The following is a 115,343-nucleotide window of genomic DNA, read 5'->3' as shown; positions in this document are numbered from 1 at the left end:
ATTCTCGAAATGGATGAAAAAAAGCTAACTTCTTTTATGGAGGAAGAAGAAGGGTTAAAGCTTTACCAAAAAACTTTGGATGAAATTACAAGACAGCGTCCGCATATTTTAAGTAAAAACGAGGAAGCACTTTTGGCACAAGTCTCAGACCCGATTCAAGCGGCATCTCAAACATTTAGCATGTTAAATAATGCAGACTTAACTTTTCCTGAAATTAAAAATGAAAAAGGAGAAGAAGTAGAATTAACACACGGCCGCTACCTTGGTTTTATGGAATCAAAGGATCGACAAGTACGTAAAGCCGCTTTTGAAGCAATGTATCACACGTATGGCAGTTTTAAAAATACTTTTGCGACGACGCTGAGCGGTACCGTGAAAAAAGATAACTTTTATGCAAAAGTAAGAAATTACGATTCTGCACGGCAGGCTGCCTTGGATGGCAATAATATTCCTGAAAAAGTGTATGATAATCTAGTCGAAGCAGTCAATGACCGATTAACCTTGCTTCACCGCTATGCTAAATTACGTAAAGAAGTGCTTCGTCTGGATGAATTGCACATGTATGATTTATATACACCGCTTATCCAGGATACCGATATGAATTTTACCTACGAAGAAGCCCAAGAACATGTATTGAATAGTTTGAAACCTATGGGAGCAGACTACACGGCTATTATTGAGGAAGGTTTTCAAAATCGCTGGATAGATGTAGAGGAAAACAGAGGAAAACGAAGTGGTGCTTATTCATCGGGATCGTATGGAACGAATCCGTATATATTACTTAATTGGCAGGATAATGTGAATGATATGTTTACATTGACACATGAACTGGGTCACTCGGTGCATAGTTACTTTACGAGAAAAGCACAGCCTTTTCGCTATGGTAATTATTCAATCTTTGTTGCAGAGGTTGCTTCTACATGCAACGAAGCATTGTTGAATGAATACATGCTTAATAATTTGGATGATGAAAAACAAAAACTGTACATTTTAAACCACTTCTTGGAAGGCTTCCGCGGAACAGTTTTTCGCCAGACGATGTTTGCTGAATTTGAGCACAAGATTCACATGCTTGCTCAAGATGGGGAAGCTTTAACAGCCGATAAACTGACGGAAACCTACTATGCACTTAATAAAAAGTATTTCGGTGATGAGGTCATTTCGGACGAGGAAATTGGATTGGAATGGGCACGAATTCCTCATTTTTACTACAATTATTATGTATATCAGTATGCAACCGGGTATTCTGCAGCCACTTCACTCGCCAAGCAAATACTGGATGAAGGAGAGCCGGCAGTAAACCGTTACATTGATTTCTTAAAAGCGGGAAACAGCGATTATCCAATTGAAGTTTTAAAAAAAGCAGGGGTCGATATGACCGGAAAACAACCTATTTTAGATGCACTGGATATATTTGAAGAAAAACTGACCGAAATGGAAGACCTTCTTAGAAAAACGAAATAGTAAGCCTGTTTTACAAAAAGATTGTCCTATTCGGATTTCATAGAGGGAATTGAAGGAAGTTAAATCGATTGGTCAGTTCCATTAGACAAAGGAATTTAATTAAACTGAAACGGAAGCATAAACTGGATTATATGAATACGTAAACAAGTCTAAAACGACTTCAGCCAAATAAGGCCTGAAGTCGTTTTTGTATGCAGCAAATTACTATTATTCACCCTTTCAACGCATGCCACGATAAACACGTGGGTGCATGAAAGAATAAACGGTTAAATAAATGGAAATAAACAATATAGGCAAGGTGATAAACATCGGGATAAATTGCATCAGACCAAATAGGTTTAAAATGAATGCACCAATCGTTACGATCAAAAAGATAATAGGAAGAGAAGACTTCATCAAATAACACGCTCCCATGGTTATGTTCATTCCATACCCAATCCAAATCTAGCATTGACGATGATTCCGTATATTAAATTTATATGAAGAATATTCAACCATTAGAATAAAAAACTCTAAGTTTATGAATCTACTTAGAGAGGTCAAATTAAATCTGCAAAGCATACTTCGCGTTTTAACTTTTTTTATTTGTATTTAGAGCACCACTATGAAATATATTTCCAGATGGAGTCATGCTTTACGTTTATCTTTTTTACCTTTCGCTTTAACTGCAGCTTTTTCATTTCTCTTTCAGCTTCAGCCAGCGTCCAATCGTAAATAACCGACAATTCTTTGTTACCAACCATTCCGTAATGGGCAAGAAAATCTTCCAATGGTGGCTTTTTGGCAGGCGGCATATCTACTTGCAATATTTCTCTTAAAATATGAACATATGTGTCATAATGATGAAACCCAGTAATTTTAATACCGTGATCTTCAATGACATGATTAAAGAAAACGAGTGTAGGTAATGTATCAACGTTCATATCTTTTAAGATTTTTAAATCGCACTGAAATGCTTTTTTGGCAGAGCTGGATTGCAAGTCATTACTGAATTCCTCTACATCCAATTTGGCGTTCTCTGCACACCGGATTAACGTTTTTTCATCTGAAATATCTTCATTATTTATAAAAAACGCTTCTTGTACTTTACGCAGAAACAATCTTCCTGCCCGATTCCCTTGAAGCTCTGCTGCCTTTATAGCCATGGACGTACTCCACGGGAAGTTGTCGGACTTTAAATCGCGATCGCAGCTAATACCGGAAAACTTATCTGTTTTTTCCCAAATAGGTATTGGATTTCGGTTTTTCACCGATTTCTTGCGCAATTTTACTAACCGACCGCTAATGACAGGGCGGATTGTAAAAAAGCGTCCATATTCAATGGATAACTTCTTGAAGATGGGGTCTAATGTCCAACATTCAGGACATAATGGGTCAATGAAAGCATATATTTCTATCGGCTTCTCTATAAAATCAATAAAATTATATTTCACTGAATGATCTGCATGATTTGCTTTAGGTTGTTCGTACAGATTCCAAACCATACATAAGTCCCCCTTTTCTTTATTCTCGCGTGTTAACCATATGTTGAGCTGTCATGACCAGTCTTTCAAATATAGCACTACGATATGGCTCTTCTATCTCTGCCTCTTCTAATGCCTTATGCATACATTCCAGCCAGGCATCTTTTCTTTCCGGTGTAACTTCAAATTCCATATGTCTTCTTCTGAGCATCGGATGTCCGCGTTCTTCGTTGTAAATGCTTGGTCCTCCAAAAAATTGGACTAGAAATAAACGCTGTTTTCGAGCTGATTCCGCTAAATCGTCAGGGAAAATAGGAATAAGTTTTGGATTATTTCCAATATGTTTATATAGTGAATCAATTATTTTATCGATTGGTTCATAACCACCAATTGCTTCAAAAATGGTTCCTGGTTTTGTCATGAAGTGTGCTCCTTCTATGTTTCTATCATTGTAGCAACGGAAGGCGGTCTGGGCAAATGATCCGATTATTTTCCGTCAGCTGGACAGTGTGTTTGGAAGAAGCGAGAAATTTTATTTGGTGTCTCTTTTTCAGTGATGGCGTACTTCTGTAACAGTGAATGAAAAGCTTCCAGACCGCTTTCCTTGCTTGGAGCTTCAATTTCCAATTCCCAATCGGCATACCCATTATAGGTACTATAATCGAGAACATAAAGTATGTCATTATTTTGAAACTGGCGACGTTCTGTAACTAGACTGCCATAACAGATCAATTGTGCAATATTAATATTTTTGCCAATTAATCGTTTCATTGTATATTTATCATCATTTATATTACCGTTAATCCATGAACATGCCTCTTTTTTCGACAGTGAGTCATGCGTTTCAAGTAAACCATCTGGATGCGGTTCTTTTAACGTGAGTTGATATTTGTCATTCTTTTCACGAATGCGTAAGGCACACCCTAGATCTTTTAGTTCAAGTGTTTTTGTTTCAAAATAATAGTTCGTTTGCTTGCAGGGAACTTCTGGAAAAGGAAGAGCAACTAGTAATCGCGTGTGTTCCTGCTCCGTCAATAGCATTTTATATTCAATTTCAATTTCCTGAGACATATTTATCCTCCAAAAGGGATGTTATGTATATTATCTCGAATAATTTATTCTGATGCAAAGATTATTCATTTCCATTTATTATGATAAAATAGGTAAAGGGCGTTTAATGCTCTAAATATGGTTGGATTATTATGTTAAGATATTGGAAAATAGGTGATAATTATATGGATTGGGAAGCATTCCTTGCACCGTATGCACAAGCTGTTGAAGAACTTAAAATAAAATTCAGAGGTGTTCGTAAACAATTTAATCATGAAACAAGTCATTCACCAATTGAATTCGTTACAGGAAGAGTAAAGCCGTTAGCAAGTATATTGGAAAAAGCGGACGAAAAACATATATCATATGACCGAATTGAAAAAGATATTCAGGACATAGCTGGAATTCGTGTTGTTTGTCAATTTGTCGATGATATTTATCGAGTGGTAGATATGGTGCGTGAACGAAATGATTTGCAAATAATTATTGAAAAGGATTATATTAAAAAAAATAAAGATAGTGGCTATCGCTCGTTTCATTTAATTATTGAATACCCGGTTCAAACGATACGTGGAGAAAAAAAGGTATTGGCCGAAATACAAATACGGACATTAGCAATGAATTTTTGGGCGATCAATGAACATTCATTAAACTATAAATATAAGGGTAAGATACCAACAGATGTTAAAGAAAGATTGAAAGGAGCTGCAGAAGCCGCATTTCGCCTAGATGAAGAAATGTCAAAAATAAAAAAAGAAGTACAAGAAGCCCAACGAATTTTTCACCGCAAATAATCAAAGCTAAATCTGCACTAAATTTTTTAGACATTCTGGTTTGATGTGAATACTTATCATAATAATTAATTAAAGAATTATAGGAGGTGTCTGGATTGAAGTTTTCAGTTGTATCCAAAGGGGACAATCGTTCAAATAAAATAATGGCAACGGTAAAGAAATATTTAACCGATTTTGACCTTATTTATGATGAGGAAGAACCGGAGTTAGTAATTTCAGTCGGTGGGGATGGCACCTTGCTTGAAGCTTTCCATCTTTATGTACATCGCTTGCCTTCTACTGCATTTATAGGAATACATACCGGTCACTTAGGATTTTATGCTGATTGGGTACCAGAAGAAATAGAAAAACTCGTCATTGAAATAGCAAGAACACCCTATCAGGTCGTTGAATATCCACTACTGGAGGTCATTATTCGGTTTAAAACGGAAAGGAAAGAAAGTCGGTTTTTAGCTTTAAATGAGGCTACAATAAAAACGGCTGAAGGCTCTGTCGTTTTCGATGTACAAATTCGCGGAGAGCACTTTGAAACATTTCGGGGGGATGGATTATGTATTTCAACTCCTTCAGGCAGTACAGCCTACAATAAAGCGCTGGGCGGAGGGATTATTCATCCGTCGATCGAAGCAATCCAATTAACCGAAATGGCATCGATTAACAATCGCGTTTTTCGTACGATTGGGTCACCATTAATTTTGCCAAAGCATCATACATGCTTGCTGAAGCCAATGGTCGATCGCAGTTTTTTAATTGCCCGAGACCACTATACAGATACATTTACAGATGTTAAATCCATTCAGTGTCGCGTGGCGAAAGACAGAGTACGATTCGTTCGTTATCGACCGTTTCCGTTTTGGAACAGAGTCCGCGATTCATTCGTCTCTGAAGGGGAAGAAATAGATAAAGGTTAATCGGATGTGAATGATGTTGCAATGGAAAATAACAAAAGAGTACAACGGTATGATTATTCGTGACTACTTACAGAATGTTCATTCGTTTTCGAGAAGAATGATTAAGGCGATCAAGTTTGACGGTGGTGAGATGTTGGTAAACGGAAATATCCAGCATGTACACTATCGTTTAATTGAAGGTGATATCCTGTCTGTTCAACTTCCACCTGAGCGCATTGGGCCTTCCATGACAGCGGAGGATGTGCCTTTATCGATAATGTATGAGGATGAAGCGATAATCGTATTGGATAAACCACCTGGGACAGCGACCATACCATCTCGTCATCATCTGCATAAAACGATTGCTAATGGATTGCTCGCATATTATAAAAAACATCAACTACCTTTTACAGTCCATGTTGTTACAAGGCTCGACCGTGATACGTCAGGCCTTCTTTTAGTCGCCAAACACCGATATTGTCATTCACTATTGGATCGAGCGATACAAAATAAGAAGATTGAAAGAAAGTATACAGCAATTGTAGAAGGTCATTTAATTGAAAAACAAGGATGTATTGATGCTCCAATTGGCAGAAAAGAAGGTTCAATTATCGAACGACAAGTGAGGAATGATGGACAAAAAGCGATTACACATTATCAGATAAGAAAAGAATATGCGAATCAATCGCTCGTTGATATTGAACTTGAAACAGGGAGGACGCACCAAATTCGTGTCCATTTCTCTTCTATTGGTCATCCGCTTGTGGGAGATGATTTATATGGCGGTTCGGTCAATACATTAACGAGGCAAGCGCTCCATTGTTCAGAGCTTCGTGTGGAACATCCTTTTACAAAAGAAACAATTACCTTTCAGTCACCCTTGCCAAAAGATATGCGTGATCATATTCGATTAATTCAACATTAAATTAATTTTAGGGATATGAGGTACTGACGAAACTATCATTAGAAAAGTTAATCTCGTGATGGCTAGGTTGTATCAGCCAAAAGGCTTCAATTTTATCATTATGGTGATTGGTCCAAGCCCATTTGCTATATGCTAATCAACGTATTTTAATTGACTTAAACTGTTTGTATCCTCCATAATATAGATAATGAAAATAAAATATTGAATTACCCCTCGTTAGGTGAGGCTCCTATATGGAAATAAGCTGCTACCCAGAAACGTCGAGAGACACCAATGGGTTAACAGAAACCATCGACATAAGGTGGTTTCTAATGTAGCGGGATATGCATCCAAGCTATATAGTGCTAAAACTCCACGATGGAGGCTTATTTAATCATGCTTTAAATGATAAACACCCTTCTTCGTGAGTGGTGTTTTTTAATTTGCTTTTTTACAATTGGTTAAGGATATGAATAACGAATAGATGTTGAATAAAGATTATTGAAATGGTTTATTCACACTGATAAATAGAAGTGGGTGATGAAAGATGGAAGATAAAAACAACCTGGATAGACATGTCGATTCTTTGCATAACCTTTTGGAAAAAGAACTAACGGGAGATTTTCGTAAAGAGTTTCTGGAAATTCACCCTTATGACCAAGCGATGTTTTTCCGGAAACAAACGCAAGAGGCTAGACTACAAATTTATACTTATTTATCGCCGGAAGAAATTGCTGAAATAATGGAAAATATAGAATTGGAAGAGACGGAAATATTCTTCACTGAAATGGATCCGCGATTTGCTTCAATGGTATTGGCGGAAATGCCTGCGGATGATGCGGTGGATATTTTAAATGGACTGGAAAAAGATGCCGTTGCCAGCTTTCTGACAATCATGGATAAATCAGCTGCAGAAGAAATAAAAGAGCTCCTTCATTATGAGGAAAAAACCGCCGGTAGTATTATGACTACCGAATATGTTTCCGTTTATAAAATGAATACAGTTAAAGAAACGATGCAGCAAATGAAGCGAAAAGCACCAGATGCAGAAACGATTTATTATATGTATGTGTTGGATGAAAACAAGCATCTTGTCGGTGTACTATCATTACGTGATCTAATCATTGCGGATGAAGATGTACTTATTTCCACGATCATGAGCGAACATGTCGTTACTGTTTCAGTCGGACGGGATCAAGAAGAAATAGCTCAAATGATGAGAGACTATGACTTTCTAGCACTACCGGTCATCGACTTTCAAAATCATTTGCTCGGAATTATTACGGTCGATGATATTATGGATGTCATGGAAGAAGAAGCTAGCGATGACTACTCTAAGCTCGCGGCTATATCCAATATTGACCGACCGGATGATGGTCCCGTTGAATCAGCTAAAAAAAGACTCCCTTGGCTTATTATTTTATTATTTTTAGGAATGATGACAGCGAGTCTAATAGGCAGTTTTGAAGAAACATTGGAACAGGTTGCCGTGTTAGCAATTTTCATTCCATTAATTGCCGGCATGGCGGGTAATACAGGCACTCAGTCACTCGCTGTAGCTGTCCGGGGGATAGCGACAGGTGGCTATGGAAAACAAGGAAAAATGAAGCTAATTATCCGTGAAGCAACAACCGGATTAATTACCGGAGTTGTTTGTGGAATCGTTATTATAGCTGTCATTTATTTATGGAAAGGTGAGCTGTTTCTTGGTATTCTTGTAGGTATTTCGATTATGGTAACACTAGTTGTTGCTACGTTATCCGGCGCATTGATACCGCTCGCAATGGATCGGCTTAATATTGATCCGGCTGTAGCATCAGGACCATTTATTACGACGTTGAATGATCTTACTTCCATTTTAATTTACTTCGGAATGGCTACTACGTTTATGCAGTTTTTATTATAGAACGTTAAAGGAACCATACTGGAGTTTGCCTGTAGAAACACATTTCCTGTCTTAGGCTCATATAATAAGTAGAATATTTTCTACAAAGGAGTGCAGGAAATGGGAAAGCAATATGCGAAGAATCCCTTGCTATATATTCACCAGCCAGAAAGAAAAGCGCCGAAAGCAAAGATGCAAGAAAGTTATACGTCGACATCGGTAAGTAAAAGTAACCAAACGTCACCATATAAAGCGACATCTAAAAAAAAGTCACGCAGACACAGCTATTCAAACCCATTATTAGGAGCAAATAGAGGCGATTATAGTATAATCTATGATGCCGTTACAAAAGGATATGAAACAGTGGATAATACATCTTATAAAGAAAATGAGACAGACGATCATACAGATTTAACAGAAACAGGCGCTGATACAGAGGGAAAAGAAAAACCTGAAGATCATATGAAAGAAACTGACACGGACACAGATGATGTTATGCAAACAAAAAAGAAATTCAGTGATTTAAGTCTTGATGAAAAAATCAATTATTTTATAAACAGACCCCGTTTTGCTCCGGAAGTGAAATGTGAATTAAAAACAGAAGAGAAAGTGTATAAAGGCGTGATTGTTCATAGAGAAGGCCAACAAGTATTCATACGAGTTGGAAACAGAAAGTCATCAACTCAACTTTCAATTGAAGATATAATGGAAATTAATTTAATTGGGTTTTAGATCGGTAAAAGAACGGATTGCAGCGTAACATCGCCGCTCCGTTCTTTTTTTTATTAGAGAAGATAGCATAAAATTCTCTCATAGCTCTCCCTTGGACGCACTAGAGGTTCTAGTGCAAATCTTTTCGGTGGGACGAGCATTTACGCGCAGTCCTAGGCGGCGCCACAAATTTTTACGGTGGTGCGAAAGCGAAGCTACAGTCCCAACATTGAACCACCAGCTATGAGCTGGCGCAGTCGCTACGTTACTAAGCAGGGCACTTACGATTTTTTTATGTTTATCTTTTTTAATTAAAGGGTATTTGTTATTAAGAACGAATATAATGTATCACTATCTCATTAATAAAAAATGGAGTGATTATGATGGGTTATATTTTGCCGGTAACAAATCACCAATATATCAATTACCAAACACGAGATATTAACCAGAAAAAAAATAAGCATCATATTGAAGGTCCGTTCAAAGTGATTTTGGATGAAGCATATGAAAATAAAAGCAATAAATACTTCCACCAACCAAATCGATACACCTATAATAACTGGGTGCAAACAGTAGCGGATCAATTCAACAGGGGAAGTTATGTTGATACAAATATATAACGTATGTGAATGAAAAAGATTTGTTAGTTATGTTTAGCGGCCATATCCTTGTTTTTAATCTTTGTATATGGAAGTACAAAAAGTCTTTGACCTTGCTTCCACTCGGCATAAAATACTTCTTTTACAGATTGAAGACCTTGCGCACGTACTTCATTCAACAACCATTGTTCGGTTAAATCGGATTCAGCGAGATTATCTTTGATCATTTCTCCATCACTTATTAACGTCATGGCTACTTGTGGTACAGTTGGTTGAATGTTTAAATCCTGTTTTGTCGGGGTTTGAAAATCTGATTTTTTTAGTACCGAAACTTGGCCGTTTGGCTCCATAATTGCATACTCCACTTCTTGTATGGCAAAAACATCTTTCATCCGGAGCATGTGTTGCAATTCACCAATATCAATTTTATTTTTTCGTAATTCTTCATATATTAATTTCCCTTTATGAATCACAAAGGACGGCTTGCCTTCCAGTAAATTGCGGGAACCTTTGAATTTTTGGGTAATAATCTCCACTATAAACAATAAGCCACCCCATAATACAATAACAAAACCAATTGCCATAATCCCTGCTTTTTCATCAAATAAAGCATTACCAACAAGTTCACCCAATACTAAAGCAGCAATAAAATCAAAAGGTGTTAATTGTGATATTTGTGTTTTTCCAAGTACTTTCGTAAGTAAGAACAGCGCGGCAAATCCAAAAAGGGTTTCAAAAAACATGGAAGTATAATTCATAAAAGTTATCTCTCCTTAAAAAAATCATCACACTTTATATTGTCCGAAAAAGAAAGTGTCATTCATGAGAGGCGGTACATAAGACATTTTTGCTGATTTCGAGCACATACTGGCAGGAGAAATAACGATCAAAGCCAAATGGAATTTCGTGAAAAAAATAAAGCAGTACACAACTTAATTGTGGACTGCTTTATTGTCTAATGATTTAATCATCGTAATATGTGGGATACCAGCATCTATAAAAGCTTCGGAAACCGTTTCATAGCCGAGGTGCTTATAAAAGTTTTCCGCATGGGTTTGTGAGTTTAGCTTGGATTTTTTATAACCACGGTCTGCAATGACCTCTTCCATTTTTTGAATCATTTTCTTCCCATAAGCTTTTCCGCGATGTTCCTTTAAAACGCTGATCCTTTCTAACTTTCCATATTCACCAATAAACCGAAGACGTGCAGCTGCAATCGGTTCATTATTTTCGTAACCTACAAAGTGGACACTATATTGCTCGTTCTCATCCACTTCAAGCTCAGGAGGAACCTGTTGCTCATGGACAAAAACAGTAGTTCGAACGTATAAAGCGTCTTCTTTTTCACCTGGTGTTTCAACAACTTTTATATTCACACGATTTCCTTTCCGAACACGAACGTTTCATATACTGTCCAAGTCCCATTTTCGAGTTGATAACATAGTTGAAAACGATCGATTTCTTCTTCAAATTGAATATCCATCATCTGTAATGTTCCAAAAACATCCGAATATTCATCTTCGGACAACTTTTGGGCAATTGTTATATGAGGAACGAAGGAGTATTCCTGCTTCTCCGGAAATTTTCCTTGATGCATTTTAGCGTTCAAATCGATTAATTGTTGAATTGGCTCGACCTTTAAATATATGGTGTTTGTAACGGGAGCAAATGTACTTACTTTATTAATATTAATTTTAAATGGTTCCATTTCATTAGCAATTTTCTTCAATTCTGGAACAAGTTCTTTAATTAAACTTTCATCTGCCTCAAATGAAGGCTTTAATGTAATGTGTGGTGGAACATTGGCATACTGTGGATCATAACGCTTCCTGTACGAATTAGCTTCATCTTGAATTGATTTGGACGGGAAAATAGCGATTCCATAGTTCATCATTTTTAACCTCCTATATATTGGAATAAATTTTATGTAATAGAAAAAATATCAAGATCAGTGAGATGCGCGAAGTGGGTTACTCTTTAGTATACCAAAAATAAGCTTAAATAAAAGGGAATAGATCGATTAATCGGAAAATAGCACGAAAACAGTTCTCCCTTAATGATGTAAATGCTTGTACTAATATAAAGAACCGATAGTATAAAAAAATCCCTATTCCATTACTTCGTACATTGCGGTTTAATAGGATTGTACTTACCTGCTAGCGATGAACTTATTCAGGAACTGTCAAACCTCTTCCAATTTATTATACGAAACGTCATTCAAGCAAGCATTTCTTTAAGCGCATGTGGTAAATCTTTTTGCCAATGTTTCCATGTATGATTCGCATGCTCAAATTCCTGATACGTATAATTATTATTTTGTTCCTTTAATAAATCATGAAGTTCACGATTTGGTGTTAAAAAATCAATTTCTCCAAAAACACTAGTAGGTACACTTGTTTCACTTTGGCCAATTGTATGATAAATATGTAGCCCCGAAATATTCTCAGCCTTTCTCACTTCATTTTTTACAGGATTATCAACGAGCGGAGACTGCAAAATGATGATTTCAAATAGATTCGGATATTTGATAGCTGTCAAGAGTGCGATGGTTGCAGCAAGGGAATCTCCCATAAGTGCCCATCTTATCCCTAAAGGGTTTAAAGGAAGCGATTCTTCCAATAAAGGGAGCACCTCATGCGTTAAAAACCGGAGATATGATTCATACTGCTCGCCTTTTGGATGATATTTTTTAACTCTGTCGTAACGATCTATATAATGAATACCGACAAATGTTGTGTTAGATATGTCTTCATTGGTATGGAGTTTATCACTTAAAGTAGAAATACGTCCAATTTGAAAATAATCATCTCCATCTTGCATGATACAAACTGTATGTTGATAAAGCGGATCTATCGATTCAGGTTGATAAATTTTTAATGAGATCGTTTCATTTAAATAGGAACTTGTAATGTTCTTTTCAATCATTTTTCCTTTTAGAGCCAATTTATAACACCTCAAGTATATATTCAATTTCATTCCCGATTATGCATGATAATAAACATGCACTTTTGATTGTATCATTGAACAAGGGAACATACTATTTTTTATTTTGATTGAGTAACAACGATTGTTTCGTTGCTCCTTGCAAAACAAAAAACCTCCCCTATTTTGACAGGGAAGGTTCCATTAAGCAGGTAAATTAAGTTATTTACTGGATAGAAACATTATTTTTTTAATGCCCTACAAAAGCAGTACCTACGATAATCAACAAGATAAACAGCACTACAATTAAGGCAAAATTGTTTCCTCCACTATATCCTCCGTAAGACATATTACTTCACCTCTCTGAAAGTTTTGAATTAGCACCTTACAATTTCATCTTATGTTTCTTTACTGGAATGTGATTGGGTTTTTGTATTAGTAAGGGGCTATTTCTGAGGTTGAGATATCGAATCCGCAATTTGAACAACCTCTATAAAGCTTTTTAGAATACTGCTCTATAATCTGAATATATTAAAACAACAGCTTCGGCTTTCCACCAAAGACTGTTGTTTTGTTCTTTATTTTAGCGTACAAATTAAAGTACAGATACTGCAGGTAGACAAGTAATTGCACAGAAGCAATTTAAGTCTACGGTAATGCAAATGCCGGTACGGTTCAAATCATTGACGTATTTCCAATCTAACTGTTCGCACGGATCATCATTACATTCTGCACCATCTTGATCTCCTGGTTTGCTAGGCTCCACAGCATCAAAGGTTAGAAGTTCAAGCACTGCACAACAGTCATCACTCACTTCTTTCACACGGAAGATGAAGCTCTCTGTGCAATCAAATATTGGTTTACCATTTTTGATTTGAATGTCGGCTCCAAACCCTTTGAAAGGCTGGAGATCCTTTCCGTAAAGGATGAATGGCACAGTATCTAAATTATTACGAGATACCGGCTCCAATAAATTACTGATGGATTTTGAACAACTTACATCACACGCCATATCGACGACATCTTCTTGAGCGTCGGCTATCGCACGGACAACGTCACATACACAATCATCAGTGAAAGTTCCTCCAACGTGGTCATCTTTGTCAAATCTTTTTCCACAACCCATAGATATATACACTCCTTTTGTTTTTAATCATTACACTTATAACGTATGTAGCGTGCTGTTTTTTGTATGGACGAATATCATGGGTATTATAAATAACTAGAATAAAAATCATTGGAAAACAATTATGGAAGAATTAATTACCAAAATATGGCGAACTTGGTTACATTAAAGTTATAAAAAACGTTAAAACAAATAAAAATCAAATAGTATAAAAGGTTTGTAACTACAATTACCAAAAGGATCATTATTAATGTTTAGATGTGCATGATGCATGAAGAAGATCGCTGAGGATCAGCCATTAAATGCGATAAATGATAAATTTTCCGATGGGATCGATTTCACTGAAAAGGAAGGATAAATCATTCTGGTTTATTTATATTCATGGAAGACCTATGTTCCTATGATTGTCACAACTGCTGATTACAAGGCTAATAAAGCAGGGCAAGACGGTCTTTTTACAGTGTGCAGCCAGGAATGCGGTCAAAAGATGAAAACAGCACTTGCAAAAGAAAAAGATACCTTTAAAGAGTTTTCAGACATAGATAGATTGAATGAGATTATATTACGATTTTCACGCAACAAAGACGCTTTATAGCCCAAAAGGATGTTTTGCAGTGGTTAGGTTGTCTACATCATCCTCAGTTGAATTTGTTTTTTTCTGAGTCTGTATTTTTTTTGACCATAAAAAAACGCTTATACACATTTGTGCATAAGCGTTTCGTAGTATGATTCCGATTGGGCTCGAACCAACGACCTCATGCCTGTCAAGCATGCGCTCTCCCAGCTGAGCTACGGAATCGTTTGAAGTTACCGACATTTAATACTATATATAATTTATGAGGGGTTGTCAATATAGATCGATGTTTTAAGAATAGTATGATGATTCCATCAGAAGTAAGATTTTATATTTTAGGAATATTATTCTCATTCGCCATTGGATATGCTAACAAAATTCACGATAGATTTGGAATTTGCTAAAAAATAAGTTTTTCAGTTATTTAACCTTATCCCGATTCCATTGATTGTACCATTGTTGTATGGTTGGGTTCATTTTAATATGAAATTCCTCCATTGTTCTTTCTAATTGATTGTACTGATGTTTAACAAGTAGCCCATATCCCATAGAAGCATATAATTCCATTAAGGAAAAGTGTGCATGCTCATCTTCAGGTCTCAATGTACAAATTTGTATATACCAGGATTCTGCGTTTTCTAAATCACCATGATCATAATAAATATTAGCTATATTATAAGCAGTTTTTAGCCAGATTTGTTCCAATCGATAGCGTTCAGAGTCGGCCCATAAATAATTATATTCTTGTAAATAAGAGCCGGTATACAACTGCATAACTGCTTCATACTTTTCAATGTTGTCCATACGAATCGTAGGAGCAGTACTCATTTTTTCTTCCCATTCAGATACATCTGTTACGACATTTCGCAAGGATAATAGGTAACCATCCTGCACATTTTTCAAAGAGAAATAATTTTCGTATTGTTCAAGTGCTTTACGAATATGGTAAATGGCTGTATATAATTGGGAGAATGCTTTTTCTGTATCAAATTCCGGCCATAGCACATCAATTAATTGTAATTTATTATTTGTTTTTTCAGCATGCTGTAATAAATAAAGGAACAACTCCTGTGCTTTAGCAGTCCGCCATTTAATATGTATATGTTCATCTTGTTCAAGCTGAAATGTCAGTTCTCTAAATAGATTAATTCGCAATGTTGTATTAGTGGAAACATTTTTGGATTTTGTATTGCTCACTATTTGTCCGACCCGTTCCAATGTCTTTTTCAAACGTTCTGTGCGAACAGGCTTTAGAACGTAATCTAGCGCATTTAATTCAAATGCCTGCACCGCGAAGTCGTTGTATGCCGTGACAAAAACAATGATCAACGACGGGTTTTCCTCAAGCAGCATTTCTGCCAGCTCAAGCCCGTTTATTTCAGGCATATCAATATCTAAAAATACAATATCTATTTGAGGCAGCACGTCTCTGTGTCTTTTTAGATCAAAATGAACGTATTTACCGACAACTTCGATTTCGCTCACCTTTTTAATCTGCAGTTCGAGAAAATCGAGAGCTAGCTGCTCATCATCAACTAGAATTGCTTTCATACATATTCTCCTTTCTATAAATAATATCTTCCAATCTCTAAATTAATCAAAAGGACATGAATATTTTCATATAGTCATGTTACTTATTTTATCGGTACATTATAGCCAATTATAAACCAATTTAGTAGTAAAGAAAATGTATTGAGTCATTATGCTGTATGTCGTAATAGATTCTGATGACATTGGAGGAGATGCAGTAATATTTCGGGCAAAAATAAATCAGAATCAAATGTCTAAAATTTGTCACACGTTGTTGGAAAAAACCCATTATTGTTGAATAACCTATATTGTCGGTTGTTTTAAGTATGCAGAAGTTTTAAAAAGTGGCCTAAGCATGTAATTACCATGCATTAATTTAGTTCTAAATACCTAAACAACTTCATTTTTTATTTGTTTTTTTAAGAATTGTATATTTTATGTATATCCCCCTTTATTATACTCGCTCATTGGTAAATTCATTACTTCCACATTATGGATTTGAACTATACGTAAAGAAAAGGAGTACAATCAATGAGCAAAAAATTAAGTGTTTTATTTATTTTTCTATTGTTTTTTCAAACGATTACGAGCGGATTTGCATTGCCGGGGCAAGCGATTGCTCAAGGTAACACCGACAGGATTATTACAGGTGTGACGGTGAAGGATGCAGATGTCCCAGAAGCCAATGATATCATCTTGGATGAAGTGGACGAGGGAACAGAAGTATACTTACATGTAAACTGGTCTATTGGAAACATAGATTTAGATATGATAAAAGAAGATTCATTATCCATTATTGACTCCATTGATGATACATTAGTCATACAAGAAGAACAGCAAGGAAAATTATCAGAGGAAGAGCCTCATCTAGGAAACTATCAGGCAACAACTAATGGAATAATAAATGTACAAATTGATGAAATAGCAGAAAAACTAGAAAAAGCAAAAGTAGAGCAGAAGAATGGAACGTTTATCGTTACGGCAATTGTTGAAAAGAAAGAATCTACTGAAGGAAAAGATGCGGATAAAAATGGAAATAAGGACACAGGAAAAGGTACAAAGGAATCAGAAGAATCTGATTCCATTCAAAACGAAAATGCCGCGGAGAATATTAATAAACAGCAAGATTTAGAAGATGAAAAACCAGGGGCAGATAAAGAAAAAGATACTAAAGACCCTAAGTCAGATGAAGGAGAAAACTCTGCGAAGAATAAAGGCCAAGATGAAGACACGAAAGGAGAAGACCCAAGCGAAGAAAATAGTAAAAACTCGAATTCGATAGGCATACAAAGTGAGGGAGCAAAGGAAGAAAAACAAGGATTTAATCTGGAATTAGGCCAAGTTACTGACTTGAAGGGCAATCGCTATAGTGAAGAAAATCTATTGGATCCTAAAGATGAATTCAGGTTGAACTTGAACTGGAATTTGGAAGATGGGCATAGCTACACAGAAGGCCATTCGGAGATTTTTGAGTTGCCGAAAGGAATCAAAATTCAAGAAGAAATTAATGTAGCATTGAAAGACGATTCCGGCCTGGTCGTGGCCAATGCTGTTGTGGGAACAGATAATAAAGTAGAATTGACCTTTACTGACTTTGTAGAAACCCACAGCAATGTCACAGGCCATATGCAGATTGTTTCCATGATAGATAAAGAAGATGCCGATGTTGATGATGAGAATATTGTCCTGGAGCCAATCGGTAGCGAAGGCGAAATCAGAATTCCGATTAATCGTGACAACACTGATAAAACGATTGAAAAACAGGGAACGCCGAATAAAGGCTATGATGCTGATGAAATCAAATGGGAAGTTACCATTAATAAAAACAAACAGTCTCTGACAAACGCTATGGTTACCGACGTACTTCCTGAAGGGTCAGAATATAAAAAAGGAAGCCTGAGGGTCACAAAATTGAAAGCGGACCTTGATGGTAATATTTTGGGAGATCTGGGAGAAGTCGATGTCATCGGTGAAACGGTTGAAAATGGTACTTTAAACATCCCGATGGGGAACATCAAAGATGCGTACCGGATTGAGTATATTACAAGTGTTACGGATGACGAACAACAGCAATTTAAAAACGATGCGACATTATCAGATGATGGCTTAGATCCCGTTTCAGCAGATGCAACCATAACAATCAACCGCGGGGATCCAATCAAAAAATCTGCAGTTACGGAATATGATCCTAAGACTGGAATTATTGAATGGGAACTAGAATTTAACTTTAACCAGAAAGAATTGAATGATGTCACTTTAACAGATGCATGGGAGCCAAAAGGCAAAATGCATTTAGTCGAGGACAGTTTAGAATTCCAGGAAGTGACGATTGATGACGATGGCAATGCACACAATGAAGGTGAAGCGATTAATCTCCCTGAAGGTGCGGAGCTTGAAAACGGTGAGGATCAATTTGAAATCATAGGTATTTCAACGAATAAACCTTATAAAGTGACATATCAGACGAAAGTGAATGATCGTGTATTAGATAGTTTTGATATAACTAACACAGCAGGATTCGGCACGGAGACGGATGTTGTCTCAGGCACAGGTGTGGGTGCATGGTACGGTTCAAAATCTGCCGGGGATGTAGACTATAAAAACAAAACCATCGATTGGAAAATTGAATTAAACCATGATGAGTATCCAATGGAGAATATTAGCATTGTGGATACATTAGGGGATGGTTTAACACTTGATAAAGAGTCCATTGCAATTACGGTAGATGGTCAGGAATATACAGGAGGTTATACCGTTTCAGATGGCAATCCATTTGAGTTAGCGTTTCCGGATGATTTTAGTACGGATAAAAAGATTGTCATCACCTATAAAACAGGATTTGTTGCCGATGAGGTACCCAACCAAGAACCAACGAACAAAGCAGCTATTACCTGGACACCAGTAGGCGAAAATGATTCTATAACAAAAGAAATCGAAGCAGGAACGGAACTAAACGACGATACGAAAAATAATGATTGGAAGAATGGCTCCTACAATCCAGACACAAAAGAAATCACATGGACGATTTATACGAATTATCGTGAAAACGATATAGGTGATTTGATTATTAAGGATAAGCCACAAGGGAATCAAACAATTGTTCCTGGCTCCGCGGTGGTAACGGAACTGTCTATTGATGAAAATGGAAATAAAAGTGAAGATGAGACATTAAACGCTGCAACCATAGATGAAGGCGCCAATTCTTTAGAAGTAAACATCGGTGAAACAGATAAAGCTTACAAAATCGAGTACAAAACGTCACTCGAAGGCTTAAGCGATATTCAAAAAGAATATGTCAACAAAGCAGAAGTTTTTGATGGTGATACATTACTATCTGAAATAGACGCTAAAGTAGGTATTGCAAAAGCCCATACGTATGGATATAAATCAGGTGAGCAAGAGGGGAAGCAAGTGCATTGGTCTGTAACTGTGAACCCCGGCCAACAGAAAGTTTCAAACTTGAAATTGGAAGATACTGTTTCTGAAAACCAGGATATATTAACACATACATTCAATGTGTATGAAGCATCCGTAGACAATGATGGGAATGCAACGAAGGGGGAAGAACTTTCTACTGATCAATACACACTCACACACACAGAAGGTGAACCGACCTTCACCGTGGAATGGGAAGAGACCGTTGAAAGCGCGTTTATCGTCGAGTATTCCACACTGTTCTTTGAGAAGCATAACGGTGAAGTAACAAACAGTTATACAGTATCAGGTGATAATATTGTTGATGGTGGTACAACGGATGGTGACGGTTCAGTAACAATTAAACAACTAGCTTCCGGTGGCGGCTCCGGGACTGCAGGTTACCTTGTCATTGATAAGGTTGATACAACTTATGGTCAAGCAGAAACAAAACTCCAAGGTGCCGAGTTTGATTTAATTGATGCCGATACAGGGAATGTTTTAAAGTCAGGTACTACAGATGAAAATGGTCAAATTGATTTCGGCCGCTTGCTCTTTGGGGATTATATATTACATGAAACCAATGTCCCAGTCGACTTGGTTAACCCCCATGATAATAATAAAGAAACGATTACAATCGATAAAGAATATAGGGATGATTCCGATAAAGAGGATTTTGAATATCGGGTCGAAAACTATGAACCTGTCTTTATGATCGAACTGACGAAAACGAATACAGCTGATAAAACAGAAGTTGTGCCTGGAGCAGAATATACTGTTTATAAAGATAACCAAGGTAATGAAGAGGTTTTATCTGGTACAACAGATGAAAATGGAAATATCTTATTTGATTCTGAAGATTTAGTAGCTGGAACGTATTATGTAAAGGAAACAGAAGCACCCAATGCGTTTCAATTGGATGATGAATATCATGAAGTAACAATTGGAGAAAAGGAAAAAGAACCTGTTGAATTAAATGTTACTGATAAGTTAATTCCAGGTAGTGCCAACGTTGTGAAAGTAGATGCTGAAAATACAGATACAGGATTAGATGGAGCTGTATTTGAAGTACAAACACGCTCAGGGGAACATGTAAAAACGTTATCAGCAACAGACGAAAACGGCGAAGTAAATACTGGCGATCTACAGCCGGGTGATTATAGGTTGGTCGAAATAGAAGCACCAAATGGATTTAATGAATCAAGTACAAACGTTGATTTTACAATCGCTCGCAGTACCGATTCAAATCCTACTGAAATTACACTTGATAATATTGAAAATCTAGTAAAAATAACAAATATTGAATTAACGAAAAAGGATACAGTAAATGGCAATCAACTATTATCAGGCGCCGAATTTGAATTAACGTACCAAAGCGGCGATTATGCTCTTGAAGGAAGTCCAAAAACTGGAACAACTGATGAAAATGGAATGGTTACGTTTGAAAATCTGAAACCTGGAATCTATAACATTAAAGAAACAGGAACGCCTGCAGGATATATTTCAAATTCCGACTCATTCACGGTTGACGTAACATTAGATGATGTAGAAAACAGTACAATTGTCACTAAAGATGTGGAAAACGATCCTCTGGCTAATATCATCGTAGAAAAAGTAGACAGTGAAACGAACGTTCCATTAAATGGTGCGGAGTTTAAGGTAACTAAAGATGGTGAGGATGTTACAGGTTACACAGGATTAACAACAGATGCTGATGGCAAGATTAGCATTACTGGCCTAGAACCAGGCACCTATAATCTTGTAGAAACTAAAGCTCCAACAGGCTATACAATTAACGAAGAAAAAGAACTAGGTGAATTTACAGTTCCAGAAGCCGAATTGACAAATCCAGAAACTGAAAAAATAGAATTCACAGGTGATAGTGCATTTGAAAATGATATTGTCAAAGGCTCTGTAGAATTTCAGAAAGTAGATGAAGATGGCAATTCGTTAATAGAGGGTGTGGAATTCAGCTTAACGAGTACATCATTAGAAAACAGTGATGAAACAGTTGAAAAGACAGGGATTACACCAGATGAAAATGGCAAGGTCTCTGTAGATAATCTACGGCCTGGAGATTACGTGTTTAAGGAAACAAGTGTTCCTGAAGGTTATCAAGAAAATCATATAATGAACAAACCTATTGAGTTTACGGTTGATTTAAAAGATGAGAAACATGAAGTGAATTTAGATCATGTTAATAACTATAAGCTCGTAGACATTCCAGTTAAAAAAACATGGAATGACCATGGTGTGAATGTATTGCGTCCAGATGTAACAGTAAACTTGTATAGACAGGTAACTGGAGCGCATGATAAGGAAAGTGCTGGGACAGTAACATTAAAATCCGAACACTATTTTACCCATACATCTGAATGGTCCTATACGTTTGAAGGATTGGACGCTGTCGATGAGAATGGAAATGAATACACTTATACAGTAGAAGAAGTGCAGCCTGATCGCTATAAGCAGGAAGATTTAACAGGAACCATGGAAACAGGGTTTAACATTACGAACGTGCAAACCACAGATATTGAAGTGGTGAAGGAATGGAAAGATGAAAATTCATCTGATCGTCCTGATGAAGGTATTGCAGTACAACTTAGTCGTGTAACTCCTGACAAAGCGGGTAGTGTTGAAGAGGAAGTAGAAACAAAGACTATCAAATCAGAAGATAGCTGGAAGCATACATTTGAAAATCTTCCAATGTATGATGAAGAAGGTTATCAGTATGAATATGATATAGAAGAGATCAATGAAGTTGAAGGGTACAAACAGGATCCCATTGAACGTGATGGAAATAAATTCACAATAACCAACGTTCGCAGTGGAAAAAAATCCATCGAAATTACAAAAGAATGGAACGACACCGAGGATACGGCTGATCGTCCAGATAACATTACAATAGATCTCTTTCAGAAAAAATCTGCTACAAATGAATATCCTTCAACCGCAAAGAATACTAAAACGATCGAACCTGATAAAGAAGGGAATTGGACGCACACATTTGAAGGTTTGGAAGCATTTGATGAAGACGGCATAGCTTATGACTATAAAATAGAAGAGAGAGATGTTCCAGGTTATGCCAAAGATGTTTCCGACGTAGATGAAAATGGGAATGTCACAATCACGAATACTCGCACAGGTAAGACTACTGTAGCTGGTGAAAAAATCTGGAAAGACGATAATAAAGAAGATCGTCCAGATGAAATTAACGTAGTCCTTTCACCTGGAGTTGATAGCTATGACAATACTATAACAGTAACTGAAGGTGACAATTGGGAGTATGAATTCACAGATCTTCCTAAGTATGATGATAACGGTGCCGAAATAGCGTACTCCGTTTCAGAAAATATGGATGAGAAAACGAAAGAGAAATACGAATCCACGCCGGGAAATGGCTATGACATCATCAACACCCGTGTAGGCACAATAGATCTAAACGTGGCTAAAAAATGGTTGGACGAAGATATAAACGATCGTCCAGACAAGATTACGTTGCAGCTCTATCAAAATAATGTACATCTTGAGAGTGAAGATAAGGATATTACAGCTGAAGATGACTGGAAACATACGTTTACTGATCTAGATGAATACGATGACGACGGAAAAGCCTACAATTACACTGTCAAAGAAGTCATACCTGATGGTTATGGTTATGAGCAAGTAAACAATGAGGAAACAGCTAATGGCATAGAAATAACAAACGTACGAAGTGAAAAAACTGAAATTGAAGTAACAAAAGAATGGGTAGATACGGACGAAACAAAAGATCGCCCTTCCAGCATTACGGTAGAGCTTTATCAAAATGAAGGTGATAAAAACCCGCTTCACACAAAAGTTATAAAACCAGATGATGAAGGAAATTGGACACACACATTTACAGGTCTGGAAAAGTTTGATGAAGACGGTAAAGCTTATGACTATAAAGTAGTAGAGCAAAGTGTTCCAGGCTATGACAAAGATGTTTCCGACGTAGATAAAAATGGAAATGTCACAATCACGAATACTCGTGATGGCATCGTAGAAATAGCCGGTGAGAAAGAATGGAAAGATGACAATGCAGATGATCGTCCAATTGAAATTACAGCAAAACTACTACAGAACGGGAAGGAAATAGATTCAAAAACAGTAAGTAAAGACGACGACTGGAAATATGATTTCGGAGCTCAGCCGGAGTTTGACGAAGAAGGTAAAGCTTACGAATATAAAGTCGAAGAAAAAATGGATAATGAGACGAAAGAGAAATACGAATCTACATCGGGCGAAGGCTATGATATCATCAACACGCGCGTAGGCACTACATCTGTAGAAGGTGTGAAAACATGGAAAGATGATGATCCATCAGACCGTCCAGATGAAATTCAAATCAACTTGCTGCAAAATGGCGATAAAATCGACCATAAGATAATCGCTAAAGACGAAGAGCAAAATGAACAAGAATATCATTTTACCGACTTAGAAAAGTACGATGAAAATGGTGTTGCGTATAAGTATACAATCGATGAGGAAGCTGTTGAGGGATACGAGAAACACATTGATGGTTATGACATTACTAATACCCGCAGTGAAAAAACATCATTCAACGTAGAAAAGAAATGGTTGGACGATAATAACGCAACAGAAAAACGTCCAAATAATATTACAGTAGAACTCTTCCGTAGTGATGACACGGATAATGCAATAAAAACAAAGGTCATCAGAGACAGTGATGATTGGAAGTACACATTTAAAAACCTAGAAAAGTATGACGATGAAGGAAAGCTTTATACGTACTCGGTTGAAGAAGTATCAGTGGATTGGTATGAACCAACCCAGAAAGAAACTGAAGATGGTGTTAAAATTACCAATGTTCGTAAAGGCGAAACGTCTGTAGAAGTGATCAAAGATTGGAATGACAATCATGCGATAGAAAACCGCCCTGAGAGCGTGACAGTCGAGCTTGTTCGAAAAGACAAGGACGAGAACGAGAAAGTAGTAGATAAGCATGATATTAAAGTTAATTCTAAAGGAATATGGTCACATACTTTCGATGAATTAGCAGCATTTGATGATGACGGCGTAGCATATAAATATACAGTAAGAGAAGAAACGGTTACTGGATATCAGCAAGAAAGTATGGAAAAAACGAGCAAAGGATACAAAATCACCAACGTTGCAACAACAGATTTAGAAATAAATAAAACGTGGTTAGATGACGACTCCAAAGATCGTCCATCTGAAATTGAAGTAGAATTATCTAGATCTGTTGTAGATGGCGAGAAAGAACTCGTTGGTGAACATGAAGTAACAGCTAACAAAGATTGGTCACTCGTAATAGAGGACTTACCAGTATTTAATAAGGACGGAAAAGCATACACGTATGAAATGAAGGAATTAAAAGTGGATGGTTATGAATCTTCCATTGAAGAAACGAAGAACGGTTTTGATATTGAGAATCTACGTGTAGGCACAACGGCAGTAGACATTACAAAATTGTGGAAGGACGAAGATAAAGCGGATCGTCCGAATACAATTAAAGTGAACCTATTCCAGGACGGCGTCTTTTACAAAGAATATGGAGTAGCTGCAGAAGATGGCTGGAAAAAGACGATCACAGATTTACCGAAGTATGATGAGGAGGGTAAATCGTATACGTACACAGTCACAGAACAAGAAGTAGCTGGTTACGCATCCGAAGTGGACGGTTTTGAAATTACCAATACTCGGGCAGAAACAAAGGATATCGAAATCACCAAAACATGGTTAGACACCGAGGAATCTGCAGATCGACCAAATACAATTAATGTAGAACTAGTTAGAACAGTTGCAGATGGAGAGAAAGAAACAGTTGATACGTATGATGTCACTGGTCCAGCAGATGCAACAAATTGGTCGCTAAAAGTAGAAGACCTTCCAGCATTTGATAAAAACGGAAAAGCATACACGTACGAAATTGAAGAACAGGAAGTCGATGGCTATGAAACAAAAATCAACGGCTTTGACATCACTAACTTACGTGTAGATACAACAGAAATATCCGGCGAGAAAACTTGGAAAGATGAGGATGAAAATGATCGCCCTAAAGAAATAACAGTACAGGTGAAAAACGGAGACACTGTTGTAAAGGAAGAAACCGTTAAAGCAGATGATGGGAAATGGACATATACCTTTACCGATCTTGCTAAGTACGATGATAAAGGTAAAGAAATCAACTATACTATTGATGAAGTTGAAGTGGATGGCTATGAGAAATCAATAAAGGGTAACAATATGATTAACACGCGTGCTGGTACAAAAGATATTGAAATCACCAAAACGTGGTTAGATACTAAAGATACGGCAGAACGTCCAGATTCCATTGAAGCGGAGCTGTTCAGATCAGTAACAGATAGTGATGACAAAGAGTACGTCAAAACGTATACAATCAAATCCGAAAATGGTTGGTCACTTAATGTAGAGGATTTACCTGCATTTGACAAGAACGGAAAAGCATACACGTACGAAATCGAAGAAAAAGAAGTAGAAGGCTATGAATCAACCGAAAAATTGATAGATGGTGGCTTCAAGATCACAAATTTACGTGTTGGAAAAACAGAAGTTACTGGAACCAAGACATGGTTAGACGATGATTCAGAAGATCGTCCAAAATCAATCAAAGTAAACCTAACCCGTAAAGTAAATGGTGAGCTTGATAAGACCTTTACAGAGACTAAGACCGTTAAAGCAGATAAAGACGAAAATTGGTCTTATGCATTCACGGATTTAGAAAAGTTTGATGGAAATGGTGTAGCATATGAGTACATTGTTACAGAAGACGTACCCGATGGTTATGATTATCTAGTAGATGAGGAGTACAACATCACAAATCTACGAGTTGGCAAAACTGAAGTTAATGTCACTAAGTTGTGGGAAGACGAAGGCGAATCAGACCGTCCGGATACAATCAAAGTGAACCTGCTTCAAAACGGTGATTTCTATAAAGAATACAAAATTACTAAAGAAAACAACTGGGAACGAGCACTCACGAATCTACCAAAGTATGATGAAGTTGGTAAAGCTTATGAATACACGATCAAAGAACATGATGTGCCAGGTTATGCATCAGATGTTGACGGATTTGAAATTACTAATACACGTGCAGATGTGAAAGCAATAGAAATCACGAAGACATGGTTAGATGATGATTCCGAAGACCGTCCAAAGGCAATTGATGTTGAATTATTTAGATCAATTTCTAATGGTGATCAGGAACTAGTTGACACAATAACAATCACTAAAGAAGCTGATTGGTCACACGAAGTAACGGATCTACCAGCATTTGATGAAGACGGAAAAGCTTACACGTATGAAATTAAAGAAAAAGCAATTGATGGTTATGAAACAACTGTTAATGGCTTCGAATTAACCAATTTACGTGTCGGTGAAACAGAAGTTGCAGGAGCGAAAAACTGGAAAGATGATAATTCAAAAGATCGACCAGAATCGATAACAGTTCATCTCTTGCAAAATGGCGAAGAAATTGACACGAAAGAAGTAACAGAAGAGACAGATTGGAATTATAGCTTCACAGACCTTGATAAGTATGATGAAAAAGGTGGAGCCTATGAATATACGGTAGAAGAAGAGCCAGTAGAAGGTTATGAGTCAAATGTTGTAGGTTATGACATTACAAACGTACGTGTTGAGGTAACTGCTGTAGAAGGTGAAAAAATCTGGAAACATGATGAATCTAAAGATCGTCCAGATTCAATCACCGTACTATTATTAGCAAATGGTCAGCAAGTAGAACGATTGGAAGTCACAGCTGATATGGATTGGACGTATTCTTTTGCAGAATTACCAGCGTATGATGAAGCAGGTAAAGAAATTGATTATTCTGTTGAAGAAGTAGAGGTTCCAGGATATAAAACGCAAATTGAGGGATATAACATAATTAACACATTGATACCTGGAGAACCAGCTGATCTAGAAAAGCCAAGTGAATCTCACAAACCAGGTGATGAAAACGATCCAGGTGAAGATGGAAAACAACTACCAAAAACAGCAACAAACATATACAGCTTTCTTCTAATAGGAAGTCTATTGTTAATAGCAGGATTGACTGTTCTATATGTACGAAAAAAAAGTGCACATTCAGAAGAATAAGAATCAAGCACAATTAAAAAACTTTCACAAGCGAATTTATCGTTTGTGAAAGTTTTTATTTTAATTAGGTTACATAGATTTTTACAACGAAAAACAGAAACCTTCCAATCGTTTTTCAAATATCAACTGGAAGGTTTTCTTATGGTTGAATTTTACTCAATATTATTTTTAGGAATAATAAAGCTTATCCGTGTTCCCTGATCTGGTTGACTATGAATTTCTAATCCTTTCCCATACATTTGGATTAATCGTCGATTTGTGTTCACAATACCTACCCCATCCACAGTATATCGATCTCCATGCAGCAGTTCGTTTATTTTTTCTTCACTCATTCCCACGCCATTATCTTTTATGGAGATTTCAAGATGATGTTCCATTTCTACTATTTTAATCGTCACGGTTCCACCATTTAATTTTTTAAGAATTCCGTGTCTAACAGCGTTTTCTACCATAGGCTGAATGGATAGCGGAGGAATCTGAAAGTCAAGCTTATCATCAATGAACCATTCAATCTGTATTCTATCGCCAAATCTTTCTTGCTCAATGTATAAATAAGATTTTGTTAGTGCCAGTTCATCTTTAATAGATACGAGGCTCTTTGTGTTATGAACGGTAAAGCTCCTACGTAAATAATTTCCAAATTCGTCAAGCAATTTTACCATTCTTGCGGTGTCAATTTCTCCAAGTGATGCAATGGTGTTCAATGTGTTCATTAAAAAATGTGGCTGTATTTGTGCTTGCAACCATGCAGCTTCGGACCGGAGTTGTTCATTAATCGATTGCTTCAACCGTGTTAATACTTGTACTCGAGATTTTAATTCCATTGCATTCACAGGCTTTGCTATATAATCATTAGCGCCGGCCATGAATCCAGCGAATATATCCGCTTGTTGATTTCTCGCTGTTAGAAGTAAAATCGGCAATTCGGCGATTGTAAATTGTTTACGGATGATTTTTGTCAATTCATACCCAGAAGTGCCTGGCATCATCACATCCGAAATAATTAAATCAAATTCGGCCTTATAAATAAGCTCTAATGCTTTATCCGCATAGTTGGCGGTTTGGATTACATATTCTTTTTCCAGTAATGTCGCGATCACGCGTAGATTAACGGGATCATCATCAACAATAAGTATTTTAGCCTGTTCTGTTTGCGGATTCTGATCAGTCACCTTCTCGTCATTGAACTGAGCAAGAGGTTTGTATGAATCATTGTTCTCCAGCGTCGCGGCTACCTCTGCTGCATACTCCGATGTTTTTTCTGATGCTTCAGCCAATGGAAGTGTAAAGGAAAAGACAGATCCTTCTCCTATACGGGATTCAACATGTATGTCACCGCCATGCAGTTCGATTAATTTTTTGCAAATATGAAGACCAAGTCCAATACCTCCTCCAGGTGATGTGATGCTTGCGTCAGCCTGTTGATATCGATCAAAAATCGTTTCTTTTATTTCATTTTTCATCCCAATTCCGGTATCTTCTATGTGAATAGTTGCCATTCTCCCATTTTGTTCAGCTTTGATTGATATCTTGCCGACATTGGTAAATTTAACAGCGTTATGAACGAGATTAAAAAATATTTGGATTAAACGATTTTCATCCGCATGTACGTTTGGAAATGAATCTGGAATGTCAAGGTGTAGTTTGATGTCTTTATTTTCCGACGTAAAATGAATCATATCCAAAACACCAGAAGCAACTGCATGCAGATTGATGTTTTCTTTATGTAGGTAGATTTCTTTTTCCTCAAGCTGCGTAATATCAATAAGGTCATTGAGTGTAAAGGTCATTCGCTGACCGACCTGAATCAGCAAGTTTAAATTTTTTCTGTTCTGTGTTGTTAGCTGTTGTTTATTATCATCTGAAATTGTTTGTGCAATATTAATAATGCCATGAAGTGGATTGCGCAGTTCATGGGACGTATTTGCTAAAAACTCATCTTTTTTCTTATCAGCTATTTGGAGTGCCCTTGTTTGTTCTTCGTTTAAACGAACGGTTCTTAAATATCGGTTAAAAAGAAATCCGGAAAACGCTACAATGGCTAACAAGTAATCAAATGGATAATAAGGGATACCAACTAAGTTAGTATTGATAGCGACACCCCATAAAACATTATAAAGATTAATAACGTTCGCCAAAAGAATATAAATAGCGGAATTATTTCCATTTTTAATTTCATGTAAAACTGTAATGAAAATGACCGAATAAGAAATTACATTTAACAACATAATGCCATAGCCGACGTACATTGTATACGAAGCTGGAAGTATTAAGAGTAAAATAACTAGAATACTATACAACCGTAGTAATGTTTGAATACTTCCTCTGTTTCGTTTAAAAAGATGGTTTATGAAATTCAATATGAAAAACAGAGTTCCCGCAAAAGTAAAATATAGTAGTTTTAATGCCCATGTTGCGTTGACGGGGAGTAAATAAAATAAAAGTTTATCCTCATCAACAATAATAGAACATGCAGCTAAAATAAGTAATAAACCAAAATAGAGCAGTTCTTTTTGGCGATTTTTATTTAAAAAATACATTCCTAATGCATAGATGCTATGTATGATCAAAATCGAAAACATGATTAATTGCAATGTTCTGGACGTATCTGTCTTTTTATTAATAGCCTCTGCAGTACCAAATACGATTGACTTTGGGATCCCACCAGAATGAATCGATTCATTATTAGCTACATGAATCATAATGTCTGCTTCATTTGTCGCCGTTTGAAAAAGCGCATTGTATGTTCCAGATCTACTCTTATATTGTTCTATGTTCACAGAAGCATTACCAATCTCGGTAATCTTTTTTCCATTCACATAAATGGCTGCCGCTGAAGAAATATCCTTTACTTTCATCCCGTATAGGGCATTTTTGTCAGGTGGTAATTCTATTTTCAAGTGATATGTGCCCTTATATAATGAACCTTCCTCTCCTGATCTATCCCAATTTCCAGGCACAGACAGGATTTCTCTTTTTTTCATTATTTCTTCTAAATTATGCTCTGTAGGTGTAATAAATATATTCGGATAAAAGTTCCATTCCCCATCAAGACTAATCGTTTCATTGTCTTTTAAATCCCAACTACTTAAATCGATTGTTCCTTGTTTTGCTTCCGGATGTTCAGGAGTGTTATGATACAATATCCAAGCAACACGAAAGCAAGTTAAAACAACGAGAACAATGCTAATTATCAAGAATATTTTTTTGGTTGATATTGGTTTATTGTTTGCCATTATTATTCCATTCCTTTTGGAAACAAAAAGAAGTTCCAATTACTAATATTTAAACTGTGCTAAATAATGCCTTCAGTCAGCTTTATTGTCTAGAAATTCAACATGATTTTTGAGCAGTTGAGATAAAGCTATACTATCAGCATCCGACATGCTATCAGATTTCTTCGGAAGAATTAATCCTTGTAAATCAGATACATAAAGAAAATAGTGTAGTTCGTCCTCTTGCATGTTTTCAAATCGATCCCAAGAGTAATGAGTTGTCTCTTCATGAATCATGCGTTCTATTCCATTATTCGATAAACTCATTTCACAAGGTGCAAGGATGTACGAATAATCTTTTTTATCGAATTGTTTTTTGTAATAAGCCATGGCGACTGCGTTATAAATAGATGGAAACAGAAAAAAATAGATAACGGTTATAATAATAACTTCTATCATAGTTGGTATAGATGTACCAAGTAGGAGAAACGCTGCAAGTAAAAGGATCACGGAAGAAATCCATTTATAATACCGCTGTTTAATACGGTGGGTACGCGAGTGAGTTATGACATTTCGCTGGAAAGCGATCAAGTCGCTCATGCTAAGTTGGAATTGAATCGTCATCTGAAACCTTCCTTTCAAAAAAGAATAAAACAATTATAATAATCGGTTAGATACAACTTTTATTATAGCAGACAATACCTATTGAAAGGGAAAGAGAAGTTAGGTTCGAAAAATATGTATCCGTAAGTCTTTAGTATTTCTCTAATTATACGCCCCTAATATACCGTATTGTTCGATTGTAAGTATGACTGGAAATTGTATAAATATATGTATTACTATTATGTTCGAAAATCGATGCTTTTAGGTGGCATGTAAATGGACGGTGTTGATATAGTTGTAGTAGATATTTAGTTTCATAAACTTGAAAGTAAAAGAATTCTATTTAAAATAGGTGTGTGCAGCTCTCACTACTATAAGTAAGCAGGATTATAAATTCCATTTAGAATGTTTTTTTAGTGTTTGCAGCATGTTGACAACGGGTATAATATGGAAGGCTATTATTATTGTGCTTTGCCTACTGGATCCAAGCAGATAAGTAGAGTGAACATTGGCGACTCTTGATGCGTTGCTGCATAGAGGGACTTGTTCTAGGTGCAAAGATTTTTGGGCAAGATCTAACCATTCAATAGAATACAAAAAGAGAGGTAGTACGACATGAATTTATTTGGCATTAAACTTGATTTAAGCAATATTATAGGTACATTATGGGAGATTGCAATTTTAATTATTGTTTTTATTATTGCAGTACCAATTGGACGAAAAATTATTGAAAAAGCAATCCGAAGAATAGGGAAAAACAAAGAAGCTTCACAAGGTCGGATGAAAACATTGGAAAAACTGCTAGCAAATGTTTTTACTTATATTATGCTATTTATTTTTATCGTGATGGTTTTGGCCACATTAGGTGTTGAAATTATGCCGATTATTGCAGGAGCTGGAGTACTCGGGCTTGCCATTGCTTTTGGAGCACAAGGGCTTGTTAGTGATATGGTAACTGGTTTTTTCATTTTATTAGAACAACAGCTCGAAATCGATGATTATGTAACGACTGCCGGGTTTGATGGAATTGTTGAGGAAGTTGGGTTACGCACAACTAAGATCCGCAGCTTTGATGGTACATTGAACTATGTGCCTAATCGTTACATTGAAGGGGTTGCGAACCATTCCCGTGGCAATATGCGAGCACTGGTCGATATTGGCATCAACTATGATAATAATATTGATGAAGCGATTGCCGTACTGGAGTCGATATGTGCAGAGTTCGCTCAGGATGAACGCTTCAAAGACGGTCCAAATGCGATAGGTGTGCAAAGCATTGGTTCATCCGATATTGTGTTGCGAGTTGTTGGTCAAACTGAAAATGGCATGCAGTGGGCATGTGAACGTGATATGCGAAAACGAATTAAAGAAGAATTTGACAAAGCGAATATTGACATACCATTCCCGCATCACGTTATTATTCAAAAGTAGAAAGTGTTTTATTTAAAAAACGGGAGTATGGTGCCATAAGAGGTACCATACTCCCGTTTTTACTTGTTTTTTAATTGTTTACAACGGTAGAATTATTTTTTTCTTTTAAAACTACAAGCGTATCTCCTTCGCCCAGAGTCATTTTCCTACGCAAAGAAACAAAAACAATGCTGTTGTTCTTTTTTTTGATAAATAGCGGCGTAGAATCCTCAGGTAACTTGTCCTTCGTGATTGTATCCTTTTGATTGACTTCGATTTCCTTTATTGTATATGTTGTGTTGATTTTTCGGTTTAATTCAGTAAATACAGCTTTCTCCTCAAATAATAAATGTGCCCTTCTTGATAAAGGCAGCTCGGATTGATCGGTGTGATAGTACTCAGGAGCCGGTAGTGAAAATGTATGATTGTAGCCGAATTCCGGAGCAAATGATTGGGCAACAAGTGCATTGTACGATGAATCACCCGTCATTGCTAGTATCGTATCGTAGGGAGTAAGGTCTGTTTCGTACTGTGCATGCTCTGCTAAAATCTCTCCAAAATACGTGTCTATCTCTTTTTTTCTGGCCCAGTGAAGACGGCCTGCCGAAGAATCGGCGATCAGTACGGGATTTCCCATTTTCTTTAATTGTTCTGCTAAAGCGATGGAAAAACTGCTTGCACCGACAATGAGGACACCCGGAGATTCTTTATTGGCGAGTCCAAGTTTTCTGGCAAGCGGTCCAAGGGTGAAGCCATGTGCACATACAGTAATAAATACAAGTGCAAAAGTAAGCGTCATTAATATCGACGCACCTTCATAACCATCGTTCATCAATGTGGAAGCAAAATAACCGGCAACTGTTAGTGCGACTATTCCTCTCGGTGCAATCCAGCCTATCAAAGTTTTTTCTGCATTTGTCAATTCGGTGCCAATTGTAGGCAACCATATGGATATTGGGCGAACAATAAACAGCATTGCTAGTACAAAGCCAATAATCGGCAGAGTGAAAACTTGTGCAATCGTTTCTTTCGCCAAGGAAGCAGTGAGTAAAATAAACACGGTAGATGTAAGCAAAACGGAAACATTTTCAATAAAATGGCTCACATTTCCGATGGATGAAACATATTTTTTTGTTCTACCTAGTGTTAGTCCTAATACAGTCACCGCGAGTAACCCCGTTTCATGCATCACGACCTCGGCCAATGTAAAACAAATGAGCACGAGAGCAAGGATAATTGGTGATTTTAAATATTCCGGGAACAACCCTTTACTTGCCATAATACTGATGATTAACCCGGTTATATAGCCAAGAACGGCAGCAAGCAATGCTCCGCCGAAAAATTGCAACAAATATTCGATTGCAAGATGTTCGTTCGTTAATACTTTAATTACTTCATATGCAAATAGGGCAAGCAATGGGCCTGCCGGATCAACAATAATACCTTCCCATTTTAATACAGCAGCTGTTCTTGGTTTTAGTTTTGCGTTTCTTAATAAAGGGATAATTACGGTTGGCCCGGTGACGACAAATAAACCGCCAATAATAAAGGATATTTCCAGACTTAACCCGGCAATAAAATGAGCGGCAAGCGAACCGAGTATCCAAGCTAGAAACGCTCCTCCGGTTGCAATCCGAAAGACCGATTTGGATATTCCTTTAATTTCGCGAATATCGAGACTTGAGCTTCCTTCAAATAGAATAACCGCCACTGCCAGAGAAATAAGTGGACTATACAAGCTTCCTAAGGCTTCTTGCGGGTTGATGAGCCCAAGTATAGGGCCAATTAACAAACCGGCAATGGACATGATAACGATGGACGGCCACTGGATGCGCCAGGCAAGCCACTGGGAAAAGGTGCCAAGTCCGAGTATTACAACAATACTGATGAGAGCAAATTCTTCCATACGTTCACCTTCTTTAGTTGAATAATTACAATACGTTGTGTTAGCAGTATGTATTTGGAACAAATTTTATTCGATACGGCCTATTGCAGATCATTTCTATACAGTTCATCATATACGAAGTTTACTAAAATTGGCAGATATTTGCTTCCAAGAGATATGCTACGAATAACTGTCTGTTTTATCGAGCGTACATGAGGATATTCCTCATTGGAAAGGTCGTATTAAATTTCATAAACTGTAATGTTATTATTTTCCCAGTGGCTTGATTTACATAACATGATTTGTCCAACCTTTGAATAACTATGAAGTAAAGAAAGTAGGTTGCAGCACTTTCACATGTAAGTAACATCCGGTTGCCAATACCTTCAGATGGGGGGACAATCATGGTTGAATTAATCTTAGGAATATTTACGAGTAAAGCAAAGGTAGAGGCTATTTTATCGAATCCAATGATTGAATTTATTTTCATAATTTTATTCGTTACTTTTTTTGTAGCTCTATTCGTTCATATAGCACTGTTCAATAGGTTGAAAAATATTCGAAATTACTTGAAGGAAACGAATCGGATGGATATTGATCCGTTGAACGATTTTGAGAAACAATTTAATGAACGGCAGCAATCGGAATCCGTAAGGCCGGAAACCTTTGTCCAGGAAAAATTTTCAGGATGGCGGTTGTTTGGTGTGCCGGTTGTAAGTTTAATTAAAATTATTCAAATGACCGTGTCCGTATTTATTATAATCGGTGTGCTTGGTACGTTTATCGGTTTGACGATTTCTCTAAGCAGTATTAATACGACAGGAGAACAGCTAGTTGAGAATGTCGCGGCAGTACTCGCAGGTATTGATATAGCCTTTTACACAAGCATAGTCGGGATGGGACTCTCTCTTATAATGACCGTAATAATTAAATTGCTGAATACGGAATATATGCTCACGGATATTATGTTGAAAGTTGAATCCAATTTCGAAGGCAATGAAGAAGGCAGTATTGGTCGTCTAATTGAGGTGTCGGAAACAATTAATTACTCGATTCTTGGACTACAGGAAACGAACGAGCAGTCGTTGGGAGCGATCGTACAGGCATTTTCCGGTTTCCAAGAATATACAACCGGACTACAGCAGTCCGCAAAAGATTTGGCGCTTTTTAATGAGGGCCTTTCGGAAAATCTGCAGCAGTTTCAGGAATTATTTAACCATATGAAGGAAGTGACAGATGGATTTGGCGCGTCGACAACAAAACTGAACAAAAACTTTGATACATTATTTTCTTATTTTAAAAAAGTAGATGGAAAAAACGAACGAATGGTAAAAGCAATGGAGCATACACATGAAAATATAAAAGAAGTGGCGAATGCTCAAGTGAACACATTAGCGCAGTTCGAAACATCTGTTGAAGAATTGAAGGAATTTATTCTATCCATTGTAGAGACACAGCAATCGTTACAGGATTCTTTCCAGAAAATGAACCACAAAAGTAGTGACTTGGTGGAAAAAATGGGGGAACATAACAAAGAATTTAAAAACGTTTTTGGAGGCAATTTAAGCTCACAATTAGCCGGTATCGTTTCTAATTTAAGCGAGTTATCCAAAGACTTTGACATGCTGGAAAATGCTATCAAAGGACTTCCGGAAGCATTGGATATTATTAATCAAACACAAGCAGAATACAAACATTTGTTATCTGATCGTTTCGATGAACTAAAAGAATTTAACCGGTCATTCAATAATCATTTAAAGTCGCATGCCGATGAATCAAGGAATTTTGAAAAACAATTGCACGATGCAAGTCAAACGTATGAACAGATGAGCTTAAAAAATAGCCAACTGCTCAGCGAAATGAATACGATGATTTCACACATGAATCACACATCTAAACAACAGGAAAATCAGATAGGCTCACATATCAGTCTGCTGAAAGACGCACTTACCAAGCATGTCGACGTACTGGAAGGAACACTAGGCGATAGACTGGACAGAGTCGTACGAAGCATCAATGATTCCGTGGAAATGACAACCGAAGGATTAAATAGAGAGTTTAAAGAGTTAGGCCGTTTGTCCGAAGATATGCAACAAGCAAATTTCAGGTATATGCAACAAATATTACAAGAACTAAGCCGAGAAATCCAAATGTTAAACCGGCAATTAAATACGGTCAGTCAACAGGCCGCGAACCGCAATTCAAATATTAGGCTGAATCAAAATGAGTACTAAATATCGCCGCCTTTTTAAAAATGACCAAGATGAAGGACACTTCTGGCCATCTTTTACGGATTTGTTAACGGTTATTTTATTATGCTTTATTTTAATATTTATCGCGATGATGATTATTAAATCATTGCAAATAGAAGAAATGAAACGAACAATTGATCAAATTATGGGTGTTCGTGAACAGCTCGTAAGTGATTTGAAAGACGAATTCAGTGATTCCGAACTGGAAATCGAAGTAGATGATAAAACAGGTGCCATCATATTCAATACAGAAATATTATTTGAATACGATAAAGCAAAATTAAAACCAACATCGTTTCAGTTTTTGGATGCGTTTGTGCCTAAATACCTTGATACATTGCTCGGAAGCGGCTATGAAGAGTATATTGCGGAAATCATTATTGAAGGGCATACGGATCGCGATGGAACGTATTTGTATAATTTGGAGCTTGCTCAAGAGCGAGCTTACAGCGTCGCATCATATATATTAAGCGATGAGTTCCCATATAGGCATATTCAAAATAATTTGGAAGAAAAATTAACCGTAAACAGCAAATCCTTTTCAGACTTTCGTACGGATGATCAAGGAGAGTATAGTGCAGAGAATTCCCGTCGGGTAGAATTTAAATTTCGGTTAAAAGATGAGGAAATTCTCAATAAAACGAGGGAAATACTGGGGAGGTGAGATGATATAAAAGAAATGACAGCTGCAGAAATCCGGCAGAGGAAATAATTAGTGTTAAGATTGTAATTAGCAATGAGTTATGTTTAATGTAAAACATAACTAAAATAAAATGGGAATAGTGGGGTTTGACATGCCTGAAGAATCGATTATGAAAAAAGCAATGCAACGATACATTGATGGTTTCAATCAAAAAGACGCAAAGGCTCTAATATCATTATTTGCCAACAACGCAAAAATTGAAGACCCTGTTGGAGGCGGAAAAATTGTAGAAGGTATAGAAGCAATTACAGCTTTTTATGAATTAGCTGTTACACTTGTCGATAAACTTGAACTTGCAGCACCGATCCGTGGGTCGCACAGTAACGCTGCAGCTATGGCATTCACGATTTTTATGAAAGATGAAGGGCAAACCATTCGGATTAATTGTATCGACGTGATGACATTTAACGAGTCGGGAAAAATCATTGACATGAAAGCTTATCATGGTCCTAGCGATGTAATGGAACAATAATTAAAGTCGAAATGGTTACCTGTTATATTTGTTGCTTAATTCAACAAGTTCAGGAATTAAATAGACGATAAGCTCTATTCAGCGTACACTTATTGACTGACTACACTCGTTGATTAGGTCGTAATATATACAATGTACTAACTAATACAATGATGAAGATTGCAGTAGCAAGCGTGCCGTATTGAAATCGGATGGAAGGACTATTAGCAATTCTTCCTATACTATCAAGTACAATGGGTGATAAAAACTGACCTAAAAAGGTAAAACTCGATGTTAGGTCTACAGCTCGGTCAGATTGATATACGGGCACCTGATCCAATGTCTTAATAACGATGATTGGAAATAATGACCCTTGTCCAAATCCAACCAAACAAACACTGAGCATTACAACTGGCACACTATTTGTGAATGTTAACATAAGAAAGGCAATTCCCATTCCAAAAAGCATAACAGTGATAACGAGCTTCTTAAATGTTAATTCAATCTGAACAAGAAGCAAACTCGTAATCATACCACCAACCGTAGTAAATGCAACGACAGTTCCAGCAAGAGCAGCTCCCCCTAAATTATTTTGTTCCAAATAGAGTGCCATGTTTGTTGCAATAGAATAATAGGCTAACATAATTCCACCCATTGCTAGTGCATAACCGTAAACAGCGAGTGGCACCTTTGATTTCCCTTCATGCTGCGGTGGCTTTTGGATTTCTCCCTTTGGCAAAAATAGAAAAACGAGAATAAAGATAAACAACCCTAAGAAATAGACATTAAAAGGAATGCGCCAGCCAAATGTGGCAAGCCACCCCGCTAATAACATCGTAATAATTCCACCAAAATTACTAAAGGCAGAATTATAGCCCATCATTTTCGTTCGTTCTTTCCCGGTGTAATAGTCATTGATTAATGACATGGCCAAAGGCATCAAGAGTCCTACGCCGGCACCTAAGAGTAAACGGAGTGCTAATAGCAATTCAATCGTTGGCACAAACTGCGGGACAATTCCCCCGATTAAGTAGATTGCTAGTCCAATCATAATAATGGTGCGTTTCGTTAATTTTGACGTTAAATAACTTGATAAAAAAGAAAAAGGAATAATCATTAAAGAGGGTGCTGTTAAGATTAGTTTAATCGTCGTCGGACTTGCATCAGGAAACGCCTTCGCAATAAGTCCAAGAGCAGGTGAAATAGCGGCCCCGGCCATGACCGTTGCCATTGAAATAGATATAATAGTAGGTTTTAGCATTTTATTAATGAACATCTCTTCCATTTATAATGAGGTTAATTGTGCTGTGCTTTAAACTGAAAGTCACAAGCGAACAATATATCATTCTATGTGTATTGGATGAAAAAAGCAACGAAGAAGTATTACTAAAAAAGTATTCATCCACTATTAAATTCTAATAGAGCTGTTTAAGGAATTAATGATTATTATTAGAAAGTAATATTAATTCTGATATAATGGTTGTAATTACCTACATAGAAAAGATCTTTATTAAATTTGGAGGGGTGTTATTGTATTTACAAGATATTTTACCTAAGATGTCGAAATTATATTTAGGAAGAATCGTAGACAGTTTTTTAAAAGATGTTCGCATGGATACCGAAGAAGAGATGAGAGATCTTATTCTGCGAAATATTGAAGAATTCCAAAACAAAGAACGTGTTATTCGCCACTTGAATTTTAATGATGAGACAAGAGATGTGGCATTGTTGAACGAAATGATTTTAATGAGCATCATGGAACAGGAAGGGTATATTTTAAGTGAAACCGAATTATTTAAAATGGTTGAAGAATTGGAAACAGATATTTTAAAGCAAAGTAATGACGAAGATTATGTTGAAAAGGCAATTTCCCCAGATGCCAAAAGAATTTATAGTGCTGTGTTAACCGAAGCCTGGAAAAAAGGCGATTCATTAAATGCCCATGAGATTAACATTTTAAATGTTTTAAGAAATGAACTTAAACTTTCCAAACGTGACCATTATTTACTGGAAAGCCGCATAGGGCGTTTCCCTCAGAAAGGAAATAAACTACATTCGACTCAACAAATCGGAAAATCGTTGATAAATTTACAAACAAGAGGGCTTATTTTAAGATTTAGAGAAGAAGCTTCATTTTACATTATACCAAAAGAAATAGAACGCACTCTCCGCTATGGGATGGGTGGAGAATTGAGAAATGAAGTTTATAAAACATTGCTTGATAATTTAAATGTTAGTCAGCTAAGAGAAGTATTGGATAAACTTGAAGTTAACGTTGGTGGAAGAAAACAGGATTTGATTGATCGTATTATTATACATAACATTTTGCCATCTACTGCCCTTAACACATTTGGAACGGCCCAACTAACTGATATATTAAGGAATCTTGAAGGCGCAAAAATCAGTGGTTCAAAAGAAGAAAAAATTCGTAACATCATTGATTACTATGAAAAGTTATCTACTCCCAATCTATCTGACCCGACAGATGAAAAGTCTAGGCTTTATGACTTTTATGAAGAACTTGCTGCAAGAGACTATAAGGCATTACGCATAAATAAAATCATTAGCAGGGACATAGAGGTCGAAAATTATTTCGAAGAAGCAACTCGTTATATATTTCAAAAGAAACTTGGATTGGAATTAGTGGATATGAAAGGAACAAGACATGCAGATGGAAAGTTGCATTTCAGCTCTACGGAATCCATTTTATGGGATAATAAGAGCACAGAAAAACCTTATACATTTCCCGAGAATCACTTTAATCAATTCCTCAGATATATCCGTTCCGATGAAATGAGAGTGACCCTGTTTCTAATAATTGTTGATGAATACACGAAAGAGGCTGTTGCTCAAGCGCAAAAATTGAAGGCCTTTTCAGAGGAAGATACTGATGTGGCTTTGATTAGAGCGGCTGATTTAAAATATATAGCTGAAGAGTGGCATAATTATTCGGACAAGGTTAACCCTGAATTTAATTTACAGGTGTTCAATATGACAGGAGAACTTACACGTAACTTGCTTGTAAGCAGAATGGAATGGACAATCTAACTTAATAAATTCTGTAAGGAGTTTATTAAGTAGTTTTTTAAAATAGCTGTTAGCTAAAATGTGATCTATAAATATAATGTAAAGAACATGTCCTTGGAAAGAGAAGTGTCAGAATCAGTTCCCTTCCGATCACACGGGAGTCAGATTAATAAAAATGTTGAAGTCATTTAACGTAATCATTGGATGGGGAAAGTTGATCAATCATTGACAGTATATTTCATTCAAATTATACTTATAATAGAAAAAGGTACCGAGTAGCTCCGACTGCCCGGTACCGACAACTACAGACCGCATAAAGAGCGGCTGACCAAATCGGTGTTTTTCTTCTAAAGAAGTAACCGTTAACCATTGGACGATGGGCGGTTACTTTTTTGTATTTAGACAAACGACAATGGTTACGATTAATGTTTATGTTGCAATTAGCGATAAGCTGAATTGTGCAACTAAACTAAGTGCCTCGAATGCCGTCGTTCTATCACCCCTTCATTAGGGGATGGCCAACCGCCCATTATACTATTGTAGTTGCTGTAATTATTTTAGTATATCTATATTTATAGTGACACAAAAGAGAACGTTTGTTTTGTGGAAATTATATTTTGAGTTGTTCCACTTAATAAAGAATTATTTCATTGACAGTATATTTGATTCAAATTATACTTATAATAGAAATAGGTACCAAGTAGCGTTAACTACCTGGTACCGGCAACTACAGACCGCATAAAGAGCGGCTGACCAAATTGCTGTTATTGCATTTGAAGTAACCATCATCCATTGGTCGTGGGGCGGTTACTTCTTTTTATTATTTAAAAAAACGACAATGGTTACGATTAATGTTAGTATCGCAATCAGCGATAAGCTAAATTGCGCTACTAAACTAAGTGCCTCGAATGCCGTCATTCTACCACCTCCCTTCTCAAAGGAAGATGGCCAACCGCCCACTATACTATTGTAGTTACTATTAGTATTCTAGCACATAGGTAGATCAATAAACAACAAAAATAGATCATATGTTCTCATTTTAATTCTGCATTATTTAATCTATTTTTTCCATTACTTTATCATCATCCGTGCATACTTGTCAGATGCTTTAAATTAAAATACCTCAAAGTTTATCTCCTGAATTATTTTAGTCTGTAAAAATAAACCTTCATGATATTATTCATGTGTCACAGTCAAAGGTTTCACTTTAAAATACTCTAAGGCATAATTGACCTCATGAATGTTGTAAATATTGTTCTCCAAACAAAATTGTATGATTAAATCGCCCGTATCGCTGTCTGATAAAGTAAAGCCCGCAGCGGATAAAAGTTCTTCTGTTTCTTTTCTGTTTAATTCAAGAGCCAAGGCAAGAGCGGTGGCCGTGTTCTTACTAATGCGGTAGTTTGAATTGGATCGGATCTTTGAAAAATGTTTACGATCCAGTCCGGCTTTTTTATAGATTTTCACATCACTTTCCCCTTTTGAATCGATAAACTGAAACAGTACCTGTTGAAGAGTAGGTTGTTGATGAAGCCGGATATAGTCTTCCAGTTCATTATTTTTTATACTATATGAACTTTCCAGTACTTCTTCTTTCATTTCCAAGACAAGGCTTTCTTGATGTTCCTTTATGTATAATCTTAATTCCATCAAAGTTTTACTGTTCAACATATGCTACCCTCCCTAAATGTCGCTTAGCAGGCGACCATTACGTGAATGAATTCGGTTATTATTATAACAGATATTCTAGAGAGGATGATTTTGATGGATAAACAAACTACAGAAATTATATTTTTATTGGACAGAAGTGGTTCAATGTCCGGGCTGGAGCAAGACACAATCGGAGGTTTCAATGCATTTATTGAAAAACAATCACAGCTTCCAGGGAAAACAATTCTCACAACAGTCTTATTCGATGATAGGTATGAAATATTGTGGAATGGCGTAGACGCTTCAAAAGTAAAGCTAAGCGAGAAGGAATATTATGTTAGAGGAATGACGGCATTATTGGATGCTGTTGGAAAAACAATTTTAGACGTGAGACAACGGAAGATTAAAAAGGATAGAATCGCAGTACCAGAAAAAGTGATTTTTGTTATTACAACAGATGGCTTAGAAAATTCCAGTTGTGAATTTTCTTATCAGAATGTACAAGAGCTTATTAGTGAGCAGCAAAAAGATTTCAATTGGGAGTTTATTTTCATGGGTGCAAATATGGATGTTGCGGCAGAAGCTGAGTCTTTCGGTATTTCTAAGGAAAGTGCTCATATTTTTGATGCTTCATCCGTTGGCGTAGAGAAAATGTATGAATCGATAAATGAGAGAATAACGTATTATAGGATGGACGGAAATACGTACAAATAATAAAAGTTAATAGCCATATAAAAAAATAAATGGTGTTAATCTTCCGCTACATGATAGAATTATAATGGTTATTAAGATTTAAACTAGTTAATTTACATACGGAGGATTACAGCAAATGTGGTTTATATTTTCAATTATCACTGCACTGGCCTGGGGTGCAGCTAATCTTTTTTATAAAAAGGGTTCTAACAGTAATGATAAGCTCAGTCACTTGAAGATTGTTGTTATGGTAGGTCTTGTGATGGGAATCCATGCAGTGCTGTACATGATCATTAAGGATATTACGTTTGATCCCTTTGACATGGTCCGCTATTTTCCCGTTTCATTCATGTATATTTTATCGATGACGATTGGTTATATCGGCTTGCGCTATATTGAATTATCGATTGCGGCTCCTGTTCAGAATTCATCCGGTGCTGTCAGCGCTGTTTTACTTTACTTGTTTTTTCCGCGAGAGATGAGTGTTATTGATATATCGGGTATTATCATTGTTACGATTGGCGTCGTCGGGCTTGCGGCATTGGAGAAGAAGGAAGAAACGGAAGCCTTGCAATCAAGTAATAAAATAGTAGATAAAAAGTATCAAATCGGAATACTCGCGATTATATTTCCTGTTTTATACAGTCTTATAGATGGATTGGGTACTTTTGCTGATGGCATTTATTTAGATGAGTTAAAGCTAATCAGCGAAGATGCGGCGCTACTTGCTTATGAATTTACATTTTTCATTTGTGCTGTTTTATGTTACTTTTACATAAAAGTGATCAAGAAAGAGCAGTTCATGATTTTTAAACAACGGGATAGAGGAATAGCTGCAATACTTGAAACTACCGGTCAGTTTTTTTATGTTTTTGCCATGGCAGGAAATGCGATAATTGCCGCGCCGCTTATTGCATCGTATTGTATTTTTTCTGTTATTTTATCCCGGATCTTTTTGAAAGAAATCATGTCCCAAAAACAGTATGCGATGATTGCTATAGTGGTGCTCGGTATTATTTTACTTGGGATTACTGATGGGCTCTAAGGGGAAATTGCACTGTAGCCCTTAAGCCTGCGCTCTCAAGTTAAAATGTGTCCGCATTGTTTTCCCCTAACTATTAAAAGCTAGATCGTTCTGAGCAATAATTTCTTTAATAAAGGGGCGAAATGCGCTGGTAGTTCAGAAACAGCGGGGATCATTAATTTTTCTTTTCCGTATATATTTTTCATCATTGCACGTTCTCTTTCATCAATTTCCCCATTTGCTAAAAACATGCCGATGACATTGATCCCTTTTTTTCGGGCTTCGGAAACAGCGACATTTGTATCGATAATCCCGTTTTGATCATAATTCGCTGCTGCTGGTTCTCCATCGGAAAATACGAGTAAAAATTTATTTTTTTCCTTTTGAGCTGTCAACGTTCTCGTTACATGCCGAATGCTGAAGCCATCGCGGTTATCTTCCTGCGGTTCCAATTGCATAATTTTTGCACCGTCTTGTTTATAAAAGGAATCGCTATGAGAACGGATGATATGAAAGTAATTCGGCTGGTAATTTTCCGTGACTTCATTGGCTTCTTCCCAAAACCCAACAATGGAATGAGGTACTTTTAATTTGGTTAGCACTTCATGAAACAGAATAATACTTCGCTTTGTTTCTTCCATTTTTTGAAACATGGAAGCGGAGCAGTCAACAAGCAAGGTAAAAACAGCATCTATTTCTTTCGCTTCATTTGTTTTTTTATAAAAGATTCTCGGGTTTTCATCAATAATTAACGGTAGAATTTTTTTAGATAAGCGACCAATCATCAAGTTTTGCTGTGGATCGTTTCGTTTATGTTCAAGTGTTTTTTCAATCGTTGTTGTTAATTTACGTTTATACGGCTCAATTGTTTGGACAATATTTTTATAAACATACTCATCTTCCAGTGTTGGGGCTTTTGCCACTTTGTCGATAGCAACAGCGTATTGATTATCCATACGGTCCGTATTCCTTCGTTTCTGCGTACCTTTATTTTCTTTCTTTTTTTCAAGGGTTTCTAGTTCGGAAAAATCATTTTTATCACTTTTTCCTGATGTACCCTGAACAGACCCTAGCGCCTGGTCAGCCTCTTCTGTTTCTCTAGCTTCACCACCCATAAGGTTTGTTTTTGTTCCAACATCTAGCTCAAATTGCAAAAGGGTTTGTTTCCGGTCACTGTTCTCATTTTCCCGGTGCCATGTGGAAAAGCGTTCATCGATGTATTCATTGTTATCCTCATCAACATCTTCCTGATCATCATTTGCTAACGCATCGGTACGGGTTAATTCATCGAATAATGTATTATGCGTAATCTTATTAACATCATAAATCGGAAATGTAAAATAGTCGTTTACAAGGTCCTTATATAATGGCTCTAATTGAAATGTTACTTTTTCAACGATACCAATTACATCACTTGTACTTTGTGCTTCAAACAATGCTTGGATATGCGTTTTGATCGTTTCCAGTCGATCAAGTTGCACTTTATTCGCCTTCGGAAATAACGGATCAGGCTGATTTGCTTGTAAGGTTAAGTAAATAAGACAAAATAATTCATCTAAAGCAGCGCTTCTCGTTACATTTGCAGCTAATTGTGTTTCGAAAAAGTGACGCAAAAAAGCTTTGCGACGGGAAAAGTCTTTCTTTGTCCCTGGCCTTTCCTGTTTTATCAACTCCTCCAGCCGTAAATCCTCCAGCAGTGTCACAAGTTGGGATGCAAACTTAGAAATGGAAGTGGTGCGCATCTTTTGTAAAAAGGTTTGTAGATCTTTAATTTGCGAAAGATGGAATGTTCCAATCGTTCGTAAAAAAAGATCAGTTTTATATCCTGCTATTTTATGCGGTTCGTTTAACGTATCCCAGTAGCGACTGCCTGTTACTTTTTTAGCAAAAATATCAATGGTAGACCCGTAATCAAATTCAAAATGGAAATCTGGTTGACCACTAAGTATCGTTGTCAAGTCCTGTAATTGTAAAAAAAGTCCGGTATCTACTGATGTGTCTATCCATTGGTTAGGCTTCATGTAGCATACACCCCCTAGAAAAGTGTTTCCGCTATGTTCATTACTAATTCTCTTTCTCGTTCTTCATCCAATTTATCAACAATCGCTCTGCGAATGGCACGTATGGGCGGAATGAGAGTACTTAAATCACATGCGTCAAGCAATGCCCGAATGGAGGCAGCATCTTCCGCCATTTTACCTTGATCAACGGCATGAATAAGATCTGCAGACAATTTTACAAATAAATCTATTGTTGCATTATCTGTTAGATTTGTATCGGATTCGATTAAATTCCGCAACTGTTCGCCCCCAATGTAGGGCACGTCGATGACAATAAAACGATTTTTCAATGCCTCATTTAGCGGGACGGTACCAACATAACCTTCATTAATGGCAGCAATGACATTGAATCCTTCGTCAGCAGTAATGACCTCGTTTGTAAAAGGATTGGTAACCGTTCTTCGGTAATCCAGCGCACCATTGATGAGTGGTAATGTCTCTGGTTTAGCCATGTTTATCTCATCAATATAGAGAAAGGTTCCTTCCTTCATTGCGGTTGTAACCGGCCCAGGAATAAATTCAATTTGCTGTTTGTTATCTTTGTATGTTAATGTTTTAAACCCCATTAAACTTTCTGCATCGAGATCCACTGAACAATTTATACTAAACATTGGTTGATGGAATAAATAGGAAAGTGTTTCAGCGAATTTAGTTTTTCCCGTCCCGGTCGGGCCTTTTAATAAGATGTTTTTCCACATGCCAAGTGCTGAAATGGCATCTATCAACAGCTCTTGTTTTGGAGGTACATAGCCACTTTGGTGAATAAATGTTTCAAATTTCTTATGCGCATCTTTTTGGTTGTTATTTAGTAATTCTTTTATATTTTTAGGTAGTTGATCTTTCATATGTGTATCTAAACTCCTTTCTAGACCATTTTAAAGGGAATAGATAAAGAAGGCAAAGGATGAAAATAATTGGTAAAATAAACCCAATAAAATGCTGCTATATATAAAACATGCATTGCTATTGCAACATTCCGTTCATTCTCTATTCACATTCAAAGCTTATTCTATATTTATAGAATCTTGAAAAGGTGATGAATAGAATGCTTAATGTTGTAAGAAAAATCGTAAAGTATACAAGCAGTAAAAAAGGGGTAAAGGTTACGCTTGGTCTATGGATTGTTGCTGTTATCGCATTAAGTTTGCTTGCCCCCTCCGCAAAGGATTATGAACAAAACAGCGCAGAAGTAAGCATTTCTCAAGATATGCCGTCGGAAGTTGCGCAGCAGCTGAAAGAGGAAGCATTCCCATCAGATGATGGGTTAAGTGCCTTACTTGTATTTCACCGTAAAGGCAAGATTTCGGAAGAAGACAGAGAAGAAATAAGCAAACTGAGCAAATGGTTTACTTCCGATGATAAACCGGAGAACATTGCAAGTGCTTTACCTTATCATGAGTTTCCCAAAGAGATTCAAGACAAAATGTTTTCAGATGATATGACGACGCTTCTGTTTAACACGACATTAAAAGAAGGTCTTGATTCGGATGCGATACATGATACATTGGACCAAATAACGGCTAAAGTTGAGAAGCTGGATTTGAAAGGAATCGACTTTGAAATTACCGGTCCTGCCGGCATATCTGCGGATACAATTTCCTTGTTCAAAAATGGAGATTTCGTTTTAATGATAGGGACGATAGTACTCATTTTCATTATTTTGATTGCTATTTATCGGTCTCCGATACTAGCGATTACACCGCTTATTATTGCAGGTCTAGTCTATGGTGTTGTCGATCGAGTACTAGGAATTGCTGGCAAGTATGGATGGTTTGATATTGATAGTTCAGCTGTATCCATTATGCTTGTTCTATTGTTCGCCGTTGTTACGGATTACAGTTTATTTGTTTTTTCAAGGTACAGGGAAGAACTGCAAAAACAGGATTCAAAATACGCTTCCATGTCTGAAGCGATTCATCATGTATCTGAACCGATTTTCTTCAGTGGCGGAACGATTTTCATTGCTATGCTTACGTTGTTTGTTACCGTTTTTGAACCGTATCATGCATTTGCACCTGTGTTTTCGATTGCAGTTGTCTTTATTTTAATTGCCGGACTGACTCTCATCCCAAGTCTATTTGCCATTATGGGGCGAAAGGCATTTTGGCCATCGATTCCAAAAGTGGAAAAGGGTCCGAAACAAAAGCATAGATTTTGGGGTGGAATTGGAAATCTGGCAAAAAAGCATCCAATCGTATTTGGGGTTATTTTAATAATTACACTCGGTATTGGAACTTTCAATATAACGACAATTGATTATTCGTTTAATCAGTTAAAGTCCTTTCCGGAAGACATGTCATCAAGGGCTGGTTTTGAATTACTCGAATCCCATTATCCGGCAGGGCAATTGGCACCAGTTCATGTTATTTTGAAATCGAATAAGCAAATCGATGCTGATGAAAAGTTTTTGGATCAAGTTTCTAATTTGACAGATAATCTAGAAAAAAACGCCAATGTCAATTCCGTTTCTCCAAAATTATCCAAAGAGATAATCAAAGGAGAGGAAGGGATACCGAACGATTTTCTGTCCGAAAATAACAAGGCGATTAAACTACAGTTAACGCTGGACAGTAATCCGTATGATCCAAAAGCATTGGATACAATTGATGAATTACGCGACTCGGAAGAGGATTTGTTACAGTCCAGTGGTTTTTCGGCTGGCTATGACTTGCATTATAGTGGTCAGACAGCGCAGCAGCTGGACGTAAGAGAAATGAATAAACGCGATACAATTTTCTTGTTTTCGATCGTCATTGTGCTTATTACGCTTATTTTAGGGTTCCAGACACGATCAATCTTGATGCCTGTTTTAATGGTAGGAACCATTTTACTATCATACGGAGCAACGTTAGGTTTCGGCTGGTGGATCTTTGAGCATTTGATGGGCTATGATTCAATCAGTTACCGTTTACCTGTTTACACATTTGTCTTTATGGTAGCACTTGGTGTGGACTACAATATTATGCTCGTTTCAAGAATTAGAGAAATGGCGCATCATTTACCTTGGAAAGAAGCGGTTGCCCAAGGGGTGACGTTAACGGGCGGTGTCATTTCTTCAGCCGGTTTGATTTTGGCTGCCACATTTGCTGTATTAATGACACAGCCAATTCAAGAGTTATTTTTATTCGGATTTAGTATGGCTTTTGGTATTTTACTGGATACCTTCATCATCCGTGGGATCCTTATGCCGTCGTTGTTAATCATTACACACCGCGATAAAAAATAAAATATTATTAAAAGCAGTACATCTATCTGAAATGATGTGCTGCTTTTTCGTATTTACTTGATCTTTTTGTAAAACAAGGATTTAGAAAATGAAAATTGATTCCGTACAAAATAGAAGCAATAACTTATCACGTAATGATATGATTGGGTTAAAGGGGCTGATTATATGGCAGAAATCAAATATGAAATTATCCAACATGTCGGTATTTTGTCCGAATCTCCAAAAGGATGGACAAAGGAAGTGAACTTAATTAGTTGGAACGGTCGGGACCCAAAATATGATCTTAGAGATTGGGCACCAAATAAGGAAAAGATGGGAAAGGGTGTCACCTTAACAGAGGATGAGCTGCAAAAGTTGGGAATCATTTTAAAGGAAATGGCTTAAAGTATAATCATTGAAATAAAAGCAGACTGTATACAACCAAGGGATGACAAATAATTAATAACAAATAACATACTTAAAAGAGGGATGAAACATCATGGCAAATCTAACAAAAACAAAAATTGAAGAAATAATGGAAGCATACCATTTCAGGCACGCAACAAAAGTGTATGATAAAAACAGAAAAATATCAGTAGACGATTTCAATTTCATTCTGGAAGCAGGTAGATTATCACCAAGTTCGTTAGGTTCTGAACCATGGAAGTTTCTCGTAGTGCAAAATCCAGAACTACGGGAAAAGCTAATGCCTGTTGCCCCAGGAGCAGTTGAAAAGTTAAAAACAGCCAGTCATTTTATGATCATTCTTGCTCGTAAAAATGTTCAATATGACTCCGACTATCTTATTAAGTTAATGAAAAATATACAAAAAATGCCGGATGACGTCATACAAGAAGTATCCGGTTATTATAAAAAATTTCAGGAACAGAAGGATATTTTAAAAAGTGAGCGCACGTTATTTGATTGGGCTGCCAAACAGACATATATCGCTCTTGGCAATATGCTAACAGCTGCCGCAATGATTGGAATTGATTCTACACCAATGGAAGGTTTTAATCCCCAAAAGCTGGACACCTTGTTAGAAGAAGAAGGGCTATTGGACAAGAGTCAGTATGGATCCTCTGTTCTAGCTGCGTTTGGATACCGAAAAGAAGACCCAAAACGAGGGAAGACGAGACGGGATATAAAGGAAATTGTGCAGTGGATTTAAATTTTAATTAAGCAAACATCCGTTATAATAAAAAATAGGAGGGATGGACCCCCTCCTATACGCTAATTATTGTCCTTATTTTTAATTTCGATGCGGCGTGTTTCAGCATTTGGATTCTTCGGGATATCAATATAAAGTATACCATTTTGGCATTCAGCTTTAATTTCTTCCGTATTTGCGTTATCTGCTAATGTTAAGGAGCGTTGAAAAGAACCATAACTCCGTTCGACAACGTGCATCTTTCTATCTTTATCTTCCGATGTTTCTTCCTTTTGTTTCTCACCTTTAATTGTTAAAATACCGCCTTCTACCATAATGTCAATATCTTGGGAAAGTATACCTGGTACCTCTAACTCGATTGTATACCGATCAGGTTTTTCTTCTACGTTTAGGGGAGGGTACAAGTCACCTTCTTTGTTCAATAAGGATCCGGCAAAAAACGGGTCATCAACAAAACGCTGAAACGCCCCTCCCAACTCATTCCTAAGCTGATTTACGGGATGGTTATTTTCTTTCCAGCGACGTATTGGCTTCATTTTCACATACCTCCTTGAATTGATAGCATTCTACTATTTCTAATACCACTTTATTTTATGCAGTAAACTCTAAAGCGTTGTTCAAAAAAGTATTACAGTAGTGTTAAATGAGGAATTTCTGAACGATGAAATAGGCAGGTTATTTGCCATATATGAATGAAAACTCCCTTCTATAGGAAAGATAAAGAAAACATGAATGGAGGGTTTCATTATGACTGAAAATGAAAAGTATACAATCGTTGGTACAGATATAGAAGCAATAAAAGAACAAAATCAACGTTCGGGTCTATCATACAATGAGGCAATAGCAATGATTGCGAAAACAACTGGGGGCCGCAGAACGAATGTTTACAGTGATACGAATGCAGACGAAGTTAGAAAGGAAAATTTCAGATCGAATAAGGGCAAAATGTAAAGTTTTTAGTAAGATTGAGTGAATTATTCGTCTGGAAATGAAAAACGAGCGTCAACAATGGCACAACGCGCATCTTTACTGGAAGAACGCGGGACCGCGCGTCATCGGTGGAGCAATCTGCATGAGTAAGTCAGAAATGCACCATTAGTAAAACGCTCGTCAACCGGGTGACTTCAACTCCTGATAAAAAAACTGAGTACGCTTCAAGAGACAATATTCCTCTGTTATTACAGAGGGATAATTATTTTTGCTTTAAAGTGCCTCGACAAGATGCAAGTTTATAAGGTAAGAAAAGCTACTTTTTCGCAAAGGGACAAACGATACGATTATTTTAAGAAATTGTTACATTTAAAAGTAAGAGTAATTAATGAATAGATAGACATTTTCCATGAACGTGGTAAAATTTTAAATGTAGTTTAACAATTTTTTCATCACAATTGATTTTAAGAAACTGTTCTACATACTTGTTGTATAATCGTTCGATAACTTATTCTGTATATGGATCAATGTGTGATAAGGAAGGAAAATTATGTCAGAGGAAAATATTACGAGACTTCATATTGATGATAAAGAAATTATATTAATAGGTACGGCTCACGTTTCAAAGCAAAGTGCGGATCAAGTACGAGAAGTAATTGAAATGGAACAGCCAGATACCGTTTGTGTGGAGTTGGATCAACAACGGTATAAATCGATTGTTGAGGGTAACAAATGGAAGGAAATGAATATATTTCAAGTAATAAAAGAAAAAAAAGCAACTCTACTTTTAATGAATCTTGTTATCTCTTCTTTTCAAAAACGAATTGCTAAACAATTTGGTATTAATCCAGGTCAAGAAATGATTCAAGGAATTGATTCTGCAAAAGAAATTAATGCAAGTCTTGTTCTTGCTGACCGTGATATTCAAACGACATTTTCGAGGATTTGGGGAAATGTTAGTATATGGGGAAAAGCGAAATTATTAATGCAGGTTATTGGAAGTATTTTTGTGAATGATACAATATCAGAAGAAGAATTGGAAAAAATGAAGTCACAGGATATGCTTGATACGATGCTTCAAGATTTATCGGAGAGTTTCCCGGATTTAAAGAAACCGTTGGTGGATGAACGAGATCAATACTTGTCGGAGAAAATCAGGAAAGCCCCCGGTAAAAAAATCGTTGCTGTGCTTGGTGCTGCGCATGTTCCTGGTATTAAAGTTGAAATTTATAAGGATCATGATTTAAAACGGCTGACACGTCGTCCTCCAAAATCCAAAGTGCCAAAAGTCATTGCTTGGGTGATTCCTATAATAATTTTGACTGCCATTGTGTACACTTTTATTACAAATCCGGCAGTCGGTCTCCAGCAAACGATTAGCTGGGTGCTTTGGAATGGAACGCTGTCGGCTATTGGTACGGCGATCGCATTTGGTCATCCGTTGGCAATCCTTACCGCATTCATCGCCGCACCGATTAGTTCTCTTAATCCACTAATTGCTGCAGGATGGTTCGCAGGAATAGTACAAGCTGTTATTCGTAAACCGCTTGTAAGGGACTTCGAAAATCTGGCTGACGATGCCCATCATCTGAAAGGATTTTGGAAAAATAATGTCACTCGAATATTGCTCGTTGTTGTTCTAGCAAACATCGGTAGTATGCTTGGAACATTTATTGGTGGAGCAGATGTGATAAGGTTGTTTCTGGAAAACCTTTAACTGTATATATATAATAACAACTGCTGCTTATCATATAATAGATGGGCAGCATTTTTCTGTAATGCTTTATTTATTTCCCTAAAATCGTTCTGAAATATCAGAATCCAATTATTTTTTACTTAAAATTGTTAGTGGTATACTAATAGAACAACGAGAAGTTATGAAAACCTTGAACAATAAAGCTAATCATCCAAAGGAGGAATAGCATAGAATGGGAAAATTAACAGGAAAAATCGCTTTAGTAACCGGTTCTGGCACAGGGATTGGTCGTGCTATTGCAATAACCTTCGCCAAAGAGGGAGCGACTGTTGTACTAAATGGCCGGCGCGAAGAAAAATTGCGAGAAGTTGAAAAAGAAATAGGGAAAGATAAAGCAATCATCATCCCTGCAGATTTAACAGATGAAACACAAGTTAAACACTTGTATGATATATTGCAAGAAAAAACCGATGGTAAGTTGGATATTTTGGTCAATAATGCTGGAGGAGTCAATGCCATGGAACCGATAGGTGAAATGACATTACAACAATGGCAGCAAATGTTCGATTTAAATTTGACGACTCAATTTCTTGCAACGAAAACATTTCTACCGATGCTACGCAAAAGTGAAAGCGGTAAAATTATTTCTGTCACCTCAGGTATGGTAAATTTCTTTATGCATGGAATGGGAGCATATTCAGCAAGTAAAGCAGCAGTGGAAGCATTGATGAAGTCCGTTGCTGAAGAGGAGAAAGATAACAACATACAAGTTAATATGTTCGATCCGTTGAACGCTGAGTCTGAAGGAAATCCTATGGGGAAATATGACCCAATGGAAATTGTAGATGTCTTAATTGATTTGGCTGCCGCTTCTTCGGTTGTGAAAAGTGGAGAAGTAGTTGCACCAGAAGTGGAATAGCAATAAAGACCTATTATCCCTTGTAAGCATAAGGCTTGCAGGGTTTTTTATTGAATTGTCGCTTTTGAGCAATTGTTGTTACGAACTTTTCAAAACGGAATCTTTGAAATTCAAGGAATAAAAAAAGAATATCATATAAATTCAACGAAGTAGTAATGGTGTCAGAAGGCAACTACTTCCCATTCGATTCCTAAACCTCAAATGATTCCCTAAAAACTCTCTAAAGTTTATCACCGATGCTAACCAAAATACTACCTACCGCGCCCCCACTATAATAACAATTATTCCATATACGATGCAATGCTTTTCACTATCATACTAACATCTGAAAAATAGTTATATTCAAATATTATTAGGCATATATTTGAATAAGACAATCTAGAAACTAGTTGTCCAAGATTGTACAAACTATTAATAGAAAGGAAGCTGTTGTATGGCAAATTTAAGTAAAGAATCAAAAATTCATTTAGAAGCTTTCAGCCAGTTGCCAGCTCTTGAAACAATGGACCCGCAGGCAGTTAGAGATATGCTGAACCAAGCCCCCCCAGTAGAAGTAGAGCTTGCCCCACTTGCTAATATAGAAGACAAAGTAATCCCGGTAGATGGTGGAGAAATTAATATTAGGATATATACACCGGAAGGAATAGGACCATTTCCAATTTTTGTATATTACCATGGTGGGGGTTGGGTTTTAGGGGATATTGCAACATCCGATGCTAGCTGTCGAATGATAGCAAATAAAACAAGACATATCGTCGTTTCGGTTGATTATCGCCTAGCTCCGGAGTATAAATATCCTACTCCTATTAATGATTCTTATGCTGCACTAAAATGGATAAGCGAGAATGCTGCGGCAATTAATGGAATTGCGTCCAATATAGTTGTAGGTGGAGACAGTGCTGGTGGAAACATTGCAGCAGCAATGTCTTTAAAAAGTAGAGAACAAAATGGACCTCCAATTTCTGCACAAGTTTTAATTTATCCGGTAACAGATATGAAATTTGATACAAAGTCCTATCAAGATTTTGAAAAAGGATTTGGTTTAGATAAAAATTTAATGGTTTGGTTTGTTGATCACTATATCGCAAGCGAAAACGATAAACAGGATATGTATGCAGCACCTTTAATTGCGGATGATCTAAACAATCTACCTCCAGCCTACGTCATTGTGGCAGAAAATGATGTATTAAGAGATGAAGGATTAGCATATGCAAAACGACTAAAAGAAGCTGGTGTAAATGTGGAAACGATTATCGAAGAGGGATTAGTGCATGGGTATTTTACTACGATGGCCATTTTTCCGGATCGAATTAAACGTTCTATCAATAACATTACACAATTTTTAAATGAAACAAATAAACAGGTTGAAAGTCTTTAAATTTTAACTATAAGAGGGAGGTTGAAAAAATGAATTCTAAACAGTCTAATGAAACAGATTTTGATGCTGTTGTCGTAGGGGCAGGATTTTCAGGTATGTATATGCTCTATATTTTACGCGAAGCAGGCTATTCCGTAAAAGTGTATGAGAAGGGTGAAGGTGTTGGTGGAACGTGGTATTGGAATCGATATCCAGGAGCACGCTGTGATTCGGCTAGTATTTATTATAATTATACATTTTCAGAGGAGCTTTATAAGGGGTGGAGCTGGAGTTCCAGGTATCCAGAACAACCAGAAATATTACGTTACTTAAATTATGTTGCTGATGAGCTTGATTTACGAAGAGATATTGAATTTGAAACGGTTATACAACAAGCTCGATATAATGAAGAATCCAATCAGTGGCATGTACGTAAAGATGATGGTTCAGAAGTGACCGCGACATATTTTATCACGGCCGTCGGATGTCTTTCCGCTTCAAACGTGCCTGATTTTAAAGGGTTGGAAACATTTAAGGGAGATTGGTATCATACTGGTCGATGGCCTCATGAAGGGGTAGATTTTACTGGAAAAAGAGTCGGTGTGATAGGCACGGGATCTAGTGGGGTGCAAGCTATTCCTGTTATTGCAGAAGAAGCGAAACATTTAACGGTATTTCAACGTACGCCACAGTATTGCTTCCCAGCAAGAAATCATCCATACAAACCAGAGTTTGTGGACGAGGTAAAAAATAACTTTTATAAATTAAAAAAAGAACTACGTGAATCTTCCACAGGGCAAATCAATAAAGTCAGAAAACCGTCTGCTTTAGATGATACTCCTGAAGAAAGACAAAAAGCATATGAGGACAGGTGGAAGGAAGGCGGCTATTTATTTCTATATGACGATTTATTAATCAATGAAAAATCAAATGAAACTGCTGCAGAATTTATTCGTTCCAAAATAAAAGAAACGGTAAAAGATCCGGAAACGGCAGAAAAGTTGCTGCCAACTTATTATTGGGGAACGAAGAGACAGATTCTCGATTCGAATTACTATGAAACATATAATATGGACCATGTCGATTTAGTAGATGTAAAAAAGCATCCAATAACAGAAATAACCGAAAAAGGAGTCAAAACTACAGAAGAAGAATATGACGTTGATGTGATTGTATTTGCTACTGGTTATGACGGGATGACTGGTCCGTTATTTAAAATGGATATACGCGGAAGAGATGGCGTGGAATTAAAGGAAAAATGGGAGAACGGCAGTACAGTTAAAACTTACTTGGGTTTGTCCACGACCGGATTTCCAAATATGTTCATGATTACCGGCCCAGAAAGCCCTTCTGTTTTAAGTAATATGCCGATATCGATTGAACAACATGTAGAATGGATATTTGACTGTATACAATACTTAAGTAAACATAAGGTAGATGAGATTGAAGCAAAAACTGAAGCGGAAAATGAGTGGAGCAAGCATTGTCGAGAAGTAGCTGATACCACCCTAATGACAAAAGCAGATTCTTGGTATACTGGTGCCAATATCAAAGGAAAAGCGAGAGGATTCCCAATGTATATAGGTGGTGTCGGGGTTTACAGGGAAATGTGCAGTGAGATTGCTGCTAATGGTTATGAAGGATTTGCATTAAGTTCTTCAAGAAACTAGCTCAGTAAAATCAATATACTACCGCAACGAAATGTTTCATTGATATGATAAATGGTAAATAAACCAAACTAATGTAAAATATGATCTCACAGTAAAAATATTAAAGCTAATGAGATGGACTACGCTCATTAGCTTTTCGTTTTATTGCACCTATAAATGTACTGTATATAATATTTTTTGGTGTTTAGTATTATATAGTATAATATGGTATAAACATCCTTTTTTAAATAGGAAAGGTAATAAAAAGCGAGCGATTTACATATCCTTTACTGGAGCAAAAGTCGCTGAAAATCATTTCAAGAAAAAGTAGTAGGTGTCATGGATGAATGGACGAAAAAAATCTACCAGCATTATCAAATTTTTATATCGTTATATGATGCTATTAATTGGCGCTTCACTGGCTGCGGTATCTATTGAATTATTTCTTGTGCCGAATATGATTATTGACGGGGGCGTCATTGGCGTTGGTTTATTATTAAATAATTTGACTGGGATTAACTTCGGTGTTCTTATCTTCGTTATAAATTTACCTTTTTTATATGCAGGTTACAAACATATCGGAAAAAGCTTTTTCATTTCTTCAATGATTGGCATTATATTTTTAGCTATTATCGAAAATTTTTTATTAGCCATTTCACCTGTGACAAATGAGCCTCTGCTAGCTACGGTGTTTGGAGGACTAATATTGGGCGCAGGAGTTGGACTGGTCATTCGTCATGGTGGTTCACTTGATGGTACGGAAATACTAGGAATACTGCTGTCTAAAAAAATACCTTTTTCCGTTGGCGAATTTGTCATGTTCATTAACATTTTCGTATTCGGGTGGGCAGGATTTGTTTTAGGTTGGGAACAGGCAATGTATTCAATCCTTACCTATTATATTGCTTCTCGCGCAATTGATGGAGTTGTTCAAGGACTGTCCGGCGATACGAAGGCAGCAATCATCGTTTCCGATGCGTATGAAGAAGTTGCCAATGCTATTAATCATCGCCTCGGAAGGATGGTAACAAAAGTATACGGCAAGGGCGGTTACCACAATTTAGATAAAGAGATTATTTATGTCGTGATAACTCGGTTGGAAGTTGCCAAATTGAAAAATATTGTTCATGATAAGGATCCAAAAGCTTTTATTACAATTATGGATACACAAGAAGTACATGGCGGCAGGTTTAAGTCGGCAATACATTAGTGCTTTCCATAAAGATGATGAACACAATTCGAATTGTCGGGTTGTGTTTTTTGCTTTTCTGCTTTCCTAAAATTTAAATTTATTATAAATGCGTTAAACAAAACAATTTTAATTTTAATACAAAAAACTGCACATCAAAAAATGATGGCAGTTTACTAATTTGCTCGTCTTTTTCCAAGGGTGTTAGTAATCACTAAGCCGATTTTGTGCATACCCATCATACCAAATCCCGCGAATAATTGATCGTATTTCGTGTTAAACGGGGCAGGTAATAATTGAACTGTTGAAAAATCATTCGGTAAACAGAGGTGTGCTGTCATTTCCGTAAGAAAAGGGTTGTTGACACTATCCAATAGTGCACCAACAATAAATAATAAACATGCAGGTGTTATAAATAGCATGCTTTGTTTAATATATTTACTGCGATTTATCGCTTGTGTCGGAAAGCGGATTGTAATCGGCCACCACATTCTAATAGACAGAAGGAACAACACGCTAAGATATGTTTGTTGTATTAGGGAATGTTTGGAAATGTATGTTAATAGGATTGGAAGGTGGTAAAGTAAGAATAAAGCAGAGAATGCAGTTAAAGCAACGATTGGGTGGATAAATAAATAGCGCAGCTTCTTGATGACTGGATGGTGACTAATCTGATCGAAAGCGACAGTTGGGATCCCAAGCAATAAAAGGGGAGGGACAATGAAAAAAAGAACGCTCATTTGTAACATGTGTAAACTGACGGATAGATAACTGATTGCAAGTAAAGGGCTTCCTATTGCCAAATATAAGATGATAAGCGCGGAATTAAATAAGAAGGCTTCGTGAACAGCTGTGGTCGGGAATCTATTTTTGTGTAAAAGCAAGAAATAATAAAGAATTGAGGTGATTGTCAGAAAAAGAAATAAGTTTAGGTTCCAAGTCATATGATCGGCAAGCAATGCCGTTATCATATGGTTAATTCCCCCTTTCTAATTGTACATTACCTGTTATTTTATGAAAGGATAAGGGGAAATATGCAAAAAGTAACGAAAACAGCCCTTTGTTATAGAAGCGAGCTGTTTTCTGTACATTTTTATGATTCATTTTCGACGCTACATTCGCCCCGATTTAATGATTGAATAAATCATAAATAGAAACATGAGAATAGCTACAACAGAACCGATCTCTATTATTGGAATTTTCCATAAGAGCGTTGTATGACCGGAAATGGACGCTCCTATAATTAAGCCAACCATTAAAATACTGAATGCAAGTAAAATAATGCTAAAAGAAATCCGGTTACTTATTTTATCGAACCGATGCAGAAAGGCTTGTAAATCATTTACGTTTATATCAAAACGTAATTTACCTTTCTCAACAGTTTCTGCGGCGCGTTTAAACGTTAGTGGAAGGTCTCTTAATGTATCAATGTTATCTCTTAATTCTTCTGCCGAATCTTTCAATATATTTTTAGGATGATAGCGTTCTTTGATAAGCTTTTTTCCGTAAGGTTCGACTGCTTTCATTAAACTGAATTCAGGGTCAAGTTCTGCAATAATTGCTTCCAATGTAATAATCACTTTGGCAAGGATTGCGATATCTGCTGGAATGTCAATTTTGTGACGATAAGCGACACTCAATAATTCTGTAATAACGTTTCCCAGCCTTATTTGTTTCAGTTCCATATCGTAGTACTTTGTCAGCAAATAATCAAGGTCGATTTTCAAGGTCTTTGTAGCTGTATCTTCATGTAACAAGCCCCATTTTGAGAATGTCCTAATTATTCCTTTTGTATCCCTTTCTTCGATATTAATAACAAGAGATGCAAAGTGAAATCTCATTTCATCATTCATACGCCCAATCATACCAAAGTCCAAGTATGATACTACGTTGTTCGGCAAAATATAAATATTTCCTGAATGTGGATCCCCATGGAAAAAACCTTCATCCAATACTTGATGTAGCATCGAATCAGCTAATCTTTGAGCAATAATCTTTCGGTTTAATCCTTTCGCTTCAATTGCTTCGAGTTGACGAACACCAATTCCCTCAATGTATTCCATTGTTAATACTTTTTCTGTGGATAATTTACGATATATTTTTGGGATACGGATCTTTGGTTCGTCGATAAACTGTTTTGCTATTTGCTCTGCATGATATGCTTCTGTGCGATAATCCAATTCATTTCGCAATGAACGTGAAAAATCATTGATTATTTCTTTTATGTGATAGGTTTTTGCCCACTCCGCTTTTGATTCAATCATTTTAGCTAAGTTATGTAAAATCTCCAAATCTGTTTCCATTTTCTTTTGAATGTTTGGCCGTTGAACCTTTATTGCGACCTGCTCTCCTGTTTTAAGTGTCGCAGTATGTACTTGACCAATAGAAGCAGAAGCCTGAGGCGTTTCATTGACGTGTTGAAAAATATGTTCCAATTCATCATCCAATTCCGTTTCCAAAATTGTACGAACCTGTTCAAAGGAAAAAGGATTTACATTTTCCTGTAGTTTTTCCAGCTCATTAACTATTTCGATTGGCAATACATCACGTCTGGAAGCTGCTATTTGTCCAAGCTTAATAAATGTCGGACCTAATTCTTGCATAGTTTGTCGTAGCTTTACACCAATGTTTTGCATAGTCATACTTAATTTTTGTTCTGGGTTTTGTTTTTCAGTTGTTTTTTTTCTATCTGTTAAGCCGATACGATAAAGAAAATGACTAAAACCATTTTTTATAAGCGCGTTTAGTATTTCTTGATATCGCTGCGTATGTTTGATTTTTTTTGAGAACATAGAATACCTCCCTTATGGTATCCAATAATAATTGTTGAAATTTGAAATTTTGCTTGTTGGTGAATAGATTCGTTCGATGGATTTTGTGCTTACGGTTATATTTCCACTAGGTATATTATTTCAAACTCAATTCCTAAAATATCAATGATTAAGCCGTGTATAGGGTTTCTTCATTTGGATACGATAACGAATGAACTTGAATTTTTGGGAAATGGAGGAGGGAACGTATGGCTAATATAGGTGTGGAACCGACGTTATCTAGTGTGAAGACAGCGTTAACGGAGATGGGACATCAAGTTGTAGATTTAAATTCGGAAAAAGACGCTGCTTACTGTGATTGTTGTGTTATTTCTGGTCAAGATAAAGACATGATGGGCGCAGCAGATACTGTTATTGCTGGACCAGTGATTAATGCACAAGGGGCAACTACGGAGGATGTTTGTCAGCAAGTAGCTGAAAAATTATCGTAAATTTTTGAACGATTCTAATTGAAAAGCTTATTAAGCAACATAACAAGATTTGTATATTATTACAATAAGCGAGAAAACTATTATTGCATTATCAATAGGAGAAAGGGAGCGATAAAACTGGGAATGTTTAGCGGTAATCCGAAAGAAGAGCCAATGCATTATGGAGAAGTCTTCTCTATATGGACATACTTTCTAGGTGAAAAAAGTATGATTGCTATGTACGAAACGTTATTAAATCATGCAGGTGATGATGATTTAAAAAAATTATTGCAAGAAGCAGTTCACGGAGCTAAGATGGAGAGTCAACAAGTAGAGGAATTATTGAAAACGAATGGGATCGGGCTTCCACCGGTGCCCCCCGAACGGCCGATGGCAAATAATGAAAAAATACCGGTTGGGGCACGCGTAATGGATGCAGAGATAGGTGCATTGTTATCCGCAAATGCGTCCAAAGGATTAATAACTTGCAGTACGATCATGGGACAATCCATCCGGGAAGATATTGCAACGATGTTTGGTCAATTCCATATGAATAAAGCCCAATTTGGTGCAAAGGTACTACGGTTAAACAAAGATAAAGGCTGGTTGGTACACCCACCCCTCCATGATACACCGCAACACAAATAAACTAGGCCGGGATAAATGTCCCGGCTTATTGTATGTAAACAAAGGATATTCTGTGACACTATTATATGGTTTTCTGGTTGTTCTTCATCTTCGGAATCGTTAAATGTTATATTGACGGAGATGTTGGAATACTAATTACAAATTCGGTCTGATTACTTGTAACACCTACATCTAAAAAAAGTAAAGCATGAAGAGTCTGTTTTGTTAACGGTATAAAGGGAAATGTAGAGTAAAGGATGAACAGGTTGGGACAAACTATATTAATCCTCGTTGTAAAATCGATCTATGCGTAGTAGGAGGAGGATACAATACATGGGACGAGATCACGGACATACACATGCTGCAAATAAAAAAGCACTTATGATAAGTTTTTTCATAACGACCGGTTATATGATTATCGAAGCAATTGGTGGCTTTATAACGAATAGTTTAGCTTTACTCTCAGATGCTGGACATATGTTAAGTGATTCCATTTCACTGGGGGTCGGAGTATTTGCCTTTTTTATGGGCGAAAAAGTTGCTAATTATAGCAAGACATATGGATATAAACGGTTCGAAATACTTGCTGCACTTTTTAATGGGGTCACGCTTACCTTAATAGCCATTTATATTTTTTATGAAGCATACCACCGATTTGTCGATCCGCCAGAGGTAGCTTCCACAGGAATGTTAACCATTGCCATAGTCGGTTTAGTTGTAAATATTTCTGTAGCTTGGATATTAAGGAGTGGTGATACAAAGGGCAACTTGAACCTACGTGCAGCCTTTTTACATGTACTGGGTGATTTGCTTGGGTCAATTGGCGCAATAATCGCAGCACTACTTATCATGTTCTTAGATTGGGGATGGGCAGACCCACTCGCAAGTGTGATTGTCGCTATCTTAGTATTAATCAGTGGATGGCGGGTAACAAAAGATGCTTTTCATGTATTAATGGAAGGAACTCCGAAAAATATTAATTTAGATAAAGTTATCGAAACAATCGAAAATGTGCGGGGCGTTCATCGTATTCATGATTTGCATGTCTGGACGATTACAAGTGAACAAAATGCACTATCCTGTCATGCAGTCGTCGATGGAGAAATCACCATCTATGAAAGCGAAAAAATTTTGCATACGGTAGAAACAAGACTACAAAAAATAGGAATTCAGCATATTACGGTCCAAGTCGAAAGTGAAGAACACCCACATGATGATGTATTGTTTGATAAAGAAACAAAAGAATAGCTTCTGTTATTTGACGAAGGATTTTCAGGTTATGGGTGGGGTTTTGTTACGAAAGATAGATATTTAATAAAAAAGCATCAATGGAAATGCCTCTGGTTGATATGCAAACTACCATCAGGCTGTACTTCAGCATAAAATACATGTGCTGGATCATCAATTCCAAGCTCGTTCAGTCGTTCATTTAGCCAATCAGTATCAAGATGCAATTTTTTTAAATTATTGTATATAATTTGACCGTCCGAGATTACTTCTGTAGAGAGCGAATGCATGTTAAACGATCTTTTAAATGTCTTTAGATCTTCCTTTACAAGAGGCTGTTTTGTTTCCTTTTTCAATACGGAAAGTTTTCCGTTTGTTTCCAATATGGCATAGTCCACATCAGCAATTTTATAAATGTTTTTATCTCTTAACATCGCATTCAATGAGTTGATGTTTAGACGAACATTTCGGAGGGCTTTTTTCAGCAATTGACCATCCTTTATAACAATAACCGGCTCGCCTGTTGTTAGTTTTCGAACCGTTTTTGATTTTATATCGATAAACCCCATAGCTAAAGTAAACATAGCCCACGCAACAAGTGCAATTGCACCATAAACAAATGGAACATTCGGACTTAATATGATGTTTGCTGCGATTGAGCCAATTGCAATTGCTGATACAAAGTTAAAAAAGGTCATTTGACTAATTTCTTTTCTGCCCATTATTCTAGTCATAATAAATAGCGTTATGAAAGATAATGTAATACGAAACAATAATTCTGATACAGTCATCGCAAACTCCCCTTTTACATCCATCTTGACAGGCGCTTCAATTACCTGTCCGTATTATTTGAAGAATGGGGAAATTTATTCAAAAAAGGACTGTGCCAATTATTATCTCAGCACAGTCTTTTCTTTTTGGTTATTCATTGGATAAATTTAATATGTCGAGCAGTTTAAAGAACAATCCGAGAACAATTGCGACAACGGTTGCCAGTCCCATTCCTGTTAAGGCGACTTCACCAAGTTGAATGGTTGCACCACTAATCCCAATAACGAGTACTACACACGTTAAGATTAAATTTTGGGAGCGGTTATAGTCAACTTTGGCTTCAACGAGCATCCGAATGCCACTGGCAGCTATAATACCGAACAATAATAGAGAAATACCGCCCATGACAGCAGAGGGAATGGAAGATATTAGTGCAGCGAGTTTCCCGACAAAGGATAACACAATGGCGAAAACAGCTGCAGTTCCGATAATCCAAGTGGAATACACTCTAGTAATTGCCAATACACCAATATTTTCCCCATATGTTGTGTTTGGTGTTGATCCAAACAAACTGGAAATCATCGTAGAAATTCCGTTACCGGCAAATGATCGATCAAGCCCCGGGTCTTTTGCTAAATCTTTTCCAACAATATTACTCGTTACAAATAAATGGCCGATATGCTCCGGGATTAAAACGAGCGCTGCCGGTAAAATAACGAGAATAGCCGACCAGTCAAACTTTATTTGATAAAACTGAGGTGCCGTGATCCATGCTGCTTCTTTTACAGGTTCAAAGTCAACCAAGCCTACTGAAAGGGCAATGATATACCCAATTACAATGCCTAGTAAGATAGGAATGATTTTTAGAAAACCGCGTAAAGTGACCCAGCAAATAACAGTAATGCCTAATGTTAGTAATGAAACGATCGCCACTTTTGGATCCATGGCCCAAGACGCATCGGCATCATCCGGGGCAATCCAGCCCGCCATTTCAGCAGCGACGGGAACAAGTTCCAATCCAATAACGGCGACAATAGCGCCCATGGCTGCAGGTGGGAAAATAATATCTATCCATGTTGTACCTGCAATTTTTATAATAAATGCGACAATTGTTAGCACAACACCGACTGCAAAAAAACCACCAAGTACATAACCGTACCCTTCGATACCCGAGTAATGACCTAGCACAACAAATACCGGTGATATAAACGCAAAACTTGATCCGAGATATGCGGGTATTTTTCCTTTTGTTATAAAAATGTAAAGCAATGTTCCTAATCCGTTCATCAATAAAATTGTTGCTGGATTAACTCCAAATAAAATAGGGACTAAAACAGTTGAACCGAACATCGCAAATAAGTGCTGTAATCCAAGTGGTAAGCTTTTTAATAAAGGTAATCGTTCATGTACCTGAATTTCATCGTATTTTCCCATTTATTCCATCTCCTTTTTAAAATAAGGTTTACCGGTTACCATTTTAAAAAAGAAATACCTTGCCACGAAAAGGCAAGGTATGGGGTGTGCTAGAAAAATCTCTCACAGAATAAAGACAGCACGCGTCTTTTCCACCTTGCCAGCCTCACGGGACTGAATTAAAGGTAACCGTATAAACTTGTCTTCACTATTGTGGCATAAAATGATGAAAAGTCAATTCATTTTTTAATAAATTTACAAGTATACTCCCATGAATTGATTTTTACTGACAAAATACTATTTATTGGTAAAGCAATAGACCACAAAATAAGTGTTCAAAACCGTTGATTTTCCGGTAAACAATTTGTAATAATGCACCCTAGTAGTTTACAATGGAAATAATATGTAACATGTAATTTTAATGAGGGATAAAGCACACGATTGGAGGCGCTTGCTTTGAATAATAAAAAACTCCTGACAATCAATATTTTAACGTTAATCGTGTTTATTTTTGTCGTTTTTGCCGGTGTGCAAAAAATGAATTCAACAAAATCCAATCAAGTCGGTCAAGTCGAAGCGGATGAGACAAAATTAGATAGTGCAAAAGTAATAAATGAATCGGTGATTAACGGACACATCCAACGGCCGGATTATACATATATTCCAAAACATAAAAATGATTTTGCTATTATTTTCCATGAATCAGAAGAAGTGACGGAAGAGGAAGAAGAGGACGAAACGGTAGAGGGAGTGGAAGATGATGAAAGTATTTTGGTTGATGAGGAAGTGAACAAAGATACCAACCTGGCGACGAATACAAATTCCATAAATAATGGCAGTAGTTCCGGTAGTTCTCATTCATCCAGTAAAGACCAAGGTAAGAAATCTACAAATACCAGTAAGGGTAATGATGAAAATGAAAATAAGAGCAGTTCTAAAGATACCACATCAAAAAAACCCGCACAAGAAGATTCTGAGGGTGAGAAAGATAAGTCAGAACCACCCAATGAAAAACCACCTAAAGAAGATCCACCACCTGAAAATCCTCAACCGCCAGTAGTAGAAGATAAAACAGAGGATCAAGAAGAGGATTTATCTGATAATAATGATGCTGCAGAAAATGATAATGAATCCGATATAAGTAGTGATGATACAAACAAAAATTAAAACTAAGGAGGCTTTCAGCAAGATGCAATTAAAAGGGAAAACAGCAATTGTAACTGGAGCAAGCAGTGGGATTGGTGTAGGAATCGCAAAGAAACTTGCAAAGGAAGGTGCGAATGTCACCTTAGTTGCCCGGCGCAAAGAACAATTGGAAAACCTTGCCGACGAGATCAATGAAAGTGGACAAGGCAAAGCACTAGCTGTACCAACGAATATAGCTGTACAATCTGAAGTTGAAGAAATGGTAGAAAGAACGAAATCAACTTTTGGCGACATCGATATTTATGTTAATAATGCCGGCCAAATGCTTAGTGCGAGACTGCAGGACGGAAAAGTGGAAGAATGGGAACAAATGATTGATGTGAACATTAAAGGCGTGTTATATGGAATTCATGCTGTACTTCCAGACATGGTAGAAAAAAGAACGGGGCATATTATAAATATTGCTTCTGTATCGGGCTTTGAAGTAACAAAAATAAGCAGTGTTTACAGTGCGACAAAATATGCTGTACGTGCTATTTCGATGGGATTGGAGAAAGAACTGGCTAGGACAGGTGTACGTGTCACGAATATATCACCGGGTATGGTAGATACAGATCGCGCCTCTGCTCAAAGTAAATCTGATCGAACACCATTACAAACAAATGATATCGCAAATGCAATTGTATACGCCGTAACTCAACCTGATTATGTAAATGTAAATGAAATAACGGTTCGACCTGTATAAAACGAAAAGAATAAAGAAAAGAAACTATATCGTGAGAAATAGCAAAGTTTAATTAGCTAATTTATAAAAAATTTGCTATTATGAATATGGTATTTATAACAATTTATAAGTAATGCATACACATGCTTAACTTACAATTAATCATTGTAGTACAAACTAGGAAGGTGGATTTATATGAACAACAAGCCAAAAATTGTCGTACTTGGTGCAGGTTACGCCGGACTTATGACAACGAGAAGACTAACACAAATTTTGTCACCTGAAGAAGCGGACATTGTGCTGGTCAACAAACATAACTACCATTACGAGACAACATGGTTACATGAAGTAGCAGCTGGAACGATCAATCCTAACCAGGCGCGTTTCATGATTAGCGATGTGATTAATCCAAACCGTGTACGTCTTATTTATGATGCGGTTACGGACGTAAAGAAAGATGAAAAACGTGTCGTGATGGAAAATGGTGAACTGACATACGACTACTTAGTTATCGCTTTAGGATTTGAAACAAACACATTCGGTATAAAAGGAATGGCAGAAAATGCGTACTCAATCGTAGATATCGATTCCAGCCGTTTAATTCGGGATCATATTGAATACCAATTCGCTAAATATAACAATGAAGAAAATCCGGATGATGACAGCTTAACAATTCTAGTTGGCGGCGCCGGATTTACTGGAATTGAATTTGTTGGTGAACTTGCCGAGCGAGTACCACAACTTTGTAAAAAATATGACATTGAGCGAAGTAAAGTACGTATTATCAATGTCGAGGCTATGCCTTCTATTTTACCAATGTTCGATAAAGATTTAGTTTCCTACGCTATGAAATCTTTGGAAAATCGCGGCATCGAGTTCCGTCTTGGCGCAAAAATCCAGGAATGTACGGAAAGTAGCTTTATTATTGGAGACGATAATGAAGAAATTAAAGCAGGTACGATTGTTTGGACTGGTGGGGTAACAGGGAACCCAATCTTAGGACAATCTGGATTTGAAATTACAAAAGGTAAAGTAACAGTCGATGGAGATATGCGCGCTCCCGGCGAAGAAGATGTTTTTATTCTCGGAGATTGTGCATGGGTAATGAACGAAGCGGAAGGTCGCCCGTTCCCACCAACAGCGCAAGCAGCGTTACAGCATGCTGAAACATGTGCAAATAATATCCGAGCGTTATTATATAATGAGCCGTTAGAAAACTTCTTCTTTGATGATAAAGGAACGGTAGCATCACTCGGTGTAACAGATGGCATTGGAAATGTGTTTACGGATAAAAAACTCAAAGGAAAATCAGCAGCAGCAATGAAAAAAGTGGTTGACAACCGATCATTGTTCTTGCTGGGCGGAACAAGAGTTTTACTTAAAAAAGGAAAACTCCGTCCTTTTTAAAAAGGTCAGGAAGTATAAAGTTTTGTGCATAGCTGTCTAACTTAAGCGCCCAGAAACTAGGCGACTTCCCGCAGCGCCTTATGATAAGTCATCATCGATTCGCGCAGCTCATCGTGATTCCTTTATCTTAGTTGCTTCGGTCCAGTCGCTACGTTTCTAGCAGGGCGCTTGCGCTTTTCTTATCAAGTAAATTGAAACAGCTTAATAAATGACAGTCTTATGAAAGATTGAACGGCATATTAATTACAAAAGTCATTGAAAAGAGCTTAACAAATAAAGGAGGAAAACTTTCCATGAAAAATGGTTTATTAAATGGTCTATTGATCGTACTAGCATCTGTTATTGGCTATATGGTCGCAAGTCGCTACGTAGAGGAAACAAGAGATTTTCGTTAATGTTATACATGGTTAAGATACCATCTTGCTTAGTAAATGAAAGCAGGGTGGTATTTTTTATTAAAGGAAGGGAATGAAAGTAATAAAAGTTGTTTAAAAAGTTCGGTAAAAAATTGTTTTGATCTAGGGAGCTTCGGCTAAGTATCGACACATCCTCGGACTGTATCTACGCCTTCTCCTCCGTAAAAATTTGTGTCAAACATCGAAATCACTACAACTTGTGGGAACTCGTTGGCTTGTTTCTTGGCTCTTGGAAAAGAACAGCGTGCAAAAAAGCATTATTTATGTGCATTTAGTGCATTTCTATTAAAACCGTACGCGTCGTATGGGCAATGTAGAAGACAATACATCTTGAGTTCTCTGCTCGAAACTACGCCGTCTCGATCTTTTTGCTTCTAATTCGTAGCTTTTTGAAATTGCACTAACAGCGCATATTTATCTCGTAAAGAAGATTTCTGGCAAGGATTATAGAAATTAATCGTAAACAAGTGTTTTATATCACAGCAGAAGTGTTATAAAATATATAGAATGGATAATAGTGGGGGATAGAATGTTCTTTTATATAGATAAAAAAGATTAAATCCTTTTATCGTCTCACTGGTTACACGCAACAGTATAAATATCCTGAAAACTTTCGTCTTATGATCGGACGTGATCAAGTTTTCAAAGGGAGTGATTGATAATGAGCCTATGGTTACTTTTAGTCATCGCACTTTTATTTGTTATCGCTATGGTGGTTACATTTTACGCATTTAAACAAGAAGAGCAGAAAATGAAACGGTATGAAGAAGAAGGCGATACCGTTGAAGATGAATTACGTCGTTCACACGAATATGAAGCTAATTCAGTACAGAAATATTTGCCGATTCAAATATGGCTATATGTGATTACAGCAGTTGCAACGGTAGTTATTGTTGGTTATTTCCTAATTTAAATGGTTGATGGAATACGGATGAATTATGCATGATTCCGACTCTTTATCTCATACTAATGGGAGGAGGTCGTGATCATGCATGTTGTATTTATATCATTATCGATTTTAACTATGTCTCCTTTAAGTGTATCGGAAACTTTGACTGTAAAAGACAATGGTGAACCGGTGGAAGTACTTGAGCGAGAAGATTATGCAATGCCATTGCAAGAAGGAATCTTTATAAACGATTCTAAATTGAATGTGTTGATGGAGAAGATTGATCAGGCAACATACAAAAAACCGGTAAATGCGACGATAAGTGAAAACAATAACATTATTGAAGAAAAAGCAGGAAGCCGCTTGGATAAAAAAGCTTTTAGCCGAATTATGTATCATTTTTACTATACTGGTGCCCCGAGTCATGTAGATATACCAAAGAAAACGGTATATCCTCGTATTGATAGCGAGCTTTTATCTGAAATCCATGATAAAAAAATCGGAGAGTATGAGACACATTTTAAAGAAAGTAATAGGGAACGTTCGCATAATATTGACCTATCTGCAAAAGCAATTAATAATCATGTCGTATTTCCCGGCGAAAAATTTTCCTTTAATAAGATTGTTGGAAAACGGACAGAAGAAAAAGGTTATAAAAAAGCTCCCGTAATTGTAGAAGGGGAGCTTGCCGAAGATATAGGTGGAGGGATATGTCAAGTTTCATCTACTTTGTTTAATGCAGTAAACTTAGATGGAATAGAAATTGTCGAACGTTATTCGCACAGCAGATCGGTTCCATATGTGCCACCCGGAAAGGATGCAACGGTTAGTTGGTGGGGGCCGGATTTTGTTTTTCAAAATAAGTATGACCACGCAGTATTAATCCGTGCCCATGCAAAAAACGGGAAAATGAAAATTCGCATTTATTCATCCGCTTCAGCAAAGCCTTTGGGGTAATTTATTGTGTATATTGTTTACCTTAAAAGCAAAGGTTTCAAAAAATGATGGCAAACTGCTATAACTACTTGCCGTTGAACTCTTTACATAAAACCAATAAAAAAGAAGATGGAAATTATTCCACCTTCTTTTTTATTTTCGAAAGAACAAATCATTATGCTTGTTTTTCTTTAATCCAGTTAATGAGCCCGCCCTCTAAAATAATATTTTTTTGTCGTTCGGTTAAATGATGTTCCAGTTCAATATCCTTATTTTGATCTTTGACCGTGGCAATTAAAGTATCTTTAGCAAGTAATTGATTACGTAAATCGGAAAAGTGAAGAACTTGACCTTGCTTCAAGTCATCATAGTTAGTTTCATCAACAAATCGTAATGGCAATACACCAAAGTTTATGAGGTTTTGCCAGTGAATGCGTGCGTAATCTTTACTCAGGACAGCCCGCAATCCTAAATACCTTGGTGCTAGTACAGCATGCTCCCGACTTGATCCTTGTCCATAGTTATAGCCACCAACAATTGCATGCCCGCCACTGTTTTTACTTTCTTTCGCGCGTTTAACGTAAGTAGGATCAACTCCTTCATACGTAAAATTACTGATTTCGGGAAGGTTGCTTCGGTACGGCAACACTCGTGATCCGCCCGCAAGAATTTCATCGGTGGAAATATTATCTCCTACTTTAAGCAGTACAGGTATTTGCAATTCATCGGGAAGTTCATCCATTTCAGGAATGGATACAATATTAGGTCCCTTCACCAAGGAGACTTTATTTGCTTCCTCTTTCGGTAACGGATCATCCAATAAACTGTCATCCACATTGACGGTATTTTGTTCCGTGACTTTTGGATAAGGAAAATCAAGTGTACGCGGATCTGTAATTTCCCCTGTTAAAGCAGATGCTGCTGCGATTTCCGGACTACATAAATAAACACTATCCTCTTTCGTTCCGGACCTTCCCGGAAAATTACGTGGCGTTGTTCTCAGGCTATTTCTACCTGTTGCTGGTGCTTGCCCCATCCCGATACATCCATTACAACCTGCTTGATGCAAGCGGGCACCTGCATTTAAAAGCGAGCCAATATGTGAATCCTGTACTAAACCGGAAAGGATTTGTCTAGATGATGGGTTAATATCATAAGATAATCCGTTGGCAATCTTTTTATCTTTGACAATTTCGGCAGCTATTGCAAAATCACGATATCCGGGATTTGCTGAAGACCCTACATAAGATTGGTAAATAGGTGTCCCAGCCACTTCGGTAACAGAAACAACATTTCCAGGGCTGGAAGGCTTTGCAACTAATGGCTCAAGTTCAGATAAATTAATTTCATCATGTAAGTCATAAGTGGCACCTTTATCAGCTACTAGTTCGCTCCAATCTGACACACGACCTTGCTGTTTTAAAAAGCGCTTCACTTCACCGTCTGACGGAAATACGGTTGCAGTCGCCCCCAGTTCGGCTCCCATATTTGCAATGACGTGACGGTCCATAGCACTTAGGTGATCAAGGCCGGGACCGTAATATTCGATAATTTTTCCTACCCCGCCTTTTACATCATAACGGCGCAACAATTCCAGAATAACGTCTTTTGCACTGATCCAATCCGGCAATTCCCCGACTAATTTTACACCGAAAATTTCCGGCATTGTAATATAAATCGGCTCACCGGCAATTGCCATGGCAACATCAATCCCACCAGCACCCATTGCAAGCATACCCATACATCCATTGGCGCACGTATGGCTATCGGAGCCGAGTAATGTTTTACCTGGTTTTGCTAAACGCTGCATATGGACGGGATGACTGACGCCGTTTCCGGGACGGCTGTAATAAAGTCCAAATTTGTTTGCCGCACTTTCGAGAAACAAATGATCATCCGGGTTTTTACTATCTGCCTGAATTAAATTGTGATCAACATACTGAGCAGAACACTCCGTTTTTGCATACTTGAGTCCCATTGCTTCAAGTTCAAGCATAACCATTGTCCCGGTAGCATCCTGACATAACGTTTGGTCAATTTTTAACCCAATTTCCTCACCTTTTTCCATTGATCCGGATATAAGATGGTCCTCAATTAACTTTTGTGAAACGTTAAGAGCCAATTTTATTCCTCCCTTTATTAATAAAACTTTATAACATAACATGTTCCTTTAGGTGCTTAAACTGTTCGTCTGGGATATTGCGCTTACAGGCTTCCCTGTACTTAGAATGGGTAGTCAAAGCATATTTATACTTTTTTAATTTATTTTACACCTGGCACGACATCTTTGGAGTCGGTTTCTTCTCAAAACATATGGAATGGATGCCACCAATGGATGATTTTTTTCGATTGTAAGAGTAGCCTTGCCAATATCCGACGCCGTTCCCCTATATCAAAACAAAAATAAAGTAGTATAAACAAGTTCTTGAGGAGATGTATAGATGGATAAAGGAACCGTTATTCGTACTGTTACCCTAATATTGGCACTTATTAACCAGTTTTTTGTCACGATCGGGAAATCACCATTACCGATTGATAGTGAGCTGGTCGAGCAGCTTACGGCTATGTTCTTCACAGCAACAACTTCCATTACAGCTTGGTATAAGAACAACTATGTCACGAAAACAGGTTTAAAACAGCAAAAGGTTTTGTGTGAAAATGGTTTAACGAAAGGAAAGGAAAAGAAAAAGAGATCGTCCAATTTGAATGAGTGAAACGGAGATCGAGTTAGTTGTCTTGTATACTTAATAACATAAAATTAATTCTTTCACCGTGTGGGCGGGTTTTGCATAGGCTATAGCATATTATGTGGAAAGGAAGATGCTTGTGGATTTAACGATGTCTCATTTGTTATACGGCTTGTTTACGTTAATGATCATTCTAACAATGATATTTCGTAAAGGTGTCGTATTTCCATCGTTATTAGGAACCTTTGTCATTGCATGGGTATATAAAGGTAGCTTGGTTGATGGCTTTACATCCATCTTTCAGGCGAACTTAGTTGCAGCAACAGAGCTTTTTAATATATTTCTTATCATCACATTTATGATGGCATTGCTGCATTCCTTGCGTGATATTGGTGCGGATGAAAAAATGATTCAGCCGATTCAGCGGATGATGATTAATGGACACGTTTCATTCTTTATATTAATAGGGGTTACGTATATTATTTCCTTGTTTTTTTGGCCAACACCAGCTGTACCATTAATTTGTGCGTTGCTCGTTCCAGCAGCTGTCCGTTCTGGATTGCCTATCATGGGCGCGGCGGTTGCAGTAGCTATAGCAGGACAGGGAATGGCACTATCATCGGATTATATTGTGCAAGTAGCCCCCAGTTTATCAGCAAAATCAGCGGGCGTTTCAACCATGCTTGTGGCAGATAAAGCATTGGTATTATCCCTTGCTTCCGGTGCGGTTGCCTTTTTCATTGCTTATATGCTGTACCGTAAAACCATTCGGGAAAAAAACGATCCATTAATTGAAAAAGAATTAAAAGCTTTGACATTTGATCGAGAGCCAGATAAAAAATCTCATACAAAACATCTTTCAACATGGGGAAGAGTATTCGCTGTCGTTGTGCCGATTACATTATTAGCTGTTGTTATCTATATGGTTTATACGAAGCTTCTTTCCGGCAGAATGGGAGGCTTGGAAGGCGGCGATGGAGCAGCTTTGATAGGCGGTGTAGCTGTCATTCTGTTGCTTTTATCTACAGCTGCATTTGGCAGACAGCATGCGCTTGATTACATTTCAAATCATATTACAAATGGATTTGTATTTGCGTTTAAAGCAATGGGGCCGGTTATTCCGATCGCCGGATTCTTCTTTCTTGGAAGCAGTGATTTTTCCGGAAGTATTTTAGGTATTGAAGAAGGAGCGCCGGCATTTTTATTTGATTTGGTTCAATCCACCCAGGAATTTTTGCCGCAAAGCGCAATATTGTCTGCGTTTAGTATTTTAATCATTGGCATTATTACCGGATTGGATGGATCTGGATTTTCCGGATTGCCTTTAACCGGGGCATTAGCTGCCGCGTTGGAAAATAGTGCGATCGATGCTTCAACCTTGGCGGCCATTGGACAAATGGGTTCCATCTGGACAGGTGGCGGAACGCTTGTTGCTTGGTCGTCGTTGATTGCCATTGCCGGATTTTGCGGAATATCGGTAATGGAGCTCGTGCGAAAAAATTTTTTACCGGTTATTCTAGGTTTGTTAGCAAGTACGATATTGGCGGTTGTGATTTTTTAGAGGGTGAATGAGATAAATAAAATATTTAGATCAGGCGAGAACTTTCGACCTGATCTAAAATGACTTGTTTAAAGACTTATAAAAAACCTTATACACAAAAATCAAATATTTTTGATGATAAAAGTTCAAATCTTTTTTGCAACTCTATAAAAATAAATGATCATCCCGAATTTTACTTGGTAGCATGTTATTGGATGCACTGATTGTTAAGACGTATTATTCAAAGTAGAGTAGTTAATTTAAACACCTAAGATATAACCTCACTTTCTTAAAAGGATGGTTCTTTAATGACCACCTAATTAATCTCAGTTATATAAGTGAACTTGAAAATTTTTTCAAGTTCATTTTTCCAGTTTATATGCGTATATATAATAATAAGTACATTTATTTGTGAATTCTAAATTAATAAAATATATTGACAATTTTAGAATTTTGATTTACTATACTCTTAAAAGAAACTGGTACGGACATCATGATGAAATATATTCAATGTTAACGATTACAATTTTTAGGGACAATCAAGGGGAAATTTTAACTGTCATTTTTGTTATTTCTGTTTAGACACATCAATTGGATCGACATAATCAATAGTACATTTTGCGGTATTGAACGGAAAGGAAACATCCGTAAAAAAGGGGGATTTTGTATTGAGTGCCATACTAATTACAGTGCTCATGTTTGTATGTTTATTTATTGTTTTATTTTTAGGATTGCCTGTTGCATTAGGATTGGGCGGTACTGCGGCACTGTTTTCCTTACTTTTTGCACCCAAGATTTTGATGTCTGCCCCCAGTGCTTTTTTCTCAACTCCTTGGCAGCATATAATTGTGACGGTTCCGCTATTTATTTTTATGGGAAACATCATACGATTTTCCGGAATTGCCAAAACAGCTTATGATGCAGCATATAAATTAATTGGACATCTACCCGGTGGGTTGGCAATGGGGACCGTTCAAGTATGTACGATATTTGCTGCAATAACAGGAATTACGCCACCTGCGACAATTACGATGGGACAAATCGCTTATCCGTCTATGATGAGGTATAACTATCATAGAGGGATAGCAATTGGGTCCATTGGGGCGGGCGGAGCATTAGGTGCATTAATTCCTCCGAGTATCCCATTTATTTTTTATGGGATTCTTGCGAACGAATCAATTGGAGCTTTATTTTTAGGGGGCATTGTACCAGGTTTAATGCTTGCGATTATGTATGTGTTGTACATAGGAATTAGGTGTAAGATTCAACCACATATGGGCCCAGCAATTCCGAAAGATAATCGATTTACTGTTAAAGAAAAGCTTCGTGCTGTTTTTAGTATTTGGCCTTTTATTGTACTTATTTTTCTCGTATTGGGAGTGATTTGGTTAGGTGTTGCAACTCCTTCAGAGGCGGCAGCATTTGGAGCCGGTGGGGCTTTGTTTATTAATTTGATTTATGGGAAGCTGTCTTGGAAAGTCATTAAAGATTCACTTACGGTTACTGTCAACTTGGCCGGAATGGGATTGTGGATACTCATTGGTGCAACATTTTTTGTTAATGTTTTTAGTGCTTTAGGTGGTCAAGGCGTCATTACTTCTGCGGTAACATCCATGCCCGGAGGAAAATGGGGAGTACTTATTATGATGATGTTAATTATCATTCTGTTAGGGATGGTAATGGATGATTGGGCCATTATTATGATGACGACACCTTTGTTTGTTCCTATCCTAAATGAAGTAGGTATAGATACGTTATGGTTCGGCATACTTCTTGTTGTAAATATTCAGATTGCATATTTAACACCGCCATTTGGCTTTGTACTCTTCTGGATTAAAAGTATATTGCCTAAAAACGTCAATATGGGAGATGTTTATCGCTCTGTTTTTCCGTTTATTATTCTTCAATTAATTGCATTAATATTACTTATGATTTTTCCGCAATTAGCGACATGGTTACCGACAACAATGATCACAAAATAAGTATAGTATTTACTTTTAAAAAGGGGGTGACTGCCTGAGCTCATCTGTAAGTTGCATGATGATAGTAACTGGAACTTGGGAGGATGTATTTGTAAGAATTCACTTTTTCTTTATAAACAGGAAAGGATTAAACTTTCCCGGTGTAAGTGCATCTGGCGCATTCGAGAATGAATAGCTGTAAAGCCAAGTCTTCCTAGTACGAAACAACAAAGCTGCTTGTTTAGGCAGTTGATGATCTGCCGGTATAACGTGGTCATGATTATATAAGGAGGGGGAAAATCAAATGAAAAAGTACTTATTATTTGTGGTATTTGTACTTTTAGCGAGTTTGTTGTTTATAGGATGTCAAGCAGAAGACGTTGCAGATGAATCTCAGGCAGAAGATATAGAAGAAACCGAATCCGGTGACTCGGGATCAAATGATGCGGATGGTCCACCTGATGAAGTGACGCAATGGGTCTTTCAACCGGCCTTTGATTCGGGAGACGCAGGTTGGGCAAATGGGGTAGAACCTTGGATTGAAGATGTGGTGGAAGCAACGGAAGGTTCTATTGAAATTGAATTATTACCGGCAGGGTCCATTGTAAGTGGGGATGAAGCATTTGGCGCTGCAAGTGATGGGACTATTGATGTATACGCAGGTTGGGCAACCGTATATGGAGGTATTATGCCTGAAGGAATGTTAGCCTATGGACTTGCAATGGGCGCCGATGATCATAATGAAGCATGGGAAGCTATGTGGGGCGATGATAATTACCGTATCGGAGAAATTGTGCAGGAAGCAGCCCATGACAATAACTTACATTGGGCAGGCTGGACCAGTCAGGGGCCAAACTCTATATTTACTAAATTCCCAATTAATAGTATTGAAGATTTAGATGGTAAAAAATTAAGAGCGGGAGGACCACAAGCTATATTTTTAGAAACGATGGGGGGGACCCCTGTTTCTCTTAGTGGTGATGAAATCTATACGGCAATTGATTTAGGGACAATTGAAGGAACGATGTGGGATACAGGCGGTATTAATGACATGAAGTTCCACGAAGTTATTGATTATGCCATGCTACCAGGTTGGAATCCAGCGCAACATCAAGAAATTTATATCAATTTAGATTCATGGAATGCTCTAACTGATTGGCAAAGAGAGCAAATAGAAGGCATTTTTGAATCCAATTATGTAAAAACAAGTGAAATGCATTTAGATGGGGTTGAAGAAGCTTTACAAGAACTGGATGATAGCGGTGGAGAAGTTATTACTTTAAGTGATGAAGAAGTAGAAAAAATGCGCTTAAAGGCCATTGAAGAAATTTGGCCTAAAGTTGCTGACGAGTCTGAGCGTACAGCAGAAGGAGTAAAGTTGTGGGAGCAATATCTACGTGATAAAGGAAAAATTGAATAATAGATGAAGAATAATTTTTAAACTTTTATGCATCCCTCCCGATAGCACTACGGTATTAAAACAAAGGGAGGGGACAGCATGTCTAATTCATATATTTATTAAAGTTGGAATAAGGGGGCGAATGTCTGAATGAAAGTATGGGAAACAATCGAAGTAACCATAGATAATATTAGTGAAATATTAGGGAGAATAGGTTGGTGTCTTGTTTTATATGCGATGGTATTTGGATTAACGGACGTCATTCTAAGATATATATTTAATCAGCCTTCGTTATGGATATCGGTTACTATCCAATATGCCATTGTATTATTAGCCTGTGTTTCCGGCCCATACGCCCTCCGAAATGATGCGTTTGTCAGGTTAGATGTATTCTATGAAAAATTTTCACCAAGAAAAAAAGCAATCACAAATATAATTACATTTATTTTTGCATTCCTGTATTTGTATGTTCTAATCACCAAAGGAATGGATGCGGCATTGTCATCTATTGGGAGGAAAGAAATGACACCAACCGCAGTTTCTATTCCACTTTATCACTTGAAAACAATGATTCCTATTTGTGCATTTTTCACATTACTTGTCGTGCTTAAAAATTTGGTAATCGATATACAAACATTATTCGGTATCCGCACAAATCATGATGAGTGATTCATTATCTGCTATAGTGATTTTAACACCTTTTGTATGATATTAAGTGTTTTATAATTTAGTCACTTCACAACATATTAAAAACGGAGTGCCAGTGCTTGACAATAGATTCCATATAGAAATAAATGCAATATGGATAGTGAGTGTTGAAAATTGTTTAGTTTGGTACTCCGTAAACTCCAACGATTAGACTGGTCAAAGCGATCAAGGGTTTAACAGATTGCTGTAACTTTTTAGATAGCACGCAGGGCAGATTATCCCATTTTAGGAGTCTAGCCATAAAGCGGTAAAACAAAGGTTCAAAGGTTAAAGCAAAGTAATATCGTGTCAATAATACAAAATCTTATAAAATTTAGTGCCAATTATTAATTATAGCTTTTCTAAAACTGAACAAACTGGTACGGACATCGCAATGATTCGTCAATGCCATTTGAGTTTTGATCAAGAAAACACTCGAAAGGAGAATCCAGAATGAGTACAGATACAAAAAATGAAGAATATTTATGGAATGCAGTTCGCCGTTATGATCCAAAAGCAAGCCCATTTATTGCGGAAAAAGGCGAGGGCTCGTGGTTTACAGATGTAGATGGTAACAAATATTTAGATGGTGTATCCGGATTGTGGTGTTTAAATCTCGGTCATGGTCAGAAGGAAATCATAGAAGCTGCTGCGGAACAAATGAAGGATTTAGCGTACTTTCCGCTTACATTAAGCCATGTTCCTGCATTGAACTTATCGAAAAAAATAAGTGACTTGTTGGGGGGAAGGTTTCGAACATTTTTTTCCAACAGTGGATCGGAAGCGAATGAGACAGCGTTTAAAATAGCTAGACAATACCATATTCAAACTGGAAACCCTGAAAAGTATAAAATCATTTCCAGGTATAGAGCGTATCATGGATCTACTTTAGGTGCATTAAGTGCGACTGCTCAAGCCAATAGACGGGTGAAATACGACCCTGGAGTTCCAGGATTCCTGCATGTTTATCCACCCTATAGTTACCGGTCAATTTTCGGCGGAGATAAAGAGGAGTCCGACTTAAAAGCAGCAGATATGCTCGAAGAAATGATTAATTGGGAAGGAGAGGAGTCCGTAGCTGCATTTATTATGGAACCATTCATTTCCGGTGGAGGGGTGATTATACCATCATTTAAATATTTGCAACGAGTGTCGGAGATTTGCAATAAATACAATGTCCTTTTAATTGTCGATGAAGTCGTTTCAGGATTTGGAAGAACAGGGGAAATGTTTGGTTTCATGCATTCTAAAGGGGTTCGTCCTGATATGGTAACTATGGCAAAAGGAATTACAAGCGGATATTTACCTTTAGGAGCAACAGCGGTAACAAGTGAAATTGCCGATGCCTTTAAGAAAGAAGGAAAGGATACACATTTTCGTCATGTATCCACTTTTGGTGGACACCCGGCCTCATGTGCAGTGGCATTAAAAAATATCGAAATAATTGAAAGAGAACAAATCGTAGAGCGTGTAAGTTCACTAGGTAGTCGTATTTTAAATGATTTGAAACAACTAGAGTCCCATCCTCATGTAGGGGAAGTAAGACAAATTGGATTTTTAGTAGGGTTGGAGATGGTTGCGGATAAACAGACAAAAGAACCGTTATCAGATGAATTAATGAACCAGATTTTAGCTAGTTGTAAAAAAGCAGGATTGATTATTGGGAGAAACGGCGATACAGTGCCAGGGCAAAACAATGTGATAATAATAGCTCCACCACTTGTATCAACCGAAGAAGATTTGCGTTTCATCGTGAATACCGTCAAACAATCTATTTATCAATTATAACTATTTGTAGGAGGATGTTTTATGAATACAACACAAGTTGAAAAAAACATGAAGAAGAAATTAAAAATGACACCGAGTGAAGCGATCGTTGAAACGCTCGTCCAAGAGGGTGTCAAGGACATTTATGGAATATTAGGGTCGGCCTTTATGGATATGCTTGATTTAATGCCGACAGCGGGGATTCGTTTTATTCCTGTTCGGCATGAGCAAAGTTCTGCACATATTGCAGATGCCTATACAAGGGTGTCAGGGGTAGCAGGGGTCGTTATTGGCCAAAATGGGCCAGGAGTGACGAATATGGTAACTTCCGTTGCAGCAGCAAATCACGCTCATACACCGATGGTTGTTATCTCACCTTCCGCTGGTACACCAACAATCGGTTGGGATGGTTTCCAAGAAGCTGATCAAGTTTCTGTATTTAAAGCAATAACGAAAGAAACCGTAGAGGTTACACATCCAAGCCGTGTTGCGGATACTTTAAGAACAGCATTTCGAATTGCATATGCTGAGCGAGGTCCTGTTTTATATGACATTCCACGTGATTACTTTTATGGAGAATTAGAAGATTATATTTTACAGCCACATCAATACCGAGTGGATGCGAGAGGCACAGGTGATCCAATACAAATTGAAAAGGCGGTAAAACTACTAAAACATGCGAAAAGACCAGCCATTATTTCTGGACGTGGTGTTGTGGATTCTGACGGAATAGATGTCGTTACGAAAATCGCCGAGCATTTAACCGCTCCTGTGGCTGTTTCTTATATGCACAATGATGCCTTTCCAAATAATCATCCACTGGCAGTTGGGCCAATCGGTTACATGGGATCAAAGGCTGCAATGCATTTGATTAAGGATGCAGATGTATTACTGGCTATTGGCACAAGGTTATCAATATTTGGGACTTTACCGAGTTATGATATTGATTATTTCCCAAAAGATGCAGCAATCATTCAAATTGATATCAACCCGCGTAATATTGCGCGAACACACCCGGTAGAAGTTGGAATTATTGGGGATGCTCGAGCTGCAAGTGATGAGATTTATAAGTGCTTATCCGATATCGAAAAGAGAAAAGATGCCGCTCGTCAGGAGAAAATCTCAAAGCTAAAAACAGATTGGGAAACGGAATTGGTAGACTTGGCAATGGTAGAAGGAGATCCGATTAATCCACGTCGAGCTCTCTTGGAAGTAAGAAAAGCATTTCCGGAAAACACGATTTTCTCAACCGATATTGGTAACGTCTCTTCGACAGCGAATGCGTATTTAACATTTAATCAAAGTAGGCGTCATATTGCCGCATTAACATTTGGTAATTGTGGTTTTGCATATCCAGCAGCAATCGGAGCAAAGATTGCGGAACCTAACTCACCATCTGTTGCGATTGTTGGGGATGGAGCTTGGGGTATGAGCTTGCATGAAGTAAGTACAGCTGTGGAACAAAACATTCCCGTCATTGCGTGTGTCTTTAATAATGAATCGTGGGGGGCAGAGAAGAAAAACCAAGTAGATTACTATAACGACCGATTTGTTGGTTCCAACATTGAAGGACCTAATTTTGCAGAAGTAGCCGAATCTATGGGGGCACTTGGTTTTACAGTTGATAAAGCAGAAGATATTGGTCCGACGATTGAAAAAGCGTTAAAGGAAAATAAGCCGACTGTTATTAATATAATGGTTGACGGCACGCAACTTGCACCGCCATTCCGAAAAGATGCTCTGAAGATGCCAACACGATTTCTTGATAAATATAAACACTTAGATCATGACTCATGGAAAAATCAATAATAAATTTGGTGAATAATACATGCATGATATAATGAGCAATAAGTAAGTGTTAAAAATGATTTATGATAGAGAGACTTTGGTTCAATTAGAGTAAATATCTTATTGAGCCAAAGCTTCTTTATTTAATAAAAGGGATGGGAAAGATGGATAACACAAAGAATAGAGATGAAACACCTATTTTAATCAAATTATTCCCGGGACTGCTATTGAGTATTCTCGTTATGTTTATTGGCATTTACGGAGCGGAATGGATCGGGAATTTGTTGATTAAATTGAAACTGTTGTCTGCAGGAAGTAAAACACCCGTATCAGGTATATTTGTTGCAATTATTATTGGAATTATCTTTCGAAACGTCGTAGGTATTAAGAGTATGTTTATAAAGGGGATCCAATTTTCAGTCAAATATGCATTACGTGCTGGGATCGTATTACTTGGTCTAAGGCTAAGTTTAATCGAGGCATTAAAGCTTGGGGCACTTGGGATTCCGCTAATTGTCGCTTGTATTTCTGTTGGACTATTTATAACTTTATATTTGACAAATAAAATGAAACAATCGAATAGACTTGGAACGTTAATTGCCTGTGGTACGGGGATTTGTGGGGTGACAGCTATCATGGCGACGTCCCCTGTTATTGAAGCGAAAGAAGATGAAATCTCCTATGCTGTAGCTAACATTACTATTTTTGGTTTAACAGGAATGATGCTGTATCCATTTGTTGCTAACTTCTTTTTTGCCGATGATCCGATTAAAGCTGGGATGTTTTTAGGAACGGCCATCCATGATACGGCACAAGTTACTGGATCTGCACTAATTTATAACCAAGTGTTTGAGATGAAAAAAGTGGTTGATGTTGCAACCGTAACGAAATTAACACGTAATTTATTCATTATCGTTATCATCCCTTTTGTCTCTTATTTGTTTTATAAAAATAGTGATAAAAATGATGCGGAAGCGAAGGAAGGACAGAAAGCTTTGCCAAAGTGGTATACATTTATTCCGTTGTTCGTTATAGGTTTTCTTGGCTTATCATTTGTCCGAACAATTGGTGATATGACGTTGGAAAATATGGGAGCTGCATATGGCTTTCTACAGCAAACTGCCTGGGAAAATGTGTATTCCTATGGAAGTTCATTTGGAACAACCTACTTGTTAGGCATGGCGATGGCAGGAGTCGGCTTATCGACTGATTTTAGTAAGTTTAAAGGAATTGGCATTAAACCATTTTATATAGGGTTTATTGCAGCTGTATCAGTAGGTATTGTTAGTTTTACCCTTATTTCGTTATTCGGGAACTTTATTGTCATTTAGTTTATTAGGTGTTTGAAACAGATTTATACTTACAGTTAAAGTGCGGATATAGTCGTTTTTCGATAATAGAATAGCTTCGGCTACATGAAATGGAAAAGAGGAATATATGATGACGTTAGATAAAGAAAATCACATACCTTTGCATATACAACTTAAACATGAAATTGAAAAGCAAATAGTAGAAGGTACTCTCATGGATCAAATTCCAAGTGAACGAGAAATTATGCAGAAATATGATGTTAGTCGCAGTACAGTAAGGGAAGCAATTACATTGTTAGTTCGGGAAGGTGTTTTGGTTAAAAAGCATGGAAAAGGAACGTTTGTATCATTAAAACCAATCCAAAATTGGCTTGGTCACTTGAGCAGCACAACAGAAACCATACGGAGACTGGGAATGGAACCAGGGATACAGTTAATTGATTTTTATAAAGTGCCCCCTCCTAATTATGTAAAGAAAATAACAGGATTTAAAGAAGCATTTTATTTAAAACGACTCCGTTTGGCAAATAACATGCCGATAGGTCTTGAACAACATTATTATCCTCTATCTATAGGGGAGCCCTTAGCAGATTACGACTTAAATGAGATTACATTATATGACGTTTTAGAAAAAAGCTTAGGCATTCAATTTGCAGAAGCAAATCAAAAAATTAGTAGTTGTGCTATTTCTGAACAGGATGGAGCATATTTGCAAATTGAACCGAATACCAGTGTATTAAAAGCGGAACGGGTTATAAAGGATCCGACAGAAGACATTATTGAATATGAAGAAGCTTATTATCGTAGTGATTTATACGCTTTCGAAATTAATTTATCAAGAAAGTTTGGTTAACAGCATAAGTTTTTACGTGAATCACATATAGTAAGTGAGTATTGCAGTTCGTATCTTGCCTAATGTTTGAACTTATTAATAATTGGGAACCCTCATGGTTAGAATGTAAGAAAAAATGGAGGTTAAAATAGATGGAGAGTAGAACTGCAAAGATCGTTCAAGATTCATTAAATTCACTTTTTGATGATGCGTCATTTTTACCTGATTTATATAAGGAACAGCGAGAAAAAGCGTTTCATTCTTTAGTATCGATATTATCAACACCAAATCATGTAAATAAGTCCTATTTGCGTGTTGCGTTGGAAAACGGTAATGTCGAACGCATTCCAGCTTATCGGGTGCAGCATAACAATATTCTCGGTCCTTATAAAGGCGGAATCCGTTTCCATGAATCGGTGAATGAGGATGAAGTAGTTAATTTGTCTTCCTTGATGACGCTAAAAACCGCCCTACATAACGTTCCATTTGGTGGCGGTAAAGGTGGTGTTGTCATCAATCCGAAAGAATACAATAAAAAAGATCTTCATTCCATCTGTATCAAATATGTCCAATACTTTAGCGGAATCATTGGACCAAACAAAGATATTCCGGCACCTGATGTTGGTACGGGAGAACGGGAAATGGACTGGATGATGGGTGAATTTAAAAGTATCCATCCTGGCAGGGATTACTTGGGTAGTTTTACCGGTAAAAGTGTAGAAAATGGTGGTTCTTTAGGGAGAAGTACATCGACAGGAAAAGGTGTTTATTTTACATTTCGATATATGATCCATGATTTTGCAGAAGTGCAAAAAAGCTGGTTGAAAGATCAAAATTCAAGCAAAGCAAATACTGTTTTGAATATGTATGACCAATCATTGACATTGGCGTTTCAAGGGTTTGGAAATGTAGGGTCGGCAGCGGCATTGGATGCGTATCAGTGTAGCAAAGTAAACAATAAGGTAGTGGCTGTAAGTGACCGTAATGTAACGTTGTATAAAGAGGATGGGCTGGATATTCCTGCACTAGTTAAATTTACGGATAATAATGAAGGTGATCTGCCAAAAACGAAGGAAGAACTGAAAGAAGCTGATGTTCATGCAGAAATTCTTGAGCGTGACGAAATTTTGTATTTGGACGTAGATGCACTCTTTTTAGTTGCACTGGAAAATCAAATTCATAAAAATAATATGAAAAACGTTAAAGCAAAAATAATTGTTGAAGGAGCTAATGGGCCGATTACGAATGAAGCTGACAATTATTTTGCGGAACAGAAAAAGCTTGTAATTCCGGATATATTATCCAATGCGGGCGGTGTTATCGTTTCCTATTTTGAATGGATTCAAGGGAAGGAAACCCAATTCTTTACAGAAGATGAAGTGTTTCGCCGACTTTATAAAAAAATGCAACATACATTTGATCATGTATTTCCGGCGTTTTTTTCAAACTCACACTCATTGCGAAGAACATGCTATATTCACTCCGTGTTAAAGCTCTCAACCGTTTTGTATCGACAAGGGAAGCTGTATTAAGCAGATAGAAAGCATTGGACGACTCTTATGCAGGACGTTCAATGCCTTCCGACTGTTCTTGAACTGCATCGATAACAGAATCCATTTAAAGCTCATAAATTAGTTTATAAACAAGAACAAATGTTTGTGTTATTGGTAAATGTTGTGTATAATATAGGTGATCTAAAGGGGGAGGCAGAAAAATGCTTGTGCACAAAGCGTATAAATTTAGATTATACCCGACAAAACAACAAGCTGTCCTGATTAATAAAACGATTGGTTGCACCCGCTTTGTGTTCAATCATTTTCTCTCAAAATGGCATAAGGCATATCAAGAAATTGGGCAAGGACTGTCTTACGGGAAGTGTTCCGCCCGGCTTCCGGAATTAAAATCTGAATTCCCCTGGCTAAAAGAAGTTGACAGTATTTCACTCCAATCATCTTTAAGAAACCTCTCTGCAGCCTTCGACAACTTTCTTCGTAAAAAAGCAAACTATCCTCGCTTTAAGTCCAAGAAAAATCAACTCCAATCCTATACAACGAAGTACACCAATGACAATATCCGGATAACCGGGAATAGACTAATACTGCCTAAACTGGGTGTCGTTAAATTCGCTAAAAGCCGGGAGGTTCATGGACGTATAATAAACGCTACAATTAGGCGGAAGCCGAGTGGTAAATATTATGTGTCTATTCTTGCCGAAACAGAGGTTGAGAAATTGATCAAAAAACACTCTGCTGTTGGTATCGACCTCGGTCTAGAAAATTTTGCTATTCTGAGTACAGGTGAAACGTTTGGCAACCAGCGATTACTAAATAGGCTTGAACATAAATTAATCAAAGCACAACGTATCATGAGTAGACGAACGAAAGGTGGTGCCAACTGGCATAAAGCACGCATTAAGGTTGCATGCATCTATGAAAAGCTGACAAACGCACGCATGGATTTCCTGCATAAACTATCGTCCAACATCATTAAAAGCCACGATGTCGTTGGGCTGGAAGATTTGCAGGTTGTAAACATGCTTAAAAATCAACGTTTGGCTAAGGAAATTAGTGATGTTTCCTGGTCGACATTCAAAAACATGCTGACATATAAAGCGAAGTGGTACGGCAAACAAGTCGTGATCGTATCGAAGACCTTTCCTTCTTCTCAGCTTTGTTCCAATTGCGACTACAAGAACAAAGACGTTAAGAACCTCAGCATTCGTGAATGGACATGTTCCAAATGTGGCATCCATCATAACAGGGACGTTAATGCGGCCAGGAATATTGAAAAAGAAGCGAAAAGATTAAACACAACCGCAGGGACTGCGGGGCTAGCCTAATTAAAACTGACCATAAGGTCGGTGTTCTTAGGAACCCCCCACTTCAAACAATCCGTAGAATGTTAAGTGGCGGGTCGTTCAAGTTCCGCTCTTCTATCATGATATAGTTAATGAAGAAGAGCTTGAACAGTTCAGCAGTTATTTTGAAATAAGCGGAAATTGATGCCTATCGAAACTTCTATACCATAGGGATTATAATGCTTTGAAAGGATGTATGAAATGAAAGCGTTTGTTTTAGAAAATGGAATATTAAGTGTAAATGAAATGCCTGAACCGGAAGCGAGAAAAGGAGAAGTAGTTATTGCGCTTCGAGTTGCCGGTTTAAATCGACGTGATTTATATATTACGAATCGTCACGGTGTGAAAGAAGAGCCATTAATTTTGGGTTCCGACGGGGCAGGAATCGTTGAATCTGTTGGGGAAGATGTGCAAAAGGTAAAGCCGGGGGATGAAGTGATTATTAACCCTGCACTGCGCTGGTATGATAATAGTGCGTTCCCTCCGGAAGGGTTTGACATATTAGGAATGCCTGATCACGGAACATTAGCGGATAAAATCGTTATTAGTGCGGAACAAGTGGAAAAAAAGCCGTCACATTTATCATGGGAAGAGTCAGGAGTATTAGCGCTTGCAGCTTTGACAGGTTACCGGGCTATGTTTACGAAAGGTCATCTAAAAAAAGGAGAAACCGTATTTATCCCAGGTGCGGGAAGCGGCGTTGCGACATATCTAATTTCTTTTGCCAAAAGTGTTGGGGCGAGAGTAATTGTGACATCGAGAAGTGAGAAAAAAAGAGAAGAAGCATTGAAACTTGGAGCGGCTAAGGCAATCGATACTAACTCTGATTGGCCTGAGGAATTGGAAAAGGAAACGATTGATCTTGTCATTGACAGTGTTGGACGGGCCACTTTTAACAGGTCATTGGAAATAGTGAAAAAAGGAGGGCGCGTAGTCATTTTCGGTGCGACAACAGGAGACACGGTCGATTTGAATTTGCGGAACTTTTTCTATAGCCAATATCACTTGTTCGGTTCAACTATGGGCAGCAGGGAAGAATTGAAAGAATTGCTAGCCTTTATGGAAGAGCACAATATCCATCCGGTTGTAGACCGTACGTTTACATTGGATGAGACACAAGCAGCCTTTGATTATCTAGAGCCGAACAAGCAGTTTGGAAAAATTGCGATTCGAATAAGCGAATAAATACTTAATAGCCGGAGTACATGTTGCTCCGGTTTTCTTTATGTAAAGAGAGTATAACGATTGATCTAATTAAATTTGATCACACGTCCCCATATACGGATATATCACATCAAATACGGATATGCGCCCTTCTCTGATAACTTGTTAACCTAAGGCCTTATTCTTGTTTCTTCCATGGCGGGTCTCCATATTTATGAAGGCGTTGATTGATTTTGTAAACAACATAAGGTATAGCGAAAGCAAGTGCTGTACATATGATATTTATAATGCTTAAACTATCCTTCACTGCATCCCACATAACAATCACTCATTTCGACCTTCTATTTGTATAGTATTTCCGACGGAAGGAATGTTTGTTTCAACTTCCAAATTCAAATCTACTTGCGAAAAATAATTAGCCCCATGCTCCCAATCGTCTTTTATTTTTTTCCATACGTCCGGGTGACGTGATTGCAAAGCGTAGTTCAACTGGAATATATCTGCATTGAAGTCATCTTGCGCCTTTATGAAAATATCCTTAACAAGCTTTTCAATATGGTCAGAAAATGTATCCTCTATTTTTTGTAAGGCTTTTTTTGATTGTAGGTTTTCTATGCCTAAAATCTCTTTTATAATTACTCTAACATCAATTTGAATGGTCGCTTTTATTTGCTGTACGTCTGTTGGATCGATCGTTACTTTGCTACGTATTTTTTTTATTTCACCTGTTATTACTTTTCCATTGGAATTCACTTCTAATATAGCACCTTTGCTTTCAGTCAGAACGAAGTTGAGCCCAATCATTTCCTTATCAGTTAGTGTTCCGACCATTTGATCTTTATATCCATGAAACACACCCCCACCATTATATTTAATTCGACTTTCCATAGGAGTTATCATTGGTAAAACATAACTTGATTTTCTTATCAAATGTTCATTTACATCGCCTATAATTTTCGGTGTTAGTAAACCTGCTCTATCAGCGGATGCCTTTAATAGTGATTCGATAAAGATAGCAGGCATTTTTTGCGCTTTTGGATGTGATTCGAGTAGTGGCTTCGCTTCCTCGGCTATAACTACATAAATCCCCCTGCGCATTTCCGGGTCACGTATATAAGTATCAAGAATGCTGGAAAACAAGTGTGGAGTTTGAGCAATTTTCTCAGAAATAATAATAATTTTTAAGTGCTCATAAAATAAAAACTTATCTGTTCGTTCGAACATTTCTTGGTCAATTTGAAACAAACTTTTTCCTTCTGCTGTAATATTCATGAAAGGATCTTCATCGGTACCCCCTTGGGTTGGCGCTGATGGGACGTTGCGCGGGATGACAAATTGATTAGTCATTGACAATATCGGTTCCTTTGTTGTTTGCTCTTCCATATCAATTGCCGTGCCAATGACAAAACCACGGTCTTCGATCGACGCGGAATCCCAACACCCGGTTAATGTGAATAAACTGCATAAACTGAAAAACATAAAACCGATTTTACCCACTCCGAAACACTCCTTTTATCCAAGCGGTGATGAATAACAAGGAAATGACCGAAATTGTAAAAGGAATGATAAACATAATCATGTAGGTTGCTAAATTTTTGACTTGGAGATAATTTTGCGGCAACATGCTCAAATAATAAACAATGGGTGCTAACAAAAATAAAATCTTAATTTTCTTCACCTGTTTAAATATCGACTGAATGAGTAAAACAGCTGAATCAAGGGAGATGGTCGTTGTATTAAAAATAGCCATCGTCCAAATGACAAAAAAAACCGATTCAATCCGCTCGAATATGCCTCCTGGAAACTCGACCCGCTTTGCCAGACTTATTGTCGGATGTAATAAGTTTGAAGTCGTATAGTTGCCAAAAACACCAATGGTAACTAAAAATATGACTGTATAAAGAATAACTGGGACAGCTATTCCATAAAGTGTTACTTTTGGTACTTGTATAGGTTTATTTACGATTAATACATAAAATAATACAATGCCAAATCCAACATAACCACCGACACTGTATCCGGTTGCTTGAACATATTCTTTCATACTTGTTTGAAAGAGTGGAAAAAAATTGTTCAGTTCAATCCAATGGATATTAAATAATATGATGATGGTAATGACAACAAGAATGATCGGCAAAAACAAAATATTTAACCGAAACACGCCCGCTCGAGACCCGGAAACGGCATAGACAACAATAAGAATTAAAGTAAGAGCAAGGACTTCAACCGGTGTCTTACTGAATAAATATTCTTTTAAAATATCGGAAAAGGAACGGACGACATATGCTGAAATGGTAATTGCGATCATTATATATGTAACAGTGAAAACGAAAGCGACGGGTTTCGTAACAAGTGAACTTGAGTAAGAAAAAAAGCTCTGATCGTGAAACGTACTCGCCAATTTAGCACCTAACCAGGAAAAGAATCCAATAATGAGTCCGCCGATAATGATTGCGATCCAACCGTCAGATCCGGAAGTTACCTGTGCCACTTGATATGGTAAAGAAAGGATTGTAACACCGATTATGATGGAAGGAAGAGCAAGCATGAACTCTCTTTCACTAATCGTTTCATCACTATACTTAAACGGGTTCATGATTAATTCCTCCTCCTTTTCCGTAAACGATTAGGATCTTCAGTCTTCAAATAAACTGGTCGTTTTTTAATGGTTGGTATCGGTGAACGGATGATAAGATCCTTCCAGTCAACAGCTATAAATGGAGCAAAAGGAACGGAATAAGGAATTCCGAAGCTTTTTAAGTTAACGAAATGGATGTTAATCATAATATAAACAAGAATGATCCCATACAACCCTAGAACACCTGCTGCAAAAATAAAACCGAATCGCACGATCCGAAAGGAAATGGCCACACTGTAAGAAGGAACAGCAAAGGTTGCTATTGCTGTTAATGCAACGACGATAACCATAATCGGACTAACAATCCCAGCTTGAACAGCAGCTTCGCCGATGACAAGACCGCCAACAATACCAATCGTCTGTCCTATAGTTTGCGGCAGGCGAGCTCCTGCCTCTTGTAATAATTCCATAGTGATTACCATTAATACTGCTTCTATTGCAGCAGGAAAAGGAACGCCTTCTCTTGATGCTGCAATGGAAAAAGCTAAGTCAGAAGGAATCATACCGGGATGATAAGAAATTAATGCAATATATAATGACGGTAAAAAGATGGAGATGAAGGCACCTAAATAGCGAATAACTCGCAATAGGCTGCCGATCGTCCAGCGCTCATAGTAATCCTCTGGTGATTGCAGTGCATTTCCAAAGTTGATTGGCAGAATTAATACAACTGGAGTACCATCTAAAAAAACACCAACTTTTCCCTGCATCATTGCTGCAATTACTTTATCGGGTCGTTCGGTATTTAACATTTGTGGAAAAGGGGATAAGAAGCTATCTTCAATCCATTCTTCAATATACCCTGTATCCGCGGCACCATCTATGTCTATCGTTTTCAAGCGCCTATTGACTTCTTTGACCAGATCTGGATGAACAATGCCATCAATATATGCGACAACAAGATTCTTTTTGCTGCGGCGCCCTGTTTTATACGCCTGTAACCGTAAATTGGGCTCGGCAATATTTCTACGAATGATTGCCAAATTAGTACCTAAATTTTCAATAAAACCTTCCCGAGGACCACGAATGAGTGTTTCTGACACCGGCTCTTCAATACCGCGATATTCCCCTCCTTTTGTTTCGATAAGGATCGCTTGGTTTATCCCGTCTAAATAAAAAATTGTATGGCCGGTTAATAGTGCAAGGGAGACATCATCCATTGACTTTCCCTTTTCGATATGATTGATTGAGAGCTTCTCATTGAATATATAATCAAATAGTTTTTTCGGACCACCTAGTTGAGATTTGTTTTCATCAGTTTTTTGTAGCTTGGCCAAAACATTATTTTGTATTGTGTCGGTGTTGACAATACCATCGATGTAAATGACTGCACACCTATGTTCAGCTTCTCCAATTATTAAATCCCGAATGACTAGATCATCGGGATGGTCAAGCATGTTTTTTATATTCGTTATGTTATCTTCAAGTTTATCGAATAATTGTAATGCAAAATCTTCATTCTTATTTTGCTTTGACTTTTGTATTTTCCTTCTGAATTTAGAGCGCACGCCATCCACCTCACCGCTTACTTTTTCCCATGCATAAGATTTCTATTCAAGTATATTTAAATAAACTGTATAAAAAAGGGATAAGTAGGATAAATTATTCGAGAATTTACTGTGGAAAGGGAGATTTGCAATGGATCATCAAGAAGATAAGGATTCTATTCCTTTAACTGCAGCCGAAATAACTAACCTTTGGAATATGTTTCAATATGAAACGCTCGCGTTATGTGGCATGAAGTATTTTTCAAACCATGTTGAAGATGAACAAGTTCAACAAGTGTTGGAGAAAGGAATGCAATTGTCGAAAAAAAGAAAGACAATTGTTGTGAAGTTTTTTGAAGAAGCAAACTATCCGATACCCCAGGGTTTTACAGAACACGATGTTAACTTGAATGCTCCGCGGATTTTTTCGGATCAACTCTACTTACATTATCTATTGAGTGTAACCGAACTTGAATACGTCAACTATGGAGCGGCTGTTGTCAATGCAGTAAGAACGGATGTTATCGAAGTTTTTGCAAACACACTAATGGAGTCGCAAAACTTGCACATCCGTTTAAAAGAGTTAATGAAAGAAAAAGGGTTGTTAATTCGAACTCCATCCATTCCCGCACCGAATCAAATTGATTTTGTGGAAAAAGAGAGTTTTTTAAAGGGATGGTTAGGAGAGCAGCGACCATTAATCGGTTCCGAAATTACGGAACTAGTTTATAATGCGAAACGTAATGCACTGGGAGAAGCAGTCATCACAGCATTTAGTCAAGTTGCACAATCAAAAGAAGTACGCCGCTATTTTGAAAAGGGGCGTGATATAGCGAGAAAGCATGTGGGTGTATTTACATCAATCTTAAATGAAAGCTATTTAGGAAATGCAGTTGTTCCTCTTTCTTCGGAAGTAACTGATTCTACTGAAGCACCTTTTTCTGATAAGTTAATGTTGACTTTTATTTCGACGCTTATTGGTTCAGGTATTGGTAGTTATGGGAAGTCTATATCAACTAGTCCAAGACGAGATATCGCAGCTCAATATACCCGGTTAATGGCTGAAATTGCCAAGTATGCAGAAGATGGAATTGAACTTCTCATTGAAAATGAGTGGATGGAACAACCACCAATTGCTGCTGACCGTAAAGGATTGGCTAAATAGTAATTGGATAAGACAATAAAAGAAAGAAAATGGGAAGTGCTACTTTGGAGTATCGCGCTACCGGGGTTTGGGCAGTTATTGAATCGAAAATATGTTAAAGGAATTATATTGATTGGATTGGAATTTGTTACGAATGTAATGGGAAGGTTGAATCAAGTTATTATATACAGTTTTCACGGGGAGATTGAACAAGCAATTGCATCCACGAATTATCAATGGGTGATGTTTTATCCGTGCTTATATTTTTTTGCTATCTGGGATGCTTATCAAGATGCGGGTGGTGGTAGAGGAGCATATGCTTATTTGCCGCTTGCAATTACCGCTTTTTTAACAACGGTAGCAGTTGTCTTTTCATCTGTATTTGAAGTGAACGGGTATTTAATTGGTCCGATATGGCTTCCAATTATTGCGACGCCATTGGCATTGTTTATCGGTTGGATCATTAAAATAATCATTGTAAAAATGATCCGAAAATAAAAATAGCCCATTCAGCTAATGATGGACTATTTTTATTTTAAATAAGGAGAAACGGTATCGATTGCTTGCTGCAGTTTTTGGCTGTTTCTTTCATACATTTGTTTGGATTGTTCATTATTTGTTTCAAGTGCAAAAAGTTCCAGATCAGCTTGGCATTTTTTTAATGTAGCGAGGAGTAGTGGCTTTTCTATGGGACTTGGAACCGCAATTTTGTCATCATACAGATCCACGGTTAATTGCCCGTCATTGTCTGCTTGAGCTAAAAAAACATTTTCAATGCTCACGTTTAATTTTTCCAATTCGGTTTCTAGCCAATTCTGGTTTAAAGATAAGTTTGCCAATGATTCCAACTGAATTTTTCCATCCATAATGACAGTTTGCGGTTCTTTTTCGGGGGCTAATGTAATACCAAGGTCTTTTGCAGTTAGTGCCTGGTTTTCTTTTTTTGGAAGTACACTTAACGTTCCGGACGGCTCAAGAACGGCAAATTCCACATTTGCTGCATGAAAAACATCATTGTCGCGTAAGTGTTGCAGTAAATCGTCCGTGGAAAATCCTTCTTTTTTTAAATTGTCTTCCATAATTTTTCCATCTTGAATAAAAACAGTACTTTTTCCTTGAGTAAAGTCGCGAAATGTTTTACTTTTTAAAGCGATGAATTCTACTGCGTAAGGAATAATAAACCAAACGAACATAGCGATTAACCCATATAGAATATTGGAATCCAAATCAAAAGAATGAATTGCTACAATACCACCCAATACAATACCGGTAATATATTCAAAAATACTTAATTGTGAAATCTGTTTTTTACCAAGCCACTTTGTCAGGAAAAACAAAACAATGAGCAATGTAGTTGATCGAAGAATGATCATAGTCCAATCAGGCATACGTCATTTCCTTTCTGTGTTAATCTGGGTTGTATTCGGTCACGCTGGAAGCTGCCTCGTTCCCGAAAAGTAGCATATGGATTGTTTTCGGTTACGCAGGGAGTCGCCTTGTTCCCGAAAAGCAGCATATGAATAGTTTTCGGTCACGCTGGAAGCTGCCTCGTTCTCGAAAATCAGCATATGGGTCGTTTTCGGTCACGTTGGGAGCTGCCTCGTTCCCGCAAAGTAGCATATGGTTCGTTTTCGGTCACACTGGAAGCTGCCTCGTCCCCGAAAAGTAGCATATGGGTTGTATTCGGTCACGCTGGAAGCTGCCTCGTTCCCGAACAGTAGCATATGGATTGTTTTCGGTCACGCTGGAAGCTGCCTCGTGCCTGAAAAGTAGCATATGGGTCATTTTCGGTCACGTTGGGAGCTTGGAACAAGTGTACATGTTGACATTTATGGTTAAACGGGTGACCGGTACTTTTTTATTTATATTGTGGCTCTTCATTTGTAAGATAAATGACTTGCTGCTCGAGCTCTTGCCTGGCTTCGTTGACTAATGTGGCAGCCTGCTCGAAGGCTTGCCTTGATTCATTGTTTTCTGTTTTATTTTGTAATTGCTGTAATGTTGCTTCTGCACTTTTTATAGATGCGAAGCAACTTTTTACTTGTGAGCCAACTGTCATAAGCAATTCTCCTTTTTAGCCTTTGGGTTTAAACAAAATAGCACCGATCACGCCGAAAATAATTGCAGAAGAGATGCCGGCACTCGTTACTTCAAATATTCCGGTAACTACTCCAATGATTCCATGTTCCTCTGCTTCAGCCATTGCTCCATGCACTAATGAATTTCCAAAGCTCGTTATTGGAACAGTAGCACCTGCGCCAGCAAAATTTATTAACGGCTCATACAAGCCGAAACCATCCAGTACAGCACCGAGTACAACGAGTGTTGTTAATGTATGGGCAGGGGTAAGCTTAAACACATCGAACATGATTTGACCGATGACACAAATGATTCCACCTACAATAAATGCCCAAAGAAAAATCATGATGCATCACCAGATTCAATTGATACGGCGTGTGCAATACAAGGAATGGAATCTTTTTGTTGAATGCTCATCGGTGAGTGAAGGGAACCGGTAGCTACAACGAGAATACGTTGAAGTGCTCCTTGTTTTAATAATTGTAAAAAATGTCCATATGTCACGACCGCAGAACAAGCTGATCCACTTGCTCCGGCTTGTACCGGTTGTCCTTCACGGTAAATTGTCAAGCCGCAATCAACCAATTGCTCCTCTGTAATGGGGACTCCATTTTTGTTGAGTAAATCCAATGAAACATCTCGGCCAATTTTTGCAAGATCACCAGTTATAATTAAATCGTAATAAGAAGGGTCGACATTTCGTTCTCGCAAATGCGTTGTAATTGTGTCGGCTGCAGCGGGCGCCATTGCCCCACCCATATTAAATGGATCGGTGATGCCCATATCGATCACTTTACCAATTGTTGCTGATGTGATTCGCGGTCCACTTCCTTCTTTGGCTACAAGTGCACAGCCAGCGCCAGTAACGGTCCATTGGGCGGTAGGCGGTTTTTGACCTCCGTATTCAGTAGGGTATCTGTATTGTCTTTCCGCAGCGGAATTATGGCTCGCGCTTCCTGTTAAAATATAATTAGCGCCATTTCCATTGATTAAAAATGCGGCAAGCGCCAGCCCTTCCATTGACGTTGCACAGGCGCTAAATAATCCTAAATAAGGGATGCCCATTGTCTTTGCTGCGAAATTGGAAGGTGTAATTTGATTGATTAAATCACCTGCAATAAAAAATTCGACCTGCTCTTTTTGTATAGAACTTTTTTTCACTGCTATTTGACTCGCTTCCTCCATCATAACTCGATGGGCTTTTTCAAACGAGCTTTGGTTTAACCACGTATCATCATGAAGGATATCAAAGGCTTCCGGAATATTTCCCTTCGCTTCAAAAGGGCCACCGACTGTACCTGTGGAAATAATAACGGGTTTCTGATCAAAGATCCATGTTCGATGTCCAACTAACATTACAATCCCCCCCATTTAATAAGAATTGTTTTAATAAGCGCAATGATAAAAGCTGAAAATACCCCATAAACGATAACCGGGCCGGCTAATTTCAGCATATTGCTGCCTACACCTTGAACGAAGCCTTCTGTTTTATATTCAATGGCAGACGAAATCACTGCATTAGCGAAACCTGTTACAGGTACAGCAGTCCCGGCTCCGGAAAACTGTCCTAAATGATCATACATTCCAAAACCAGTAAGAAGCATTGTAATAAAAATTAATGTCGCTACCGTTGGGTTGCCGGCTGTTTCTTCAGTGAAGTTAAAAAAATAAATATAACCCGTCGCTATAATCTGACCAAAGAAACAAATAAAACCACCTACGAAGAATGCTTTCAAACAATTTTTTAATAACGGACGTTTTGTTTCTCTTTCTTTTTGTAACTTTTGATAAGCTTGCACATCAGGGGGCAAGTTTTTTTTCTTTTGATCTGCCATGGCTAGTCACCATTTCCTTACGTATGTTCTTTTGATAATTTAATTAGATCTTTTAACTTTTTCTTTAATTGTTTGGTAGAAAGTGAATGATCCGCAATTCTTTTTTCTAATTTTTCCAATTCAATAATCATTTTTTTATCCGTAGTTAATAGGACACTCAGATCGGGGAATGCTTTTTTTACTTTTTTGTGTAAGCTTTTTTCTAGTTGATCCAATGAAAACCGTTCATGGTGTTCAACTTCTAGTGCAATCATCAAATCGTCCTCTGTATTTACTGCTTTAATGGATGTAACTTCCTCATAATTGCTAAGCATTTCTTTTGCTTGATTGGAAGGACCTTGATCTGTTATAACAGTTGTTGATAACTTTTTCACTTCAACTTCTTCTTTTTCTTCTTGTGAAGAATCAAGTGTAGGCTCATTTTGGCATGCACTCAGTACCAATAGGATAAAGCAAGTGGCCAGTATTTTTTGTACGTACATAGTGTTCACCCATTTCCGTCATGAACGGCACATGCCCACTGGCTGTACCATGTATGGCATGTACCTAGTGTTAACGATCAACCTAAAGAAAGGTTACATTTGTTTGTACTGTGGTTCTTCTTGTTCAATTTCATTCAATCGTGGTTGAACGCTCTGTAAAACAGCGTTTGTTTGTTCTGCTGCATTTGTATATAGTTGTTTCGCTTGTTTATTTTCGGTTTCCAAAGCAAACTGTTCAAAACTTGCCTGTACACTTTTTAATCCGGCAACAGCTTGCTTTACTTGACTTCCTACTGTCATAACGAATTCTCCTCCTTAATATTTCTCCTTATATATTTGTGTTATTTTCAGCGAAATATACTTGTGACGCGTTTTCCTCTTTATGGAAATGAAGGTGACAGGTGCAATTGTGACCATAAAAAAACAGCACGCTGTATAAAAAACAGGTGCTGCAACTTTGTATTGTTGTTTAGTGCTTGTTCAACTTTTTATCTTTTATAAATTGATTTACATCCATCCGTATATTTTTACTGTATTTCCGTTTCATTTGATTTGTCCACGTGTCCATTCGTTTATTTTCTGAACGGCCTCGATAATATTCAATTATTTCATTGTCAAAGGCTTCAATAATCGCTTGTTGTCTGTTTAGATTATTATCATATTGGTTTTCGTGATAAACAGCCTCCAATGGAAGGCGAGGCTTTTTTTCTGATTGTTTGGCAGGGTAACCAACGGCAAGACCGAATAACGGAACGACATAATCGGGAAGGTCTAAAATATCATTCGTTTCTCTTATGTTATTCCGTAAACTGCCGAGATAGCAAATGCCTAACCCCATGGACTCTGCAGCGAGTACTGCATTTTGGGCAGCCAAAGAAGCGTCAATCGTCGCTACAATAAATTGCTCGGTACTTTGCAACCCGGTTTTAACAGTGGAATCTTTATCTGTTTGTTCATACACTCGATGTAAATCAGCACAGAAAACAAATAAATGCCCATTTGCTTTAACATAAGGTTGCCCCGAAATTGCCATCAGCTTATCCTTTTTATCTTCATCTGTAATACCAATAATTGTATATGCCATTACAAAGCTGGAAGTAGCTGCCCGTTGAGCGGCACGGATCATCGTATGTATTTGTTCGGTCGTTAGTTTTTCATCGGTAAATTTACGGATGGATCGGTGGTTCATGATCGTTTCGATTGTTTCATTCATTATATTTCCCTCCTGGATTATTATAAAGTGACTCGATGTTCAGTGTTATTTTAGTCATGCTTGCAGAATGCAGTTGCTATTTTTGATTGCACATATACCGTATATCATACAATATTTCCAGAAAGGTTGCAGTCGAGAAGGGTCGGAAGCATACCGGGTTTTGCGGTTGAAAAGATCCCATACAAAAAGCACCACAACGTTGTGATGCTTTTTGTATGGGAAAGGGAATCCGATCTTTTAAAACATTGGGAATACGTAATTAATTAAAAACCACAATATTCCAAAGAAAATAATTAGATATGTCACATATTTAATGATTGCGACTCCTACTTTACTGGAGTCTGATTTTTTTTCTTTATGTTTAACTTCTACATCTTTATCTTGTTCCATACTAAGACCTCCCTGTTTATTGGGCTTATTTTAATTCCAGTGAAAAAATTGATAGCAGGTCACGTATATGTTTTATACCCATTTCATCTTTGTAGAAAACATTCATATTCGAATAGTTGGCATCAATTGGCAGAGGGATGATATCAATTAGCCGATATTTTTGTTAAACTGAATGTATAAACAATTTAACGAATTTATTTCCAAATTTATTATAGAGAAACGAGAAGGGGTCGATATCCTTTGGTGGAAATTAGAAATCCGATAAATGTAGCAGAAGCAGTGGACCGTGTTATGCGTTATAAACAAACCGGAAAAAAAGAGACGGTTTCGTTTCATGATTGTGATCACCGCTGGTTGGCAGAGCCAATTGTTGCAACGGATCATGTGCCCTCCTTTGATAAATCGCCTTACGATGGATTTGCTTTTCGTTCGGCCGATACAACAGAAGCCTCGACTGATCAACCTGCTTCATTCGAAATTATTGAACATATAGGTGCAGGTGAAGTGGCAGCAAAAGCCATTGGGCCTGGGCAGGCGACACGTATTATGACCGGCGCACAAATTCCGAAAGGGGCAGATTGTGTAGCTATGTTCGAAGAATGCCATGATTTTATAGAAAACAATACAGCTTTTATGACGATCGATCATCCAATGGAAAAAGGACAAAATATTATTCAGGAAGGATCGGAAGTAAAGAAGGGAACCGTACTTATAAAAGAGGGAACCCCGGTCAATCCTGGTGTCAAGGCACTGCTGGCAACGTTTGGTTACAGTGAAGTAAAAGTTGCCAAGAAGCCGGTGGTTGGCGTCATCGCAACAGGTACAGAACTTTTGGACGTTGATGAGCCACTAGAACCGGGGAAAATTCGCAATTCCAATGCGTATACGATTTGCTCGCAAGTAGAACGGGCAGGAGGAATATCTAAATATTACGGCAAATTGGCAGACGAACTTGAGCCTAGCTATTCTTTAATGAAACAGGCACTTGCAGAAGTGGATATTTTAATAACGACAGGCGGAGTGTCGGTCGGAGACTTTGATTTAATGCCGGTAATTTATGAAAAGTTAGGAGCAAATGTCCTTTTTAATAAAGTGAAAATGCGTCCGGGGAGTGTAACGACAGTTGCCGCTCTTGAGGACAAACTTTTATATGGTTTATCAGGGAACCCATCAGCATGTTATGTAGGGTTTGAGTTATTTACCCGACCAATTATCCGCCATTCTTTGTTCAGTTCCAAGCCATTCTTGAAACGCATTCAGGCAACAATGGCAGATGAATTGCCGAAAGCTAACCCATTTAGCCGATTTGTACGCAGTTATGTTACGTATGAAGATGGAAAGGTATTTGCAAATCTGGCGGGGATTGATAAATCTAATATCGTTACATCATTAGCACATACGACAGCACTGATGGTATTGCCCGGAGGAACGAGCGGCTATGAAAAAGGGGATACTGTTGATGTTCTTTTGCTTGAACAGTCAGAAGGCCAAGCTGCATTTTCTTAAGGAAGGATGGTAAATATATGATTAACGTAAAGACTCCTGCAAAAGACCATTTTGGCAGATTATTAAAAGATTTGCGCATATCGGTCATTGATCAATGCAATCTTCGGTGCACGTACTGTATGCCGAAAGAAATATTTGGACCTGATTATACCTTTTTGCCACCGAATGAATTACTAAGTTTTGAAGAAATAGAACGGTTAGCAACACAATTTGCCCAACTTGGTGTAAATAAAATCCGTCTTACTGGCGGAGAGCCGTTAATGCGAAAAAACCTCGATGAATTAATTGCTAAATTAACAAAAATTGATGGAATTAATGACATTGCCTTAACGACAAATGCGATATTTTTGCCACGGGATGCAAAAAAATTAAAAACGGCCGGTCTCGAACGGGTGAATATTAGTCTGGATGCAATTGAAGATGACGTATTTAAAGAAATTAACGGAAGAGGCGTCGGTACGCTTCCTGTCCTGAAAGGCATTGAAGCCGCCCAAGCAGCCGGGCTCGGGATAAAAGTGAATATGGTTGTAAAAAAAGGGATGAATGAGAGCCAGATTCTACCAATGGCCCGTCATTTTAAAGGATCAGGCGTTGTTTTGCGTTTTATTGAATTTATGGACGTAGGTAACCACAATGCTTGGGATTTAAAAAATGTAGTATCCAAAAAGGAAATCATAAACATTATTAATGAAGAAATGCCACTCGAAGCAGCCGAAGAAAATTATTATGGGGAAGTAGCATCCAGGTATACGTATAAAGATGGTGGGGGAGAGATCGGTGTTATTTCTTCCGTAACCGATTCTTTTTGCGATACGTGCACAAGAATCCGCCTATCTGCTGACGGTAAATTATATACGTGCCTGTTTGCTTCAGATGGCTTTGAAATAAAAGAAAAACTGCGCAACGGCTTAACTGATGAAGGCTTACAATCGGAGTTAGCTGCTTTATGGGGACGCAGAAAAGATCGTTATTCCGACGAACGGGGCATGAAAAAACATGCAGATCGGAAAAAGATTGAAATGTCCTATATTGGTGGATAATTGGTTGATTGTATTTGAGAAATGGATGGGGTGTGAAGAAGTGAAGACATTTAAATTAAAGGGTCTTGAAATAGTCGAGAATAAGGAAGAAGAAGTAATCCAAACAACAGTACCTTTGGTTGATGGTCTTGTTATTAACCGTGAAGACAGTGGCGGCTGGTTAATCGAAGCTTATCTTGAACAGTCACAGAGAGCATTTTTACAGGAATTAAAAGATAATAAAAATGAAATTATGATTCAGGTGAAAATAACAAAAGAATCAAATGACCCGGCATTTTTCATAACGTCCATTATCGGTATAAACGAAATCGATGAAAACCGAATCAATGCACTTTTTCAAGGGGATGTCGTCGATGTCCGGAAAAGTAAAATAGAAGAAATGCTCCAAACAATCATTGAGGAAGGGTACCAAGGTGCTTCGTTGTTGAAAAAGTTTAAGGAATTGATTTAATTTAAAGCGTACTATTATAATAATGAAAGTAAAACAAGCAGGATATTTTATGAATAATCCAGCTTGTTTTATTTTTTGTTTTTATCTGAAAATAAAATAAATTATGTCTTGACAAAACATTGGTTGTAATAATATACTTGGTTTACTAACAAAACATGGTTTCATATACAAAACTCATTTATGGAAGGAGGGAATAATTTGGGGAGATATAATGTGCCTGCATTAGAAAGAGCAATAAATATATTGGATTTAATTAGTAATTCGAAAGAAAGATATTCGGTAACAGAGATTTGTTCGAAATTAGATCTTCCCAAGGCAACTGTTTTTACAACGATGAGTACGTTGGAGCATTACAATCTTGTTCAAAAAGATCAAGTAGGGAAATTTCAAATTGGTCCTAAAATGTTCCAGCTAGGTATGAACTATACATCAAACAACAGTATAGTAGATTTGGCTAAACCGTATATGAAAAAGCTCATGGAAAAAACAGGTTTTACCGTTCATTTAGGAGTTCTTCATGAAGATCACATTATGTATATAGCCAAAGAAGAACCAGATAATTTCATCAAGTTTTCAACGTATCCAGGATTGAAAACAGAAGTACATTTATCAGGCTTGGGTAAAGCTATTTCTGCTTTTCTTGGTGAAGAGGAACTTGATCAAATTATAAAAAATGTTGGCTTAAAAGGTGTAACATCTAAGACAATTACATCAGCTAAACAATTTAAAGATTCTTTAGAAGTTGTTCGAAAAGACGGCTTTGCAATTGAGGATGAAGAAGGTGAGATTGGTGTGAGATGTGTTGCAGCACCAATCATTAATACACGGTACATTACACCAACCGCAATTAGCATCACTGCCCATTCTTCGCAACTATTGAACGATCAATTTGCTGAAATGGGGGAACTTGTGCGATACACAGCGCAGGAAATAGCAAGAAATATATAAGGTTCAAAAATTGTCATACTGCGACAAACTAGGAGGAAAAAGGATGTTCAAAATTTCAAATAAGAAGAGTATGGAGCTGTATGAAGAAGCAAATAAACATGCACCCGGTGGTGTTCATACTTCCATTCGGAATGTAGAACCACATCTCGTTTTTACGAAAGCAGAAGGGGCTTATATATATGATGCGGACGGAAATAAATATCTCGACTTTCAAGCTGCATTCGGTCCTTACATTTTAGGGCATAATTATGAAAAAGTGAATGATCGTGTTATTGATGCATTGAGCCGTACTGACTTATATGGAGTAGGTTCAACCGACTTGGAAATTGAATGTGCAGAAAAAATAACGAAACATGTACCATCTGCTGATCAAGTATTATTTTGTAATTCAGGGTCTGAAGCAACATACCACGCAATTCGTCTATCAAGAGCTGTTACAGAGCGTAAAAAGTTAATTAAATTTCAAGGGTGTTATCACGGCTGGCATGATTACGTAGCTAGAAATATGTTAAGCGCCCCTGACATGATTGGAAAACGTGATCCAGGTTCAGCCGGGATGATGGATGAGGCAATAGATAATACATTAATTTGTACTTTTAACGATTTGGAAAGTGTTGAAAAGACGTTTCAGGAAAATGAGGGAGAAGTTGCTTCAATAATTGTAGAACCGATACCACATAATATCGGGTGTGTTATGCCGGAAGATGGCTTTTTACAAGGTTTACGAGATTTATGTGATAAGTATGGTGCTTTGCTGATTTTTGATGAAGTTATTACAGGATTTCGCCATAACATTGGTGGTTACCAAAAAGTAAGCGGTGTCATGCCCGATTTAACGACGATGGGGAAAGCAATGGCAAACGGATTTCCAATGGCTGCGGTTGCCGGAAAAAAGAAATATATGGAACGATATAATACATACCCTGGTGGGGATGTTTGGTTTGCGGGTACGTATAATGGCCATGCAGTGGGTACAGCAGCAACAATTGCGACAATGGAAATCATGGAAACTGAGCCAGTCCATGAGCATATTTTTGAACTCGGAGAAAGAATGAGACAAGGTATTCGAGATATTCATAATCGTTTAGGAATTAATGCTTTTGTTGCGGGATTTGGATCCGTATGGACTACGTATTTTATGGATTTTGAACCTAAAAATTATACAGATCTTATGCAAAACGATGCGGAGATGTATGTAAATTATAGAAAAAAATTACTAGAACGTGGATTCTTTAAAATGCCGATGAACATTAAGCGTAATCACATCAGTTATAGCCATACGAACGAGGATATTGATAATACGTTGCAAGCAATTGAGGATGTTTTGAAGGAGCTTATACAGTAGGTACAGCTTTAAATATTTTTAATAAAAATCAAACACTAAAATAGGAGGGTTATAAATATGACAAAGAAAGTTATTATATTTTCTATTTTTTTACTCTTCACTCTAATGATAGCGGCGTGTAGTGGTGATAAAGATAATGGAACAGAACAAGTTAATACGGAAAGTGGAGATGAAACAGAAGACACAAATACAGAAGGTGGAGACAAAGTAACATTAAGTTTATGGCATTATTGGTCAGGGCACCTAGAAGAGGTATTACAAAGTAATGTTAATGATTTTAACGGATCACAAGAGAATATTGAAATTGAGTTAACTTTTGTTCCTTATGATGAGTTAACTCAACAGCTTTTAATAGGTGCGACAAGTCAAGATGTACCAGATATTATCATCGGAGGTATAAATGAGGTTCAATTTTATGCTAAGTCAGGAATATTAGAAAATATTAATGAACACGTGGAAAGCTCAGGCTTAGCATCCGAAATATATGAAAATATCGCTGATATTCATAAAATGGATGGTGAGTTTTATGGAATACCACTTCACACTAATTCAGTAGGGCTATTTTATAATACAGACACCGTAGAAGAGCCACCAACAACTTGGAACGAGTTAACTGAGGCAGCTGAGGAACTAACTAAAGACAGCAAATATGGTTTTTCAGCATCTGCACATAATTCACAACACGGTACCGCTTCCTGGATTCCATTTTTGTGGTCGACAGGTAGTGATGTTGGAGACCTAGAAACACCTGCAGCAATTAGTGCATTAGATTTGTGGAAAAATATGTACGATGAAGGTGTTATGCCTAAAGAAATAGTTAATAAACAGCTTGAGGAGGTTGGTGTTGATTTTTATAATGAAAATGTTGCAATGATTATAGGCGGATCTTGGATGATTCCTACTTTAGAGGAGGAAGCACCTGATCTTAACTGGTCCGTTGCGCAAATTCCGAAAGACGAAATGCATTCCTCAGTTGTCGGCGGAGAAAGTATTGCCATTGGCAAAGGACAATCTGTTGATGAAGCGTGGGAGTTTATAGACTTTTTAATGGAACCGGATCGTCAAATTGATTGGTTAAAAGCAACAGGTAATTTTCCAGCTATTAGCGAAATTGCAAATGATCCTTATTTCCAAGAGGATGAAATAAGAAAAACTTTTGCGGAAGTTATTTCTACATCTCAAGGATATGGATGGGGAGAAAACCATAACGAAATAAATACAGCGATTTATACGGCACTTCAGGATGCATTAGCGGGTGGAAGTACTTCTGAAGAAGCACTTAAAAAGGCAAGTGAAACCATTAAACCATTGATAGAAGAATAAGAGGGTATGTTCACATATTATCCTCAAATCTCAAAAGATTTGAGGATAATAACTTAATTCTTAATATTGTGAAATGGAGGCTACATGTTGAGACAGAAAATGTTTAAAAGAATCCTGAACATTAGTAAAGATTACACTTTTTTACTCCCTGCAGGATTATTTTTATTAGTTTTTTTAGTTTATCCAATTCTTTTCAACATAAATCTTAGTTTTAGAGATGTCGATATAAGTAATCTAATTGAGGGAGAGCGACAACTAGTTGGCTTGACTAATTATATTACTGTTTTAAAGGATCCTTTATTCCTGAAGGCTTTAATCAATTCCGTTCTTTTTACATTAGGGACAATCATCTTTTCTACAGGAATTGGATTCGCATTTGCGCTTTATTTCAACAAATCGTTTCCAGGAAGTAAATGGATGCGCTCTGTTCTATTAATTGCTTGGATGACACCTATTATTATAATAGGAACGATTTTTCGTTGGATTTTAAGCGGAGAAAACGGAATAATCAACGATATTTTGATGAATATCGGTTTCATTTCAGATCCAATTTACTGGCTAACAGATACAAAAACTGCTTTATTAAGTATTATTATTACGAATATATGGATCAGTATTCCTTTTAGTATGGTAATTCTACTATCTGGATTACAAGCTTTACCAAGTACTATTTATGAAGCGGTAAAAATAGATGGTGCTAATCGATTTCAACAATTTTTTCATATTACCTTGCCATTAATGAAGCCGACTTTACTTGTATTACTAATGCTTGGTGTTATATTTACATTTAAAGTTTTTGATTTGATATATATTATGACAGCCGGTGGGCCGGCTGATGCTACTCAAGTCATTCCATTTCTTGCATATCAGTTGTCTTTTGGGATGTATAGATTTGGAGAAGGTGCAGCCTTATCTAATATTTCTTTCGTCTTAATAGGATTAATTGCTTTAGTTTATCTCTATTTTATTAGAAGGGAAGAAGTAATGTAATGGGTGGAAAAAAGTGGATTATGTCGTTTGTTGGGCTTTTTATAGTACTTACATTTCTATTTCCAATCTATTGGATGATTATTTCTTCTATAAAGCCAATGGCTGATATATTTGGCGATTCTTCTATTATTCCCAAACGTATCACATTTGAGGCCTACGTGAATATATTTACACAACAAGATATAAAAATTTTAAGCTACTTTAAAAATAGTTTTATCATTAGTTTTGGTGCTATGGTAGGAACACTTTGTTTAGCTACTCCAGCAGCATATGCAATTGCACGGAAAAAAATTAAAGGGATTACTTTATTTTTATTATTTGTCTTAATTACTCAAATGTTTCCAAGTAATATGTTAGCGTTGCCACTTTATTCTATGTATGCAGATTTAGGATTATTAAATACATATACAGGTGTCATTATTGCAAATATGACTTTGTCTATTCCTTTTGCAATTTTAGTAATGAGAACTTATTTTTTAATGATACCTGATGCTTTAGAAGAAGCAGCAGCCATAGACGGTTGCACCCGTTGGGGAGCATTTTTTAAAATAATACTCCCGCTTGCAAAGCCAGGAGTATATACTGCAGCAGCGTTTAGTTTTTTATTAGCGTGGGGAGAATTTTTATATTCATTAACCATGTTAAAAGATAATGACAAATGGCCAGTAACCTTAGGGATGAGACAATTTGTTGGTCAATTTAGTACGAATTGGTCAGAATTAATGGCGCTTTCTGTCGTTTCCTCACTCCCAATTATTATTATATTTATTTTTACACAAAGATATATTGTTAGTGGCATTTCGGCCGGTTCTGTAAAATAGTAAGCTTGAAAGGAAAGGTGTTTTATGAGTGACCTAAAAATTGGTATAGTCGGAACAGTGCGCGGAGCGGACTTTTATAAAGAATTTAATAGGTTTAATAATGTAAAAGTTACAGCTATTATGGATACAGATCCAGAGGCACTTTCAGATTTTAAACAAAAACATGATATAGATATGACTTTTACGAAATATGAGGAATTGCTTGATTCCAACATTGATGTTGTTGTATTAACTTCGCCTATACATGTTCACGCAAAACAAGCTATTAAAGCCTTAGAGCGAGATATTCATGTTCTATCAGAAGTAACAGCTGCAACAACTTTACAAGATTGCAAGTTATTATTTAATGCTGTTAAGCGAAGTAAAGCTCAATATATGATGGCTGAAAATTATTGTTATATTCGTGAAATTGTAGCTATTAATAACATGGTTAAAGAAGGTTTGTTCGGGAAAATATATTTTGCTGAAGGAGAATATTTACATAATGTTAAATATTTACATTATGATAAAGATGGTAACACTACATGGCGTAGAAGGGAAACAATGGGAAAACGCGGTTGTACGTATGGAACCCACAGTCTTGGCCCCACTTTGAATTGGTTCAATGAAAGAGTAAATTATGTAAACTGCCTAGGCTCAGGTTCCCATACAGTTCCGGAATACGAGAATGACGACACTACCATTATGTTGTGCCAGCTGGAGAGTGGTGCATTAATTAAGATAAGATTAGATATGGTATCTAATAGACCACATAATATGGGGTACTATTCTTTACAAGGAACAAAAGGATGTTATGAGTCTCCACGAATTCCAGGTGAGAAGCATAAAGTGTGGTTAGAAGATTATAGCAAATCTACTGAGGAGTGGATTGATTTAGAAGATTTATATAATCAATTTCTACCAGAGGAATATATTCATATGCCTGTGGAACAAACTGACTCTAATCATTGGGGTGCTGATTATTTTATGGTTAAAGATTTTATTGATTGTATCGTAAACGATAAACCGGTAAATATTGATATTTATAAAGCATTGGAATATACATTGCCAGGTATTTTATCAGAGGAATCTATTATATCTGGAGGAAAGCCTGTAAAGTTTCCAAATCTTAAGCTTTGGGAATAAAACTGGAAAAAATTTATACTGTTTTAAAAGGCTGGTGTAGATATTGGATAAAAGAGTTTTGGTCACTGGTGGTGCAAGCGGTATTGGAAAAGGTATTGTTGAAAAGTTTGTCAAGAGTGATTGTAAAGTAGTTGTTTTAGATAAAGACGAAGAGAGTTTAACTAAAACTGTTGAACAACTTGGGAGTTTTCATGGTCAAGTCCAAACCGTTGTCTGTGATCTAAGAAATGAAAAAGAAATAAGTAATGCGGTTACATATGCGTATGATTTGTGGGACGGAATAGATATATTAATCAATAATGCGGGTTTTGCCGTCCGAGAACCCTTTATAGATATCCCTCTTGAAAATTGGGATCAAATAATGAGTGTAAACATTAGGGGGACATTTATACTAAGCCAAATGATTTCAAAACGAATGATTCAAAGCAATATTAATGGATCAATTGTCAATATATCTTCAAAAAATGGATTGTCTGGTAGTTCTTATTTAGCTCATTATAACACTTCCAAAGCAGGAATAAATTTACTATCACAGTCGATGGCTGTAGAATTGGCACAATATAACATTAGGGTTAATGTAATAGCTCCAGGATTTATTGATACACCTTTAGACTCTAAGTTAAAACAAGAGGATACTAGCTTAAACTTAACAGAAAGAACACCTATGAAGCGGTTGGGAACAGTAGAGGAAGTTGCAAACGGTGTTTACTTCTTAGCTTCAGAACAAGCTTCTTATATTACAGGAACTGTACTAGTTATCGATGGGGGGCACCTTGCAAACGCTAGTGAATTATAGTGAATTTTAAATATGTTTGTTAACGAATTAAAATTATAGAGGTGAAGCTTTTGTTGGGTTCGTGGGAATTAGTTCAGAATGAACAAGCTCAATTAGGAGAAAGTCCATCTTGGGATCATATAAATCAGATTTTATACTGGGTTGATAGTATTAAAGGGAACTTATACATATACGATCCAAAAAATGATACACATCGGAAAATTGAAATAAAAGAACATATAGGGTGTGTAGCTCCAAAAAATCAGCAGGAATTAGTAATGGCAATTAATAGTGGAATCTACTCTTTCCATTTAAAAAATGAAACGAAAACACTTATTCATGATCCTGATAAGAACAAAGATAATATATTCAACGATGGAAAATGTGATCCTGCTGGTCGGTTTTGGGTTGGTACAGTAAATAGTGTTGATGCTAATACATTTAGCGGGGAATTATTCTGTATTGACCGTGACTTGGATATTTCTACTAAACTTGATTCTATTGGATGTTCAAATGGCATAACTTGGTCTCCTGACAACACCTTAATGTACTATATTGATACGTTAGCTTTTGAAATAGCCTCTTTTAATTATAATGTTGAAACAGGTGAGATTAGCAATCGAAGAGTCGTTGTAAAAATACTTGATGAATTCAAATTGGCCGATGGCATGTCAGGAGATAGCGAGGGTATGTTATGGGTAGCTCATTGGGATGCAGGAGTTATAGCCCGTTGGAATCCTTATACCGGTAAATTATTGGATTCTATTTCTCTACCTGCTCCTCGTGTAACATCTTGCGTTTTTGGCGGAGAGAAACTAAATGAACTATACATTACAAGTGCACGTGAAGGATTATCAAAAAAAGAATTGGAAGCCTATCCTTATTCAGGGGGACTATTTCGAGTTAAATTAAATGTGCAAGGATTACCAACATATTCTTTTATGTAGCATGTCTTATATAATGAAAATACAAATAAGGAGGTACCCTTTTTGGAAAGAAAAACTAGAAGAGGCGAAAAGTATTTTGAAGATAAAACAATGTGGGGATTTATCCACCGTTCATTTACAAAATCTATGGGATATACGGACGATGATATTAGTAAACCGGTTATTGGAATTTGCAATACGTATAGCGAACTAAATAAATGCCATTCGCATTTTAATGAGTTAGCTGAATATGTGAAACAGGGTGTATGGCAAGCAGGTGGTACCCCGATGGAATTTCCAACAATTTCATTAGGTGAACCGTATGTGAAGCCAACTACGATGCTTTTGCGTAATTTAGCTGCAATGGATACAGAAGAAATGATGAGAGCGCATCCGATTGATGGTGTTGTGTTAATAGGGGGGTGCGATAAAACCATACCAGCTCAGCTAATGGCAGCAGCAAGTGTAAACATTCCAGCGATTGTTCTTTCCGGAGGGCCAATGCTAAACGGTCGTTTAAATGGTGAGAATCTAGGTGCTTGTACGGACTGTTATCGATTTACGTTAGAACATAGTGCTGGAAATTTAGATGATGACCAATTATCTGAAGTTGAAAATGCGATATGCCGTAGTGATGGTCATTGTATGGTAATGGGAACCGCAAGTACTATGGCTTCAATTGCAGAAGCAATTGGAATGGCTTTGCCCGGGTGTGCAGCAATCCCAGCAGTTGACTCAAGAAGACGACATATGTCACAAATGACTGGAAAACAAATTGTACAACTAGTAAAAAATAATTTAAAGCCTAAAGATATTATGACAGCGGAGGCTATTGAAAATGCAATAACTGTGACTATGGCCAGTGGCGGCTCAACAAATAGTATTATACATATTGTCGCTATTGCCCAACGACTTGGAATTAAGCTGCCCTTAGAAAAATTTGATGCAATAAGTAGTCAAACTCCATTTTTATTAAATGTACGTCCATCAGGGAAATATCAAATGGAGGAATACTTCGAAGCTGGAGGCGTACCAGGCTTAATGAAAGAACTGGAATCTCTTTTGAATACAGAATGTATTACAGTTACAGGTAAAACAATAAAAGAAAACTTAATTAATGCAAAAGTAAAGGAAACAGGCAAAGAAGTCATCTTTTCTATGAAACAACCTTTAGAAAAAGATGGTGGAATCGTGGTATTGAAAGGTAATCTCTGTCCAAATGGAGCCTTGATTAAAAAGACGGCAGTTTCAAAAAAGTTTATAAAGCATCAAGGTAAAGCTGTTGTTTTTGAATCATTAGATGATATGGAAAAAAGAATTGATGACCCTAATTTGGATGTAGATGAAGAAAGTGTATTAGTATTAAAAAACGTTGGACCAAAAGGTGCACCTGGAATGCCTGAAGTTGGACAAATTCCTATACCGAAAAAGTTATTGGAAAAAGGTGTACGTGATATGGTTCGGATTTCCGATGGAAGAATTAGTGGTACGTCTTATGGTACTCTTGTTGTTCATGTTGCTCCCGAAGCTGCCATTGGCGGACCGTTTGCTTTAATTGAGAATGGAGATGAAATAGAAATAGATGTGCATAATAAAGTTCTTCAATTGCATGTTGCAGAAGAGGAAATCAGAAAAAGAAAAACAAACTGGACAAAAAAAGAATCATTTTATGATCGTGGATATGGTCTCTTATTTGAAGAAAGAGTGCTACAAGCAGATTTAGGATGTGATTTTGATTTTTTACTTCCGAAAGAGCTAAGACCTAATAGTTAGTACGATAAGGAAAGGAGAATGATCATGGTATTTGATAGTCATACACACCTTTTTGGACATGGACATGTCGCAGGTGCGATGAGAGCTGCCTGTCAAAGAGCTTGGGGTGAAGAACAGGAACTATTAGCACTCCCAGAAGACCATTGGGAAAGTGTAAAAGATGTAGAAGGTGCTATTGTTTTGGCATTCGCTGCTCCTGCAACAGGTACTGTAGTTCCAAATAAATATATTGCTGAATATGTATCCAAACAACCTGGTAGATTATTTGGCTTTGCAAGCGTAGACCCAAATAATCAACTTGCACCTAGTCTATTAGAAAATGCGATTAAAGAATATAATTTGAGCGGATTAAAATTGGGACCAATGTATCAAAACTTTTATCCAGATGACAAAAAACATTTTGCACTTTACGCTAAAGCAGATGAATTAAATATTCCTATTTTAATTCACCAGGGTACATCTTTTGTACCAGAAGGTTATTTAGATGCTTCCCGTCCAGCAGCATTGGATCCTATTGCAAGAGAATTCCCAGATTTGAAAATTGTTATAGCACATATGGGCCATCCATGGGTGGGGGAATGTATTTCCGTAGTACGTAAGAATACAAATATGTATATGGATTTATCTGCACTAGGAGGCCGGCCTTGGCAATTTTATAATGCAATGGTTTTAGCGATGGAATATAGGGTCACGCATAAAATATTATTAGGATCAGATTTTCCGTTTTTCACAATACAACAAACAATAGATTCACTAAGGAATATTAACAGTGTAGCAGAGGGAACAAGTATGCCAAAAATTCCAGAAGAAATAATAGAAGATATCATTCATCGAAACACACCAGAAATATTAGGATTAATAAAATGAAAACTGATTTATACAGGGTTCACTGTACTTTTAATAACTATATTTGTTAGCAAGTAAAAGAGGTAGCTTAAATGCTGAAATCTGCTGAAAATACAACATAAAGACATGCAGAAAAAATAAGATTTAGGTGTTCAGAATATCATATTATTAGATAAGAATTAATGCATTTTAGTTTTATCATGAATGTAAATTTGTTTATTGCTTAATAACTTAATTTTCGGAGGTTAACTAAAATTGAAACTACTAACAATTGAAAAAGGTAATCAACAAACATTAGGAATTAGAACTGAAAAAGGAATCATTGATATTGAAAATACTTTGATGGTTCAACCAAATAAAGATATCACCCCGAACATAATGGATGTCATTCAAGGCGGGCAATCCACTATATCAAAACTTGAAAGCTATATTCAAGATTTGCCGGAAGACAAATCTTATATGATTGCGGAAAATGAGGTTAGCTTTGGTCCGGCTGTAACTGCGCCAAATAAAATTATTTGTGTCGGGTTAAATTATCAAAAACATGCGGATGAAACTGGTTCTCCATATCCAAAAACGCCAATCTTATTTACAAAATATAACAATACTCTAGCAGGTCATAATCAAAATATTGTTGTTCCAAAAGTGACTGAAAAGCTAGATTATGAAGTAGAGTTAGGGATTGTAATCGGAAAGGAAACAAAAGATGTAGCAAAAGAAACAGCCCTTGATCATGTGTTTGGGTATGTAACAGCGAATGATCTGTCTGCAAGGGATCTGCAATTTGTAAGTTCTCAATGGTTATTAGGAAAAAGTTGTGACGGCTTTAGTCCAGTTGGTCCATATTTAGTAACTAGTAATGAAATCGATGACCC

At 37.2% G+C, this 115,343-nt stretch carries 99 protein-coding genes, 1 tRNA gene and 1 riboswitch (1 of these 101 running past the window's edge); of the genes, 61 read left to right on the top strand and 39 right to left on the bottom strand.

The genetic code is table 11. The features are described 5' to 3' along the window. Positions 1-1,464, top strand: partial view of an oligoendopeptidase F gene (pepF, locus tag ACLIBG_RS02735; RefSeq protein WP_439311178.1) — the 3' portion only. It extends 354 nt beyond the left edge of the window; only the last 1,464 of its 1,818 coding nucleotides appear in the window; its start codon lies beyond the left edge, outside the window; it ends in the stop codon at positions 1,462-1,464. A gap of 219 nt (positions 1,465-1,683) precedes the next feature. Here the strand turns inward: pepF and ACLIBG_RS02730 are convergent, their stop codons facing one another. From ACLIBG_RS02730 to ACLIBG_RS02715, 4 genes are all read right to left on the bottom strand, one after another. Next, the gene (locus tag ACLIBG_RS02730; RefSeq protein WP_439311244.1) at positions 1,684-1,863 is read right to left on the bottom strand and encodes a hypothetical protein; all 180 of its coding nucleotides are present in this window, start codon (positions 1,861-1,863) and stop codon (positions 1,684-1,686) included. Positions 1,864-2,066: 203 nt separating this feature from the next. Beyond that, positions 2,067-2,948 carry a ClpXP adapter SpxH family protein gene (locus ACLIBG_RS02725; RefSeq protein WP_439311177.1) on the bottom strand — a complete coding sequence of 294 codons (882 nt, stop codon included), beginning with the start codon at positions 2,946-2,948 and terminating at the stop codon, positions 2,067-2,069. A gap of 19 nt (positions 2,949-2,967) precedes the next feature. Then, positions 2,968-3,348: a globin domain-containing protein gene (locus tag ACLIBG_RS02720; RefSeq protein ID WP_439311176.1), complete on the bottom strand. Its 381-nt coding sequence runs from the start codon at positions 3,346-3,348 to the stop codon at positions 2,968-2,970. A gap of 65 nt (positions 3,349-3,413) precedes the next feature. Continuing rightward, on the bottom strand, positions 3,414-3,998 hold the full coding sequence (locus tag ACLIBG_RS02715; RefSeq protein WP_439311175.1) for a CYTH domain-containing protein: 585 nt from the start codon (positions 3,996-3,998) through the stop codon (positions 3,414-3,416). Positions 3,999-4,162: 164 nt separating this feature from the next. On the opposite strand from ACLIBG_RS02715, the gene ACLIBG_RS02710 reads away from it, so the two are divergent. From ACLIBG_RS02710 to ACLIBG_RS02685, 6 genes are all read left to right on the top strand, one after another. Next, positions 4,163-4,771: a GTP pyrophosphokinase gene (locus ACLIBG_RS02710; protein ID WP_439311174.1), complete on the top strand. Its 609-nt coding sequence runs from the start codon at positions 4,163-4,165 to the stop codon at positions 4,769-4,771. 95 nt (positions 4,772-4,866) lie between these two features. Next, on the top strand, positions 4,867-5,682 hold the full coding sequence (locus tag ACLIBG_RS02705; protein WP_439311173.1) for an NAD kinase: 816 nt from the start codon (positions 4,867-4,869) through the stop codon (positions 5,680-5,682). A gap of 13 nt (positions 5,683-5,695) precedes the next feature. Beyond that, positions 5,696-6,586, top strand: a complete 891-nt coding sequence (locus tag ACLIBG_RS02700) for an RluA family pseudouridine synthase (RefSeq protein ID WP_439311172.1) — start codon at positions 5,696-5,698, stop codon at positions 6,584-6,586. A gap of 205 nt (positions 6,587-6,791) precedes the next feature. Beyond that, a riboswitch (M-box (ykoK) riboswitch) is annotated at positions 6,792-6,956 on the top strand. 156 nt (positions 6,957-7,112) lie between these two features. Then, positions 7,113-8,471, top strand: a complete 1,359-nt coding sequence (gene mgtE / locus ACLIBG_RS02695; RefSeq protein WP_439311171.1) for a magnesium transporter — start codon at positions 7,113-7,115, stop codon at positions 8,469-8,471. Positions 8,472-8,570: 99 nt separating this feature from the next. After that, positions 8,571-9,182: a CotO family spore coat protein gene (locus ACLIBG_RS02690; RefSeq protein ID WP_439311170.1), complete on the top strand. Its 612-nt coding sequence runs from the start codon at positions 8,571-8,573 to the stop codon at positions 9,180-9,182. 362 nt (positions 9,183-9,544) lie between these two features. Next, a complete protein-coding gene (locus tag ACLIBG_RS02685) occupies positions 9,545-9,781 on the top strand; it encodes a hypothetical protein (RefSeq protein ID WP_439311169.1) in 237 nt (78 codons plus the stop codon). 23 nt (positions 9,782-9,804) lie between these two features. Here the strand turns inward: ACLIBG_RS02685 and ACLIBG_RS02680 are convergent, their stop codons facing one another. From ACLIBG_RS02680 to ACLIBG_RS02655, 6 genes are all read right to left on the bottom strand, one after another. Beyond that, complete coding sequence (locus ACLIBG_RS02680; protein ID WP_439311168.1) at positions 9,805-10,518, bottom strand: DUF421 domain-containing protein; 714 nt, start codon at positions 10,516-10,518, stop codon at positions 9,805-9,807. Positions 10,519-10,692: 174 nt separating this feature from the next. Beyond that, a complete protein-coding gene (locus ACLIBG_RS02675; protein ID WP_439311167.1) occupies positions 10,693-11,136 on the bottom strand; it encodes a GNAT family N-acetyltransferase in 444 nt (147 codons plus the stop codon). Beyond that, entirely contained in the window at positions 11,133-11,651 is a 519-nt protein-coding gene (locus tag ACLIBG_RS02670) for a YjcG family protein (RefSeq protein WP_439311166.1), read from the bottom strand. The genes ACLIBG_RS02675 and ACLIBG_RS02670 overlap by 4 nt, the downstream gene beginning before the upstream one ends. A 326-nt stretch (positions 11,652-11,977) precedes the next feature. Further along, the gene (locus ACLIBG_RS02665; RefSeq protein ID WP_439311165.1) at positions 11,978-12,703 is read right to left on the bottom strand and encodes an alpha/beta hydrolase; all 726 of its coding nucleotides are present in this window, start codon (positions 12,701-12,703) and stop codon (positions 11,978-11,980) included. A gap of 229 nt (positions 12,704-12,932) precedes the next feature. After that, positions 12,933-13,031, bottom strand: a complete 99-nt coding sequence (locus tag ACLIBG_RS02660) for a YjcZ family sporulation protein (RefSeq protein WP_439311164.1) — start codon at positions 13,029-13,031, stop codon at positions 12,933-12,935. 246 nt (positions 13,032-13,277) lie between these two features. Further along, positions 13,278-13,808, bottom strand: a complete 531-nt coding sequence (locus ACLIBG_RS02655; RefSeq protein WP_439311163.1) for a CotY/CotZ family spore coat protein — start codon at positions 13,806-13,808, stop codon at positions 13,278-13,280. A 400-nt stretch (positions 13,809-14,208) separates the two neighbouring features. Between ACLIBG_RS02655 and ACLIBG_RS02650 the strand changes: the two genes are divergently transcribed. After that, a complete protein-coding gene (locus ACLIBG_RS02650; RefSeq protein ID WP_439311162.1) occupies positions 14,209-14,403 on the top strand; it encodes a hypothetical protein in 195 nt (64 codons plus the stop codon). Positions 14,404-14,534: 131 nt separating this feature from the next. Here ACLIBG_RS02650 and ACLIBG_RS02645 read toward each other — a convergent pair. Further along, positions 14,535-14,607, bottom strand: a tRNA-Val gene (locus ACLIBG_RS02645). A gap of 195 nt (positions 14,608-14,802) precedes the next feature. Then, a complete protein-coding gene (locus ACLIBG_RS02640; protein WP_439311161.1) occupies positions 14,803-15,933 on the bottom strand; it encodes a response regulator in 1,131 nt (376 codons plus the stop codon). 510 nt (positions 15,934-16,443) lie between these two features. On the opposite strand from ACLIBG_RS02640, the gene ACLIBG_RS02635 reads away from it, so the two are divergent. Then, on the top strand, positions 16,444-27,453 hold the full coding sequence (locus tag ACLIBG_RS02635; protein WP_439311160.1) for a Cna B-type domain-containing protein: 11,010 nt from the start codon (positions 16,444-16,446) through the stop codon (positions 27,451-27,453). A 152-nt stretch (positions 27,454-27,605) separates the two neighbouring features. On the opposite strand, the gene ACLIBG_RS02630 is transcribed toward ACLIBG_RS02635, so the two are convergent. Both ACLIBG_RS02630 and ACLIBG_RS02625 read right to left on the bottom strand, forming a co-directional pair. Beyond that, the gene (locus tag ACLIBG_RS02630) at positions 27,606-30,689 is read right to left on the bottom strand and encodes an ATP-binding protein (RefSeq protein ID WP_439311159.1); all 3,084 of its coding nucleotides are present in this window, start codon (positions 30,687-30,689) and stop codon (positions 27,606-27,608) included. A gap of 72 nt (positions 30,690-30,761) precedes the next feature. Further along, positions 30,762-31,292, bottom strand: a complete 531-nt coding sequence (locus ACLIBG_RS02625; protein WP_439311158.1) for a YcxB family protein — start codon at positions 31,290-31,292, stop codon at positions 30,762-30,764. Positions 31,293-31,886: 594 nt separating this feature from the next. On the opposite strand from ACLIBG_RS02625, the gene ACLIBG_RS02620 reads away from it, so the two are divergent. Continuing rightward, positions 31,887-32,702, top strand: a complete 816-nt coding sequence (locus ACLIBG_RS02620) for a mechanosensitive ion channel family protein (protein ID WP_439311157.1) — start codon at positions 31,887-31,889, stop codon at positions 32,700-32,702. Positions 32,703-32,772: 70 nt separating this feature from the next. Here ACLIBG_RS02620 and ACLIBG_RS02615 read toward each other — a convergent pair whose 3' ends face one another. Beyond that, entirely contained in the window at positions 32,773-34,587 is a 1,815-nt protein-coding gene (locus tag ACLIBG_RS02615; RefSeq protein WP_439311156.1) for a cation:proton antiporter, read from the bottom strand. 383 nt (positions 34,588-34,970) lie between these two features. Between ACLIBG_RS02615 and ACLIBG_RS02610 the strand changes: the two genes are divergently transcribed. The 3 genes from ACLIBG_RS02610 (at position 34,971) to ACLIBG_RS02600 (ending at position 37,993) form a co-directional block, all read left to right on the top strand. Continuing rightward, positions 34,971-36,800 carry a MotA/TolQ/ExbB proton channel family protein gene (locus tag ACLIBG_RS02610; RefSeq protein ID WP_439311155.1) on the top strand — a complete coding sequence of 610 codons (1,830 nt, stop codon included), beginning with the start codon at positions 34,971-34,973 and terminating at the stop codon, positions 36,798-36,800. Next, entirely contained in the window at positions 36,790-37,482 is a 693-nt protein-coding gene (locus ACLIBG_RS02605; RefSeq protein WP_439311154.1) for an OmpA family protein, read from the top strand. Before ACLIBG_RS02610 ends, ACLIBG_RS02605 begins: the two co-directional genes overlap by 11 nt. Before the next feature lie 130 nt (positions 37,483-37,612). Then, complete coding sequence (locus tag ACLIBG_RS02600; RefSeq protein WP_439311153.1) at positions 37,613-37,993, top strand: nuclear transport factor 2 family protein; 381 nt, start codon at positions 37,613-37,615, stop codon at positions 37,991-37,993. A gap of 100 nt (positions 37,994-38,093) precedes the next feature. Here the strand turns inward: ACLIBG_RS02600 and ACLIBG_RS02595 are convergent, their stop codons facing one another. Beyond that, positions 38,094-39,233, bottom strand: coding sequence for an MFS transporter (locus ACLIBG_RS02595; protein ID WP_439311152.1), 1,140 nt, complete (start codon positions 39,231-39,233; stop codon positions 38,094-38,096). Between the two features lie 269 nt (positions 39,234-39,502). Here ACLIBG_RS02595 and ACLIBG_RS02590 point away from each other — a divergent pair, with 269 nt between their 5' ends. Further along, positions 39,503-41,020 (top strand): SAP domain-containing protein, encoded by a 1,518-nt coding sequence (locus ACLIBG_RS02590; protein WP_439311151.1) that lies wholly within the window; start codon positions 39,503-39,505, stop codon positions 41,018-41,020. Between the two features lie 786 nt (positions 41,021-41,806). Here the strand turns inward: ACLIBG_RS02590 and ACLIBG_RS02585 are convergent. Beyond that, a complete protein-coding gene (locus tag ACLIBG_RS02585) occupies positions 41,807-41,917 on the bottom strand; it encodes a putative holin-like toxin (RefSeq protein ID WP_439311150.1) in 111 nt (36 codons plus the stop codon). Positions 41,918-42,175: 258 nt separating this feature from the next. After that, positions 42,176-42,670 carry a hypothetical protein gene (locus ACLIBG_RS02580; RefSeq protein ID WP_439311149.1) on the bottom strand — a complete coding sequence of 165 codons (495 nt, stop codon included), beginning with the start codon at positions 42,668-42,670 and terminating at the stop codon, positions 42,176-42,178. 93 nt (positions 42,671-42,763) lie between these two features. Here ACLIBG_RS02580 and ACLIBG_RS02575 point away from each other — a divergent pair, with 93 nt between their 5' ends. Next, the gene (locus tag ACLIBG_RS02575; protein ID WP_439311148.1) at positions 42,764-43,363 is read left to right on the top strand and encodes a vWA domain-containing protein; all 600 of its coding nucleotides are present in this window, start codon (positions 42,764-42,766) and stop codon (positions 43,361-43,363) included. A 115-nt stretch (positions 43,364-43,478) separates the two neighbouring features. Next, positions 43,479-44,387 (top strand): EamA family transporter, encoded by a 909-nt coding sequence (locus tag ACLIBG_RS02570; RefSeq protein ID WP_439311147.1) that lies wholly within the window; start codon positions 43,479-43,481, stop codon positions 44,385-44,387. Between the two features lie 80 nt (positions 44,388-44,467). On the opposite strand, the gene ACLIBG_RS02565 is transcribed toward ACLIBG_RS02570, so the two are convergent. Next, a complete protein-coding gene (locus tag ACLIBG_RS02565; RefSeq protein ID WP_439311146.1) occupies positions 44,468-46,387 on the bottom strand; it encodes a vWA domain-containing protein in 1,920 nt (639 codons plus the stop codon). 14 nt (positions 46,388-46,401) lie between these two features. Next, on the bottom strand, positions 46,402-47,271 hold the full coding sequence (locus ACLIBG_RS02560) for an ATP-binding protein (protein WP_439311145.1): 870 nt from the start codon (positions 47,269-47,271) through the stop codon (positions 46,402-46,404). Between the two features lie 200 nt (positions 47,272-47,471). Here ACLIBG_RS02560 and ACLIBG_RS02555 point away from each other — a divergent pair, with 200 nt between their 5' ends. The 3 genes from ACLIBG_RS02555 to ACLIBG_RS02545 all read left to right on the top strand — a co-directional run bounded on the left by ACLIBG_RS02555 (position 47,472) and on the right by ACLIBG_RS02545 (position 50,802). Then, positions 47,472-49,652, top strand: a complete 2,181-nt coding sequence (locus ACLIBG_RS02555) for an MMPL family transporter (protein WP_439311144.1) — start codon at positions 47,472-47,474, stop codon at positions 49,650-49,652. A gap of 165 nt (positions 49,653-49,817) precedes the next feature. Next, positions 49,818-50,036 (top strand): YdbC family protein, encoded by a 219-nt coding sequence (locus ACLIBG_RS02550; protein ID WP_439311143.1) that lies wholly within the window; start codon positions 49,818-49,820, stop codon positions 50,034-50,036. Between the two features lie 94 nt (positions 50,037-50,130). Beyond that, the gene (locus tag ACLIBG_RS02545) at positions 50,131-50,802 is read left to right on the top strand and encodes an NAD(P)H-dependent oxidoreductase (protein WP_439311142.1); all 672 of its coding nucleotides are present in this window, start codon (positions 50,131-50,133) and stop codon (positions 50,800-50,802) included. A 62-nt stretch (positions 50,803-50,864) separates the two neighbouring features. Here the strand turns inward: ACLIBG_RS02545 and ACLIBG_RS02540 are convergent, their stop codons facing one another. Further along, positions 50,865-51,338, bottom strand: coding sequence for an Hsp20/alpha crystallin family protein (locus ACLIBG_RS02540; protein ID WP_439311141.1), 474 nt, complete (start codon positions 51,336-51,338; stop codon positions 50,865-50,867). A gap of 211 nt (positions 51,339-51,549) precedes the next feature. On the opposite strand from ACLIBG_RS02540, the gene ACLIBG_RS02535 reads away from it, so the two are divergent. From ACLIBG_RS02535 to ACLIBG_RS02510, 6 genes are all read left to right on the top strand, one after another. Next, complete coding sequence (locus tag ACLIBG_RS02535) at positions 51,550-51,753, top strand: hypothetical protein (protein WP_439311140.1); 204 nt, start codon at positions 51,550-51,552, stop codon at positions 51,751-51,753. A gap of 529 nt (positions 51,754-52,282) precedes the next feature. Then, entirely contained in the window at positions 52,283-53,449 is a 1,167-nt protein-coding gene (locus ACLIBG_RS02530; RefSeq protein ID WP_439311139.1) for a TraB/GumN family protein, read from the top strand. A 211-nt stretch (positions 53,450-53,660) separates the two neighbouring features. Beyond that, positions 53,661-54,347: an SDR family NAD(P)-dependent oxidoreductase gene (locus ACLIBG_RS02525; protein ID WP_439311138.1), complete on the top strand. Its 687-nt coding sequence runs from the start codon at positions 53,661-53,663 to the stop codon at positions 54,345-54,347. A gap of 433 nt (positions 54,348-54,780) precedes the next feature. Beyond that, positions 54,781-55,725 (top strand): alpha/beta hydrolase, encoded by a 945-nt coding sequence (locus ACLIBG_RS02520; RefSeq protein WP_439311137.1) that lies wholly within the window; start codon positions 54,781-54,783, stop codon positions 55,723-55,725. Positions 55,726-55,754: 29 nt separating this feature from the next. Beyond that, positions 55,755-57,374 carry a flavin-containing monooxygenase gene (locus tag ACLIBG_RS02515; RefSeq protein ID WP_439311136.1) on the top strand — a complete coding sequence of 540 codons (1,620 nt, stop codon included), beginning with the start codon at positions 55,755-55,757 and terminating at the stop codon, positions 57,372-57,374. A gap of 322 nt (positions 57,375-57,696) precedes the next feature. Continuing rightward, complete coding sequence (locus ACLIBG_RS02510; protein ID WP_439311135.1) at positions 57,697-58,563, top strand: YitT family protein; 867 nt, start codon at positions 57,697-57,699, stop codon at positions 58,561-58,563. A gap of 155 nt (positions 58,564-58,718) precedes the next feature. On the opposite strand, the gene ACLIBG_RS02505 is transcribed toward ACLIBG_RS02510, so the two are convergent. Both ACLIBG_RS02505 and ACLIBG_RS02500 read right to left on the bottom strand, forming a co-directional pair. Continuing rightward, positions 58,719-59,513 carry a cytochrome c oxidase assembly protein gene (locus tag ACLIBG_RS02505; RefSeq protein ID WP_439311134.1) on the bottom strand — a complete coding sequence of 265 codons (795 nt, stop codon included), beginning with the start codon at positions 59,511-59,513 and terminating at the stop codon, positions 58,719-58,721. 141 nt (positions 59,514-59,654) lie between these two features. After that, the gene (locus tag ACLIBG_RS02500) at positions 59,655-61,334 is read right to left on the bottom strand and encodes an ABC1 kinase family protein (RefSeq protein WP_439311133.1); all 1,680 of its coding nucleotides are present in this window, start codon (positions 61,332-61,334) and stop codon (positions 59,655-59,657) included. A gap of 227 nt (positions 61,335-61,561) precedes the next feature. Here ACLIBG_RS02500 and ACLIBG_RS02495 point away from each other — a divergent pair, with 227 nt between their 5' ends. The 3 genes from ACLIBG_RS02495 to ACLIBG_RS02485 all read left to right on the top strand — a co-directional run bounded on the left by ACLIBG_RS02495 (position 61,562) and on the right by ACLIBG_RS02485 (position 63,658). Further along, entirely contained in the window at positions 61,562-61,804 is a 243-nt protein-coding gene (locus tag ACLIBG_RS02495; protein ID WP_439311132.1) for a YkuS family protein, read from the top strand. 117 nt (positions 61,805-61,921) lie between these two features. After that, entirely contained in the window at positions 61,922-62,431 is a 510-nt protein-coding gene (locus ACLIBG_RS02490; RefSeq protein WP_439311238.1) for a DUF3231 family protein, read from the top strand. A gap of 312 nt (positions 62,432-62,743) precedes the next feature. Then, a complete protein-coding gene (locus ACLIBG_RS02485) occupies positions 62,744-63,658 on the top strand; it encodes a cation diffusion facilitator family transporter (protein ID WP_439311131.1) in 915 nt (304 codons plus the stop codon). A gap of 77 nt (positions 63,659-63,735) precedes the next feature. Here ACLIBG_RS02485 and ACLIBG_RS02480 read toward each other — a convergent pair whose 3' ends face one another. Continuing rightward, entirely contained in the window at positions 63,736-64,428 is a 693-nt protein-coding gene (locus tag ACLIBG_RS02480; protein ID WP_439311130.1) for a YetF domain-containing protein, read from the bottom strand. Positions 64,429-64,558: 130 nt separating this feature from the next. Next, positions 64,559-65,842: a uracil permease gene (gene uraA / locus ACLIBG_RS02475; protein ID WP_439311129.1), complete on the bottom strand. Its 1,284-nt coding sequence runs from the start codon at positions 65,840-65,842 to the stop codon at positions 64,559-64,561. Positions 65,843-66,277: 435 nt separating this feature from the next. On the opposite strand from uraA, the gene ACLIBG_RS02470 reads away from it, so the two are divergent. The 5 genes from ACLIBG_RS02470 to ACLIBG_RS02450 all read left to right on the top strand — a co-directional run bounded on the left by ACLIBG_RS02470 (position 66,278) and on the right by ACLIBG_RS02450 (position 71,360). Then, positions 66,278-66,988, top strand: a complete 711-nt coding sequence (locus tag ACLIBG_RS02470) for a hypothetical protein (RefSeq protein WP_439311128.1) — start codon at positions 66,278-66,280, stop codon at positions 66,986-66,988. Positions 66,989-67,010: 22 nt separating this feature from the next. After that, positions 67,011-67,712: an SDR family oxidoreductase gene (locus ACLIBG_RS02465; RefSeq protein ID WP_439311127.1), complete on the top strand. Its 702-nt coding sequence runs from the start codon at positions 67,011-67,013 to the stop codon at positions 67,710-67,712. Positions 67,713-67,886: 174 nt separating this feature from the next. After that, a complete protein-coding gene (locus ACLIBG_RS02460) occupies positions 67,887-69,098 on the top strand; it encodes an NAD(P)/FAD-dependent oxidoreductase (protein WP_439311126.1) in 1,212 nt (403 codons plus the stop codon). 1,077 nt (positions 69,099-70,175) lie between these two features. After that, positions 70,176-70,427: a hypothetical protein gene (locus ACLIBG_RS02455; protein ID WP_439311125.1), complete on the top strand. Its 252-nt coding sequence runs from the start codon at positions 70,176-70,178 to the stop codon at positions 70,425-70,427. Between the two features lie 75 nt (positions 70,428-70,502). Beyond that, the gene (locus tag ACLIBG_RS02450) at positions 70,503-71,360 is read left to right on the top strand and encodes a VanW family protein (protein ID WP_439311124.1); all 858 of its coding nucleotides are present in this window, start codon (positions 70,503-70,505) and stop codon (positions 71,358-71,360) included. A gap of 154 nt (positions 71,361-71,514) precedes the next feature. Here ACLIBG_RS02450 and ACLIBG_RS02445 read toward each other — a convergent pair whose 3' ends face one another. After that, on the bottom strand, positions 71,515-73,461 hold the full coding sequence (locus tag ACLIBG_RS02445) for an aconitate hydratase (protein ID WP_439311123.1): 1,947 nt from the start codon (positions 73,459-73,461) through the stop codon (positions 71,515-71,517). 319 nt (positions 73,462-73,780) lie between these two features. On the opposite strand from ACLIBG_RS02445, the gene ACLIBG_RS02440 reads away from it, so the two are divergent. From ACLIBG_RS02440 to ACLIBG_RS02385, 12 genes are all read left to right on the top strand, one after another. Then, on the top strand, positions 73,781-74,053 hold the full coding sequence (locus tag ACLIBG_RS02440) for a phage holin (RefSeq protein ID WP_439311122.1): 273 nt from the start codon (positions 73,781-73,783) through the stop codon (positions 74,051-74,053). A gap of 112 nt (positions 74,054-74,165) precedes the next feature. Next, the gene (locus ACLIBG_RS02435) at positions 74,166-75,587 is read left to right on the top strand and encodes a hypothetical protein (protein WP_439311121.1); all 1,422 of its coding nucleotides are present in this window, start codon (positions 74,166-74,168) and stop codon (positions 75,585-75,587) included. Between the two features lie 647 nt (positions 75,588-76,234). After that, complete coding sequence (locus ACLIBG_RS02430; protein WP_439311120.1) at positions 76,235-77,548, top strand: TRAP transporter large permease; 1,314 nt, start codon at positions 76,235-76,237, stop codon at positions 77,546-77,548. Between the two features lie 283 nt (positions 77,549-77,831). After that, positions 77,832-78,947 (top strand): TRAP transporter substrate-binding protein, encoded by a 1,116-nt coding sequence (locus tag ACLIBG_RS02425; RefSeq protein ID WP_439311119.1) that lies wholly within the window; start codon positions 77,832-77,834, stop codon positions 78,945-78,947. A 129-nt stretch (positions 78,948-79,076) separates the two neighbouring features. Then, positions 79,077-79,595 carry a TRAP transporter small permease subunit gene (locus ACLIBG_RS02420; protein WP_439311118.1) on the top strand — a complete coding sequence of 173 codons (519 nt, stop codon included), beginning with the start codon at positions 79,077-79,079 and terminating at the stop codon, positions 79,593-79,595. Between the two features lie 471 nt (positions 79,596-80,066). After that, positions 80,067-81,401, top strand: coding sequence for an aminotransferase (locus ACLIBG_RS02415; protein WP_439311117.1), 1,335 nt, complete (start codon positions 80,067-80,069; stop codon positions 81,399-81,401). Between the two features lie 21 nt (positions 81,402-81,422). Further along, positions 81,423-83,189 carry a sulfoacetaldehyde acetyltransferase gene (gene xsc, locus ACLIBG_RS02410; RefSeq protein WP_439311116.1) on the top strand — a complete coding sequence of 589 codons (1,767 nt, stop codon included), beginning with the start codon at positions 81,423-81,425 and terminating at the stop codon, positions 83,187-83,189. A 143-nt stretch (positions 83,190-83,332) separates the two neighbouring features. Further along, on the top strand, positions 83,333-84,499 hold the full coding sequence (locus ACLIBG_RS02405; RefSeq protein WP_439311115.1) for a YeiH family protein: 1,167 nt from the start codon (positions 83,333-83,335) through the stop codon (positions 84,497-84,499). A 109-nt stretch (positions 84,500-84,608) separates the two neighbouring features. Next, positions 84,609-85,331 (top strand): GntR family transcriptional regulator, encoded by a 723-nt coding sequence (locus ACLIBG_RS02400; protein ID WP_439311114.1) that lies wholly within the window; start codon positions 84,609-84,611, stop codon positions 85,329-85,331. Positions 85,332-85,462: 131 nt separating this feature from the next. Further along, positions 85,463-86,842, top strand: coding sequence for a Glu/Leu/Phe/Val family dehydrogenase (locus ACLIBG_RS02395; RefSeq protein WP_439311113.1), 1,380 nt, complete (start codon positions 85,463-85,465; stop codon positions 86,840-86,842). A gap of 182 nt (positions 86,843-87,024) precedes the next feature. Further along, positions 87,025-88,149 carry an IS200/IS605 family element RNA-guided endonuclease TnpB gene (gene tnpB / locus ACLIBG_RS02390; RefSeq protein ID WP_439311112.1) on the top strand — a complete coding sequence of 375 codons (1,125 nt, stop codon included), beginning with the start codon at positions 87,025-87,027 and terminating at the stop codon, positions 88,147-88,149. Between the two features lie 219 nt (positions 88,150-88,368). Then, positions 88,369-89,352, top strand: a complete 984-nt coding sequence (locus tag ACLIBG_RS02385; protein ID WP_439311111.1) for a zinc-binding dehydrogenase — start codon at positions 88,369-88,371, stop codon at positions 89,350-89,352. 157 nt (positions 89,353-89,509) lie between these two features. Here the strand turns inward: ACLIBG_RS02385 and ACLIBG_RS02380 are convergent, their stop codons facing one another. From ACLIBG_RS02380 to ACLIBG_RS02365, 4 genes are read right to left on the bottom strand one after another with little or no spacing between them, the layout of a single operon-like run. Next, positions 89,510-89,659, bottom strand: coding sequence for a hypothetical protein (locus ACLIBG_RS02380; protein ID WP_439311243.1), 150 nt, complete (start codon positions 89,657-89,659; stop codon positions 89,510-89,512). Next, positions 89,656-90,828, bottom strand: a complete 1,173-nt coding sequence (locus ACLIBG_RS02375) for a Ger(x)C family spore germination protein (protein WP_439311110.1) — start codon at positions 90,826-90,828, stop codon at positions 89,656-89,658. The genes ACLIBG_RS02380 and ACLIBG_RS02375 overlap by 4 nt, the downstream gene beginning before the upstream one ends. After that, a complete protein-coding gene (locus tag ACLIBG_RS02370) occupies positions 90,821-91,927 on the bottom strand; it encodes a GerAB/ArcD/ProY family transporter (protein ID WP_439311109.1) in 1,107 nt (368 codons plus the stop codon). Before ACLIBG_RS02370 ends, ACLIBG_RS02375 begins: the two co-directional genes overlap by 8 nt. A 2-nt stretch (positions 91,928-91,929) precedes the next feature. Next, positions 91,930-93,477, bottom strand: a complete 1,548-nt coding sequence (locus tag ACLIBG_RS02365) for a spore germination protein (protein WP_439311108.1) — start codon at positions 93,475-93,477, stop codon at positions 91,930-91,932. A 130-nt stretch (positions 93,478-93,607) separates the two neighbouring features. Between ACLIBG_RS02365 and ACLIBG_RS02360 the strand changes: the two genes are divergently transcribed. Next, on the top strand, positions 93,608-94,621 hold the full coding sequence (locus ACLIBG_RS02360) for a DUF3231 family protein (protein WP_439311107.1): 1,014 nt from the start codon (positions 93,608-93,610) through the stop codon (positions 94,619-94,621). Between the two features lie 3 nt (positions 94,622-94,624). After that, positions 94,625-95,098 carry a hypothetical protein gene (locus tag ACLIBG_RS02355; protein ID WP_439311106.1) on the top strand — a complete coding sequence of 158 codons (474 nt, stop codon included), beginning with the start codon at positions 94,625-94,627 and terminating at the stop codon, positions 95,096-95,098. 32 nt (positions 95,099-95,130) lie between these two features. Here the strand turns inward: ACLIBG_RS02355 and ACLIBG_RS02350 are convergent, their stop codons facing one another. The 9 genes from ACLIBG_RS02350 to ACLIBG_RS02310 all read right to left on the bottom strand — a co-directional run bounded on the left by ACLIBG_RS02350 (position 95,131) and on the right by ACLIBG_RS02310 (position 100,599). Next, positions 95,131-95,988: a DUF421 domain-containing protein gene (locus tag ACLIBG_RS02350; RefSeq protein WP_439311105.1), complete on the bottom strand. Its 858-nt coding sequence runs from the start codon at positions 95,986-95,988 to the stop codon at positions 95,131-95,133. 470 nt (positions 95,989-96,458) lie between these two features. Further along, positions 96,459-96,659, bottom strand: coding sequence for a DUF1657 domain-containing protein (locus ACLIBG_RS02345; RefSeq protein ID WP_439311104.1), 201 nt, complete (start codon positions 96,657-96,659; stop codon positions 96,459-96,461). A gap of 15 nt (positions 96,660-96,674) precedes the next feature. Beyond that, positions 96,675-97,025: a stage V sporulation protein AE gene (spoVAE, locus tag ACLIBG_RS02340; protein WP_439311103.1), complete on the bottom strand. Its 351-nt coding sequence runs from the start codon at positions 97,023-97,025 to the stop codon at positions 96,675-96,677. After that, positions 97,022-98,035 (bottom strand): stage V sporulation protein AD, encoded by a 1,014-nt coding sequence (spoVAD, locus tag ACLIBG_RS02335; RefSeq protein WP_439311102.1) that lies wholly within the window; start codon positions 98,033-98,035, stop codon positions 97,022-97,024. The genes spoVAE and spoVAD overlap by 4 nt, the downstream gene beginning before the upstream one ends. After that, on the bottom strand, positions 98,035-98,514 hold the full coding sequence (spoVAC, locus tag ACLIBG_RS02330; protein ID WP_439311101.1) for a stage V sporulation protein AC: 480 nt from the start codon (positions 98,512-98,514) through the stop codon (positions 98,035-98,037). Before spoVAC ends, spoVAD begins: the two co-directional genes overlap by 1 nt. Positions 98,515-98,531: 17 nt before the next feature. Continuing rightward, positions 98,532-98,996, bottom strand: a complete 465-nt coding sequence (locus ACLIBG_RS02325) for a YhcN/YlaJ family sporulation lipoprotein (RefSeq protein WP_439311100.1) — start codon at positions 98,994-98,996, stop codon at positions 98,532-98,534. Positions 98,997-99,089: 93 nt separating this feature from the next. Beyond that, the gene (locus ACLIBG_RS02320; RefSeq protein ID WP_439311099.1) at positions 99,090-99,296 is read right to left on the bottom strand and encodes a DUF1657 domain-containing protein; all 207 of its coding nucleotides are present in this window, start codon (positions 99,294-99,296) and stop codon (positions 99,090-99,092) included. Between the two features lie 169 nt (positions 99,297-99,465). Next, the gene (gene nfsA / locus ACLIBG_RS02315) at positions 99,466-100,209 is read right to left on the bottom strand and encodes an oxygen-insensitive NADPH nitroreductase (RefSeq protein WP_439311098.1); all 744 of its coding nucleotides are present in this window, start codon (positions 100,207-100,209) and stop codon (positions 99,466-99,468) included. A gap of 237 nt (positions 100,210-100,446) precedes the next feature. Next, positions 100,447-100,599, bottom strand: a complete 153-nt coding sequence (locus tag ACLIBG_RS02310) for a hypothetical protein (RefSeq protein WP_439311097.1) — start codon at positions 100,597-100,599, stop codon at positions 100,447-100,449. A gap of 240 nt (positions 100,600-100,839) precedes the next feature. On the opposite strand from ACLIBG_RS02310, the gene ACLIBG_RS02305 reads away from it, so the two are divergent. The 14 genes from ACLIBG_RS02305 to ACLIBG_RS02240 form a co-directional block, all read left to right on the top strand. Further along, positions 100,840-102,105, top strand: a complete 1,266-nt coding sequence (locus tag ACLIBG_RS02305; RefSeq protein ID WP_439311096.1) for a molybdopterin molybdotransferase MoeA — start codon at positions 100,840-100,842, stop codon at positions 102,103-102,105. A gap of 17 nt (positions 102,106-102,122) precedes the next feature. After that, entirely contained in the window at positions 102,123-103,145 is a 1,023-nt protein-coding gene (gene moaA, locus ACLIBG_RS02300) for a GTP 3',8-cyclase MoaA (protein WP_439311095.1), read from the top strand. Between the two features lie 4 nt (positions 103,146-103,149). Then, positions 103,150-103,596, top strand: a complete 447-nt coding sequence (locus ACLIBG_RS02295) for a YwpF family protein (RefSeq protein WP_439311094.1) — start codon at positions 103,150-103,152, stop codon at positions 103,594-103,596. 198 nt (positions 103,597-103,794) lie between these two features. Next, positions 103,795-104,544: an IclR family transcriptional regulator gene (locus tag ACLIBG_RS02290; protein ID WP_439311093.1), complete on the top strand. Its 750-nt coding sequence runs from the start codon at positions 103,795-103,797 to the stop codon at positions 104,542-104,544. A gap of 43 nt (positions 104,545-104,587) precedes the next feature. After that, entirely contained in the window at positions 104,588-105,889 is a 1,302-nt protein-coding gene (locus ACLIBG_RS02285; RefSeq protein ID WP_439311092.1) for an aspartate aminotransferase family protein, read from the top strand. 57 nt (positions 105,890-105,946) lie between these two features. Then, positions 105,947-107,212, top strand: coding sequence for an ABC transporter substrate-binding protein (locus ACLIBG_RS02280; RefSeq protein ID WP_439311091.1), 1,266 nt, complete (start codon positions 105,947-105,949; stop codon positions 107,210-107,212). 87 nt (positions 107,213-107,299) lie between these two features. After that, positions 107,300-108,202, top strand: a complete 903-nt coding sequence (locus tag ACLIBG_RS02275; RefSeq protein WP_439311090.1) for a carbohydrate ABC transporter permease — start codon at positions 107,300-107,302, stop codon at positions 108,200-108,202. Continuing rightward, entirely contained in the window at positions 108,202-109,023 is an 822-nt protein-coding gene (locus tag ACLIBG_RS02270; protein ID WP_439311089.1) for a carbohydrate ABC transporter permease, read from the top strand. Before ACLIBG_RS02275 ends, ACLIBG_RS02270 begins: the two co-directional genes overlap by 1 nt. 24 nt (positions 109,024-109,047) lie before the next feature. Further along, on the top strand, positions 109,048-110,148 hold the full coding sequence (locus tag ACLIBG_RS02265) for a Gfo/Idh/MocA family protein (RefSeq protein WP_439311088.1): 1,101 nt from the start codon (positions 109,048-109,050) through the stop codon (positions 110,146-110,148). Between the two features lie 43 nt (positions 110,149-110,191). Then, positions 110,192-110,944, top strand: coding sequence for an SDR family NAD(P)-dependent oxidoreductase (locus ACLIBG_RS02260; protein ID WP_439311087.1), 753 nt, complete (start codon positions 110,192-110,194; stop codon positions 110,942-110,944). Positions 110,945-110,997: 53 nt separating this feature from the next. Beyond that, a complete protein-coding gene (locus tag ACLIBG_RS02255) occupies positions 110,998-111,870 on the top strand; it encodes an SMP-30/gluconolactonase/LRE family protein (RefSeq protein ID WP_439311086.1) in 873 nt (290 codons plus the stop codon). Positions 111,871-111,912: 42 nt separating this feature from the next. After that, complete coding sequence (locus tag ACLIBG_RS02250; RefSeq protein ID WP_439311085.1) at positions 111,913-113,622, top strand: IlvD/Edd family dehydratase; 1,710 nt, start codon at positions 111,913-111,915, stop codon at positions 113,620-113,622. Positions 113,623-113,646: 24 nt separating this feature from the next. Continuing rightward, positions 113,647-114,489, top strand: a complete 843-nt coding sequence (locus tag ACLIBG_RS02245; RefSeq protein WP_439311084.1) for an amidohydrolase family protein — start codon at positions 113,647-113,649, stop codon at positions 114,487-114,489. Between the two features lie 234 nt (positions 114,490-114,723). Then, positions 114,724-115,343: fumarylacetoacetate hydrolase family protein (locus ACLIBG_RS02240; protein ID WP_439311083.1), on the top strand; the 620-nt coding region annotated here is incomplete at its 3' end.

It is taken from the genome of Virgibacillus sp. W0181 (genome assembly GCF_051846915.1).
Taxonomy (GTDB): domain Bacteria; phylum Bacillota; class Bacilli; order Bacillales; family Amphibacillaceae; genus JBPYCR01.
Note: the sequence above shows the minus strand (reverse complement) of the source record. Positions and strands in the feature narration are given on the sequence as shown.

Bases quoted from the DNA above. Each gene is read 5' to 3' on its own strand.
- ACLIBG_RS02725 (WP_439311177.1), bottom strand. From the start codon at position 2,948: ATGGTTTGGAATCTGTACGAACAACCTAAAGCAAATCATGCAGATCAT.
- ACLIBG_RS02720 (WP_439311176.1), bottom strand. From the start codon at position 3,348: ATGACAAAACCAGGAACCATTTTTGAAGCAATTGGTGGTTATGAACCA.
- ACLIBG_RS02715 (WP_439311175.1), bottom strand. From the start codon at position 3,998: ATGTCTCAGGAAATTGAAATTGAATATAAAATGCTATTGACGGAGCAG.
- ACLIBG_RS02710 (WP_439311174.1), top strand. From the start codon at position 4,163: ATGGATTGGGAAGCATTCCTTGCACCGTATGCACAAGCTGTTGAAGAA.
- ACLIBG_RS02700 (WP_439311172.1), top strand. From the start codon at position 5,696: ATGTTGCAATGGAAAATAACAAAAGAGTACAACGGTATGATTATTCGT.
- mgtE (WP_439311171.1), top strand. From the start codon at position 7,113: ATGGAAGATAAAAACAACCTGGATAGACATGTCGATTCTTTGCATAAC.
- ACLIBG_RS02690 (WP_439311170.1), top strand. From the start codon at position 8,571: ATGGGAAAGCAATATGCGAAGAATCCCTTGCTATATATTCACCAGCCA.
- ACLIBG_RS02685 (WP_439311169.1), top strand. From the start codon at position 9,545: ATGGGTTATATTTTGCCGGTAACAAATCACCAATATATCAATTACCAA.
- ACLIBG_RS02680 (WP_439311168.1), bottom strand. From the start codon at position 10,518: ATGAATTATACTTCCATGTTTTTTGAAACCCTTTTTGGATTTGCCGCG.
- ACLIBG_RS02670 (WP_439311166.1), bottom strand. From the start codon at position 11,651: ATGAACTATGGAATCGCTATTTTCCCGTCCAAATCAATTCAAGATGAA.
- ACLIBG_RS02660 (WP_439311164.1), bottom strand. From the start codon at position 13,031: ATGTCTTACGGAGGATATAGTGGAGGAAACAATTTTGCCTTAATTGTA.
- ACLIBG_RS02655 (WP_439311163.1), bottom strand. From the start codon at position 13,808: ATGGGTTGTGGAAAAAGATTTGACAAAGATGACCACGTTGGAGGAACT.
- ACLIBG_RS02650 (WP_439311162.1), top strand. From the start codon at position 14,209: ATGATTGTCACAACTGCTGATTACAAGGCTAATAAAGCAGGGCAAGAC.
- ACLIBG_RS02640 (WP_439311161.1), bottom strand. From the start codon at position 15,933: ATGAAAGCAATTCTAGTTGATGATGAGCAGCTAGCTCTCGATTTTCTC.
- ACLIBG_RS02635 (WP_439311160.1), top strand. From the start codon at position 16,444: ATGAGCAAAAAATTAAGTGTTTTATTTATTTTTCTATTGTTTTTTCAA.
- ACLIBG_RS02630 (WP_439311159.1), bottom strand. From the start codon at position 30,689: ATGGCAAACAATAAACCAATATCAACCAAAAAAATATTCTTGATAATT.
- ACLIBG_RS02625 (WP_439311158.1), bottom strand. From the start codon at position 31,292: ATGACGATTCAATTCCAACTTAGCATGAGCGACTTGATCGCTTTCCAG.
- ACLIBG_RS02620 (WP_439311157.1), top strand. From the start codon at position 31,887: ATGAATTTATTTGGCATTAAACTTGATTTAAGCAATATTATAGGTACA.
- ACLIBG_RS02615 (WP_439311156.1), bottom strand. From the start codon at position 34,587: ATGGAAGAATTTGCTCTCATCAGTATTGTTGTAATACTCGGACTTGGC.
- ACLIBG_RS02610 (WP_439311155.1), top strand. From the start codon at position 34,971: ATGGTTGAATTAATCTTAGGAATATTTACGAGTAAAGCAAAGGTAGAG.
- ACLIBG_RS02605 (WP_439311154.1), top strand. From the start codon at position 36,790: ATGAGTACTAAATATCGCCGCCTTTTTAAAAATGACCAAGATGAAGGA.
- ACLIBG_RS02600 (WP_439311153.1), top strand. From the start codon at position 37,613: ATGCCTGAAGAATCGATTATGAAAAAAGCAATGCAACGATACATTGAT.
- ACLIBG_RS02595 (WP_439311152.1), bottom strand. From the start codon at position 39,233: ATGCTAAAACCTACTATTATATCTATTTCAATGGCAACGGTCATGGCC.
- ACLIBG_RS02585 (WP_439311150.1), bottom strand. From the start codon at position 41,917: ATGACGGCATTCGAGGCACTTAGTTTAGTAGCGCAATTTAGCTTATCG.
- ACLIBG_RS02580 (WP_439311149.1), bottom strand. From the start codon at position 42,670: ATGTTGAACAGTAAAACTTTGATGGAATTAAGATTATACATAAAGGAA.
- ACLIBG_RS02575 (WP_439311148.1), top strand. From the start codon at position 42,764: ATGGATAAACAAACTACAGAAATTATATTTTTATTGGACAGAAGTGGT.
- ACLIBG_RS02570 (WP_439311147.1), top strand. From the start codon at position 43,479: ATGTGGTTTATATTTTCAATTATCACTGCACTGGCCTGGGGTGCAGCT.
- ACLIBG_RS02565 (WP_439311146.1), bottom strand. From the start codon at position 46,387: ATGAAGCCTAACCAATGGATAGACACATCAGTAGATACCGGACTTTTT.
- ACLIBG_RS02560 (WP_439311145.1), bottom strand. From the start codon at position 47,271: ATGAAAGATCAACTACCTAAAAATATAAAAGAATTACTAAATAACAAC.
- ACLIBG_RS02555 (WP_439311144.1), top strand. From the start codon at position 47,472: ATGCTTAATGTTGTAAGAAAAATCGTAAAGTATACAAGCAGTAAAAAA.
- ACLIBG_RS02550 (WP_439311143.1), top strand. From the start codon at position 49,818: ATGGCAGAAATCAAATATGAAATTATCCAACATGTCGGTATTTTGTCC.
- ACLIBG_RS02545 (WP_439311142.1), top strand. From the start codon at position 50,131: ATGGCAAATCTAACAAAAACAAAAATTGAAGAAATAATGGAAGCATAC.
- ACLIBG_RS02540 (WP_439311141.1), bottom strand. From the start codon at position 51,338: ATGAAGCCAATACGTCGCTGGAAAGAAAATAACCATCCCGTAAATCAG.
- ACLIBG_RS02535 (WP_439311140.1), top strand. From the start codon at position 51,550: ATGACTGAAAATGAAAAGTATACAATCGTTGGTACAGATATAGAAGCA.
- ACLIBG_RS02530 (WP_439311139.1), top strand. From the start codon at position 52,283: ATGTCAGAGGAAAATATTACGAGACTTCATATTGATGATAAAGAAATT.
- ACLIBG_RS02525 (WP_439311138.1), top strand. From the start codon at position 53,661: ATGGGAAAATTAACAGGAAAAATCGCTTTAGTAACCGGTTCTGGCACA.
- ACLIBG_RS02520 (WP_439311137.1), top strand. From the start codon at position 54,781: ATGGCAAATTTAAGTAAAGAATCAAAAATTCATTTAGAAGCTTTCAGC.
- ACLIBG_RS02515 (WP_439311136.1), top strand. From the start codon at position 55,755: ATGAATTCTAAACAGTCTAATGAAACAGATTTTGATGCTGTTGTCGTA.
- ACLIBG_RS02510 (WP_439311135.1), top strand. From the start codon at position 57,697: ATGAATGGACGAAAAAAATCTACCAGCATTATCAAATTTTTATATCGT.
- ACLIBG_RS02505 (WP_439311134.1), bottom strand. From the start codon at position 59,513: ATGATAACGGCATTGCTTGCCGATCATATGACTTGGAACCTAAACTTA.
- ACLIBG_RS02500 (WP_439311133.1), bottom strand. From the start codon at position 61,334: ATGTTCTCAAAAAAAATCAAACATACGCAGCGATATCAAGAAATACTA.
- ACLIBG_RS02495 (WP_439311132.1), top strand. From the start codon at position 61,562: ATGGCTAATATAGGTGTGGAACCGACGTTATCTAGTGTGAAGACAGCG.
- ACLIBG_RS02485 (WP_439311131.1), top strand. From the start codon at position 62,744: ATGGGACGAGATCACGGACATACACATGCTGCAAATAAAAAAGCACTT.
- ACLIBG_RS02480 (WP_439311130.1), bottom strand. From the start codon at position 64,428: ATGACTGTATCAGAATTATTGTTTCGTATTACATTATCTTTCATAACG.
- uraA (WP_439311129.1), bottom strand. From the start codon at position 65,842: ATGGGAAAATACGATGAAATTCAGGTACATGAACGATTACCTTTATTA.
- ACLIBG_RS02465 (WP_439311127.1), top strand. From the start codon at position 67,011: ATGCAATTAAAAGGGAAAACAGCAATTGTAACTGGAGCAAGCAGTGGG.
- ACLIBG_RS02460 (WP_439311126.1), top strand. From the start codon at position 67,887: ATGAACAACAAGCCAAAAATTGTCGTACTTGGTGCAGGTTACGCCGGA.
- ACLIBG_RS02455 (WP_439311125.1), top strand. From the start codon at position 70,176: ATGAGCCTATGGTTACTTTTAGTCATCGCACTTTTATTTGTTATCGCT.
- ACLIBG_RS02450 (WP_439311124.1), top strand. From the start codon at position 70,503: ATGCATGTTGTATTTATATCATTATCGATTTTAACTATGTCTCCTTTA.
- ACLIBG_RS02440 (WP_439311122.1), top strand. From the start codon at position 73,781: ATGGATAAAGGAACCGTTATTCGTACTGTTACCCTAATATTGGCACTT.
- ACLIBG_RS02425 (WP_439311119.1), top strand. From the start codon at position 77,832: ATGAAAAAGTACTTATTATTTGTGGTATTTGTACTTTTAGCGAGTTTG.
- ACLIBG_RS02420 (WP_439311118.1), top strand. From the start codon at position 79,077: ATGAAAGTATGGGAAACAATCGAAGTAACCATAGATAATATTAGTGAA.
- ACLIBG_RS02415 (WP_439311117.1), top strand. From the start codon at position 80,067: ATGAGTACAGATACAAAAAATGAAGAATATTTATGGAATGCAGTTCGC.
- xsc (WP_439311116.1), top strand. From the start codon at position 81,423: ATGAATACAACACAAGTTGAAAAAAACATGAAGAAGAAATTAAAAATG.
- ACLIBG_RS02405 (WP_439311115.1), top strand. From the start codon at position 83,333: ATGGATAACACAAAGAATAGAGATGAAACACCTATTTTAATCAAATTA.
- ACLIBG_RS02400 (WP_439311114.1), top strand. From the start codon at position 84,609: ATGACGTTAGATAAAGAAAATCACATACCTTTGCATATACAACTTAAA.
- ACLIBG_RS02395 (WP_439311113.1), top strand. From the start codon at position 85,463: ATGGAGAGTAGAACTGCAAAGATCGTTCAAGATTCATTAAATTCACTT.
- tnpB (WP_439311112.1), top strand. From the start codon at position 87,025: ATGCTTGTGCACAAAGCGTATAAATTTAGATTATACCCGACAAAACAA.
- ACLIBG_RS02385 (WP_439311111.1), top strand. From the start codon at position 88,369: ATGAAAGCGTTTGTTTTAGAAAATGGAATATTAAGTGTAAATGAAATG.
- ACLIBG_RS02370 (WP_439311109.1), bottom strand. From the start codon at position 91,927: ATGAACCCGTTTAAGTATAGTGATGAAACGATTAGTGAAAGAGAGTTC.
- ACLIBG_RS02360 (WP_439311107.1), top strand. From the start codon at position 93,608: ATGGATCATCAAGAAGATAAGGATTCTATTCCTTTAACTGCAGCCGAA.
- ACLIBG_RS02350 (WP_439311105.1), bottom strand. From the start codon at position 95,988: ATGCCTGATTGGACTATGATCATTCTTCGATCAACTACATTGCTCATT.
- ACLIBG_RS02345 (WP_439311104.1), bottom strand. From the start codon at position 96,659: ATGACAGTTGGCTCACAAGTAAAAAGTTGCTTCGCATCTATAAAAAGT.
- spoVAE (WP_439311103.1), bottom strand. From the start codon at position 97,025: ATGATTTTTCTTTGGGCATTTATTGTAGGTGGAATCATTTGTGTCATC.
- spoVAD (WP_439311102.1), bottom strand. From the start codon at position 98,035: ATGTTAGTTGGACATCGAACATGGATCTTTGATCAGAAACCCGTTATT.
- spoVAC (WP_439311101.1), bottom strand. From the start codon at position 98,514: ATGGCAGATCAAAAGAAAAAAAACTTGCCCCCTGATGTGCAAGCTTAT.
- ACLIBG_RS02325 (WP_439311100.1), bottom strand. From the start codon at position 98,996: ATGTACGTACAAAAAATACTGGCCACTTGCTTTATCCTATTGGTACTG.
- ACLIBG_RS02320 (WP_439311099.1), bottom strand. From the start codon at position 99,296: ATGACAGTAGGAAGTCAAGTAAAGCAAGCTGTTGCCGGATTAAAAAGT.
- nfsA (WP_439311098.1), bottom strand. From the start codon at position 100,209: ATGAATGAAACAATCGAAACGATCATGAACCACCGATCCATCCGTAAA.
- ACLIBG_RS02310 (WP_439311097.1), bottom strand. From the start codon at position 100,599: ATGGAACAAGATAAAGATGTAGAAGTTAAACATAAAGAAAAAAAATCA.
- moaA (WP_439311095.1), top strand. From the start codon at position 102,123: ATGATTAACGTAAAGACTCCTGCAAAAGACCATTTTGGCAGATTATTA.
- ACLIBG_RS02285 (WP_439311092.1), top strand. From the start codon at position 104,588: ATGTTCAAAATTTCAAATAAGAAGAGTATGGAGCTGTATGAAGAAGCA.
- ACLIBG_RS02280 (WP_439311091.1), top strand. From the start codon at position 105,947: ATGACAAAGAAAGTTATTATATTTTCTATTTTTTTACTCTTCACTCTA.
- ACLIBG_RS02270 (WP_439311089.1), top strand. From the start codon at position 108,202: ATGGGTGGAAAAAAGTGGATTATGTCGTTTGTTGGGCTTTTTATAGTA.
- ACLIBG_RS02265 (WP_439311088.1), top strand. From the start codon at position 109,048: ATGAGTGACCTAAAAATTGGTATAGTCGGAACAGTGCGCGGAGCGGAC.
- ACLIBG_RS02245 (WP_439311084.1), top strand. From the start codon at position 113,647: ATGGTATTTGATAGTCATACACACCTTTTTGGACATGGACATGTCGCA.